At 65.2% G+C, this 111,511-nt stretch carries 106 protein-coding genes (2 of these 106 only partly in view); 41 read left to right on the top strand and 65 right to left on the bottom strand.

Annotation, left to right across the window (positions count from 1 at the left end):
* A protein-coding gene (locus QOU61_RS25905; RefSeq protein WP_289654034.1) for a fumarate hydratase crosses the window boundary here: on the bottom strand, positions 1–822 show its start. The gene continues 834 nt to the left of window position 1, outside the view; the window shows 822 of its 1,656 coding nt (coding positions 1–822); the start codon lies at positions 820–822; its stop codon lies beyond the left edge, outside the window.
* A gap of 114 nt (positions 823–936) precedes the next feature.
* Between QOU61_RS25905 and QOU61_RS25910 the strand changes: the two genes are divergently transcribed.
* A complete protein-coding gene (locus QOU61_RS25910) occupies positions 937–1,617 on the top strand; it encodes an alpha/beta hydrolase (RefSeq protein WP_289654035.1) in 681 nt (226 codons plus the stop codon).
* A 120-nt stretch (positions 1,618–1,737) separates the two neighbouring features.
* Positions 1,738–2,214: a hypothetical protein gene (locus tag QOU61_RS25915; protein ID WP_502876822.1), complete on the top strand. Its 477-nt coding sequence runs from the start codon at positions 1,738–1,740 to the stop codon at positions 2,212–2,214.
* Between the two features lie 20 nt (positions 2,215–2,234).
* Here QOU61_RS25915 and QOU61_RS25920 read toward each other — a convergent pair whose 3' ends face one another.
* Entirely contained in the window at positions 2,235–2,708 is a 474-nt protein-coding gene (locus QOU61_RS25920) for an SRPBCC family protein (RefSeq protein WP_289654037.1), read from the bottom strand.
* A gap of 5 nt (positions 2,709–2,713) precedes the next feature.
* Positions 2,714–3,031, bottom strand: a complete 318-nt coding sequence (locus QOU61_RS25925; protein ID WP_289654038.1) for an ArsR/SmtB family transcription factor — start codon at positions 3,029–3,031, stop codon at positions 2,714–2,716.
* A gap of 139 nt (positions 3,032–3,170) precedes the next feature.
* Between QOU61_RS25925 and QOU61_RS25930 the strand changes: the two genes are divergently transcribed.
* Positions 3,171–3,335, top strand: coding sequence for a hypothetical protein (locus QOU61_RS25930; RefSeq protein ID WP_289654039.1), 165 nt, complete (start codon positions 3,171–3,173; stop codon positions 3,333–3,335).
* Between the two features lie 157 nt (positions 3,336–3,492).
* The gene (locus QOU61_RS25935) at positions 3,493–3,852 is read left to right on the top strand and encodes a GFA family protein (RefSeq protein WP_289654040.1); all 360 of its coding nucleotides are present in this window, start codon (positions 3,493–3,495) and stop codon (positions 3,850–3,852) included.
* A 126-nt stretch (positions 3,853–3,978) separates the two neighbouring features.
* On the opposite strand, the gene QOU61_RS25940 is transcribed toward QOU61_RS25935, so the two are convergent.
* The 10 genes from QOU61_RS25940 to flgB form a co-directional block, all read right to left on the bottom strand.
* Entirely contained in the window at positions 3,979–4,686 is a 708-nt protein-coding gene (locus QOU61_RS25940) for a glutathione S-transferase (protein ID WP_289654041.1), read from the bottom strand.
* Between the two features lie 99 nt (positions 4,687–4,785).
* A complete protein-coding gene (locus tag QOU61_RS25945) occupies positions 4,786–5,463 on the bottom strand; it encodes a lectin (RefSeq protein ID WP_289654042.1) in 678 nt (225 codons plus the stop codon).
* A 168-nt stretch (positions 5,464–5,631) separates the two neighbouring features.
* Complete coding sequence (locus QOU61_RS25950) at positions 5,632–6,582, bottom strand: Tim44 domain-containing protein (protein WP_289654043.1); 951 nt, start codon at positions 6,580–6,582, stop codon at positions 5,632–5,634.
* Positions 6,583–6,748: 166 nt separating this feature from the next.
* A complete protein-coding gene (gene cckA, locus QOU61_RS25955) occupies positions 6,749–9,307 on the bottom strand; it encodes a cell cycle histidine kinase CckA (protein WP_289654044.1) in 2,559 nt (852 codons plus the stop codon).
* Positions 9,308–9,550: 243 nt separating this feature from the next.
* A complete protein-coding gene (gene flhB, locus QOU61_RS25960; protein WP_289654045.1) occupies positions 9,551–10,630 on the bottom strand; it encodes a flagellar biosynthesis protein FlhB in 1,080 nt (359 codons plus the stop codon).
* A 21-nt stretch (positions 10,631–10,651) separates the two neighbouring features.
* Entirely contained in the window at positions 10,652–11,419 is a 768-nt protein-coding gene (gene fliR / locus QOU61_RS25965; protein WP_289654046.1) for a flagellar biosynthetic protein FliR, read from the bottom strand.
* A 65-nt stretch (positions 11,420–11,484) separates the two neighbouring features.
* The gene (gene fliQ, locus QOU61_RS25970; protein WP_289654047.1) at positions 11,485–11,748 is read right to left on the bottom strand and encodes a flagellar biosynthesis protein FliQ; all 264 of its coding nucleotides are present in this window, start codon (positions 11,746–11,748) and stop codon (positions 11,485–11,487) included.
* A 132-nt stretch (positions 11,749–11,880) separates the two neighbouring features.
* Entirely contained in the window at positions 11,881–12,198 is a 318-nt protein-coding gene (fliE, locus tag QOU61_RS25975) for a flagellar hook-basal body complex protein FliE (RefSeq protein ID WP_289654048.1), read from the bottom strand.
* 11 nt (positions 12,199–12,209) lie between these two features.
* Positions 12,210–12,635 (bottom strand): flagellar basal body rod protein FlgC, encoded by a 426-nt coding sequence (flgC, locus tag QOU61_RS25980; RefSeq protein WP_289654049.1) that lies wholly within the window; start codon positions 12,633–12,635, stop codon positions 12,210–12,212.
* A gap of 29 nt (positions 12,636–12,664) precedes the next feature.
* A complete protein-coding gene (gene flgB / locus QOU61_RS25985) occupies positions 12,665–13,069 on the bottom strand; it encodes a flagellar basal body rod protein FlgB (RefSeq protein WP_289654050.1) in 405 nt (134 codons plus the stop codon).
* A 355-nt stretch (positions 13,070–13,424) separates the two neighbouring features.
* Between flgB and QOU61_RS25990 the strand changes: the two genes are divergently transcribed.
* From QOU61_RS25990 to QOU61_RS26005, 4 genes are all read left to right on the top strand, one after another.
* The gene (locus QOU61_RS25990; RefSeq protein ID WP_289654051.1) at positions 13,425–14,402 is read left to right on the top strand and encodes a flagellar biosynthetic protein FliO; all 978 of its coding nucleotides are present in this window, start codon (positions 13,425–13,427) and stop codon (positions 14,400–14,402) included.
* Positions 14,399–15,157: a flagellar type III secretion system pore protein FliP gene (fliP, locus tag QOU61_RS25995; RefSeq protein WP_289654052.1), complete on the top strand. Its 759-nt coding sequence runs from the start codon at positions 14,399–14,401 to the stop codon at positions 15,155–15,157. The genes QOU61_RS25990 and fliP overlap by 4 nt, the downstream gene beginning before the upstream one ends.
* 7 nt (positions 15,158–15,164) lie before the next feature.
* Complete coding sequence (locus tag QOU61_RS26000) at positions 15,165–15,995, top strand: transporter substrate-binding domain-containing protein (RefSeq protein ID WP_289654053.1); 831 nt, start codon at positions 15,165–15,167, stop codon at positions 15,993–15,995.
* Positions 15,996–16,201: 206 nt separating this feature from the next.
* Complete coding sequence (locus QOU61_RS26005) at positions 16,202–16,795, top strand: phasin family protein (RefSeq protein WP_289654054.1); 594 nt, start codon at positions 16,202–16,204, stop codon at positions 16,793–16,795.
* A 93-nt stretch (positions 16,796–16,888) separates the two neighbouring features.
* Here the strand turns inward: QOU61_RS26005 and QOU61_RS26010 are convergent, their stop codons facing one another.
* Positions 16,889–17,938, bottom strand: a complete 1,050-nt coding sequence (locus QOU61_RS26010) for a flavin reductase family protein (RefSeq protein WP_289654055.1) — start codon at positions 17,936–17,938, stop codon at positions 16,889–16,891.
* A gap of 145 nt (positions 17,939–18,083) precedes the next feature.
* Here QOU61_RS26010 and QOU61_RS26015 point away from each other — a divergent pair, with 145 nt between their 5' ends.
* Positions 18,084–18,701 (top strand): helix-turn-helix domain-containing protein, encoded by a 618-nt coding sequence (locus QOU61_RS26015; protein WP_289654057.1) that lies wholly within the window; start codon positions 18,084–18,086, stop codon positions 18,699–18,701.
* Positions 18,702–18,784: 83 nt separating this feature from the next.
* Here QOU61_RS26015 and QOU61_RS26020 read toward each other — a convergent pair whose 3' ends face one another.
* Positions 18,785–19,189 (bottom strand): cupin domain-containing protein, encoded by a 405-nt coding sequence (locus tag QOU61_RS26020; protein ID WP_289654058.1) that lies wholly within the window; start codon positions 19,187–19,189, stop codon positions 18,785–18,787.
* Between the two features lie 227 nt (positions 19,190–19,416).
* Positions 19,417–20,061: a DJ-1/PfpI family protein gene (locus QOU61_RS26025; protein WP_289654059.1), complete on the bottom strand. Its 645-nt coding sequence runs from the start codon at positions 20,059–20,061 to the stop codon at positions 19,417–19,419.
* A gap of 160 nt (positions 20,062–20,221) precedes the next feature.
* Here QOU61_RS26025 and QOU61_RS26030 point away from each other — a divergent pair, with 160 nt between their 5' ends.
* Positions 20,222–21,526, top strand: coding sequence for an MFS transporter (locus QOU61_RS26030; protein WP_289654060.1), 1,305 nt, complete (start codon positions 20,222–20,224; stop codon positions 21,524–21,526).
* A 186-nt stretch (positions 21,527–21,712) separates the two neighbouring features.
* The gene (locus QOU61_RS26035; RefSeq protein ID WP_289661762.1) at positions 21,713–22,789 is read left to right on the top strand and encodes a Rossmann-fold NAD(P)-binding domain-containing protein; all 1,077 of its coding nucleotides are present in this window, start codon (positions 21,713–21,715) and stop codon (positions 22,787–22,789) included.
* A 104-nt stretch (positions 22,790–22,893) separates the two neighbouring features.
* On the opposite strand, the gene QOU61_RS26040 is transcribed toward QOU61_RS26035, so the two are convergent.
* The 6 genes from QOU61_RS26040 to fliL all read right to left on the bottom strand — a co-directional run bounded on the left by QOU61_RS26040 (position 22,894) and on the right by fliL (position 30,001).
* Complete coding sequence (locus tag QOU61_RS26040) at positions 22,894–23,130, bottom strand: hypothetical protein (RefSeq protein WP_289654061.1); 237 nt, start codon at positions 23,128–23,130, stop codon at positions 22,894–22,896.
* 78 nt (positions 23,131–23,208) lie between these two features.
* Complete coding sequence (locus QOU61_RS26045; protein WP_289654063.1) at positions 23,209–26,973, bottom strand: tetratricopeptide repeat protein; 3,765 nt, start codon at positions 26,971–26,973, stop codon at positions 23,209–23,211.
* A gap of 90 nt (positions 26,974–27,063) precedes the next feature.
* Complete coding sequence (locus QOU61_RS26050; RefSeq protein WP_289654065.1) at positions 27,064–27,834, bottom strand: MotE family protein; 771 nt, start codon at positions 27,832–27,834, stop codon at positions 27,064–27,066.
* Positions 27,831–28,271 (bottom strand): DUF6468 domain-containing protein, encoded by a 441-nt coding sequence (locus tag QOU61_RS26055; RefSeq protein WP_289654067.1) that lies wholly within the window; start codon positions 28,269–28,271, stop codon positions 27,831–27,833. The genes QOU61_RS26050 and QOU61_RS26055 overlap by 4 nt, the downstream gene beginning before the upstream one ends.
* Entirely contained in the window at positions 28,268–29,476 is a 1,209-nt protein-coding gene (gene fliM / locus QOU61_RS26060) for a flagellar motor switch protein FliM (protein ID WP_289654068.1), read from the bottom strand. Before fliM ends, QOU61_RS26055 begins: the two co-directional genes overlap by 4 nt.
* Before the next feature lie 21 nt (positions 29,477–29,497).
* Positions 29,498–30,001: a flagellar basal body-associated protein FliL gene (fliL, locus tag QOU61_RS26065; RefSeq protein WP_289654069.1), complete on the bottom strand. Its 504-nt coding sequence runs from the start codon at positions 29,999–30,001 to the stop codon at positions 29,498–29,500.
* A 379-nt stretch (positions 30,002–30,380) separates the two neighbouring features.
* Here fliL and flgF point away from each other — a divergent pair, with 379 nt between their 5' ends.
* From flgF to flgH, 4 genes are read left to right on the top strand one after another with little or no spacing between them, the layout of a single operon-like run.
* Complete coding sequence (gene flgF, locus QOU61_RS26070) at positions 30,381–31,145, top strand: flagellar basal-body rod protein FlgF (protein ID WP_289654071.1); 765 nt, start codon at positions 30,381–30,383, stop codon at positions 31,143–31,145.
* Between the two features lie 24 nt (positions 31,146–31,169).
* The gene (gene flgG, locus QOU61_RS26075) at positions 31,170–31,958 is read left to right on the top strand and encodes a flagellar basal-body rod protein FlgG (protein WP_289654072.1); all 789 of its coding nucleotides are present in this window, start codon (positions 31,170–31,172) and stop codon (positions 31,956–31,958) included.
* Between the two features lie 13 nt (positions 31,959–31,971).
* Entirely contained in the window at positions 31,972–33,027 is a 1,056-nt protein-coding gene (flgA, locus tag QOU61_RS26080; RefSeq protein ID WP_289661765.1) for a flagellar basal body P-ring formation chaperone FlgA, read from the top strand.
* 5 nt (positions 33,028–33,032) lie between these two features.
* Positions 33,033–33,785: a flagellar basal body L-ring protein FlgH gene (flgH, locus tag QOU61_RS26085; protein WP_289654073.1), complete on the top strand. Its 753-nt coding sequence runs from the start codon at positions 33,033–33,035 to the stop codon at positions 33,783–33,785.
* A gap of 283 nt (positions 33,786–34,068) precedes the next feature.
* Here flgH and QOU61_RS26090 read toward each other — a convergent pair whose 3' ends face one another.
* Positions 34,069–37,269 (bottom strand): adenylate/guanylate cyclase domain-containing protein, encoded by a 3,201-nt coding sequence (locus tag QOU61_RS26090; RefSeq protein ID WP_289654075.1) that lies wholly within the window; start codon positions 37,267–37,269, stop codon positions 34,069–34,071.
* 351 nt (positions 37,270–37,620) lie between these two features.
* Here QOU61_RS26090 and QOU61_RS26095 point away from each other — a divergent pair, with 351 nt between their 5' ends.
* The 3 genes from QOU61_RS26095 to QOU61_RS26105 all read left to right on the top strand — a co-directional run bounded on the left by QOU61_RS26095 (position 37,621) and on the right by QOU61_RS26105 (position 40,780).
* Positions 37,621–37,827, top strand: a complete 207-nt coding sequence (locus QOU61_RS26095) for a hypothetical protein (protein ID WP_289654076.1) — start codon at positions 37,621–37,623, stop codon at positions 37,825–37,827.
* Positions 37,828–39,179: 1,352 nt separating this feature from the next.
* Positions 39,180–39,929: an SDR family NAD(P)-dependent oxidoreductase gene (locus QOU61_RS26100; protein ID WP_289654077.1), complete on the top strand. Its 750-nt coding sequence runs from the start codon at positions 39,180–39,182 to the stop codon at positions 39,927–39,929.
* Between the two features lie 101 nt (positions 39,930–40,030).
* Positions 40,031–40,780: an SDR family NAD(P)-dependent oxidoreductase gene (locus QOU61_RS26105; RefSeq protein WP_289654078.1), complete on the top strand. Its 750-nt coding sequence runs from the start codon at positions 40,031–40,033 to the stop codon at positions 40,778–40,780.
* Positions 40,781–40,852: 72 nt separating this feature from the next.
* Here the strand turns inward: QOU61_RS26105 and QOU61_RS26110 are convergent, their stop codons facing one another.
* Positions 40,853–42,352 (bottom strand): MATE family efflux transporter, encoded by a 1,500-nt coding sequence (locus QOU61_RS26110; protein WP_289654079.1) that lies wholly within the window; start codon positions 42,350–42,352, stop codon positions 40,853–40,855.
* 135 nt (positions 42,353–42,487) lie between these two features.
* Here QOU61_RS26110 and QOU61_RS26115 point away from each other — a divergent pair, with 135 nt between their 5' ends.
* Complete coding sequence (locus QOU61_RS26115; RefSeq protein ID WP_289654080.1) at positions 42,488–43,333, top strand: LysR substrate-binding domain-containing protein; 846 nt, start codon at positions 42,488–42,490, stop codon at positions 43,331–43,333.
* A 270-nt stretch (positions 43,334–43,603) separates the two neighbouring features.
* Positions 43,604–44,572, top strand: a complete 969-nt coding sequence (locus QOU61_RS26120) for a dienelactone hydrolase family protein (RefSeq protein WP_289654081.1) — start codon at positions 43,604–43,606, stop codon at positions 44,570–44,572.
* Positions 44,573–44,619: 47 nt separating this feature from the next.
* On the opposite strand, the gene QOU61_RS26125 is transcribed toward QOU61_RS26120, so the two are convergent.
* From QOU61_RS26125 to QOU61_RS26135, 3 genes are all read right to left on the bottom strand, one after another.
* Complete coding sequence (locus QOU61_RS26125) at positions 44,620–45,405, bottom strand: 2-keto-4-pentenoate hydratase (RefSeq protein ID WP_289654082.1); 786 nt, start codon at positions 45,403–45,405, stop codon at positions 44,620–44,622.
* A 203-nt stretch (positions 45,406–45,608) separates the two neighbouring features.
* Positions 45,609–45,974 (bottom strand): RNA polymerase-binding protein DksA, encoded by a 366-nt coding sequence (gene dksA, locus QOU61_RS26130; protein ID WP_289654083.1) that lies wholly within the window; start codon positions 45,972–45,974, stop codon positions 45,609–45,611.
* 210 nt (positions 45,975–46,184) lie between these two features.
* Entirely contained in the window at positions 46,185–46,796 is a 612-nt protein-coding gene (locus tag QOU61_RS26135) for an NAD(P)-dependent oxidoreductase (RefSeq protein ID WP_289654084.1), read from the bottom strand.
* A 102-nt stretch (positions 46,797–46,898) separates the two neighbouring features.
* On the opposite strand from QOU61_RS26135, the gene QOU61_RS26140 reads away from it, so the two are divergent.
* Entirely contained in the window at positions 46,899–47,267 is a 369-nt protein-coding gene (locus QOU61_RS26140; RefSeq protein ID WP_289654085.1) for a winged helix-turn-helix transcriptional regulator, read from the top strand.
* 148 nt (positions 47,268–47,415) lie between these two features.
* Here QOU61_RS26140 and QOU61_RS26145 read toward each other — a convergent pair whose 3' ends face one another.
* Positions 47,416–47,829 carry a flagellar assembly protein FliX gene (locus QOU61_RS26145; RefSeq protein ID WP_289654086.1) on the bottom strand — a complete coding sequence of 138 codons (414 nt, stop codon included), beginning with the start codon at positions 47,827–47,829 and terminating at the stop codon, positions 47,416–47,418.
* A 272-nt stretch (positions 47,830–48,101) separates the two neighbouring features.
* Between QOU61_RS26145 and QOU61_RS26150 the strand changes: the two genes are divergently transcribed.
* From QOU61_RS26150 to QOU61_RS26165, 4 genes are all read left to right on the top strand, one after another.
* Positions 48,102–49,226 carry a flagellar basal body P-ring protein FlgI gene (locus QOU61_RS26150; protein WP_289654088.1) on the top strand — a complete coding sequence of 375 codons (1,125 nt, stop codon included), beginning with the start codon at positions 48,102–48,104 and terminating at the stop codon, positions 49,224–49,226.
* On the top strand, positions 49,226–49,576 hold the full coding sequence (gene flgJ, locus QOU61_RS26155) for a flagellar assembly peptidoglycan hydrolase FlgJ (RefSeq protein WP_502876823.1): 351 nt from the start codon (positions 49,226–49,228) through the stop codon (positions 49,574–49,576). Before QOU61_RS26150 ends, flgJ begins: the two co-directional genes overlap by 1 nt.
* A 15-nt stretch (positions 49,577–49,591) precedes the next feature.
* Positions 49,592–50,083 (top strand): hypothetical protein, encoded by a 492-nt coding sequence (locus QOU61_RS26160; protein ID WP_289654090.1) that lies wholly within the window; start codon positions 49,592–49,594, stop codon positions 50,081–50,083.
* 153 nt (positions 50,084–50,236) lie between these two features.
* Complete coding sequence (locus tag QOU61_RS26165) at positions 50,237–50,602, top strand: hypothetical protein (RefSeq protein ID WP_289654091.1); 366 nt, start codon at positions 50,237–50,239, stop codon at positions 50,600–50,602.
* Positions 50,603–50,664: 62 nt separating this feature from the next.
* On the opposite strand, the gene flaF is transcribed toward QOU61_RS26165, so the two are convergent.
* The 3 genes from flaF to QOU61_RS26180 form a co-directional block, all read right to left on the bottom strand.
* On the bottom strand, positions 50,665–51,030 hold the full coding sequence (gene flaF / locus QOU61_RS26170; RefSeq protein ID WP_289654093.1) for a flagellar biosynthesis regulator FlaF: 366 nt from the start codon (positions 51,028–51,030) through the stop codon (positions 50,665–50,667).
* A gap of 217 nt (positions 51,031–51,247) precedes the next feature.
* Positions 51,248–52,807: a flagellin N-terminal helical domain-containing protein gene (locus QOU61_RS26175; protein WP_289654094.1), complete on the bottom strand. Its 1,560-nt coding sequence runs from the start codon at positions 52,805–52,807 to the stop codon at positions 51,248–51,250.
* Positions 52,808–53,002: 195 nt separating this feature from the next.
* Complete coding sequence (locus QOU61_RS26180) at positions 53,003–54,568, bottom strand: flagellin N-terminal helical domain-containing protein (RefSeq protein WP_289654096.1); 1,566 nt, start codon at positions 54,566–54,568, stop codon at positions 53,003–53,005.
* Between the two features lie 352 nt (positions 54,569–54,920).
* Between QOU61_RS26180 and flbT the strand changes: the two genes are divergently transcribed.
* Together flbT and QOU61_RS26190 are read left to right on the top strand one after the other, a co-directional pair.
* Positions 54,921–55,343 carry a flagellar biosynthesis repressor FlbT gene (flbT, locus tag QOU61_RS26185; protein ID WP_289654098.1) on the top strand — a complete coding sequence of 141 codons (423 nt, stop codon included), beginning with the start codon at positions 54,921–54,923 and terminating at the stop codon, positions 55,341–55,343.
* Positions 55,344–55,428: 85 nt separating this feature from the next.
* Positions 55,429–57,264 carry a tetratricopeptide repeat-containing glycosyltransferase family protein gene (locus QOU61_RS26190; protein WP_289654100.1) on the top strand — a complete coding sequence of 612 codons (1,836 nt, stop codon included), beginning with the start codon at positions 55,429–55,431 and terminating at the stop codon, positions 57,262–57,264.
* 54 nt (positions 57,265–57,318) lie between these two features.
* Here QOU61_RS26190 and QOU61_RS26195 read toward each other — a convergent pair whose 3' ends face one another.
* The 8 genes from QOU61_RS26195 to QOU61_RS26230 form a co-directional block, all read right to left on the bottom strand.
* On the bottom strand, positions 57,319–58,821 hold the full coding sequence (locus QOU61_RS26195; RefSeq protein WP_502876979.1) for a pyridoxal phosphate-dependent decarboxylase family protein: 1,503 nt from the start codon (positions 58,819–58,821) through the stop codon (positions 57,319–57,321).
* Positions 58,822–58,826: 5 nt separating this feature from the next.
* The gene (locus tag QOU61_RS26200) at positions 58,827–60,011 is read right to left on the bottom strand and encodes an ATP-grasp domain-containing protein (protein ID WP_289661769.1); all 1,185 of its coding nucleotides are present in this window, start codon (positions 60,009–60,011) and stop codon (positions 58,827–58,829) included.
* Between the two features lie 128 nt (positions 60,012–60,139).
* Positions 60,140–60,919, bottom strand: a complete 780-nt coding sequence (locus QOU61_RS26205) for a hypothetical protein (RefSeq protein WP_289654103.1) — start codon at positions 60,917–60,919, stop codon at positions 60,140–60,142.
* 96 nt (positions 60,920–61,015) lie between these two features.
* On the bottom strand, positions 61,016–62,893 hold the full coding sequence (locus QOU61_RS26210; protein WP_289654104.1) for a flagellar protein: 1,878 nt from the start codon (positions 62,891–62,893) through the stop codon (positions 61,016–61,018).
* 9 nt (positions 62,894–62,902) lie between these two features.
* The gene (gene flgK / locus QOU61_RS26215) at positions 62,903–64,771 is read right to left on the bottom strand and encodes a flagellar hook-associated protein FlgK (RefSeq protein ID WP_289654106.1); all 1,869 of its coding nucleotides are present in this window, start codon (positions 64,769–64,771) and stop codon (positions 62,903–62,905) included.
* A gap of 43 nt (positions 64,772–64,814) precedes the next feature.
* Positions 64,815–66,650: a flagellar hook-basal body complex protein gene (locus QOU61_RS26220; RefSeq protein WP_289654108.1), complete on the bottom strand. Its 1,836-nt coding sequence runs from the start codon at positions 66,648–66,650 to the stop codon at positions 64,815–64,817.
* Positions 66,651–66,859: 209 nt separating this feature from the next.
* On the bottom strand, positions 66,860–67,363 hold the full coding sequence (gene msrB / locus QOU61_RS26225; RefSeq protein ID WP_289654109.1) for a peptide-methionine (R)-S-oxide reductase MsrB: 504 nt from the start codon (positions 67,361–67,363) through the stop codon (positions 66,860–66,862).
* 108 nt (positions 67,364–67,471) lie between these two features.
* Entirely contained in the window at positions 67,472–68,935 is a 1,464-nt protein-coding gene (locus tag QOU61_RS26230; protein ID WP_289654110.1) for an NAD(P)/FAD-dependent oxidoreductase, read from the bottom strand.
* 275 nt (positions 68,936–69,210) lie between these two features.
* Between QOU61_RS26230 and QOU61_RS26235 the strand changes: the two genes are divergently transcribed.
* Together QOU61_RS26235 and QOU61_RS26240 are read left to right on the top strand one after the other, a co-directional pair.
* Positions 69,211–69,744 carry a SixA phosphatase family protein gene (locus QOU61_RS26235; protein ID WP_289654111.1) on the top strand — a complete coding sequence of 178 codons (534 nt, stop codon included), beginning with the start codon at positions 69,211–69,213 and terminating at the stop codon, positions 69,742–69,744.
* 62 nt (positions 69,745–69,806) lie between these two features.
* Entirely contained in the window at positions 69,807–70,232 is a 426-nt protein-coding gene (locus tag QOU61_RS26240; protein ID WP_289654112.1) for a universal stress protein, read from the top strand.
* A gap of 186 nt (positions 70,233–70,418) precedes the next feature.
* Here QOU61_RS26240 and QOU61_RS26245 read toward each other — a convergent pair whose 3' ends face one another.
* The 5 genes from QOU61_RS26245 to QOU61_RS26265 all read right to left on the bottom strand — a co-directional run bounded on the left by QOU61_RS26245 (position 70,419) and on the right by QOU61_RS26265 (position 72,340).
* Positions 70,419–70,853: a DUF1801 domain-containing protein gene (locus tag QOU61_RS26245; protein ID WP_289654113.1), complete on the bottom strand. Its 435-nt coding sequence runs from the start codon at positions 70,851–70,853 to the stop codon at positions 70,419–70,421.
* Positions 70,854–70,885: 32 nt separating this feature from the next.
* Positions 70,886–71,107 carry a hypothetical protein gene (locus tag QOU61_RS26250; RefSeq protein WP_289654114.1) on the bottom strand — a complete coding sequence of 74 codons (222 nt, stop codon included), beginning with the start codon at positions 71,105–71,107 and terminating at the stop codon, positions 70,886–70,888.
* A gap of 41 nt (positions 71,108–71,148) precedes the next feature.
* Positions 71,149–71,580 carry an SRPBCC family protein gene (locus tag QOU61_RS26255; protein WP_289654115.1) on the bottom strand — a complete coding sequence of 144 codons (432 nt, stop codon included), beginning with the start codon at positions 71,578–71,580 and terminating at the stop codon, positions 71,149–71,151.
* Positions 71,577–71,900: an ArsR/SmtB family transcription factor gene (locus tag QOU61_RS26260; RefSeq protein WP_289654116.1), complete on the bottom strand. Its 324-nt coding sequence runs from the start codon at positions 71,898–71,900 to the stop codon at positions 71,577–71,579. The genes QOU61_RS26255 and QOU61_RS26260 overlap by 4 nt, the downstream gene beginning before the upstream one ends.
* A gap of 215 nt (positions 71,901–72,115) precedes the next feature.
* A complete protein-coding gene (locus QOU61_RS26265; RefSeq protein WP_289654117.1) occupies positions 72,116–72,340 on the bottom strand; it encodes a DUF1127 domain-containing protein in 225 nt (74 codons plus the stop codon).
* Between the two features lie 174 nt (positions 72,341–72,514).
* Here QOU61_RS26265 and QOU61_RS26270 point away from each other — a divergent pair, with 174 nt between their 5' ends.
* Positions 72,515–73,858 carry an aminotransferase-like domain-containing protein gene (locus QOU61_RS26270; protein ID WP_289654118.1) on the top strand — a complete coding sequence of 448 codons (1,344 nt, stop codon included), beginning with the start codon at positions 72,515–72,517 and terminating at the stop codon, positions 73,856–73,858.
* A gap of 31 nt (positions 73,859–73,889) precedes the next feature.
* On the opposite strand, the gene QOU61_RS26275 is transcribed toward QOU61_RS26270, so the two are convergent.
* From QOU61_RS26275 to QOU61_RS26285, 3 genes are all read right to left on the bottom strand, one after another.
* A complete protein-coding gene (locus QOU61_RS26275) occupies positions 73,890–74,471 on the bottom strand; it encodes a YdcF family protein (protein WP_289654119.1) in 582 nt (193 codons plus the stop codon).
* Between the two features lie 65 nt (positions 74,472–74,536).
* Positions 74,537–75,130: a hypothetical protein gene (locus QOU61_RS26280; RefSeq protein ID WP_289654120.1), complete on the bottom strand. Its 594-nt coding sequence runs from the start codon at positions 75,128–75,130 to the stop codon at positions 74,537–74,539.
* Positions 75,131–75,140: 10 nt separating this feature from the next.
* Positions 75,141–75,575, bottom strand: a complete 435-nt coding sequence (locus tag QOU61_RS26285) for an anthrone oxygenase family protein (protein ID WP_289654121.1) — start codon at positions 75,573–75,575, stop codon at positions 75,141–75,143.
* Positions 75,576–75,721: 146 nt separating this feature from the next.
* Here QOU61_RS26285 and QOU61_RS26290 point away from each other — a divergent pair, with 146 nt between their 5' ends.
* On the top strand, positions 75,722–76,156 hold the full coding sequence (locus QOU61_RS26290) for a hypothetical protein (RefSeq protein WP_289654122.1): 435 nt from the start codon (positions 75,722–75,724) through the stop codon (positions 76,154–76,156).
* Here QOU61_RS26290 and QOU61_RS26295 read toward each other — a convergent pair.
* The 3 genes from QOU61_RS26295 to QOU61_RS26305 form a co-directional block, all read right to left on the bottom strand.
* Positions 76,132–78,582 (bottom strand): bifunctional diguanylate cyclase/phosphodiesterase, encoded by a 2,451-nt coding sequence (locus QOU61_RS26295; protein ID WP_289654123.1) that lies wholly within the window; start codon positions 78,580–78,582, stop codon positions 76,132–76,134. The two genes, QOU61_RS26290 and QOU61_RS26295, sit on opposite strands and share 25 nt — an antisense overlap.
* 151 nt (positions 78,583–78,733) lie before the next feature.
* On the bottom strand, positions 78,734–80,176 hold the full coding sequence (locus QOU61_RS26300) for an MFS transporter (protein WP_289654124.1): 1,443 nt from the start codon (positions 80,174–80,176) through the stop codon (positions 78,734–78,736).
* Positions 80,177–80,452: 276 nt separating this feature from the next.
* Positions 80,453–80,959, bottom strand: a complete 507-nt coding sequence (locus QOU61_RS26305; protein WP_289654125.1) for a YciE/YciF ferroxidase family protein — start codon at positions 80,957–80,959, stop codon at positions 80,453–80,455.
* A gap of 371 nt (positions 80,960–81,330) precedes the next feature.
* On the opposite strand from QOU61_RS26305, the gene QOU61_RS26310 reads away from it, so the two are divergent.
* From QOU61_RS26310 to QOU61_RS26320, 3 genes are all read left to right on the top strand, one after another.
* On the top strand, positions 81,331–82,422 hold the full coding sequence (locus QOU61_RS26310) for a lysylphosphatidylglycerol synthase transmembrane domain-containing protein (protein ID WP_289654126.1): 1,092 nt from the start codon (positions 81,331–81,333) through the stop codon (positions 82,420–82,422).
* Positions 82,423–82,651: 229 nt separating this feature from the next.
* The gene (locus QOU61_RS26315; RefSeq protein ID WP_289654127.1) at positions 82,652–84,595 is read left to right on the top strand and encodes an SGNH/GDSL hydrolase family protein; all 1,944 of its coding nucleotides are present in this window, start codon (positions 82,652–82,654) and stop codon (positions 84,593–84,595) included.
* Positions 84,596–84,782: 187 nt separating this feature from the next.
* Entirely contained in the window at positions 84,783–86,024 is a 1,242-nt protein-coding gene (locus QOU61_RS26320) for an ABC transporter substrate-binding protein (RefSeq protein ID WP_289654128.1), read from the top strand.
* A 56-nt stretch (positions 86,025–86,080) separates the two neighbouring features.
* On the opposite strand, the gene QOU61_RS26325 is transcribed toward QOU61_RS26320, so the two are convergent.
* Positions 86,081–86,662: a DUF2147 domain-containing protein gene (locus QOU61_RS26325; RefSeq protein ID WP_502876824.1), complete on the bottom strand. Its 582-nt coding sequence runs from the start codon at positions 86,660–86,662 to the stop codon at positions 86,081–86,083.
* A gap of 183 nt (positions 86,663–86,845) precedes the next feature.
* Positions 86,846–87,874 carry an NAD(P)/FAD-dependent oxidoreductase gene (locus QOU61_RS26330; protein WP_289654129.1) on the bottom strand — a complete coding sequence of 343 codons (1,029 nt, stop codon included), beginning with the start codon at positions 87,872–87,874 and terminating at the stop codon, positions 86,846–86,848.
* Positions 87,875–88,123: 249 nt separating this feature from the next.
* Here QOU61_RS26330 and QOU61_RS26335 point away from each other — a divergent pair, with 249 nt between their 5' ends.
* Entirely contained in the window at positions 88,124–88,591 is a 468-nt protein-coding gene (locus QOU61_RS26335) for an acyl-CoA thioesterase (protein WP_289654130.1), read from the top strand.
* A 22-nt stretch (positions 88,592–88,613) separates the two neighbouring features.
* On the opposite strand, the gene QOU61_RS26340 is transcribed toward QOU61_RS26335, so the two are convergent.
* On the bottom strand, positions 88,614–88,934 hold the full coding sequence (locus QOU61_RS26340; protein ID WP_289654131.1) for a 2Fe-2S iron-sulfur cluster-binding protein: 321 nt from the start codon (positions 88,932–88,934) through the stop codon (positions 88,614–88,616).
* An 89-nt stretch (positions 88,935–89,023) separates the two neighbouring features.
* Positions 89,024–89,404, bottom strand: coding sequence for an Hpt domain-containing protein (locus QOU61_RS26345; RefSeq protein WP_289654132.1), 381 nt, complete (start codon positions 89,402–89,404; stop codon positions 89,024–89,026).
* Between the two features lie 389 nt (positions 89,405–89,793).
* Between QOU61_RS26345 and QOU61_RS26350 the strand changes: the two genes are divergently transcribed.
* Complete coding sequence (locus QOU61_RS26350; protein WP_289654133.1) at positions 89,794–94,881, top strand: apolipoprotein A-IV repeat region-like domain-containing protein; 5,088 nt, start codon at positions 89,794–89,796, stop codon at positions 94,879–94,881.
* A gap of 90 nt (positions 94,882–94,971) precedes the next feature.
* Here QOU61_RS26350 and QOU61_RS26355 read toward each other — a convergent pair whose 3' ends face one another.
* The 3 genes from QOU61_RS26355 to ggt all read right to left on the bottom strand — a co-directional run bounded on the left by QOU61_RS26355 (position 94,972) and on the right by ggt (position 98,982).
* Entirely contained in the window at positions 94,972–95,481 is a 510-nt protein-coding gene (locus QOU61_RS26355; protein WP_289654134.1) for a type 2 periplasmic-binding domain-containing protein, read from the bottom strand.
* A gap of 634 nt (positions 95,482–96,115) precedes the next feature.
* A complete protein-coding gene (locus tag QOU61_RS26360; protein WP_289654135.1) occupies positions 96,116–97,327 on the bottom strand; it encodes an ABC transporter substrate-binding protein in 1,212 nt (403 codons plus the stop codon).
* A 41-nt stretch (positions 97,328–97,368) separates the two neighbouring features.
* Positions 97,369–98,982: a gamma-glutamyltransferase gene (gene ggt / locus QOU61_RS26365; protein WP_289654136.1), complete on the bottom strand. Its 1,614-nt coding sequence runs from the start codon at positions 98,980–98,982 to the stop codon at positions 97,369–97,371.
* Between the two features lie 182 nt (positions 98,983–99,164).
* Here ggt and QOU61_RS26370 point away from each other — a divergent pair, with 182 nt between their 5' ends.
* Positions 99,165–100,070 (top strand): LysR family transcriptional regulator, encoded by a 906-nt coding sequence (locus QOU61_RS26370; RefSeq protein ID WP_289654137.1) that lies wholly within the window; start codon positions 99,165–99,167, stop codon positions 100,068–100,070.
* Positions 100,071–100,112: 42 nt separating this feature from the next.
* Here QOU61_RS26370 and QOU61_RS26375 read toward each other — a convergent pair whose 3' ends face one another.
* Both QOU61_RS26375 and QOU61_RS26380 read right to left on the bottom strand, forming a co-directional pair.
* Positions 100,113–101,231: a DUF2336 domain-containing protein gene (locus QOU61_RS26375; protein ID WP_289654138.1), complete on the bottom strand. Its 1,119-nt coding sequence runs from the start codon at positions 101,229–101,231 to the stop codon at positions 100,113–100,115.
* 36 nt (positions 101,232–101,267) lie between these two features.
* Entirely contained in the window at positions 101,268–101,471 is a 204-nt protein-coding gene (locus QOU61_RS26380; RefSeq protein WP_289654139.1) for a hypothetical protein, read from the bottom strand.
* 168 nt (positions 101,472–101,639) lie between these two features.
* On the opposite strand from QOU61_RS26380, the gene QOU61_RS26385 reads away from it, so the two are divergent.
* Positions 101,640–102,104 carry a hypothetical protein gene (locus QOU61_RS26385; protein ID WP_289654140.1) on the top strand — a complete coding sequence of 155 codons (465 nt, stop codon included), beginning with the start codon at positions 101,640–101,642 and terminating at the stop codon, positions 102,102–102,104.
* Here QOU61_RS26385 and QOU61_RS26390 read toward each other — a convergent pair.
* From QOU61_RS26390 to tetH, 3 genes are read right to left on the bottom strand one after another with little or no spacing between them, the layout of a single operon-like run.
* Positions 102,099–103,229, bottom strand: a complete 1,131-nt coding sequence (locus QOU61_RS26390; protein ID WP_289654141.1) for a TQO small subunit DoxD — start codon at positions 103,227–103,229, stop codon at positions 102,099–102,101. The two genes, QOU61_RS26385 and QOU61_RS26390, sit on opposite strands and share 6 nt — an antisense overlap.
* Positions 103,230–103,256: 27 nt before the next feature.
* The gene (locus QOU61_RS26395; protein WP_289654142.1) at positions 103,257–104,240 is read right to left on the bottom strand and encodes a substrate-binding domain-containing protein; all 984 of its coding nucleotides are present in this window, start codon (positions 104,238–104,240) and stop codon (positions 103,257–103,259) included.
* A 10-nt stretch (positions 104,241–104,250) separates the two neighbouring features.
* Positions 104,251–105,033 (bottom strand): thiosulfate dehydrogenase, encoded by a 783-nt coding sequence (gene tetH / locus QOU61_RS26400; protein ID WP_289654143.1) that lies wholly within the window; start codon positions 105,031–105,033, stop codon positions 104,251–104,253.
* Between the two features lie 451 nt (positions 105,034–105,484).
* On the opposite strand from tetH, the gene QOU61_RS26405 reads away from it, so the two are divergent.
* Both QOU61_RS26405 and ftsZ read left to right on the top strand, forming a co-directional pair.
* Entirely contained in the window at positions 105,485–105,976 is a 492-nt protein-coding gene (locus QOU61_RS26405; protein ID WP_289654144.1) for a hypothetical protein, read from the top strand.
* Between the two features lie 40 nt (positions 105,977–106,016).
* Complete coding sequence (gene ftsZ / locus QOU61_RS26410; RefSeq protein WP_354142475.1) at positions 106,017–107,273, top strand: cell division protein FtsZ; 1,257 nt, start codon at positions 106,017–106,019, stop codon at positions 107,271–107,273.
* 335 nt (positions 107,274–107,608) lie between these two features.
* Here the strand turns inward: ftsZ and QOU61_RS26415 are convergent, their stop codons facing one another.
* Positions 107,609–109,306: a methyl-accepting chemotaxis protein gene (locus QOU61_RS26415; protein WP_289654145.1), complete on the bottom strand. Its 1,698-nt coding sequence runs from the start codon at positions 109,304–109,306 to the stop codon at positions 107,609–107,611.
* 163 nt (positions 109,307–109,469) lie between these two features.
* Positions 109,470–109,814, bottom strand: coding sequence for a DUF6665 family protein (locus tag QOU61_RS26420; RefSeq protein ID WP_289654146.1), 345 nt, complete (start codon positions 109,812–109,814; stop codon positions 109,470–109,472).
* A gap of 284 nt (positions 109,815–110,098) precedes the next feature.
* On the opposite strand from QOU61_RS26420, the gene bfr reads away from it, so the two are divergent.
* Positions 110,099–110,581 carry a bacterioferritin gene (gene bfr / locus QOU61_RS26425; RefSeq protein ID WP_289654147.1) on the top strand — a complete coding sequence of 161 codons (483 nt, stop codon included), beginning with the start codon at positions 110,099–110,101 and terminating at the stop codon, positions 110,579–110,581.
* A gap of 539 nt (positions 110,582–111,120) precedes the next feature.
* Here the strand turns inward: bfr and QOU61_RS26430 are convergent.
* Positions 111,121–111,511: the 3' portion of a hypothetical protein gene (locus tag QOU61_RS26430; protein WP_289654148.1), read on the bottom strand. It continues 17 nt past the right edge of the window; only the last 391 of its 408 coding nucleotides appear in the window; its start codon lies beyond the right edge, outside the window; its stop codon occupies positions 111,121–111,123.

A 111,511-nucleotide genomic window follows, 5' to 3' on the forward strand; every position in this document is an offset into this window, starting at 1 on the left:
GTCGGCCGAGCCGTGGGTCGGCAGCGCGTCGAGATAGCGGGCCGACGCAAGCTTCACCGTCTTCATGCAGAGCTCGGCGGAGGTGCCGCCGATCACGATCGCGAGGTGATAGGGCGGGCAAGCCGCAGTGCCGAGGGTGAGCACCTTCTCCTTCAGGAACGCGAGCAGGCGATCCTTCGTCAGCACCGAGGGCGTGGCCTGGAACAGGAAGCTCTTGTTGGCGGAGCCACCACCCTTCGCCATGAACATGAACTTGTAGGCGTCATCCCCCTCGGCGTAGATCTCGCACTGCGCCGGCATGTTGTTGGCGGTGTTCTTCTCCTCGTACATCGACAGCGGCGCGACCTGCGAATAGCGCAAATTGCGGCGCAGGTAGGCGTCGCGGGCGCCTTCCGACAGCGCCGCCTCGTCGTCGCCGTCGGTGATGACGTTGCAGCCCTTCTTGCCCATGATGATCGCGGTGCCGGTGTCCTGGCACATCGGCAGCACGCCGCCGGCGGCGATGTTGGCGTTCTTCAGGAAATCCAGCGCGACGAACTTGTCGTTGGGGCTTGCTTCCGCATCATCCAGGATGTTGCGAAGCTGCTTGAGGTGGCCGGGGCGCAAATAATGGTTGATCTCGCCGAAGGCGGCCTCCGACAGCGCGCGCAGCGCCTCGCGTGACACCACCAGCATCTCCTTGCCGAGCACCTTCTCGACCCGCACGCCCTCGCTCGTGACCTTCTTGTAGGGCGTCTCATCCTTGCCGAGCGGAAACAGCGGCGTGTGCTTGTAGGGCGGGACAGGCTTTTGCGGGTCGGGAAAGGCGGCGGGCGCGTTCATGGGGAGCTCTTGAGCGGGTTTTGAAAAAGGCCGCGCCAGGCGGCCTTGACAGGCCTGATAGACTACCACGTCAGGCAGAGGCAACACAGGTTTCGGCATGGCGGAGGATCGGGAATGGCTACTTTCGTCCTGATTCCGGGTGGTTGGCACGGCGGCTGGGCCTTTGCCGGCATGATCGCGCGGCTCAGGCAGGCCGGCCATGAGGCCTACGCGCTGACGCTGCCCGGCCTCGACGAAACCCCGCCCGAGGACGCCGCGCCGATCAACCTCGACACTCATATCGCCGACGTGCTGGAGTTCCTCAGCATCGAGGACCTCTCCGAGGTCGTGCTCTGCTCGCACAGCTATGGCGGCATGGTCGCGCGCGGCGTCGCCGACCGCGCGGCGGATCGGATCGCGGCGCTGATCTACCTGGACGCTTTCGTGCCGGACGACGGCCAATCCTGGTGGGATCTTGCCAACGACCACTATCGCCGGATCGTGATCGAGCGCGCCCGTCATGATGGGCTCACGGTGCTGCCGCCGGAAGGGCGCGATCCGCGCCGCCGCCCTCACCCGCTCGGCGCCTTCCTGCAGGCGCTGCATCTCACCCGCGCCGAGCCGGCGATCCGCCGCGTCTTCGTCTATGCCAGCGGCTGGAGCGCGACGCCATTCACCGCGCAATATGAACGCCTGCGTGACGATCCGGCCTGGAGCGTGCACTCCATCGACTGCGCCCACGACCTCATCAATGTCGCGTCAGACGCGGTGTTCGATATCCTGACCGGGACCGCGCGAGAGCTGGCGCTTCCGTAGCTCGGCGAAATACTAGTGCCGATTTGCAACGGTACGCGCACAGGCTCGACGGGAGGGGAACGGTGCCCTTGCGGCGGGCGGGCGCAGAGGCTTCAATGGCGCGGCATGGGGCCCTTTCAGATGACATCACGACGACAATTTCGCCGATCGATCCCGTTCGCCGCCGCGGCCGCGCTCACGGTTGCGTTCATGGCTTCCCCTGCCCGCGCCGACCGCTGCGACGATACCGCGGCCCAACTGGCGAACGCGATCGACGGCCTCAAGGTCAATTTCAAGGCCGCCAACATCATCTATCTGACGCATCCCGCGGCGAGCGAATTCTCGCTCGGCTGCCGCGGCAAGGACTATGCCGTGGAGCTCTATGCCAAGGGCGACCGCAGGCTCAAGCCTGAGTTTTTGAACCTGGTTGGCCAGGCGGCCGCGGTCATCTTCACGCTGCCCAAGGACGACACCACGACCGGCACGTCGCGCTGCCTCAAGCGCATGGGCCTTCTGCGCGGCAACAAGATCACCATGCGCTACCGGCGGCTCGACCTGGAGTGCACGCGCAGCAGGACGGACGCCGCCATCGTGGTCCGCCGCGGGCTCGACCAGTAGGCCGCCCGCAGCCGATCGCGTCACCCTTTCGCGCAGCTCGGATCGATTGCAACGGCGGCGTCGGTGCTCAGCGCCGCGATCCGGTCCGCCACCCGGCCCCACCCCGAGCTCATCGCGTCAAAGGCAAACTTGTTGCCGGGGAAGACGAAGCCGTCATGCACCAAGCGCAGCAGCGTGCCGCCCTCGACCGGCGTCAATGTCCAGGTCACCTCGGAATCAAGCCGTGAGCCATAGGCCGGGTTGGAATCCGAGCCGCCCTTCCAGGAATAGCGCAGCAGCCGTGGCGGCTCGCAGGCCAGCACCTCGCACTGCACGACGCCGTCCCAGTCGCCCATCGGCTGGGTTCGGAACGTGAAGCGATGGCCTACCTTGGGCTCAAAATCGTTCGGCATCAGCCATCGCGCGATCAATTCGCTTGTCGTGAGCGTGCGCCAGATCTTGTCCGGCGGATTCGGCAACACCTTCTCCAGGGTGATGGCATGGGTCTCACGCATGAACGCTACTCCTTCAATAATTTCTCGAGCCTGTCGAAGCGCTCGCGCCAGAAGCTGCGGTAGTGGCCGATCCAGTCGATCAGCGGGTCGAGGCCCTCCGGCGCCGCCCGGTAGAGAATGTGCCGGCCGTCGCGGCGCTCGGTCACGAGCCCGGCGTCGCGCAGCGCGCGCAGATGCTGCGACACCGCCGGCTGCGACACCTTGGATCCCGCAACCAGGCGCGTCGCCGCGACCTCCCCTTCCCGCGCGATGCGCTCGAGCACCGCGCGGCGCGTCGGATCGGCGAGCGTCTTGACGATGGCGGTGAGGTCGGCAGCGGCCATGCGTCTATATATAAGCTAACACTTATATGATGTCAACCCGAGCGGCAGATCGCTCGCATTTTATCGATCGCCTTCACCGCACCTTGATGCGCCGCCCTGCAGGATGACGGACGGAAACAGATTTCAAGGGATTTCAGCCGTGAGCATTTCCAGCGTTGCCCCGTCGACCCAGCCTGCCCCGGTGCAGGCGAGCACGCCAAAAGCACCCGACGTGCCGGCCGGCAGCGATGCCGACACCCACCAGCCGACGCCGAAGCCGCCGCTCCCCCCGGGCCAGGGCACCCGCGTCGATCAGCTGGTGTAATCTCCGCTCTTCTCGCGTCCGGCGCCGAACCCCGCGCGCCGCAAGTTTGCCCGAAAATCATGCATTGCTGTTCCCGGGTTCGGGGACGCGTGCATGATCGCAGGATGGCTTTCGCCGTCACTGGCCCCGGCCTCTGGTAGGGATCGAGGAGCCTGCGATGCAAACCACCAAGACCTTCACCGGCGGCTGTCATTGCGGCCAGGTGCGCTTCGAGGCGACCTCCGACCTCGCCATGGTGACGGCGTGCAATTGCTCGATCTGCACCAAGAAAGGGCTGCACTTCACCTTCCTGTCGCCGAAGAATTTTCAGCTTCGCGCCGGCGGCGAGAACCTGACGGAATACCTGTTCAACAAGCACGCCATCCGCCACCAGCTTTGCGTCGACTGCGGCGTCGACGTGTTCGCGCGCGGCAGGAAGCCCGATGGCACCGAGGTGGTGGCGCTGAACGTGAGCTGCATCGACGGCATCGATCTTGCCAAGGTCACGATGACGCCGATCGACGGCAGGAACAGATAGAGAGAACGCCTTCCGGTTTTGTCATGCCCAGCCTTGTGCCGGGCATCCACGTCGTCCGGCACTGTACCACAGGCAAAGACGTGGATGGCCGGGACAAGCCCGGCCACGACGGCGATACAACCTCGATCACAAATCCAGCGCCTTGTAGCGGCGGAAGATGCCTTCCTCGTTGAAGGGGATGCGGCGGTCGCTCGCGAGATAGGCCTTGATGTTGGGCCGCACCGCCACGCGATCGTGCAGTTCGACCAGGCGCGGAATCTCCGGCTCGAACGCCTGCATCCGCTTCGGAAACGCATAGCGCAGGCCGGCCACGATCTGGAACAGCGAGAGATCGACATAGCTGATGCGGCGCCCGGTCACGTAGGCGCCGCCATTGGCTCTCACCAGGCGCTCGAAATAGCCAAGATATTTCGGCACCCGCTCCTTCCAGAATTCCTCGCTGCGGCGTTTGGCCGGTGCGCGCTGGTCTTCGTAATAGAGCGTTGGTCCGAGCGGATGATGGCTGTCGTGGACTTCGAGCACGAGATCGGTGACCGTGAGCTGGAGCTGATGCACCCAGAGCCTTCCCGCTTCCGTCTTCGGCGCCAGCTGGTGCCGCGCGCCGAGATAGAGCAGGATGTTGGCGGTCTGCCCGATCACGAGCTTGCCGGCTTTGAGGAACGGCGGCGCAAAGGGCGGCGTGCCGCGCTTCTCGTCCATCATGCGCATCATCGCCGACATGCCGGTGCCGTGGCGCGCCTCGTCGTCATAGGAGGCGCCGGCGTCCTCCAGCGCGAGGCGGACATATTCGCCGCGACCCTGGATGTTCGGCCAGTAATACAGCTGATAGCGCATTGCGGTCCTCTCATGGACAAGGGCATAGTCCGCAAAACTATGCCCTTTCCCGCCAACGCGCCAAGCCGCGATCAGTTCGCTGCGACGGTGCGACGCCGATCAGTTCGACGCGAAGCAATACAGCAGGCCATCGCCGCCGGTGCTCTTCAGGTCGGCCTGCGAGCAGCCGCCGTCCGGTCCGCGCGAGGGATGCGACGAATTCCAGGATTTCGAGGCGTCATCGTCACGCAGGCCGATGCGGTCGGAATGGCCGAGCATCGCGGAGCCTTGCGTCGCGCTCGTCCAGTTCTTGCAGGTGCGGTCCTCGCCGGTCGCGAAAGCCGTGCCGTCCGCCTGCGATCCCGTCAGGATGTCGTGCCGGTTCGGCGTGTCGCCGCGGCCGTTGATGACCTCGCCCTTCTCGGAGAGCGCGGTCTGCTTGGTGAGATTGTTGCCGGCGCTGTGCAGGTCGGCGACGTCCTTGGCAATGACCGCGCCCTTGGCGTTCTTCCATGGACCCTTGCCGATGCGCTCGCGCGCGTTGACGGCAGGCTGACCGTCGGCGGCCTGCGTCGAAAGATAGGCGTGCCAGGTCTTTGCACCCGCTCCCGTGGCCTGAGCCAACATCTGGCAGTGCTTGTCGGCGCCGGCCAGGCCGCCGAGATTGGCGCCACCACCGACGCCGACGCTGGTGACGAAGAAGCTGGTGTCGGCCGATTGGGCATTCGCCGGTGCGGCGAAGACGCCGGCTATGAGGGCGAAACACAGGGGCGAGAGAGCTTTGGCCGCAATACGCATCGAATCCTCCGGATTGTTTTGGCCTTCCGCCCTCCTTCCGAGAGCCGAGGCTTACGCTGGAACCCGTCGCGCCCCGGATTATTCCAGATCATCATGACGGACGGGCAAAGCAAAAGGCGCTGCGGAGCGAACCGCAGCGCCTTTCGGATTTTCATTTGCACGGACCGATCAGCTGGTCTGCTGGATCCCCGAGAGCTCCCAATTGCTGCCGCGCGGCCGCACGAAGGTCCAGACCTCGGTGATCTCGGTCGGCGCCTCGCTGCCTTCGACCAGGCGCCCGCTCGCGCGGTCGATGGTCTTGTCGACGAGCGAGAAGCGCATCGCCACCGTCGCATAGTCGGTGTTGCCTTCGCGCCAGGCTTCCGCGAGGTCGCCCTGCAGGAGCTTCACGTTCGACGTCTTGTTGACGACGCCGCGGGCGCGGTTCTGCTCGAGATCGCGCGCCAGATAGGACACCATCTCCGGCGACGCCAGCGTGTGCAGCCGGTTGACGTCCTCGTCCGACCACGCCTGCTGGATCTCGCCGAGCAGCCGCTCGAAGTTCTCGTAGTCGGCCGGCTGGATCTCCAGCGGCGGGCTGTTCGAGCCCATGCCGAAGCCCAGTCCCGAGCCGAAGCCGCTTTGCATGGTCGATGCCTGGCCGGGGCCGGCATAGGCCGCGGCGGTGACATGGCGGCGCTGCCACCAGTTCATCGCCATCCGGATCAGGAACACGATCAGCGCGATCTGCAGCAGCATGCCGAGCAGCGAGGCAAAGCCGCCGAGGCCACCGAACAGGCCGCCGCCGAACAGCATGCCGAGCAGGCCGGCGCCGAGGAAGCCCGCTGCAAGCCCGCCGAGCAGGCCGCGGCCCGGCGAGTTGAAGAAGCCGCCGCCGGCCGGCGTGTTGAGGCCGGGGCTAGCGGGCTGGGTGATGGTGCGGTTGAACGGGCTCGCGGTGCCCGGTGCGGTCGAGGTCGACGGCGGCGCGGCGAAAGTGCGGGACCCGCGCGAGCCGGACGAGAAGCCGCCGCCGGCGCGAGCGTCGGCAGAGGCAACCGTCAGCACCGTCGGAATCGCCAACGCGAGGGCGACGGCGATCACCTTGAAGAGGCCGCGCGTACGTTGCGAGAGGTTCATGTTGGTTTCCCTGAAGAAGTCCCCATCCGGGGACGTCATTAAGATGGGCAGGGCCGGCCAAATGTGAAGCCGGAAACGGGAACCATGGCTGCGGCTCTGCGTCGCGGGGATTTTACCGCGCGGCCATTGCTGCAGCGCAGGCGGTTCCCAGGGGTCATGGTACGGCTCATGGCGGAGCCATGGTTTCCTTCACCGCCGCGACGAGCTGGCTCAGCGTGAACGGCTTCGGCAGGAAGGCGAATTGCTGGTTTTCCGGCAGGCTCTTGTCGAAGGCGTCCTCGGCATAGCCGGAGACGAAGATGATCTTCAACTCCGGGTTGCGCTCGCGCATCGCCTTGAGCAGCGTCGGACCGTCCATCTCCGGCATCACCACGTCGGAGACGACGAGATCGACCGCACCGTTCTTCTCTTCCAGCGCCTCCATGGCCTCGATGCCGTTCGAGGCCTCGATCACGCTGTAGCCGCGCGAACGCAGGCCCCGCGCGTTCAGCGAGCGCAGGCCCTCCTCGTCCTCGACCAGCAGGATGGTGCCCTGCCCGGTGAGGTCGGTGCGCGGCTTGGCCGGCTCGGCCGCCTCCTTCGCTGCGCTGGCCGCTTGCGCCTCGTGCTGCGCGTCCTGCTCGGGGCGGTGCCGCGGCAGGAAGATGTGGAACGCGGTGCCCTTGCCTTCCTCCGAGTCGACATAGACGAAGCCGCCGGTCTGCTTGATGATGCCGTAGACGGTGGAAAGACCGAGCCCGGTGCCCTTGCCGACCTCCTTGGTGGAGAAGAACGGCTCGAAGATCTTTTCGCGGATATCGGCGGGGATGCCGGTGCCGGTGTCGGCGATGTCGATCCGGACATAGTCCGCCGCCGGCATGCCCTTGTAGGCGAGCTGGCCGGCTTCCCCGGCCGTGACATTGCCGGTCTTCACCGTCAGCTTGCCGCCGTCGGGCATCGCGTCGCGCGCATTGACCGCGAGGTTGACGATCACCTGCTCGAACTGGGAGACGTCGACCTTGACCGGCCACAGGTCGCGCCCGTGCACTAGGTCGAGCTTGACCTTCTCGCCGATCAGGCGCCGCAGCAGCATGGTGAGGTCACTCAGCGCGTCGCCGAGATCGAGCACCTGCGGCCGCAGCGTCTGCCGGCGCGAGAAGGCGAGCAGCTGCCGCACCAGCGTCGCTGCGCGCGTCGCGTTCTGCTTGATCTGCATGATGTCCTGGAACGACGGGTCGGTCGGCTTGTGCGCGTTCAGCAGGAAGTCGTTGGCCATCATGATGGCCGACAGCACGTTGTTGAAGTCGTGCGCGATGCCGCCGGCGAGCTGGCCCACCATCTCCATCTTCTGCGACTGGTTGATCTGGTTCTCCAGGGCGCGCCGCTCGGTGGTCTCCAGCATGTAGACGATCGCGGCTTCGGTCTCGCGCTCGTCCTCCTCGACCGAGGTGACGAAGAACTGGCCCCAGCGCTCCTTCGCCCCCTCCAGCATCACCTCGACGGGAGCGATATCGCCCTGCCCTTCGGCGGCGCGGTTGATCGCCGCGATCAGGAAGCCGCGGTCGCGGGCATTGACCACGCGGAAGATCGATTTGGCGGCAGAGCCGTCCGGCGTCAGGGCCTGCGCGAGCTTGACGAAGCGCGCATTGGTGCGCACCACCGCGCCGGCGCGGTCGACGGTCGCGATCGCCATCGGCGTGTGGTCGAAGAAGCGCATGAAGCGCACTTCGGCCGCGCGCTGCGGATCGGCGCGCTCGTCGCGGGCGCGGCTGATCACCAGCGTCCGCGACGGACCGGGCACGCCGTCGGCGCCGAAGGCGAGCTTGTGATAGAGACGGACCGGCATCGTCTTGCCGCCGCGCATGCGCAGGTCGATGTCGAACACCTCGGTCTTGACCTCGCCCGGCGCCGCGGTGATCGAGGTCAAGAGCGCCGTGCCGTCGCCGGAGACGATATCGGCGAGCCTGAGGCCGCCGGAGCCGATCTCGGCGAGATCATGGTCGAGCCAGTTGGCGAGCGTCGCATTGACATAGACGATGTCGCCGGCCGCATTGACCGAGAAGAAGCCGCACGGCGCGTGGTCGAGATATTCGATGGCGTGCTGCAGCTCCTGGAACACGTCCTCCTGCCGCTCGCGGTCGCGGGTGATGTCAGCGACCGTCCACACCGCATACTTCGCCTCGCGCTTGCCGGCGCCCAGCGGCCGCACCCGCATCCGCAGCCAGCGGCCGTGGCCGCCTTCCTGGCCCGCGATCCGCACTTCCTCCTGCTGACGCTTGCCCTCGCGCGAGGCCTTGAGCAGGCGGAACACCGCCTCCGATACGTCGGGATTGCCGATGAAGACCCGCTCGACCGGGCGCACCTCCCGGGCCGAGGCCGCGCCGGTCAGCGCCAGGTAGGCGGCGTTGGCATAGACCACATGGCCGCGCGGATCGGTCACCGCGAGCCCGTCGAAGGCGTTATCGGCGATGCGGCCGACCACCGGATCGTCGGCGCGGCGGTTGGCGAAGCGGACGATGCCGGCGGCGAAGGCGAACAGGTTGAACAGCCCGACCATGGCCAGCAGCGCCAGCACGCCGAGGATATAGGGCTGCGCCTGCGCGCGCCCGATCGTGGTCAGCCCGAGCGCGACGGCGACCAGCGCGACCGCGACCAGAAGCACCAGCAGGATGCTGCCGCCGCGCCGCGGCGGCTCGTGCACGACCATCGGTTCCGATGCCGTATCGTTGTCGGTTGCGCTGGTCATTGGCTTAGGACGCGGCCTGTCGGGGTGAGAGGAAATTGCGGTACTTACGCCACTAAAACCTACCCCCTCACTGCCTGAATCGGACCGGGCAGCGCAAGGCGTCAGGCGGCGATTTCCTTGGACTTTCCAGCCGTTATTCTACGCCGTTCGGCCCCGGCCCGCATCCCCTCCAGTGTGGCTTTGGCTCTGACGTTCCTTTGAAGATAGCGCGGCGAAACCGAAAGGAACGTCAAATCCGCTCCGCTAGTGGCGCCGGCCGGACAGGCTGCGCTTGAGCCCCATGACGTAGCCGATGACCTCGGCGACCGCATGATAATGCTCGACCGGGATCTCCTCGTCGATGTCGACGGTCGCATAGAGGGCACGCGCCAGCGGCACGTTCTCCACGACCGGCACGTCGTGCTCGCGGGCGACCTCCCGGATCTTGAGCGCGACCTGGTCGACGCCCTTGGCGACGCAGATCGGCGCCGACATGCCCCGCTCGTAGGACAGCGCGACAGAATAGTGGGTCGGGTTGGTGATGATGACGGAGGCCTTCGGAACCGCCGCCATCATGCGCTTCTTCATCCGCGCATTGCGCAATTGCCGGATGCGGCCCTTGACGTGCGGATCGCCTTCGGACTGCTTGAACTCCTCCTTCATCTCCTGCACCGACATCTTCTGCCGCTCGAACCACTGCCGGTACTGGAACAGGTAGTCGCCGATCGCGACCACCGCGAGCATTGCGACCACGGCTCCCATCAGGTGCTGGGTCAGCCCCGTGGTGGTGGACAAGAGCGCGGTCGGATCGAGCCGCACCATGGATTCGAGGCGATGGCGGTCCGGCCACAGGATCGCGGCCATCACGGCGCCGAGCGCGGTGATCTTGAAGATGCCCTTGGCGAAATTGGCGGCGGCCTGCTTGCCGAAGATGCGCTTCGCGCCGGAGGCCGGCGAGATCTTGGAGAATTTCGGCTTGAGCGCTTCCCCCGACCACACCAGGCGGTGCTGCACCATGTTGCCGGCGATCGCGGCCAGCGCCAGCAGCAGGAGCGGGACGCCGATCGCGGCGATCACGGCATATTCCAGACTCTGCGCCAGGGCCAGCAGCCCCGGGCCGTCGCTGCGGATCATCCAGGAATTGGCGATCAGATTGCGCATCGGCACCAGGATGCCGCCGCCGATCGAGCCGGAGAAGGTCGACAGCACCAGCGTCGCACCGGCGATGATGAACCAGGTGTTGAGCTCCTGGCTCTTGACGACGTCGCCGCGCTCGAGCGCCTCGTCGAGGCGTTTTTGGGTCGGGTCTTCTGTCTTGTCTGACGTGTCGCTCTCGTCGGCCATCGAGTGCCTGCTATTTTCGATTTATCGAGGCATCAGGTCGTGCATCACGTCGCCGAAATAATCGAGGAAGCTTCCCATCATCGCCGCGATGACGACAGCGAGGATCAGGAAGCCCGCGATGATGGAGAGCGGAACGCCGACGAAATAGACCTGCATCTGCGGCATCAGCCGCGCCAGCACGCCGAGCCCGAGGTTGAACACCAGTCCGAACACCAGGAACGGCGCCGACAGCTGCAGGCCGATCTTGAAGGCGGCGGCGAAGGCGCGCGTCGCCAGCGAAGCGACGTCGCCGCTCGCCAGGATCTCGCCCGGCGCGAAGATCTTGTAGCTGTCGTTCAGCGCCGCGATGACCAGGTGATGGCTGTCGGTCGCAAACAGCATGGTCACGCCGAGCATGGTGAGGAAGTTGCCGATCAGGATGCCCTGCTGGCCCTGCGTCGGGTCGACCGAGGTGACGAAGCCGAGCCCCATCTGCTGCGCGATCACCGAGCCCGCGACCTGTAGCGCGGACAGCGTCACGCGCGCCGTGGCCCCGAGCACGATGCCGATCACGATCTCGCGCAGCATCAGCACCAGCAGCGCCGCCATCGACTGCAGGTCGATCGTGTAGGCGTTGCGATGCAGCGGCAGGATGATAAAGGTCAGCATCACGGCGATCGCAAGCTTGACGCGCACCGGGATGTTGGACTCGCCGAGCCCCGGCAGCAGCATCACCATCGCGCCGATGCGGGCGAACACCAGCATGAAGGCCGCGGCCAGCGCCGGCAGAAATGAGATATCGATCCGCATCGTCCAGCATTCCGGCGGCAGCCAAGGCGATCAATTTCAATTCCCGCCGCACGACAAAGAATGCATCAGCCGCCGATGATTCGCGACGATATCCGCATCATGTGACCGTGCAGCGAATCCGCCATGAACGGCAGCGCCAGCAGCATGGTCACGAAGATCGCAAGGATCTTCGGCACGAACACCAGCGTCTGCTCCTGGATCTGGGTCAGCGCCTGGAACAGCGACACCACGACGCCGACCACGAGGCCGACCACCATCAGCGGCGAGGAGACCACCACGATGGTCCAGATCGCATCGCGTGCGACGTCGAGGGTTTCGGGACCGGTCATTTTTGCATTCTCACTTGCGGTTGCCTCACCATTTCAAAACCGGCGTTCGGCCGATTGCTGCAAATGGCGAGCAGCGAATGGCGAATGGATAAGCCCCCCAATCCGCCAGCCGCCGCTCGCCTTTCGCGCCCCTTAGATCGTCATCTTCATGATGTCTTCGTAGGACTGGATCACCCGGTCGCGCACCGAGACCAGCGTCGACACCGCGACGTCGGTTTCCGCGACCGCCGTCACCACGTCCATCACATTGGCCTTGCCCGCGGCCATCGCCACGGTCTGCGCGTCCGACTTGCGTCCCGTCTCCAGCACGCTGCCCATCGCGTCCTTGAGCAGCGCGGAGAACGAAGGACCTGTACCTGTACCGGTATCGGAGCCCTTGCCCGCCTCGCCCGGATTGAGGATGCGGGCGAGACTGGCATAGGCATTGGCGGCGACGGTCGGTGAAGCCATGATGATTTCTCTCAGCTCTTGAGGATGTCGAGGGTGCGCTGGATCATCCGGCGCGTGGCGCTGATGATGTTGAGGTTCGCCTCATAGGAGCGCTGGGCGTCGCGCATGTCGGTCATTTCGATCATCGGATTGACGTTGGGATATTTGACGTTGCCGCTGGCGTCGGCAGCGGGGTTGCTCGGCTCGTACTTGACGCGGAACGCGGAATTGTCGGGCTTGATCTTGCCGAGCGTCACCACCTTGGCATCCAGCGCGCGGTTGAGCTCGGAGGAGAAGGTCGGCACCTTGCGGCGATAGGGATCGCTGCCGGCCGTCGGCGCGGTCGAATCGGCGTTGGCGAGATTTTCCGAGATCACCCGCATGCGTCCGGCCTGCGCGCGCAGGCCCGAGGTCGCAATCGCCATCGAGCGGACGAAATCGCTTGAATCCTCAGCCATGCCCCTGCTCCTCCACGGCCCCGTTCAACCTAGCCCTTGCCGATCGCGGTCTTCAGAAGGTGCAGGCTCTTGGAATAGAGCGAGGTCACCGCGGCGTAATCCATCTGGTTGGCCGAGGACTTGAGCATCTCGTCCTCGAGATTGACCGCATTGCCGGCGGGCCGCGTCACGAAGCCGGCGCGGCGGTTCTGGTCGAAGCTCTCGGCTGCGGCCGACGACGCCATGTGATCGCCGGCGGTGCGCATCATCGCGAGCGAGCCCATGGAACCCGCGACCGCGCCGGTCTTGTCGAACTTCGGAGCGACCAGGTCGCGCGGCCTGAAGTTCGGTGTGTCGGAGTTGGAGACGTTCTCGGCCAGCACACGCTGGCGCTCCTGATGCCATTGCATCTTGGTCCGCAACACCGACAACACGGGTAGATCGCTGATCGACATTGCGGCTGCCCCCTTGTGGCGAGGCCTGATGCTCTCCCACTAGGCAGAATTTGCCGCGTGTATGGTTAACGGCTGGTTAAAATCGAGATCCCGCCTCCCGGATGAATCCGGATCGGCCCCCTTCGAGCGCATTTTCGCCACGAATGGCCCGTTAACCCAACTCGCGCGGCCACTGCTTCAGGCGCAAGAAGTCGTTTTGGTCCGGCCGATTCATAGGTTATTAAGAGATGTGGGCGGCAGGTCCTGCCGTGAGGGGTTAAGAGATCGTTCTAACCAGGCCTTCTGCCAGCGTTATCGCGCGCGCCGCGCGATCAGCGAAGGGGCCTGACGAAAGCGGCATTTGCCGGGGACAAGCATGTACCCATTGACCTTTTTCGTCGCGTTCGTCGCCGTCTTGGCGCTGATCGGGCTCGTGGCCTGGCTGGTGCGCCGATTCGCGACCAATCGGCTCGGCACCAACCCCAACCGCGGGCGAATGCCGCGGCTTGCGGTGATCGACGCCGCCGCGGTGGACGGAAGGCGTCGCCTGGTGCTGGTCCGGCGCGACAATGTCGAGCATCTCCTGATGATCGGCGGCCCGACCGACATCGTCGTGGAACCGAACATCGTGCGCGCGCAAGCCGGCCGCGAGCAGCTTCCGCAGCGAACCGGCGGCGTCGGCACCGAACTGCCGCCGCGGATCGCGCCCCTGCCCGACGCGGCGTGGGCCGAGGGTGAAGCAGCGCGTGGCGATGGCGGCTTCGATCTTCCGGAGCCGCAGATGCCGGAACCGCCGCCGCGTCCGGCACGTCCCTCCTTCGCCGACGAGGTGCGCCGTCCGATGCCTGCGCATGCCGAACGGCGCCCCGATCCGCGCAACGATCCCCTGGCCGGCTTCGCGCCGGAGCCGATCAACACCCGGATCGAGCCGCGGCCCGAACCGCGCGAGCCGCGACCCGAACCGCGTCCCGAGCCGATGCCGCAGCGGATGACCCGCGCCGAACCGCTGATGCCGCGGCCGCAGCGTGCAACTGAGACGCCGAAGCCGCCGCCGATGCGCGCGCCGGCGCCCGAGCGGGCCGCCGCACCACCGCCGCCTCCGCCGCCCCCGGCACCGCCGCCGCCATTGCCGCAAAATGCGGATCAGAATCTCGCCGAGATGGCCCAGCGCCTCGAAGCCGCCTTGCGTCGCCCGGCATCCTCGCCCGAGGCCGCCCCGCCGGTTGCCCCCGAGCCGCCGCCGGTCCGTGCCGCCCGCACCGAGCCGCAGGCGGCACCGGCCAAGAGCAGCTTTGAGAACCTCGAAGACGAGATGGCCTCCCTGCTCGGCCGTCCGAAACCGTCTTCTTCGTGAGGACCGCGGGCTTTCCGCGTAGAGTTTTATTTCTCATTGTCCTGATCGCCGCCACCACACTGGCGGGCGCGGCCGCCTGGGCGCAGGACATCAGCATCAATCTCGGCCAGGGCAATGGCGGCGTCACCGAGCGCGCGATCCAGCTGATCGCGCTGCTGACGGTGCTGTCGATCGCGCCGTCGATCCTGATCATGATGACGTCGTTCACCCGCATCGTGGTGGTGCTGTCGCTGCTGCGCACCGCCATGGGCACGGCGACCGCCCCGCCCAACTCCGTTATCATTGCGCTGGCGATGTTCCTGACCGCCTTCGTGATGGGGCCGGTGCTGCAGAAATCCTATGACGACGGCATCAAGCCGCTGATCGCCAACCAGGTCTCGGTCGAGGAGGCGCTGCAGCGCGCCTCGGTGCCGCTGCGCGGCTTCATGCAGAAGAACGTGCGCGAGAAGGACTTGCGCTTGTTTCTCGACCTCTCGGGCGAGCCGCCGCCGGCAACGCCCGACGACCTGTCGCTGCGCATCCTGGTGCCGGCCTTCATGATCTCGGAGCTGAAGCGAGCCTTCGAGATCGGCTTCCTGTTGTTCCTTCCCTTCCTGATCATCGACCTCGTGGTCGCCTCGGTGTTGATGTCGATGGGCATGATGATGCTGCCACCCGTCGTGGTGTCCCTGCCCTTCAAGCTGATCTTCTTCGTGCTCGTCGACGGCTGGTCGCTGGTCGCGGGCAGCCTGGTGCAGAGCTATGGGGGCGGTTGAGCCGACCGTGCGGCGAGCGCGCACCGTCATGACCCGGCGGCACTGGCTTGCCGCCGCGACTGCGGTGCTGCTTGCCCGCACGGCCCATGCGCAAACCCAGGCTCACGAACAAGAAAAAGGACCGGACGCCGCGACCGCCGTAACGCTGTGCCCGACGGGAACGCTGCGCGCGGCGCTGATCGTCTCCAACCCCGTGCTGATCACGCGTGCCGCCGATGGCGCGCTCGGCGGGGTTTCCGTCGAAATCGCCCGCGCGCTGGCAACGCAGCTCGGCGTTCCGCTCGATCTGAAGCCTTACGACAACCCGGCGCGCTACAACCAGAGCCTTGCGAGCGACGATTGGGACGTCGGGATCGCCGCGCGCGATCCCGCGCGCAAGGACCACCTCGTCTTCAGCAGCCCCTTCATGGAGGTCGACAACGGCTATGTGGCGCGAGCGGGCGTGAAGTTCGCAAGTGCCGATAACGTCGACCATACCGGGATCAGGATCGCGGTCGCGCAAGGAAGCGCGCCGCATACGGTGCTCACGCGCCTGATCAAGAATGCCGAGATCGTTCCCGTTCCCGGCGGCTTCGAGGCGGCGCGGCAGGCGCTGGCAACGGGACAGGCCGACCTCTACGCCGAGAACCTGCATCTGGCGCACCGGATCGCCGCCGCGTTGCCCGGCGCGAAAGTGCTGCGCGGCCGCTTCAACGTGGTGGCGATGGCGATCGGGGTTCGCAAGCGCGCCGCAGCCGCGCTGCCCGCGATCGATGCATTCGTCGCCCAGATCCGCGCCAACGGAACCGTGGCGAAGGCGATCGCCGACAACCACCTGCAGGGCGTGCGGGTTCCGTGAGGCGGAACAGCTGGTGGTCCAATTCCAACATTCGCTCCCCATTTGCGGCGCCACGCTTTGCGAATGTTAGAATTCAAGCTCCACTAGGCTCTTCCAAATCTCACCACATCAGCGGCGCGCGTCGAACACGCCACAACCGCAAATCCAGCGCAAAGATGGCTGAGACTTGTTTGCGTTGAACGTGGAAGCGGGGGAGCCATCCACTCATGTTGAATGCAGACGACAATCAACCGACCGGGAAATCCGGCGAGCGCAAGCGTAAGCCGGCACAGCCGGGCAAGAAGGCGGCTCAGCGGAACCGCAAGGCCATCGCGCAGCAGCAGGAAGCAGAGCCCGATCCGGCGCAGGCCGCGCCGGAGCAGGTCAGCGAGCCCATTGCGGAGCCGGTCAAAGAACCGATTGGCGAGGCGATCGACGCCGAACTTTTGAAGGCCCTCAGCGAGCCGGTCCACACGCCGGTCGCCGTGGAAGACCACGCCGACGATGTCGCCACGGAGCCTTCGCCGGCCGGCACGGCCAGCCCTGCGGACGCCGCGCCAGTCAGCCCGCTGTCAATCGCGAATGCCTATGGCGATTACTCCAGGAAGTCGCTTGAGCAGACGCGCTCTTTCCTGGAGAGGCTTGCCGGGGTCCGCTCGCCGGCCAAGGCATTCGAGCTGCAGAGCGAGTTCGCGCGCGAGGCTTTTGACACTTTCATGGCCGAGTCGCGCAAGATCCGCGAGCTGCACAGCGAGCTGGCGAAGCAGCGTTTGAAGCGGTTCGAGGGATTTGTCGCCGGCATCACCGAGCGCAAGCGCTGAACGGCCCGCGCTCTACCCTGCGCAATCGCTGAGCGGGCCGCGCCGCAAGCGCGGCCCGGTGGCGTGCAGGACCGGCTTACCCTTCACATCGCGTCAGAGTTCGACTGTGAGCGCGCTCACCGGGACTGTCGAACAGAGAAGCTGATGGTGCTCACCTATCCTTGCCGTAGTTTGCCTGACCTTGACGACGTCGCCCGCGACGATCTTGTGCGCACATGTGCCGCACATGCCCGTTCGGCATGAGAACGGCACCTTGATGCCAAGACTTTCCGCAAACTCCAGCAAAGTGCCGTTGTCGACGGTCCATGTACCTTGCTTGCCGGAGCGCGCAAAAGTGACCGCTTGAGGCGCAAGCGGCGGCAGCTGCCCTTCCGGCTCCACATCAACCGGCGGAGCGATGGTGACGCCCATGCTCTGGGTGAAGAGGTTGCGGCAGCGCGCGCCCAGGCCGCGCAGCGCCGCCTCCGTCCTCGCCACGAATTCATCCGGCCCGCAGACATAGGCGTCGAACTCCTCCTGCGGAAGGAAGTCCAGACATTCACCGAGATCCAGTTCGCCGCCCAGATCGTACGCCCTGCCCGGCCGATCGAAGCGCAGCGGATGGCTGAACCAGATTTTCCAGCTTGCCTGAGGCAGGTCCGCCTTGAGCGACGCCAATTTTCCCTTCAACGCAAAGGTCGCACTGTTGAAGGTGCCGTGCAGGAAGACGGCGTGGTGATGCGCTGCCCTGACGGCGAGTTCTTCCGCGATCGGCGTGACCGCGGCTTCACCAATGTCCTTGCTGAGGACGACAACGGGCCGGGTGAGTTCGGCCGGCAGATGAAATCCCCCTTCCGGGCCCCGGGCCTCGAGAACGTCGCCCTTCGTGGCCTGCTTCGTCCAGTAGGCGACAGCGCCATCGGAACCGGCCGACGGGTCGCCATGAACGATGGTGAGACGGTATGTCCTGGGCTGCGCCGAGAACGCGGACAACACATAGTTGCGGTCACCCACGCCGGGCACTTCGACCGCCAGATGCTGGCCTGCCCGGAAACTCTCCAGCGCTGCTGCATCTTCCGAAACCAGGAAGACGGAAAGCGTGTTGGCGGTTTCCTGAATCTTTCGGGCTATCTTGTACCGTCGGCTTCGCATCGGCTTACCCATCGCAATGTTTCTTATCAGGAAACTTTTTACAGATCAAATGGCCCCCGCTGGAGATTTCGCATGGAAGGCGCTATTGGTGCGAACAGCACCAGTTCGGCTGTGAAGCTTTGATTCATCGACAATTTTACGAGAGTGACGGTTCGCCATGACGGCCATGGACACATCGGAAACCGAGCCCGGCACCAGCCCGGATGCTGACAGCCTCGGTCGCCGGATCAGGAAACTGCGCAAGATGCAGGACCGAACGCTCGATTCGCTGGCGCAGGAGATCGGCCTGACGAAAGGCTATTTGTCGAAGGTCGAGACCGGCCGCCAGACTCCGCCGCTTGCCACCTTGTCGAAGCTGGCCAAGGCGCTCGGTACCGACCTCGCCGACCTCATCGAGAGCGGCAAGCCGCGGCACCAGGAATACGATGGTGTTTCGGTGGTGCGCGCCGACGAGCGGCGCAACGTGGTCCGAGGCGCGACATCGTTCGGCTATGACTATCAATCGCTGGTGCAAAACGCGGCGGGCAAGCATATGTCGCCGTTCCTGTTCACCTTCCCGTCGCAAATCCTGAAGGAGGTATTTTTCGAGCACGGCGGCGAGGAAATGATTTTCGTGCTGAGCGGCATCGTCGAATTCGAGGTCGGAAGCGAAATGTTTGAACTGAGGCCCGGCGACTGCATCTATTTCGACGCCCGGCAGCGCCACCGTGGACGCGGCAAATCCGGCGAGGCGAAGGCGCTTGTCGTGATCTATGAACCGGATCACCGCGCCTAGAGCGACAATCCTCGCCGCGCAAAAAGAGCTGTCCGCAAAAAAGGGGACGCCGCAAGCAGCGTCCCCGGTCAGGTCGCGTCTGCTCAGGCTACGGCGGCCGTTTCCTTTTCGACGCCGAAACCAGCCTTGTCGCCGAACTTGTTCGGCTTGCGGTAAACCGCGAGGAGGATGCATCCCTCATCGCTCTTGGTCTCGTGATAGGATTCAGGCCTGCGCCAAACGAACTCGCCGGCGCGGCAGATGCCGTCATGATCGTAGAACGAGCCTTCGAGCACGAAGCTCTGCTCGAGTTCAGGATGCTGGTGAAACGGCAGCGTCGTGCCAGGCTCCCATTTGAGCAGGCAGGTCAGCTCGCCCGTTTCCGGCTTCTCGTAGAGCACCTTGATCTGGATGCCCTCGAACTGCGACGGTTTCCACTCCATGGCGCCCGGTTTCACGTAGACCGAGCCACCCGGGGTGGGCTCTTTCGAGACAAAGCGCGGATCCATTTGACGTTCTCCCTTCGTAAAAGATTTCCTATTAGGATACTTTTTTGACAACATGTCAACCCGTCGCGCCGAGACACCTCGTCAAGCGGATTGGACGTTCGCTACCCCCTCACCGCGATTCCCGGATGCGAACGTCACATCCAAAGCGCCACCGGAAACAACAATTTGCCGATGGTCCTTTGCTTCCAACATTCGCAAAAGGAGCCTGCCGTGGCGGGATACGAATGTTAGAATCGAACCACTGGATCGTTTTGGCGGGTTTGGCCGCCACTATGCCCGTCGGCCAACTCGCCTTCGCCGCTCCAGGGATATTCGATGATCCGCGCGGTTTCTCTGGCGATCTCGGCGCCACGCAGCCTTGCCAGCAAGTGCAGCGTCGTATCCACCGCAAGCACCACCCCGCCGCCCGTTACGACCGCCCCGGAATCGATGAAGCGCGCTTCGACGCCGGTCACGCGGGGGTAGCGCTTTTCCATGAGCGAGAGCGGGGTTTCGACGCCCCTCGGCGCGTAGCGTCGTGTGGTTGCGGTCTTACCATCCAGCAGCCCGGCGCCCGCAACGATCAACGCTCCCGTGCAGACTGAAGCGACGATGGCCTTGCGTCCGAAGCCGCGGATGAATTCCAGGGTTGCGGCGTCCTCGCACAGTTCGGGCCACGTCGCACCGCCCAGGATCATCAGCACGTCGCCTTCGGGACAATTCGTCACACCGTAGGGCGCGATGATTTCCAGCCCGCTGGCGAGCCGGACCGGCCCCGGTTTGGCGGCCACGAGCACCATTTCGATTCCGGGATCGAGGCGCTTTGCCATTGAAAGGACGCCAAATGTCGCGCCGACGTCGATCGGCTCGACGCCATCATAGGCGTGGATCACAAAGGTCGTATTCGGCATGCCCGGCTCCCTACCTCCGAAAGAAACTTTCGTGGAAATTGTATCTTATTAGTAAACTTAGTTGACAACGTTCTGTCAACTGACGATGCTGGGGGCTGAACGCGGGAAAACATATCCCGCCGCATCAGCCAGGGAGGAAGAGATGTCCGCAACAGAGGCCGTTGACGCCGCTGTATCCAAGGACGGAGCCAGCATCGAGAAGATCGTATTCGCGAGCGTGCTCGGCACCACGGTCGAATGGTACGACTTTCTCGCCTATGGCACGGCCGCCGCGCTGGTCTTCAACCAGCTGTTCTTTCCGAACTATGATCCGCTGGTCGGCACGCTCGCCGCATTCGGGTCCTATGCGGTGGGATTTGTTGCGCGCCCGCTGGGCGGTGTCATCTTTGGTCACTTCGGCGACAAGCTCGGCCGGAAGGCGATGCTGACCATGACGATGATCATCATGGGCGGCGGCACATTCCTGATCGGGTGCCTGCCGACTTACGAGCAGATAGGTGTCCTCGCCCCGATCCTCCTTCTGATTCTCCGCATGGCGCAGGGCATCGGCATCGGCGGAGAATGGGGCGGCGCAACCCTGATGGTGATCGAAAGCGGCGATCCTCGCCGGCGCGGCTTCCTCGGCAGTCTCGTCCAGGTTGGTTTTCCGCTCGGCATGGTTTGCGCGACGATGGTTTTCCTGGTCGTGTCGCAACTTCCCGAAGCGCAATTCATGAGCTGGGGCTGGCGCATTCCCTTCCTGTTGAGCGTCATTCTCGTCGGCGTCGGCATGTTCGTCCGCTTGAGGCTGACCGAAACGCCAAAATTCGCGGCGGTCCAGGAGCACGGGGAGGTGGCGAAAGCTCCGATCATCGAGGTGCTGTCAAAGGATTTCAGGAATTTCGTCATCGCAGTCGGCCTGAAGGTATCGGAGGTGGCCTGGGTCTACGTCCTGACCGGCTTCCTGGTCTACTACGTGACCTCGCGCCTCGGCTTGCCCAAAACGGTCATTCTGAACTCGGTGCTCTATGCCGCCCTGCTCGAACTGATCACGCTGCCGTTGTTTGGGCTGCTGTCCGACCATGTCGGCCGCAAGCCTCTCTACATTGCAGGCGCGATCCTTTCGATGATTGCCGCTTTCCCGCTGTTCACCGTGATGGAGACGAAAGACCCCACGACGATCGCGGTTTCAATGGCCATCATCATGAGCATCACCCACGGCCTGATGTTCAGTCCGCAAGCCTCGTTCGTGCCGGAACTGTTCGGAACCAGGGTGCGCTATAGCGGCGCGTCGCTGGGCGTGCAGGTCGCGGCGGCGATCAGCGGCGGATTTGCTCCGATGATTGCGACCGGGCTGCTCGCCTATTTCGGTAGCACCCACGCGATTTCCTGGTACCTCGTCGCGCTTGGCGCCATCACGCTGGTCGCGACATTGGCATCGCGAGAGACCGCATTCAGCGATTTGTGACCGCGATACAGGGTGTGCGGCCGGAGTGATTGCGCCACATATCCCAATGGGCCGCCTCGCGGGCGAGAGGCGGCCCGCCGGCAATGCGAGGATCAAACAAGAAAAATCCCGGGGACGAAGTCCGCATCATTGCGGACCGCGCGTTCATCATGCGGACTTCGGAATCGGGACACTAGAGGTCGACCCATGTCGCACTACAATATTCTGATACTCGGCGCATCCTACGGATCGCTGCTGGCTTCCAAGATCATGTTTGGCGGCCATGACGTGAAGCTCGTCTGTCTTCCCGAGGAGGCGGCGCTGATCAACGGCGAAGGCTTTCGTGTGCGCATGCCGATCCGCGTCGGCAAAGAGCCGGTCCTGATCGACTCCCGGAATTTGCCCGGCAAGGTCTCCGCGGCGGGCCCCGCCGAGGTCAGTCCTGCGGATTACGACCTGATTGGTCTTGCCATGCAGGAGCCGCAATACAGTTCGCCTGCCGTTCGTGAACTGCTTGACCGGGTCGCGAAATCGCGCGTGCCCTGCATGTCGATCATGAATATGCCCCCTCTCCCTTACATAAGACGCATCCCGGGCATCGACACGGACGCCGTGAGAGAGGCCTACACCGACCCGTCCGTCTGGAACGGCTTCGATCCGGGCATGCTGACACTCTGCAGCCCCGACCCACAGGCGGTGCGCCCTCCCGAGGAGAAGGCCAACTTCCTTCACGTCACCCTGCCCACCAATTTCAAGGTCGCGCGCTTCGACGACGAGGCTGCCAACAATATCCTGCGGCAGATTGAAAAGGACATTGATGCCGCGCGGGTGAATACGGCCGAGGGATTGTCCGAATTGCCGGTCAAGCTGCGTTTCCACGATTCGCTGTTCGTACCGCTCGCGAAATGGTCGATGCTTCTCGCCGGCAACTATCGCTGCATCACGCCGGACGGCATGCGCACCGCGCAGGAAGCGGTGTACGCGAATCTCGCCGAGTCGCGCTCAATCTACGATTTCGTCATTGACCTTTGTGTTGCACTCGGCGCCCGGCGCGAGGAACTCGTGCCGTTTGACAAATATGCCGCGGCGGCCAAAGGCCTGACGCGCCCGGCCTCGGTCGCGCGGGCGCTCAATAATGGCGCGCGGAACGTCGAACGCGCCGACAAGCTGGTGCAGTTGCTGGCAAGCCAGAAAGGCATGCGTCATCCGGCGATCGACCAGATCGTCGAGCTTGTCGACCGCCGGCTCGCGGCCAATCGCAGACAGCCGTCCGTCGCGGTGTGAGGCGAACGCCGGTCGCCTATAGCGTTTTCGAGCGAAGTGGGTACCGGTTCGCGTGAAGAAAACGCGTCAAAACAACAACCTGGCCGAACTGCCGCCGAACCCGTCTACTCCGCAAGATCGTACTGCTTCGACAGATGGTCGCCGATCTGGACCAGCATGGCGACGCATTCGGGATAGCCGGGCTTTGCCACGGTCTCCGCACCGGCGCTGGCGCGGAATTCCCAGCTTTCGCCGTCGCGGACCACCGCGATCGCGATCCCGTCCGGACAGTCGGCATGCACCTTGAGCTCCGCGCGGGCCATCGCGATGAGTTCGGCTTCGGTCTTGACGGGCTTGCTCATGGATCCTCCGGCCAATGGGTCGCGGGCAGGTTGCCGTTTCGGCGCGCCACTGTCGAGGCCCTCAGTGCCGAACGCGGCTCAGCGCGACGCCTCGACGCGCCCGACGATCCGGGGCAGCGAGCCGGTCGAAACCGGATCGGCCTTGGGCTGCGGCGCGCGCGCCACCGCATCGGGGAAGCGGGTCTTCATCTCGCGCAGGAAACCTTCCAGCGTGTCGACGCTGGCCGCCATCTTGGCGATCGCGGCGAATTCAGCGCTGCTGGCCGCGCCCGGCTTGCTCGCGACGTCGAAGGCGAGCCGGTCGGCCTCCCCGCTCATCAGGCCGGCATATTTCTCGCGGAAGCGCGCGGTGCCGATCGTATCCTCGGCGAGCGCATAGCCGACGGCGGCGCGCAGGATGTCGCTCTTCTCCGCCGCGTTCAGCGGTTTGAAGTCGCGCCAGCGTTCGCCGTAATAGAGCTCGATCTGCTCGGAGGATTCCCGCCACCGCCGCGCCGCCCAGTAGATGTCGGAGCGCAGGCGGATCGCCTCGCGGCCGCCGATATTGGAGATGATGTCGAGCGCGAGATCGTGGCGGCCGACGTCGCTCAAGGCCCGCGCCTCCAGGAGCAGCCGCTGCTGGCGCAGCTCGCCCGACAGGTCGGCGATGCGGGTCGAGCGCAGCGCGCCGATCGCACGGTCCGGCTTGCGGTTGGCAAGATAGACCATGGCGAGACGGGCAGCGACCTGCGCGCGCGCCGCGCCTTCGAGGCGGTGGTCGACCTGGTATTGCAGCAGCTCGGCGGCCTGGTCGAGCAAATCGACCGAGACCAGCCGGTCGGTGAGCCGCCGGATCAGCTCGTCACCGCGGCGGCCGATCGGCACCAGCTCGCGGAAGTCGTAGAACATCGCGAGCGCCTCGATCGGCGGCAGCTCGTCGCCCTTCGGTCCCAGGAAGATCTCGCTGAACAGCGCCTGAGCCGCGTCCTGCGCCTGCCGCGCCATGTCGGAATTGGGCAGCAATCTCGTCGCCCCCCGCGCAGCCCCGAGCGATTCCGCGTAGCGGCCGGTGTCCGAATAGAGGCGCGACATCATCTGCAGCGTCTTCACCTCGATCGCGTCGCCGCGCCAGATCATCGCCAGCGTCTCGAGCTCGCGCAGGAGGTCGCTCTGCCCGATCTCGTTGCGCCGCTCGCGCAGCGCAAGCTCGAGCAGCCTGGCTTCGGCCGCAGCGCCCCGGTCGGCGGAATTGAGCGCCACCTTGTATTCGTCGAGCGCATCCTTGTCGTGGCCGAGCGCCTCGGCAAGCCGGCCGCACAGCACCGCGATCGCCGCCATCGTCTCCGGCGAAGCGCCGATCACGTCGAGCTCGCTGCGGCGGCGCGAGGCGCCGGCATAGTCCTTCACCTCGAGCGCGGCGCGCATCGCCGCCTGCGTCACCAGGCTTTGCAATTCCAGAGGCAGCGAGGCGATCGCGAAATCGACATTCTTGAACTTCTCGCGCGCCTCGGCCCATTTGCCCTGCCGGGCATAGGCGAGCCCCTTCCAGAGCTGCGCGTCATAGTTCTCGCCGATGACGGGGCTTGCGAGATCCTTCAGCCCGACCTCCGGCCGGCCCATCAGGATGCTCGCCACCGCATGCACCATGCGGACGATGGATTCTTCGACCCGCGCGTTGGGGTCCGCCAGGATCACCTCGGTCTCGCCCTTGGCCTCCGGGTAGAAACCGCGCGCCATGAAGAAGCGGGCAAGATCGAGCCGCGCCTGCCCGCGCTGGTCGGCGTCGGTGGCGGCGAGCGCCTGGATCAGCGCATCCTCGCGCTTGAGGAAACGGTCGCTCTGGTTCCTTCGCCATTCGTCGAGATCGAAAATCGGCCGCACCGCCGTGGTCGCCCGCTCCGCCGCGACGCCGGCCGACGACAGCGTCAGCCCGCCGGGCCGGCCGATGATGACCTTGTCGGCGCCGACCTCGACCGCAACCTCGTCGGAATTCGGACGCACCGCGACGCCATGCGTCGATTCCAGGATCGACAGGTCGACGAAGTCCTGCCGCTTGATGAAGCCGCGCGTCGGCGGCGGCGCGGTGACGACGAGCAGCGTGTCGCCGGCGTCGGGATCGGTGACGCGGTGCAGGCGGCCGGGCGCGGCGAACGGCACCGCGACATTGGCGTGGGCGGGATCGGCGATGTTGCGGATCACGCCGAGCGGCTGCGGCGGCGCCATCACCCTGTCGGCAAAGGTCAGCGTCCAGCTGGCGCCGCTCTCGCGATCGTCGCTCGCAAGCGACTGCATCTGCGGACGGTTGAGACGGATGCGGATCGCCTGCCCCTGCGGCAGGGGCAGGCGGTTGATGTCGCTGATGATGGCGCCGGCGCTGCTGCGGATCGTCTCGACGTCGAGCGGCTGCGTGGAATCGAACACCAGCCAGACGCTGTCGCCGCGCCGGAACGACGCCGCCGCCGTCGGCACGCCGAAGCCGAACGACAGGCGCAGGCCCTCGCTCTCGCGACGCACATCGACCGCCACCGCGCCCTCGCCGGCTTTCGCCGGCGGCGCGGCCTCGGCCGCAGCTGCAGGCCTCTCCCCTTCCATCGTCGTCGACGGCATTGGCGCTTGCGATCTGGGGGCTTCCGATCTGGGCGCTTCCGGTTTGGCCACCTCGGCCTTCGGCGCGTCCATCGCCACCGTCTCGGGCTTGACAGCTTCCTTTGCAGCTTCCTTGGCAGCTTCCTTGGCAGCTTCCTTAGCAGTTTCCTTTGCAGCTTCCTTGGCGGCCTCGGTCGGCGCAGGCTTTGCGGCGGGCTCCGCGACCGGTGCCGCCGCGACTTCCGTCGCGGGCGCCTGCTTCGGCGCGGCATCGGGCTTGATCTCGATCCCGGCCTCGCGCGCCAGGCTTTCCGACGTCGGCGGCTTGATCTCGGCGGACGCCGGCGCGGCGGCTTTTGCCGCAGGCTCGGGCGCGGCCGCCACTTGCGGTTTCGCCGCCTGCGGCAGCTCGGTCAACGGCGAGGCCGGCTTCGGCTTGTCCGGCTGCTGGAAGGCGATGTCGACGACGTAGTTCTTCTCTTCACGGAACGAGTGGACGTCGACATCGCCGATCAGGGTGACGTCGACGGCGGTGGAATCGCCGTCTGCGCGCTGGTTGATCGCGGCAACGTTCGGCGGTGCCGCGATCTTGGCATCCGCGAGGTCGAAGTTGAGCGTGGCGCCGAAGGCCAGCGTCAGCTTCTGGTCGTTGAGAACAGAGGAGACGCCGACCCCGTCGGGCATCTCGAACACGAAGCGCACGAAGGTCGGCTGCACCAGCGCGCGCACGCGGATCGGCGGCCGCTTCTTGGCGGCCTCGGCGGACCGCTGCAGCCGCAGCGCGCGCTCGGCGGCGCGCGCCCGCTCGGAGAGCTCGCGCACCACCTCGGCCGGCAGGGCCGGCGGTGGCCCGGTCCAGCCATCGGGCAGGAAGTCGACGAAGATGCGTTCGCCGGCGGTCATGGTGTTGATGGTGGCGCGCCGCGCCAGCGACAGCCGGATCGCCGATCCGTCGGGGTCGCGCCGGACCGAGGAGACGTAGTCGGGCACCGCGTCGGACAACTTGTCGACGGGAATGTCCACGGGGCGGGCGAAGCGGATCACGATGATCGAGCCCGCGGTCACCACCTCCGAGTTGACGTCCTCGGCAAGCTTCAGGACCAGCCGCGCATAGCCGCCGGCCGCGGAAAACGTGGCGTCGCCCTTGACCGGATCGGCCTGTGCGGTTTCGGCAAAGGTCAGCCCGAAAGCAACGAGCGCGGCGAGCAGGCAGCGGCCCGGCTTCCGCGCGCGAGCGCGGAAACGCGACCAAAGTCCAGCGGCAGCTTCGCGCGCCATTCCCAACTGTCTTCCGAATAAACCATCGCCGGCAAACGCCCGCGCGACGACTCTAGAATTGCCGGTTTAACGGTCCATTAAACATGCCGCTCAATTCGGCTTCTGCGACAGCAGCTTGCCTTCGATCTTGGGCAGCTCGGCCGAGGCCGCCGACTTGTCGCCGGAAGCGCGACGGGCAAGCTCGACGGTCAGCCGTTCGGCGGCTTCCGGCTGCATCAGGCCCATGATGTCGGACATCTTGCGCGGGGCGATCTGGGAGGCGATCTCGATCAGGACCGGCATCTCCAGCCGGTCGAACACCCTTGCTGCGTCCTTCGGCTTCATGCCTTCGTACATGGTGACGATGCCCTTGAAGCGCGCCGCGTCGGCTTCCGCTTTCTGGTCGGCCGCGGCCTGCGACTGCGACTGCACCGCCTTCATCTGCTCGACCCGCGTCTCGATCCGCTTCTCGGCGGCTTTCAGCAGGCTCTCGCGGATGTCGATCTCGCGGGCGCGGGCGTCGAGTTCCTGACGGCGCGCCTGCAGCCGCTCCAGGATCGCGCGTTCCGAGGGCGAGACGCCGGCATTTTCCTCCGGCTTGATCACGACGCCCTCGGGCTTGGACTCGGGCGCCGCCACGGCGGGCTTGGCCGGCTCCGGCTCCTTCGGCTTCTCATGCACGGAGCCGGTGATGTCGGCGGGATCGGGTCGGCCGGTCGGAAAGTTCAGCGTCTCCTGCGCCCAGGACGGCTGCCTCGACTGCGGCTGGTAGTCGAAGACATAGCCGCCGTTGAGCAGCAGGCCTGCGACCTTCAGCACGGCAAGTCCTGCGACAGCGACCAGGACGACGGGAATGACGCGGATGTTACGGAACGATTTCATGCGGCGAGGCCGTTGGACCTTCTGCGCTCGGAGAATGCCTGGGCCGCTTCGGCGAGTGCCTTGGCCGGCGTGACCTTGGCGGCGACCGGCTCGGGCGCATCCGCGGCCGGCCGCGCGGCGATCGCGATCTTGGAGAGCCGCCGCACCACATTGTCACCCTCGGCGAGCTGCTTGCGCAGATGCTCGGCCATCTGGTTGGCCGCGGCGAGCTGGCTGCCGAGATGCTCGTTGACGTCGCGCACGGTGTGCTTCAGCCCGCCGATCGCGCGCTCGGCGATCTCGGTCGCGGTGATCAGCTCGGCGATGGTGGCCTTGAGCGAATGCTCGTCCGCCTTCAGCCGCTTCAGCCGCGTGTTCAAGAGCATGCAGTAGCCGATCGTGATGACCAGCAGCGCCGCCACCAGCGTCTCGATTGCGATACCTAATGAATGATTCATTGGGCCTCCAACATCTTGTTCTGCTCGTCGACCTTCTCGAACATCGCCAGCGTCGTGCCGGGCTTGCGGAGCTGCTTGGTGACGCGGATCGCGACGCGGTCGCCGACCCGCCCCATCCGACCTTCGGTCAGGGTGACGTTGCCGCAGCGCACCGCGACCAGCGCGTCCGGGCGCATCTCCAGCGGCAAGGTGTCGCCGACCTTCAGCGTCATGAGCTGCTTGAGCGGAATGTCGGCCTCGTACAGCACGGCATCGACCGCGATCTCCGCCTGGGAAATCTCGGTCGCGAAGTGGCCCTCCCAGATCGGGTCGCGGCCGAATTTTTCGCCCATGAACATCTGCAACAGCACGTTGCGGATCGGTTCGATGGTCGCATAAGGCAGCAGCAGTTCGATATTGCCGCCGCGGTCTTCCATGTCGACGCGCAGTCGCACCAGGATCGCGGCGTTGGCCGGCCGGGAGATCGCGGCAAAGCGCGGGTTGGTCTCGAGCCGGTCGATGGTGAATTTCACCGGCGACAGCGGGCGGAACGCCTGCTCGGCATCCGCCAGCACGACCTCGATCAGGCGCTTGACCAGGTTGGTCTCGATCGTGGTGTAGGGTCTGCCCTCGATGCGCAGCGCGGAATTGCCGCGGCGGCCGCCGAGCAGCACGTCGATCATCGAGTAGATCAGGCTGGAATCCACGGTCGCAAGGCCGAAATTCTCCCACTCCTCCGCCTTGAACACGGAGAGCACCGCCGGCAGCGGGATCGAGTTCATGTAGTCGCCGAACCGCACCGAGGTGATGCGGTCGAGCGACACCTCGACGTTGTCGGAGGTGAAGTTGCGCAAGGACGTCGTCATCAGCCGCACCAGGCGGTCGAAGACGATTTCGAGCATCGGCAGGCGCTCGTAGGAGACCATCGCCGAGTCGATGATGGCGCGGATGCCCGAGTTCTCGTCGAGATTGACGTCACTGACGGAGAAACCGAGCAGATTGTCGATTTCCTCCTGGGAGAGGACCCGCTCGCCGTTGTTCTTGCCGCTGCTGCTGCCGAATTCGCGGCCGCCGTCCTCGACCATGGCGGCCCATTGCAGGGCCATCGCCTCGGTGAGTTCGTTGGACTCGGCCGCCTCCGCCGCGGCCTGAGGATCCTCAGAGCCGAGCGACGCCTCCCATTGGGCGGCTATGGCATCCTGGTCGACCGGATCGTTGCCCGCCATGGCTGCTTCAAGCCTGTCCCGTCACTGAACCACGATTTCCTTGAACAGCACCGCCGACACCTGGATCGGCGCCACTGCGCTGTTGACGCGCCGCGTCAGCTCCTCCTTCAGCCGGAACAGGCCGGCCGAGCCGTTGAGGTCGGCCGGCCGCAGCTCCCGCAGGTAGGTCTGGAAGATGTCGGTGACGCGCGGCATGTTCGGCTTGATCGCCTCGACCTGCTTCTCCTCCTTCACTTCCAGCACCAGCCTCACCTTGAGATATTGCACGCGCTCGCCGGGCGAGCCGACCAGGTTGACCAGCATGTCCGGCACCTCGACGAACGCAGGCGGCTTGGGCGGCGGCGCCGCTTCGGCATGCGCCTCCTCGTCGTGATGGCGGAAGAAGAGAAACCAGGTGGCTGCGCCGCCGCCGACAACGGCGAGCAGGCCGACCACCATGATGATGAGCTTGAGCTTGCTCTTCGGCGCGGCGACGACCTCGGTGCCCTCGCCGCCGCCTTCTGCCGCCGGTTCGTTGTCTGCCATTGCCGCCCGTTCCGCTTGCCGTAACCGAACCGAATGCCGCCAGGCAGGCTAATGACGCAGAACCAACGACCCCCAGCGCACACGCGCTCCTTCGATGGTGACGCTACGGTAACAATGGTTAACGGATGCTTTCTTTTGTCCCTCAACTAGGAAAAAGTTGCCGGGCAAACATGGTCAACAAGACCTTTCTGCCGCCCCCGCGCGCCCCGTTCGAAACAGTCAACCCCTTAAAATAACAGCACTTTCCGATCTGGCACGGCTTTCGCTCTGTAAGGGGATGAACCGGCACGGCTTGGGAGAGCCTGCCAGTTCGAGAGAGCCGGCAAGACGCCTTGGGAGAGGCAGCGCGCCGGCACCGGTTTTGAGGGGAGAACCACCGATGGAGAACGCGCTTCTCGTCGGACTGTCACGGCAGATGACGCTGGAACGGCAACTCGATGTCGTCGCCAACAACATCGCCAACGTCAACACGTCGGGCTACAAGGCCGACCGCTCGCTGTTCGAGGAAGTCCTCAACTCGGGCGCACATGAGGACAATTTCGTCGGAAGAGACCGCCGCGTCTCCTTCGTGCAGGACCGCGCCACCTTCCGCGATTTCACGCAAGGCTCCTACGAGCAGACCAAGAACCCGCTCGACATCGCCATCAACGGCGACGGCTTCTTCGCGGTGCAGGCGCCCGGCGGCGAGCGCTACACCCGCGACGGCAATCTGCAGATCAACAACCAGGGCCAGCTCGTCACCGCATCGGGCTTCCCGGTGCTCGGCACCTCGGGACCGATCGTGTTCCAGTCGACCGACCACGACATCAACGTCTCGCCCGACGGCACCGTGACCGTGCTGGAAGGCGCAAGCCGCACCGACTCGATCCGCGGCAAGCTGCGCGTCGTCAACTTCGCCGACCCGCAATCGCTGCAGAAGCAGGGCGGCAACCTGTTTGCCGCCGGCAACGCCGCCGCGGCGCAGGCGGACACCAAGTCCACGGTGCAGCAGGGCTTCGTCGAGAAATCCAACGTCAATGCGGTCGCCGAGATGGGCCGCATGATGGAGGTGATGCGCACCTACACCCATATCGCGACCCTGATGCAGCAGCAGAACGACCTGCAGAAGAGCGCGATCGAGAAACTTGCCGACGTGCCGGCATAACACGAGCGTCGGAGGAGATTTGAGATGCAAGCACTTCACACTGCAGCGACCGGAATGGCGGCACAGGAACTCAACGTTCAGGTGATCTCCAACAACATCGCGAACCTGCGCACCACCGGCTACAAGAAGCAGACCGCGGCATTCCAGGACCTGATCTACGAGCACGTCCGACGCGTCGGCGCCCAGTCCTCGGACCAGGGCACGATCCTTCCGGTCGGCATCGACATCGGCGGCGGCGTCAAGACCGTCGGCACGCCGCGCTCGATGACGCAGGGAACGCTGTCGCAGACCGGCAACGATCTCGACCTCGCCATCACCGGCGAAGGCTTTTTCAAGATCCAGATGCCCGACGGCACCTTCCAGTACACCCGCGACGGCACCTTCCAGATGGACAACCAGGGCCGCATCGTCACCGCGCAGGGCAACCCGGTGCAGCCGACGATCACGATCCCGAACAACGCCTCCGGCCTCACCGTCAACACGCAGGGTCAGGTCTCGGTGACGCTGCCGGGCTCGACCACCTCGCAGATCATCGGCCAGATCGGGCTGACGCGCTTCGTCAACAAGGCCGGCCTGCAGCCGGTCGGCAACAACCAATTCACCGATACGCCCTCCTCCGGCCCGCCGCAGGACGGCATCGCCAGCGCCGAAGGCTACGGCAACTTGACCCAGGGCAGCCTCGAGCAGGCCAATGTCGACGTCGTCTCGGAGATGAGCGACCTGATCGCCGCGCAGCGCGCCTACGAGATGAACGCCAAGGTGGTGAGTGCTGCCGACCAGATGATGCAGACCACGTCTGCGCTGTTCCGCTAGGGGCTTTGCGATGATGATGCGCTCCCTCCTCCTCGCCACCGCGCTGCTTGCGTTCGACGCGGCGACCGCGTTCGCCGAGACCACGGATGCGATCGCCGTGCCGGTGCTGCGCGCCAGGGTCACGGTGACCGGCGACGTGGTTCGGATCGGCGACGTCATCGACAATGCCGGCCCCGCCGGCGCAACCGCGATCTATCGCGCGCCCGATCCCGGCACCACCGGCACGCTGCCGGCGGCGCAGGTGCTCGCGGCCTTGCGGGCGCGCCAGGTGATCGGCGTCGACGCCCGCGACGTCCAGGAAGTCGTGGTGACGCGGCTCGCCCGCACGCTTTCGGTCAAGGACATCGAGCAGCAGGTGGCGCGCGCGATCGAGCATCGCGGCGGGCTTGGCGACGCCGCCAATATCAGCCTGACCTTCGACCGCGACCTGCAGGACATCCGGCTCGATGCCGCCAACACCGGCGCGCTCCAGGCGGTGGCCGCGCGCTACGATTCCCGCAGCACCCGCTTCGACGTCGCCTTCGAGATCGCCAACGAGAACAGCTCGACGCCGACCCGGCTGCGCTTCACCGGCAGCGCGATCGAGACGGTGGAAGCCGCCGTCGTGATGCGCGACGTCGATCGCGGCGATGTTCTGAAGGCTTCCGACGTCGTGGTCGAGCGACGCCCGAAGGCCGACATCTCCGGCGAGGCGGCAAGCCGCGACAAGGCGGTCGGCATGCAGCTGCGCCGTCCGGTCCGCACCGGCCAGGCGCTGAAGACGACCGACCTTGCGCGGCCAGACCTCGTGCAGCGCGACCAGGGCGTGACGATCATCTACCAGACGCCCGGCCTCTACCTCACCGTTCGCGGCAAGGCGCTCGACAACGGCACCGAGGGCGACGTCGTCAACGTTCTCAACCTGCAATCCAAGCGCACCGTCACCGGTGTCGTCGTCGCGCGCGGCCAGATCGCGATCCAGGCCGTCACCCCGCGCGCCGAACCCGAGGCCACCGCATCGATTGCGCCCGAACCCGCCGCCGTCTCCGTCGCGAGTTCCACTGCTTCAGTCACTCCAAAAGCCGAGTAAAGTTCATGTTGAAGTGCAGTAAACGTATCGTAACCGCCTCTACGCTGATCCTGCTCGGCACCCTTGCCAGTGGATGTTCTGCAATCGACCGCCTGTCGCAGATCGGCGAGACGCCGAAACTAAACGCGATCGAGAACCCGACCGCCCAGCCGGGTTACAAGCCGGTGTCGATGCCGATGCCGAAGCCCGAAACGGCGTCGTACAATCCGAATTCGCTGTGGCGGAACGGCTCGCGCTCCTTCTTCAAGGACCAGCGCGCGCATCAGATCGGCGACCTCCTGACGGTGACCGTCAACATCACCGACCAGGCCAATTTCGCCAACGAGACCCAGCGCAACCGCACCAGCAAAGAGGATTCGGGTGTTACCGATTTCCTCGGCGCCAAGACGCTGGGCGCGCAGGCGCAAAAGGTGCTGCCGGGCCGATTCCTGCAGACGGACTCGACATCGCAATTTGACGGCAAGGGCTCGATCCAGCGGCAGGAAAGCCTGCAGACCAACGTGGCCACCGTGGTGACCCAGGTGTTGCCGAACGGCAATCTCGTGGTCGAGGGCAAGCAGGAGATCCGCGTCAACTACGAGATCCGCGAGCTGATCGTCGCGGGCATCGTGCGGCCCGAGGACATCCAGAGCGACAACACCATCGAGTCCACCAAGATCGCGCAGGCCCGCATCTCCTACGGCGGCCGCGGCCAGATCTTCGACTTCCAGCAACCGCGCTACGGCCAGCAGGTCACCGACGTGCTGCTGCCGTTCTAGGCGAGAAACAGGAATCCTGGACGAAGACAACAACGCCCCCTCCCCTTAGCTGAGGGAAGGGTCAGGGAAGGGATCAGGCCAAAGCAGATACCCTCCCTTGCACGAGCTCCCACATCGTCATCAGCGAACCTAGGCGCGGATGATGATGGTTACGCGGCCTCCGGTAGCTCCCCTGCCGGAGGCCGCAATGCTTTTTGTCAATTCCAAACGCCAGGACGCGCCGACTCTTTGGGCCATAACCCGACATCTGAGGCCTGGTTCGAATGCGGTTATCCCATGATCCCTATATCGCGAACTCGGACAATGAAGCCTGCGCGCGACGCTCGAAGATGACCGCCCCCTGGCGCCTGGCAATATCGGCAGCTGTCGCGAAGGCTGATCGTGCTTCAGCCTTATTGCGACGATCACGCGCCAGTAAGCACTCGCCGCGCAAACGATAGATCTCAGGCAGATAGATGCCGATGCCTGCCTCGTCGATCCCCGCGATCGCGCGGTCGAGATGACCGAGCGCGTCCGCAGGCCGGCCGGCGGCAAGCAGCACTTCCGCGGCGAGGCCGAGATAATATTGCGGCAGCGGACCGACCGCGGTGGCGTTGGCGATCTCGGCGTCAATCAGGTGCACGGCGTCCGCGACGCCTGCGCCTGCCGCCGTCGCCCATCCGACGAGTATCAGGCTGCTCGCGCGCCACGGCGGCAGGCCGAACTTGTCCGCCAGCGCGGCCGCGCGATGCGCCGCCCTGTAGGTAGCCTCGCGGTCTCCGCCAAGCTGGTGGCCGATACCGGTGTTGTGCAGCCCGTGGCCGAGGCTGTTCGGATGATCGAGCATTTCGGCGAGCGCGATTGCCTGCTCGAAATGCTGCCTTGCGTGTTGTTGGTCGCCCGATAGCTGCCAAGAATTGCCGCACTGGGCATGCGCGCAAACGCCGGGATCGTGGCCGCCAAACGCGTGCGCAAGGTGACGGTGCCGCGTCATGTCGTAAAGCGCGATGGCCTGCTGGCAACCATCCAGCGCGCCGCGGACATCGCCACGAAAATGCGCCGTTGAAAACTGGCAATGATAGGCTTCGAGCAACAATTCGCCATCGCCGGACTGTTGCGCGAGCAACACCAGTTCACTGGCACGGTCACGCGCCAATGCCGTCCTGCGGCTCAGATTGGCGTTGATCCAGAGACCCCATTTGGCTTGAAAGGATGCGGGGCGGTCGCCGAGTTTCTCGCCGATCTCGCTGGCTTTGGTATAGGCCGTCTCGGCCTGAACGCTCTGCATGCCGTGCGCGACGACCGACGCCGAACCGAGCTTTAGCCAGAATTCCAGTTGCCGGCGCAGACCGTCCTGCGGCGACATGGTCTCGGCGAGCTTGAGACCCGCCGAGAAATGCGCGATCGCCTCCGCATAGGCCGAGCGGCTCACGGCCTGGTCGCCGGCGCGCATGCGGTAGTCGCAAGCGAGAGAGAGCTGCCCCGCTTTGCCGAAATGATACGCCAGCAGCTCCGGTTCCTTCGCGGCGATGTCGCCAAAGCGCTGCTCGAGCGCAAGACCGACGCGCCCGTGCCATTCTCGGCTGCGCATCAGCAACAGGCTTTCATAGGCGGCGTCACGCACCAGCGCGTGCTTGAAGTTGAAGCTCCGCTCGAAGCCACGCACCTCGGGAAACACAATTCCCGCGGCAACCAGCTTTGCCAGCATGTCTTCCAGTTCGTCGTTGTCCTTGCCGGCAACCGCTTCCAGCAAGGCAAAGGTGAATTGACGGCCGATCACCGCGGCAATTTGGGCCACCTCGCGCGCCCCGCCGAGACGGTCGAGGCGGGCCATCAGCGAATCCTTCAGCGTCGCCGGCACCGAATCCTCGCCTGCCGATTCCATTACACTTCGGGTCAGCTCTTCGACGAACAGCGGCACGCCATCGGTCTTGGCGATGATCGCGGCGATCGTGTCCGCCGCCAGTCCATGCGCGGCAGCGACGCTCGCGACCACCTGCATGCATTCGGGACGGCCGAGGCGTCCGAGCGTTACCAGCGTTGCGTGTGGCCTCGACAGCCAGGGCGGCGTGAAATCCGGTCGCGCCGACACCACGACAAGGAGCCGCGCGCGGGTGATGCTGTCGGCCAGTCGCGTCATCATTTCGAGCGTGGTGGCGTCGATCCAGTGCGCGTCTTCCAGCACGATCAACACCGAATTTCCATCGCGGACCCGAACCATGATCTCGACGATCACCGCGAGCATCGCGGCCTTGCGCTGCGCCGGCGACGCGGCGGGAGCCGCCTCAGTCAGGGGCACCGACAACAGCTCGGCCAACAGCGGCAGCGCAATGGGATCGGCGATGCTTCGCGCCGCGAGGAGCGCGCGGAGTTTCTCGGTACGCGCATCCGGTGTATCGGCAGGCGCAAAGCCCGCGGCGCGATTGAGATACTGGATGACGGGATAAAGCGCGCTATCGCTATGATAAGGTGAACATTGCAGATTGATGCGCGCATGCGCTTCGCCTGCGAGCTCTTCTTGGAGAGCTTCGATCGCGCGCGATTTTCCAATGCCGGCTTCGCCGATCACAGTCACGATCTGGCCTTCGCTATGCTGCGCCAGATGCCAGCGTTCGCGCATCAAGCCCATTTCATGTGCGCGGCCGATCAGCGGCAGGCCTCCGGTGCGGATCGCGGCAAAGCGGCTCTCGACCGAAGCTTCGCCGCACACGCGCCAAGCCGGCACCGGGCGGGCAAAGCCCTTCAGCTCGTGCTCGCCGGTGTGGGTGAGTTCGAACAGGCCACCTAACAATTTTTGGGTCGACTCGCTGACGAGGATGCAATCCGTCCCGGCCAGCGCCTGCAGCCTCGCGGCGAGGTTGGGCGTTTCACCGACGATGGTCCGCTCCTGCGCCATGCCGGTGCCGATGATTTCGCCGACCACGACGAGGCCGGTGGCGATGCCGATCCGCGTCTGCACGTGGGTGCCGTCGGGCATTTCGATTGCGCCGACTTCCGACAGAATTCCAATCGCCGCGCGAACGGCGCGCTCCGCCGCATCCTCGAAGGCGCGGGGAAACCCGAAATAGGCCAACACGCCATCGCCCATGAACTTGGCGACAAAGCCACCGTAACGCCCGATCGCGCCGGCCACCGCGTCCTGGTATCGCCGGATCAGGCCGCTGAGCAGCTCTGGATCTAGCTTCGCCGACAGCGCCGTGGAACCGACCATATCGGCGAACATCACGGTCACTTGTCGCCGCTCGGCATCGCCAGAGGCTGGCCCCTCTACGGCGGGTGATTTCTCCCCGGAGGAGAGCGGGCCGGCGGAAGAAGATTCGCCGTCGGCGTTGCGCGCCGCGATCGCCTTCAAAAGCCGGCGGCGATTACCCAAGGACAGGCCTAGTCGCTCGAAATCGTGGTCATCGAGGTCGGGCAGGATATCCAAGTCGATGTCGTTCGCCTCGAACGCGTCGGCGTATTGCTCCAGATTGTTCCCACGCAACCAGTCGCGAAGATCGCTCATGCAGTCGATTCCCAGCCTCATCAGGGAGTCAGACTGCCACATTTTATAGAACTTGGAGATGTGATTTCGATGGGCGGAGTGCCTTAGGTCTGCGTTGGGTCATTCGCGTCGTTTTGACCGTGGGTCGCTCAGTTCCGGTCTTCCCCGCTTAACGGACATCTTCAGAACCGGTCGGCATGTCTTAAGCGTGCCAATAGGCGACTTGAACGTGCTCTAGGTGGGCGTGCCTTGACCTCCAGGGTACTAGGTCTGCCCGGACAAGTTTATTTTCAGATAGTGAAGCCAATTACATTTGTCTGCTACTGGAGGGGCTAGCATTAACTCAGCTTCTTGCTTTTAAGGAGGCGCCTGATGCTAACAGCGATCAACAACCGAAACCCCGAACATAACGCTCGCGACTGGATGGTGACGCTTTTGGGTTGTGTCGGCCTTCCAACATTGGATGTGTTGCGAAGGAAGCGCGGTGAAAGCAAACCGAAGCTGCTCTGGAAACAATTTGACGATACCCATCATTGGGATTCAACCGCGGAGGAATGGGTCCCCAACGATCCGACGTGATCGCCATGTTCGACATTCACAGGCGCCCGTCATCGAGAGGCGGATGAATGCGGGTCAAAGGCGGCGGTCGAGGCCAGCGCAATGCTTTGCCCGATTTACCCTCGACAGCCGACGTGGCGGCACGCTCGCCGCGTGGTCATGCGCCCCAGTCAGGTCGTCAGACCTGGGGCTCGTTCAGTCTTCCGCGAAGTGACGCTCGGGACCGACAACAACGAGGCGTCAGCGCCCGAGCTGTTCTCGGCGGCACGGCCAGAGGATAGAAGTGGTGACGCCGTGAAAATCTGGAACCACACCCAGGTGGCCATGAGAGGGAAGAGGATCATCGGCGCACCTCGCGGATGAACATGCCCCAGTGCGAGCAGCTGATCCATTCACCATGATCGGTCATGTCATCGGCTCCTTGTGTAAAAGTATTCGAAGCGGCTCAGAATGAGGTGATCGACGCGACCTCGCGACGGCCTAGCAACCGCGACAAATGCCATCGATCATGCGGTCGAGCGCCGCGTTCTCCCGATTGATTGGATCGTTCGGATTCATCAGGTCTCTCTCCGATGGCGCTTGATCGGCACGCGGCTGGACATGCCCTCCTCCCAGTGCCTCCGGCAGCGCTTGCTGGCCTGAATTCATCGACGGCGCCGCGACCGGATTTTGCATGCCGGCCGGCGGCATCGGGGCGGCGATGTGCGGCTGTGGCAACCTCGCCGTTCGGGACGCATTGCCGGCGCCGCTCGGATCGACCGCCGTGTTGAACAATCCGCCGGCGTTCGCCGGGCCGCGCGGAATACCACTGATCGGCACATTTCCCGTTGCCGCCGAACCCGCAGGGCGCGCAAATCCGCCGTGCCCCCCATGTCCCCCGCCTCGCGCAAATGCGGCAGGAGGCGCCAGCACCAGGAACAATGCGATAGCGATCTGTGCTGCTCTGTTGGACATCAGGGAGTTCCTTGCGCTGCTCTGGAACAGCGAGCCGCAAACCTGATGTAAGTTCGCAATCCATCAGCACCATTAAATTGGATTTTAAGGGGTCAGAACCCGGGGCGCAGCGAGCTCTGCCTCCTCGGCCTCTTCCGTCGCGCGCTTGGTATGTTCGCAGAAGTTTGGCCCTGATTCCGTCAGGCTCCGCCCTCGCGTGGTGCGCAGGAGCAGACGAATGGGCGCATCGGTTGTGCTTCGACATTGTCGAATTCGTAGAGCTTCACGCACCGAGCAATAATTCCATCCTGGAATAACTTCTATTCCAGCCGGCCGCCCGCCTACTGACACGACGGTGGCGGCAGCGCACCGCTACGCAACGACCGTCTTCAAGGGGACGGCTCGCGCCGCGCCCAACTCCAGCGATTAAGGAAGCGACGATGTCGAGACTACAGAACAAGGTTGCCGTGATCACCGGCGGCACTAGCGGGATTGGATTGGCGGCGGCACAGCGGTTCGTCGCCGAAGGGGCGTTCGTCTATATCTTCGCGCGCCGTCAAAACGAATTGGACAAGACGATTGCCTCGATCGACCGGAACATCGCCGGCGTGCAAGGCGACGTACGCAAGCTCGACGACCTCGACCGCCTCTATGCCAGGGTCGCTTCCGATGGCCGCAAGCTCGACGTCGTGGTCGCCAATGTCGGCGCCGTCGACAGCGTGAAGCTCGCCGATGTCACCATCGAGAGCTTCTACTACAACTTCGACGTCAACGCCCGAGGCGTGCTATTCACGGTGCAGAAGTCGCTGCCGCTCCTGAACAATGGCGCATCCGTCATCCTGACCAGCACGATCGCTTCCCTGCGGGGCTTCCCCGGTCGCAGCGCCTACGCCGCCTCCAAGACCACACTGCGTTCCTATGCCCGGACCTGGACGATGGAACTCAAGGACCGCGGCATCCGGGTCAACACGATCACGCCGGGTCCTTGCGACACCCCGCTGATCGACGCCCAGGTTAGTTCGCCCGAGGAGGCGGCAGCCATCCGCGCCAAGCATGCCGCGAACATCCCGCTCGGCCGCATGGCCCGGCCCGAAGAGATCGCGGCCGCGATGCTGTTCCTGGCGTCAGAGGACAGCAGCTTCGTCGCCGGCAGCGAACTGCTGGTCGATGGCGGCATGTGCTCCGTCTGAGCCGGCCCAGGCGATCGTTTCCAGCGCGCTCAAACCGTCCGGCGCGTCGTTCACCCGACAGGCCCAAACGCGGCCGCTCCCATCTCGTAAAGAGGATTTGAATGCCAAAGCTCCAAGGAAAAGTCGCCCTCGTCACTGGTGGCAGCAGCGGAATAGGTCTCGCCACCGCCCAGCGCTTTGTTGAAGAAGGCGCGTTCGTCTACATCACCGGGCGCCGACAGACGGAACTGGACAAGGCGGTATCGCTGATCGGCCGCAGCGTCGCTGCAGTACGGGGTGACGTGTCCAACCTCGCCGATCTCGATCGGCTCTATGCCAAGGTCGCCAGCGAGAGGGGCAAGATCGATATCCTCTTTGCCGGGGCGGGCATCGTCGATCCTCAGCCGCTCGCCGAGACGACGGAGGAAAGCTTCGACAAGGTCTTTGCGATCAACACGCGGGGCTTGGCCTTCACGGTGAAGAAGGCCCTGCCGCTTCTGAATGACGGCGGGGCGATCATCGTGATCACCTCGATCGCCGAGAACAAGGGTATCCCCGGTTTCACCGCTTACAGCGCCACCAAGGCGGCGGTCCGCTCCTTCGTCCGCACGTGGACCGCGGAGTTGAAGGATCGTCGCATCCGGGTCAATGCGATCAGCCCGGGCCCGATCGACACGCCGATCTTCGAGCAGCAGGCGCCGACCAAAGAGGGCGCTGACCAAGCCCGCGCCCAGTTCGCTGCGGCCGTCCCGTTCGGGCGGCTCGGCCGCCCGGAGGAGATCGCGTCGGCCGCCTTGTTCCTCGCTTCTGAGGAAGCAGGCTTCATCGCAGGCGTGGACCTCCCAGTCGACGGCGGCATGACCGCGATTTGAAACGATCGGCGCGCCACCTTCGACGATCTCCTCGTTGAGGGCGGCGACCGCTCTTTGGGGCCTCCCAGAGCCTCACTCAAAGCCGGAGCGGTTGACCAGCGGCGGCAATGCGAACAGGCCGAAAGCGACCATTCCGAACGCCACGGCAACGAAATTCCATGTGACGTCGGCTTTTAGCCAGACCACCACCAAGCCTCCGAGCACTGCGATGGCGGCCCGAAGCAGAGCGGCGAGGACGGAAGCTTCCATTCGCCGCGTCGCCTGCCCGACGCAATAAAGAACATAGCCAAGCCCGAAGAATCCGAAAAAGGGCCCGACACGGTGCAGATATTCCGCGCCGACTTGCAGCACGGACGGGTCCTGGCTGAAGATTCCGATCCATTGCTCCGGAAAGGCCGCCGCGGCCAGTCCGACCAATTCGGTTACGGTGCAGGCCATCACCACACCGACCCACGACGCTTTGACGGCTCGTTCCATCTGACCGGCGCCGAGGTTCGCGCTGATCACGATTCCGACCGGACCGCCGATGCCGTAGGCAAGCGGGACCAGAAGAAACTCGAGCCGCGAGCCCGCGCCATAGCCGGCCAACGCCTCCACGCCGCCCATCGCCACATAGGCCGTGACGATCGCGAGCGTCAGATTGGTAGTGGCGGAGACGACGGCCGACATGCCGCCGACATGGAGGATCGCGAGCGCTGGCCCGAGCGAAAGTCTTGGCACGCGGAATGACGGCTTGAGGACGCCGAACCGGCCCCAGAGATAGGCTGCGTAGGCCAGCGTTCCGAAAGCGTAATACACCAGCATCGCCACGGCACCGCCGGTGGGACCGAGCCCCTGATAGCCAAACGCGCCAAAGATCAGTGCCGGCGAAAGCGGGACAAGGATCAGGGCGCCGCCGCACACCACGATGACGGGAACTTGCAGGTTGCCGGTGCCGCGAACCACCGCCATCAGGAGGTTGAACAACCAGATCAGCGTGGCGCCCGCAAAGATGGTCGACGAATAGGAGAGCGCGATCGCAAGAGCGTGTCCGGAGAGGCCCATCGCGGCGTAGAGGCCCGGACCCAGCACAACCATGATGGCCGTCGTCGCGACGCCCAGCGGAACGCCGAGGGCTGCAGCGTACCACGCATGGTCGCTTGCGGCGCTGACCCGGCCGGTCCCGAGGGCGCGCGCCACGGTGGTGACGAAGCCGCCGCCGATCGCACCTTGCGCGACCGCAAGCACGAGCGAAACCAGCGGGAAGACCGGCGCGACACCGGCAAGCGCGTCGACGCCGGTCCGCGATACGAAATAGACCTCGAGCAATCCAATCAGGATCTGGACCATCATGACCGTGGCATTGGGCAACGCGAGCCGCAGGATCATCGGCGCGATCGGCTTCTCCAGCAGCATCCGGGTGCGGGCGTCGACTGCGGCGGGGCGAACGTGGGACTGCCCGTTCTGGCAGCTTTCGATTGCCCGCGCGGAAACTTTCGAAAATCCGGCGCGCGCATCGCGCGATTCCTTGCGGCATTTATCGGATCGCGAAAGCTCGCTGGTTGGACATGACATGATGCCGGAAGCTTGCATGGCGGATGCTCCATCTTTGGAGCCGACGATTACTCCCGGCAGGGGCCGCTGATCGAACGATAAGATTTGACAACGCCTGTTAGCGCTTCTTACAACTGACGGATGGCTCGATTACCGCCGCTGGAGACCTTGCGGGTGTTCGAGGTGGCTTGCCGCCACGGCAGCTACTCCGAGGCGGCGCGCGAATTGCACGTGACGCACAGCGCCGTCAGCCAGCGCATCAGACAATTGGAAGAAGAACTGGGCCTGACGCTTTTCGAGCGGCAGGGCAACCGGATGGCGCTCACGTCAAGCGGACTCAAGCTGCAGGCTGGCGTCAAGAGCGCGTTCGCGGAATTGAGCGCATCGCTCGGCAGCATCAAGGCGGATCGGACCGAAGCAGAAATCACCGTAAGCCTGCTTCCGGTCATGGCGGCCCGCTGGCTGGTTCCGCGCCTTCCTCGTTTCAAGGCCCGGTTTCCGCGCATCAACCTGCACGTCAAGACGGCTCAGTCGCTGGCCAATTTCAAATCGGACGGCGTCGACATCGCCATCCGGTTCGGCATGGGCGATTGGAAAGGACTGCGGGCCATCAAGCTTCTCGATGAAGAATTCTTCCCGGTATGCAGTCCGGGCCTCAACGGCGGCCGTCTGCCGAAAGATCCTGCATCGATGTTGTCGGAGCCGCTGCTGATCGACCGCAACCTGTCGTGGCGCGCCTGGTTCAGGTCCGCCGGCTTGAAGCTTGATCGCGATATCGTGGGGACTTCCTTTACCGATACGAACGCGCTGATGGAGGCTGCCGTAGCAGGGCAAGGCATTGCGCTGGGGCGTCTGTCGGTCACGCGATCCGATCTGCTGGCGGGCAAACTGGTTCGCCTCTCCGAACACAGCTTGCGCGTTTCCTACTGCCACTATGTGGCTTACCCGGTCGCTTCAGAGTCCAACCCGGCCTTGGTGGCTTTCCGGGACTGGCTGATCGAAGAGGCCCGCCGTAGCTAGAAGGTTGTCCCTGGGCGGACGGTGCACTCGTCAATAAATCGCTCGCATGGATGGTTCACAAACCAACCACGCAGACCTACCATTGTTGGCGCAATTTTTGTCTTTGAGGCACCCTATCGGGGTCAGATGACCATGAGCCCAACAAGGAAGACGTGATCGTCGCGAGGAAAATTCAGGCCGCTGAGGCCGTTCAACCGGCGACCAGACGCATTCCGAGAAGAGCTGCATTTTCTGGTCGGATAACGAGGGAGGGAATTTATGAACATGTCATTGGCCCGCGCCCTGATTTGCTCGTTCACGATTGCCGGCTCCCTCTTCCTGGTGGAAGCCGCGCCGGCGCAAGGCATCTTCCGCACTGAGGTCTATCCGGTGCAGACAGTCACGCTCAGCACAACCGATTTCCTGCTCGGCAAAAAAGACGGCAAGCCCGCGATGATCGCGGGCGAGCTGCGCATACCGAAGCCCGGAACCGACCGACTGCCAGCCGTCGTCCTCATCCACGGCTCGGGCGGAGTCGGCTTCAATACCGGCATGTGGGTGGACGAGCTGAACAAGGCGGGTTTCGCTACATTTGTCGCCGACAGCTTCACAGGCCGTGGGATTACCAACACCATTACCGATCAAGCGCAGCTTTCATCCTACACGATGATGAACGATGCCTTTGCTGCGCTTGCCGTGCTCGCGAAGCATCCGCGCATCGATCCGGACAAGATTGCCATCATGGGTTTCTCGAAGGGGGCCGTCCCCTCGCTTTACGCCAGCATGGACCGTTTCCAGAGCGCCTACGCGCCCGAGGGCGCGAGCTTTGCCGCCTATATCGGTTTCTACACGCCCTGCAATACCGCGCTGATCGGTGACGAGAAAGTAAGCGCAAAGCCGATCCGGCTTTATCACGGCCTCGCGGATGACTGGGTGCCGGTCGGCCCGTGCCGCGATTACGTGGCGCGGCTGAAGAAGGCTGGCGCCAACGTGGAGCTCGTTGAATATCCCGGTGCCTACCATGCTTTCGACTACCAGACGATTCCGGGCACGATGCGGCTTCCGCAGGCGCAGACTTCGCGCAATTGCCGCTTCGAGGAAAAGCCGCAGGGCGTGATCATCAACAGCGATACCGGCCAGCCCGCCAGTTTCAGCGATCCCTGTATCGAGCGTGGCGTCACGATCGCCTATAATGCCGAGGCGACCGACGCCGCTCGCAAGGACGTCGTCGCGTTTCTCGGCAAGCTTTTCAACAAGTAACGAAGTAAGTGGACATCGGCATTCGTGGGTACCGCGCTCACTCTGCGCTACGTGAAGCTCGCCTTCACCGTGCCCAAGCCGTCAAGCTCCATGCGCACGCGGTCGCCGGCGGAAAGCCACACCGTCTTCACCAGGCTTCCGGTGAGCACGATCTGGCCGGCATGCAGGCCCTTGCCCTCGGCGGCGAGATGATTGGCGAGCCAGGCCAGCGCCTGGTGCGGATGGCCGAGCACGTCGGCGCCGCTGCCGCGGCCGGCCTCGGCGCCGTTGACGAGCGCGCGGCCCGTGACCTTGAGCAGGTCGGGCGCGGAGGAACGGGACACCGGCTTGCCGAGCACGCAGGCCGCGGCAAAGAAATCGTCCGCGACCAGCGTCGGCGCGCCCAGTGTCTCCCACTGCTCGTAGCGGTCGTCGACGATCTCGATCGCCGGAAAATAGGCCTCGATCGCCTCCATCACCCACTCGGCGGTGAACGGCTCTTCCGATGCCGAAAGGTTGCGCGCCAGCCGCACGGCGATCTCGCATTCGACGCCGACACGGACAAAGTCCGACGCCGCAAGCCGCACACCGGACTCATGGACGCCGCGCGCGAACACGCCGCCGGCGCATGGATGCGGGATGCCAAGATATTCCTGCATCACCTTGCTGGTGCAGCCGATCTTGTAGCCGACCAGCGCGCCGGTCTGCGGCAGCAGCAGGTCATGCACCGCGCGCTGGACGCGGTAGCCGTCGTCCAGCGTCCTGGGCGCGATGTCGGGCGCGAGCGCCGAAAGCCCGATGCGGTTGCGGCGGGCGGTGGCAATCGTCTGGGCGGCGGCAAGGATGGGGTCCATGACGGCCGAGCCTACTCCCGCCGATGGGGCGATGGTAGCCGCCTTAACGTGCCAAAGCTCCACGGCAGACGCCGCAGCGATCGGCTTGTTTTCGAAAACAAAAATGGCCGCAGTTCAACCGGAGCCTGATCGCCCCGGAAGCGGGCCGCATCCACCAATGAACCCTGAAGAGCGCCAACAAAAAAGGCGGCTGAAGCGCCGCCCTACTCGTCCCGATAAACCTTCTCGCGTTTCTCGTGACGCTCCTGCGCCTCCACCGACAGCGTTGCGATCGGCCTTGCCTCGAGCCGTTTCAGCGAGATCGGCTCGCCGGTCTCCTCGCAATAGCCGTATGTGTTGTCCTCGATCCGCTGCAGCGCTGCGTCGATCTTGGAGATCAGCTTGCGCTGGCGGTCGCGGGCACGCAGTTCGATCGCGCGGTCGGTCTCGGATGATGCGCGGTCGGCGAGATCGGGATGGTTGACGTTCTCTTCCTGCAGGGCCTGCAACGTGATCTTTGCTTCCCTCAGGATCTCTTCTTTCCAGGCCAGCAGCTTGGCACGAAAATACTCGCGCTGGCGATCGTTCATGAAAGGCTCTTTTTCGGAAGGCCGGTAGTTCTTCAACTTTTCCAAGGGCAGCCCACTCATTCGCGAAAGGCGAACGAAGGAGTTCCGTTCGCGCGCGCCTTATATAGCGACGACATGTCACAGACAATATCGGCAAGCCGCGCCAGCCCGCCGGCGACCGGCCGTGCACAGGCTAATCCGCCGGGCCGGCCCTGGCGGCCCGGGGGAACATCAATAGCCGACCGTGAAACGCTGCCGGACATGGGCGGGCCGCTCGATCTCGTCGGCCAGCGCCACGGCGAAGTCCTCAAAGGAGATCCAGCTTTTGCCGTCCGGGTCGGTCAGTAGCCGGTCACCGCCCAGGCGGAACCTTCCGGTCCGGTCCCCCACGGTGAACAGGGCCGAGGGCGACAGGAAGCTCCAGTTGAGCTCCTTTTCCTGCGCGAGGCGGTCGAGAAACGCGGCGCCTTTTTCGGCTTCCGGCTTGTAGGCGGCGGGAAAGTCCGCCGTGGTCACGAGCCGCACGCCCGGGGCGACCTCCAGGCTGCCGGCGCCGCCGACCACGAGGTAGCGGCCGACCCCGGCATCCCTGACCGCCCCGATCAGCCGCTCCGGGTCGCTGTCGAGGAAGCGGACGGAACTCACGGCAACATCCTGGCCGGCGAGCAGCCGGGTAAGCCCGGCGCGGTCCTGCGCGTCGCCCGCGACCGCGGTGACATGGGGGAGCGCGGCGATGTTTTCGGGGTGCCGGGCGATGGCGGTCACGGTGTGGCCGCGGCGGGCAAGTTCCGCTGTTATCCGCGAGCCAGCCTGCCCGGAGGCGCCGATGACGGCGATCTTCATGCGATTCTCCTATGGTAGTAACCAATGGTTACTAGATATCGCTTTACGTGCAGGTGTTAAGAGCGCACTTTAAGCCGACCAGCTAACGCCGGAGTAACCGCCATGAAGCGTGCCAATTGCTATGCCGCCGACTGCCCGACGCGGCAGATCCTCGATCGCATCGGCGACAAATGGGCGGTGCTGATCCTGCTCCTGCTGCGCGATGAGCCCATGCGGTTCAATGCGTTGCGGCGGGCGATTGAAGGGATTTCGCAGAAGATGCTGTCACAGGTGCTCAAGAGCCTGGAGCGCGACGGGCTGGTGCGGCGGCGCGCGATCGCGACCGTCCCCGTGACGGTCGAATATTCGATCACCCCGCTCGGGGCGACGCTCGCCGGCGCGGTCGATGGCTTGCGCGACTGGGCCGAGAGCAACCTGAAGGATGTGCTGGCGGCGCAGCGCCGCTACGACGCCCAGCTCAAGGCCGCATAGCAGTGGCTATGCGTGCGCGTGAAGAAAAGCGCGTCACAATGGAAATGGCGGCGTGAGATGGTTTTGATCGCCCGGTCACCGCGCGGACAGCATCAGCCGGTCACCGGGCGGGTGGAATCAGCACCGTCCGGTCACCGGGCGGACGCGATCAGAATTGGCCGGCCTTGGCGAGCTCGACCTCGACCCGCAATTCGATCTCGGACAGCACCGCGTCGAGGCCCGGATCACCCGAGGAGGTCTTCAGGTTGGCCGCGGCGTCGCGCAGCCGGCTCACCGTGGAACCGTCCAGCGTGCCAGACAGCAGCGACAGCTTGAGGTCGTCGAGCACGTCAAGCGCGCCCCTGCCCCGCTGCACCGATCGCCGCCGCCGCTCGGCCGGATCTTCCGCGATGCCCTGCAGCGCCAGCAGCGCATCGATGCCGGCGGCGGCCTTGGGCGCTGCCGCCTGCCGCGTCTCCTGGGCCGAGGTCGCATCCGGCAGCGTGAAGCCGCTCGATGAGGTCCGCCTGGTGCTCGTCGCCGGCGATCCAAGCGAGGTGCCGTTCGGTCCGTAGATGCGCATGGTGATGATCCCGCCGAGTTGAGGCGAGCATCGACCGGTTATGGTTAACGGGGCGTAAACAGCCCGGCAAAAACTGCCGCGCACGCGGCACTTTCGGTGCCACGGCAAGGATCGTCTGACCCGGCTCTCCACAATTTTAATGAAGGAAATCAGCAACATGGCTTTGCCGACGGGCGTGGCACGGCGCTCGCATGGAAGAATGCGGACCGTGGTCCGTCATGGGAGTGGCGGATCGGTCCTCAAGTCTTACGGCCTCAGGCGGGGAGCAGAGGATGTCGAGTGTTTACTGGGCAAGGTTGGTTGGCGCGGCGGGTGCCGTGCTGGCGGCGTTCGCGCTGTCGATGACGCCCGTGGGCGCGACCTCCCGCATCAAGGACCTCGCCAATATCGAGGGCGTGCGGCAGAACCAGCTCATCGGCTACGGCCTCGTCGTCGGTCTCAACGGCACCGGCGACACGCTCAACAACATCCCCTTCACCAAGCAGTCCCTGCAGGCGATGCTCGAGCGCATGGGCGTCAACATCCGCGGCGCCACCATCCGCACCGGCAATGTCGCGGCCGTCATGGTGACCGGCAACCTGCCGCCGTTCGCCACCCAGGGCACGCGGATGGACGTCACGGTCTCCGCGCTCGGCGACGCCAAGAATCTGATGGGCGGCACCCTGCTCGTCACGCCGCTGTTAGGTGCCGACGGCAACGTCTATGCGGTGGCGCAGGGCTCGCTCGCAATCGGCGGCTTCCAGGCCGAAGGCGCCGCCGCAACCGTCACCCGCGGCGTGCCGACGGTGGGCCGCATCGCCAACGGCGCCATCATCGAGCGCGAGATCGAGTTCGCGCTCAACCGGCTGCCCAATGTGCGGCTCGCGCTGCGCAACGCCGACTTCACCACCGCGAAGCGGATCGCGGCCGCCGTCAACGATTTCCTCGGCGCCAAGGCCGCCGAGCCGATCGATCCCTCCACCGTGCAGCTTTCGATCCCGGCGGAGTTCAAGGGCAACGTCGTCGCCTTCCTGACCGAGATCGAGCAGCTGCAGGTCGATCCCGACCAGGCCGCCAAGATCATCATCGACGAGCGAAGCGGGATCATCGTGATGGGACGCGACGTCCGCGTCGCCACGGTCGCGGTCGCGCAGGGCAACCTCACCGTCACCATCTCCGAGAGCCCGCAGGTGAGCCAGCCCAATCCGTTGTCGCGCGGCCGCACCGTGGTGACGCCGCGCACCAGCGTCGGCGTCAGCGAAGACGGCAAGAAACTCGCCGTGGTCAAGGATGGCGTGTCGCTGCAGCAACTCGTCGACGGGCTGAACGGGCTCGGCATCGGTCCGCGCGACCTGATCAGCATTCTGCAGGCGATCAAGGCCGCCGGCGCGATCGAAGCCGACATCGAGGTGATGTGATGCAGACGCCGTTCGTGCCCAGCCTCCCCTCCGGGACCGCGATGCCGAGCTACAATGGCCATCCGGACTACGACCTCGCCAACGCGCTCACGAAAGTCTCGCCGCAGCAGCAGGCCAAGGCCAAGTCCACCGCGACCGACTTCGAGGCGGTGTTCCTGAACTCGATGTTTTCGCAGATGACGAGCGGCCTCAAGGGCGACGGCCCGTTCGGCAACACGCCCGGCACCGGCATCTGGCGCTCGATGCTGACCGAGCAATATTCGAAATCCTTCGCCAGGGCGGGCGGCGTCGGCATCTCGACCGAAGTCTATCGCACCCTGATCCTGCAGCAGGCCAAGCGCGCGAGCTAACCGGGAGGACAACAGATGAGCCCACACGCACAACGACGCGAGGCACCCGCGCCGGCTCCGACCGCCACCAGCGCCGCCGAGGCGCGCAAGCTCGCCGAGAATCTGATGGACGCGATGAGCGCCCTGCTCGGCGTCATCGAGCGAGAGACCGAGCTGGTGCGTGCCGGCAAGCTGCGCGAGGCGATGGCGTTCGAGCCGCAGAAGAGCGAGCTGTCGCGCCGTTACGTCGCCGCGGTCGGACAATTGAAGGCGAGCCAGAAGTATCTCTCGCAGACTGCGCCGGATCTGTTGACCACGCTGCATCGCCACCACGACACCTTCCGCGCCATGCTGCAGGTCAACCTCACCGTGCTCGCGACCGCCCATGCGGTGTCGGAAAGCATCGTGCGCGGCGTCAACGCCGAGGTGCAGCGCCGCAACATTCCGAGCACCTACACCGCCGCCGGCCGCCAGGCTGCTCCCGGGCCGCGCCACATGACGCCGCTCGCGGTCAGCCGCTCGCTCTGAGCGCTCGCGCGAAAAGCGACATTTTTCTTCAAATGCCCGCGCCGCCTTCAGTGCGGCGTTCAGCGCGTTTGCTAACACGGTATTTGCACGGAGCGGATACGCTTGAAATCAAGGAGGGTCGGGATTTCATTTTAGGCGAGCCAGGAGGCTGCCATGAGTACCGATTTCAGCATCAGGCCGGTGGGGGCACCGGCCCCATCGCCTGTTGTGCCGCCGCCGAGCAAGGCCACGAACGAAGCGGTCACGACCGAGCTTCCTGCAAGCCAGAGCGTCACGGCGTCGGATGCTGCTGTGTCCGCGAGCAACGATCCGCAACTGGCGAGCACCGACATCTCGCATCAGGCGTACTTCGATCGGACCGCGGCCACGTTGGTTTATCAGGTGGTGGACCAGCGGACCGATCAGGTGGTCAGCCAATATCCTGACGATGCGGTGCTGCGCCGCCGCGCCTATTTCCACGCGCTTGATCTGACGAAAGCCTCCGCGCCGCGCGCGCTTCCGACCGACCGGGTCGCCTGAGCGCGGCGCACGTCGCGGCTGCACATTGTTTCGAGCGTTGCGCCGCTGGCGTGGGCGGGCGGTCAGGGCCGTCCGGACAAGCCCGCCGCGATATTGCAGTTGATGTCGATCAGCGACTTCAGCTTCGCGGGATCGGGGTCCATCTGCATTTCGATCGTCCGCTTGAGGACGAAGATGCCGATATTGGCGATGTTCTGCCGAACTTCGAGCGGCTGCGGATTATTGTTCTCTTCCACCGCACTCATGAAGATCGACCAGAGCCGGCGGTTGAACAGCAGCGCGTTGTACATCCTGCGGTCGGGGCCGGTCCAATTGGCCTGGACTTCCTGCAGCTGCCTGGCCGCCTTCAGCAGCGCCTGCGCTTCTATCTCCCGGGGATTTGCCGTCGTTTGCGAGGTGCGTGCGTAGGCTTGAGCGGCATGAGACATCCATCACCTTCGGGATACTGTTACGCGAAAACACGACCGTGAGCTGCACAAAATTTGTACGCGGTGGCTTTTAAAATATGGTTAGCGGCTGTTTGCATATTTGTCGGAACTAAAGCAGTCAGAAGTCGAAATGCGCGAGTTCGCGCGGCGCCGCCGCGGCACGCGAAAACGGCGGAGCTGACTCCGCCGTTTGATCGCCCTGCCCGGATGACTTCGGTTAGCGCAGGAGCTGCAGCACGCTGGCCTGGGACTGGTTGGCGAGTGCCAGCGCCGAGACCGCGATCGACTGGCGGGTCGATAGTGCCTGGCTGTTGGCCGCTTCCTCGTTGGTGTCGGCGAGCGTCAGGTTCGACGAGCCGGTCTGCAGCACGTTGATCAGATTCTTGTTGAAGTCCTGGCGGATCTGCACGATCGACAGGTTCGAACCGAGCGTGGAGGCTTCCGCGCGCAGCGTCGTGGAGGCGGCGTCCAGCGAGGTCAGGACCTTGTTGGCCGAGCTCGAGTCGAGGAAGTCAGTGCCCGCGGTCAGGTTGGCAAGACCGAGGCCGGCATCGTTGAAGGTGACCCCCTGGATGTTGAGGGTCGACCTTCCGGTTTCGTTGAACACGAGCTTCAGCGTGTCGCCGTTCAAGAGGTTGATGCCGTTGAACGAGGAGTCCTGCGCCGTCGTGTTGATCTGCGCCAGCACGTTGTTGTACTGCGCCACCAGGCTCGCGCGCGTCGCCTGCGAGTTCGGATCGGCCACCGGCGCGGAGCCGACCGCGGCGTTGAAAGCCTGGCTAGCCAAGGTCGCCGAGCCGCCGATCGTGCCGATGGTCGACGAAGCGGCGTCGTTCGAGGTCACGATGTTGAGGACGCCGGTGGTGGTGATGGTGGCCTGCAGGTTGTTGGCCGCCAGCGCCGCATTGAGGCCATTCAGCGTCGAGATCTGGCCGGGACCGGTGCCGAAGGTGATCGCCGTTGGCGTGCCGCCGCCCGTCGATGCGATGGTCAACGTCTCGCCTGCAAGCTGCGGCGGCCCCAGATTGGTGGTGCCGGCCGTGAGGCCGAGCTTGGCGAGCGCCGAGCCGCCGATCGTCAGGTTGCTGGTCGTGCCGGTGTTGAGCGTGACCTTGCCGCCGGAAACGCTCGAGGCCGTCGCGCTGCCAGTGACCTGGTCGATCGCCGCCAGCAGGTGGCCGACGGTGTCGCCGATGCCGATATTGGTGCCGGCGCTGACCGAACCCGTCACGAAGCTGAAGGTAACGCCATTCACCGTCAGGGTGTCGCCGGTCGAGATCGCCGACGACAGCGAATCGGTGTTGGCGGCGCCCGACAGCGTGGTGGCGGCGGTGATGGTCGCGGCCGCCGTGAGGTTGTTGTTGACGGCGGTGCCGGTGACCGAGTTGTTGATGGAGGTGCCGAGCAGGTTATTGGCGGTCGCCCCCGGGATCACCGCAGAAGTGACGGTGGACTTGGTCGAATAGCCGGTCGGGCTCTGCAGCACCTGGCTCGCGATCGACTTGGCGCTGGCGACAAGGCCCTGCAGCGAGGTGATGCCGGTATTTGCCGCCTGCAACACCTGGATGCCGTTGCTGATGCCGTCGAGCAGGTTCGAGATATCGCTGGCGCGGTTGTCGAGCCCCTGCGCGGTGAAGAAATTGGTCGGGTTGTCGAGCGCCGTGTTGACCTTCTTGCCGGTTGCAAGCCGATTTTGCGTTGTCGCCAGCAAGTCTGCCGTAGACTGCAGCGAGAGCAGATTCTGGCGAACCGATGCCGAAAGAACGATACCAGACATGTGTCAAAACCTTCCTCGTTATTCGGCGCAAGTTTTACGGCTACTCCTTTAAATTAAGGTTAATGCCGACTTAAGTTGTTTGATTAACGATTCCTTAACGGGAGCGGACGATCGGCAGCCGCGAAAACGCGCCCCGTAACGCAAAAACGGCGGGGTTTCCCCCGCCGTTTGGCTCTCGATTCAATATAATATGGCTTAGCGCAGCAGCTGCAGCACGCTGGCCTGGGCCTGGTTGGCGAGCGCCAGCGCCGAGATCGCGATCGACTGGCGGGTCGACAGCGCCTGGCTGTTGGCCGCTTCCTCGTTGGTGTCGGCGAGCGTCAGGTTCGACGAACCGGTCTGCAGCACGTTGATCAGGTTCTTGGAGAAGTCCTGGCGGATCTGCACGATCGACAGGTTCGAACCCAGCGTCGAAGCTTCCGAGCGCAGCGTCGAGGAGGCCGTCGTCAGCGTGGTCAGCGCCTTGTTGGCCGAGGCGTTGTCCAGGAAGTCGGTGCCTGCCGTCAGCGTCGACAGCCCAAGGCCAACGGCGTTGAAGGTCACGCCGGAGATGCTCAGCGTCGACTTGCCGGTCTCGTTGAACACGAGCTTCAGCGTGTCGCCGTTCAGCAGGTTGACGCCGTTGAACGAGGCGTCCTGCGCCGTGGTGTTGATCTGCGCCAGCACGTTGTTGTACTGCGACACCAGGCTCGCACGCTGCGCCTGCGAGTTCGGATCGGTCACCGGCGCCGCCGGGGTCTGGCCGTTGAAGGCCGCGCCGCTCAAGGTCGCCGAGCCGCCGATCGTGCCGATCGTCGAGGATGCCGCGTCGTTGGTGGTGGTGATGCTGATTTTGCCGGTCGCGGCATCGATCGTCGCCTGCAGATTGTTGCCGGCCAGCGCCGCGTTCAATCCGTTCAGCGTCGAGACCTGGCCGTTGCCGGTGCCGAAAGTGATCGAGGTCGCCGTTCCCCCACCTGTGGGATTGATCGTCAGCGTCTCGCCGGACAAGGCGGGCGGTCCGACATTGGTGGTGCTGGCGGTCAAGCCGAGCTTGCCAAGCGCGGTGCCGGAGATCACCAGGTTCTGGCTGGTGCCGGTGGACAGCGTGACCTTGCCGCTGTTGACGCTGGAGGCGGTGGTGGCGCCCGTCACCGTGTCGATCGCGGAGAGCAGGTGCGCAACGGTGTCGCCGACGCCGATATTGGTGCCCGTGGAGGTCGAGCCGGCAACGAACGAGAAGGTGGTGCCGTTGACGACCAGGGTGTCGCCGGTGGAGATGGCTGAGGCCAGCGAGTCGGTGTTGGCGGCGCCCGACAGCGTGGTGGCGCTGGTGATGGCGACGGCCGAGGTCAGGTTGTTGTTGACGGCGGTGCCGGTCACGGTGGCGTTGGTGCCGGTGGTGCCGAGCAGGTTGTTGGCGGTGGCGCCGGTGATGGCGGCCGAGGTGATGCTGGACTTGGCGGAGTAGCCGAGCGGGCTCTGCAGCACCTGGTTGGCGATCGACTTGGCGCTGTCGACCAGGCTCTGCAGCGAGGTGATGCCGGTGTTGGCGGCCTGCAGCACCTGGACGCCGTTGCCGATGCCGTCGAGCAGGTTGCCGATGTCGCTGGCGCGGTTGTTCAGCGACTGGGCGGTGAAGAAGTTGGTGGGGTTGTCGAGCGCCGAATTGACCTTGTTGCCGGTGGCGAGGTCATTCTGGGTGGTGGCGAGCAGCGAAGCGGTCGACTGCAGCGAAAGCAGGTTCTGGCGAACCGAGGCGGAAAGCACAATGCCGGTCATGATCATACCCTTCTGGTAGAATGCGAACGCAATCCCCGACCTTCAGTCGGGTGACCGGACGACGGTGAAAGGAAGTGGCTAACAAACCGTGAAGTAAGGCGGATCGGCGCCGGCCGTCGGTCCTCAGGGCAGCGCGAGATCATGACGTCCCCCGCCCCCGGCCCGCGCGCACAGCCCTGATATTGCTTGCCAATTCCGCAAGCCCCGCCGCGTTTACCAGCCGTTAACCTCAATCAGAAAGGATGATGAGACGTTAGCCAGCGGCATCGCTCCGCGCGAAAAGCGGCCGAAAACGATCCGCACATTGGCCTTAGTTGAACGCCGGCGTCAGAAGCGGCAACGGAGAACAGGCATGGCCCTCAAAGTCGAACTCAAGCCGCATGAACGCATCATCATCGGCTCCTGCGTCATCACCAACACCGATCAGCGCACACGGCTGCTGATCGACGGCGACAACATCCCGATCCTGCGCGAAAAGGACATCCTGACGCCGGAAACCGCGAACACGCCGGCCAAGCTGATCTACCTCGCGGTGCAGCTGATGTATATTTCGCCGGACCCGCAGGTCAATCACGGCACCTATTTCAACCTGCTGCGCGAGATCGTGACGGTGATGCCGAGCGCCTGGCCGATCATCGAAGAAATCAACAACCATATCCTCGCCGGCGATCTCTATCTGGCGCTCAAGGAAGCCAAGAAGCTGATCGCCTACGAAGCGAAGCTCCTCGAAGAAGCCACCGAGTTGCAACGGGCGGAGATGCGCCGCTCCGCCTGAGGCCGCGGCGCGGGCTGCCCCGCTCCTTCTTCACGAGCCGCGGATCATCCAGAACTCCGCTGGCCGGATCATTTGAAATGCGCCGATGAATCGCCGCGAGCGCCGGGCAGCCGCCAAGCAGGGCAAGGTCGACCTCAATCCAACGGGAACGGCAACGGCTGCCGCGTTCTATGAGGCCGGCCTCGGCCACATGCGGGCGGGACGGCATCTCGACGCCCGGCTCTGCTGCCAGCAGGCCCTTGGCCTCGATCCCGATCACGCCGACACCCAGCATCTGCTGGGACTGTTGAGCTTCCACGCCAGGCAGTTCGACCATGCCGTGGAATGGATCTCGCGCGCACTCAAGCAGCAACCCAGACCCCAATATCTGACGAGTCTGGGCACCGCGCTACTCAATCTGGGCCGGCGCGAGGACGCCGTCAGGGCGTTCGACACGGCGGTACGGCTCAAGCCCGACGATGCGGACCTGTGGCGAAACCTCGGTAACGTCCTGGTCGATGCCGAACGCCCGGCGGATGCGATCCTGAGCTTCCAGCACGCGCTTGCGCTGGATCCGAGCCATTGGGACGCGGCGTTCAAGGCCGGCGTGCTGCTCCAGGAAGCCGCGCGGTTCGAGGAGGCCCTCACTTATCTCAATCTCTGCAACCGCCTGCAGCCCCGCCATGCCCAGACGCTGCAGAGGCGCGGGCTTGCGCTGTACGGCCTCGGGCGGTTCGAGGATGCGCTTGCCGATGCGCGATCGGCCTCGGCGCTGGAGCCGGCGGACGCGTTTAGCTGCAACAATGTCGGCACCGCCCTGCAATCGCTCGGCCGGCATGACGAAGCGCTGTCCTGGTTCGACAGGACGCTCGCGCTTTGCCCGAACAAGGTGGAAACCCTCAACAACAAGGCCTGTTCGCTTGTCGAACTGCACCGCTTCGATGAAGCCTTCGCGGTTTATGAGCAGGCGCAGCGCATCGATCCCGGCAATGCGCTGACCGAGTGGAACGTGGCGCTGCTCCACATGCTGACCGGCAATTTCGAGGCCGGCTGGGCCGGACGAGAGGCGCGCTGGAACGTGGCCGCCCTGCAATCAACCGGGCCGGCGCGGCTTTCCAGGCCGATGTGGCGCGGCGAGCCGATCTCCGGCCAGACGATCCTGCTCCACTCCGACGAAGGGCTCGGCGACTCCATCCAGTATTCGCGCTATGCGCCGATGGTGGCGGCGCGCGGCGCGCGGGTCGTTCTCGCGGTCGAGCCCGCCATCCAGCCGCTGCTTGCGGGATTGAGCGGCGTCGCGGAATGCATCGCGTCCGGCGCGGCACTGCCGCCCTATGACCTGCATTGTGCGCTGTCGAGCCTGCCGCTGGTGTTCAAAACGACGCTCGACACCATCCCGGCCGCCACCTCCTATCTGCCTGCCGTCGACGCCGAGCGCATGCGAGCGTGGGAACAGCGGCTTGGCCCCCGCACCCGGCCGCGGGTCGGCCTCGTCTGGACAGGCAACCCCAAACACAGGAACGATCACAACCGTTCGATCCCGCTTCGGATGCTGAAGCCCATCCTCGACCTCGACGCGACTTTCGTCAGCCTGCAGAAGGAACCGCGGCCCGCGGATCAGGCCGTGCTCGCCGAGCGAGGGGAAATCATCGATCTTGCGGCCGACCTCACCGACTTCACGCAGACGGCGGCGCTGGCGTGCTGTCTCGATCTCGTGATCACCGTCGATACCAGTGTCGCGCACCTTGCGGCTGCGCTCGGCCGCCCGACCTGGATCCTGCTGCCCTACACGCCCGACTATCGCTGGCTGCTCGATCGCGAGGACAATCCCTGGTATCCGACGGTGCGCCTGTTCCGGCAATCCGCGACACGCGATTACGCCGGTGTCGTCGATCGGGTGCGGGCCGAACTTGCCGCGCTGATCTCGGCCGGCACCGCTTGATCCGCGGGCACGGCGACGACGGCGGCCGGACTGCGGCCGCCCCGTCGGCCTGATCTACACCGCGAGCGAGGGCGAGGCCGCGATGTCGACGACCGCGGCGGATGACGCGCGCTGCCCGCCGAATTCCAGCACGGCGGCGATCAGCGCGTCGATGTCGCAGGTATCGGTACGGTGGTTGACGATGGCCGCACGGATCGCGAGCGCGCCGTCGAGAACAGTCGTCGACGGCGCGGCGATCCCCGACTCCTGGATGTCGATGACAATGTCGCGGTTGACCCGGTTGGCGTCATCGGCACGATAGCGGAAGCAGACGATGTTGAGATTGACCGGCGCGAGCAGCTCCAGCCGTGGCTCGGCGAGGATGCGCGCTTCCAGATAACCGGCGAGCGCGCAGGTGCGCGTGATCACTGCCCCGAGCTTCTCCGTGCCGAAGGTCTTCAGTGTGAACCATGTCTTCAGCGCGCGAAAGCCGCGCGACAGATCAGGCCCAAGATCACACGGCCAGACCGAGCCGGCGGCGAGCCCGCGGGTCTCGCGCCGCAAATAGGCTGCCGGCGCTGCGAAAGCCTCGCGATGCCGCTCGCCCTCGCGGACCAGCAGGAAGCCGGCATCGTAGGGCACCTGCCCCCATTTGTGGAAATCGAGCGCGACGGAATCGGCATTCTCGATTCCGGCAAGCTGCGGCGCGATCACTGGCGACAGGATGCCGAGCGCGCCATAGGCGCCATCGACGTGGAACCAGAGACCTTCCTCGCGGCACAGCGTGCTGAGCGCCATCAGATCGTCGATCGCACCGATATCGACCGTTCCGGCCGAGCCGACCACCAGGAACGGCTGCAGGCCGGCCTCGCGATCGCAGGCGATCTGCCGGCGCAGGGCGGCGACATCGATACGGTGCGCGTCGTCGACGCCGATCATGCGCAAGCCGTCGCTGCCGAGGCCCGCGATGTCCATCGCCTTGCTGATGCAGCCATGCGCCGCGCGCGACGTGTAGGCGGTCAGCAACGCGCCCTGGTGGCCGTTGCCGTGCCGCCGTGCCGACGAGCCGAGCACCGCGGTGCGCGCCACCAGCACCGCCATCAGGTTGGCCATCGATGTGCCGGTAACGAACAATCCGCTTGCGCCGGCCGGGAAGCCGAACATCTCGCGCACCCATTCGACGACCTGCCGCTCGACCTCGATCGGCATGTGATCGCGCCCGCCAAGATTGGCGTTGAGCCCGGCCGCCAGCATGTCGGCGAGCACGCCGACCGCCGTGCCGCCGCCATGCACCCATCCCATGAAGCCGGGATGGACATTGCCGGTCGCGTATGGGGCAACGGAATCGGCAAATTCGCGGTAGACGCTGCCGAGCTCGGACGGCTTGTGCGGAAGCGCCGTGCGGAAGCGCGCGCGCACCGCATCGGGTGCCGGCTGCCAGACCGGCCGATCGCGAACGCCGGCGATGAAATCGAAGACATCGTCGAGCATGCGGTGCCCTTGCGCCCGCAATGCCTCCCAGTCGTTCGGGTCGAGCGTCTCGCTCGCTTCCGAGCGCAGCGAGGGTTCTCGCAACAATTTGGTCACGCCGCCTGCTCCTGTCCGCTTCTGCCATGACGCTGGAGCATCGCCGCGAACGCAGCGAAGATCCTGCACATCTGCGGTGCCTTGTAGGGAAAGACATCCGGCGAATCCATGTTGTGGACCACGGCCGTGTTGTCGGCTTCGAAAATCAGCAGTGATCCGTCGCGCATTTCGGCGCAATCGATCGTGAAATAGTCGAGGCGCAGCAGCGCGGCTATTCCGGCCAGCGCAGTGTGATGACGCCGCCCGAAGCCGATATCGAAGGTGCGCATGAAGGTTTCTTCCTCCAGGCGCTTGCTGGCGCTTCCGGCCATGCCGGCGTTCAGGTACCAGATGTCCCAGCGGTCGGCGACCGCCATGTGGCAGGCGTAAGGCGTGCCGTCGACGAACACCACGCGGTATTTGCGGAACAGGCCGTCCTCGCTGGAATAGTCGATGAATGGCGCGACGAAAAAATCGTCCTCGGCGCGAGCGTCGAGATAGCGTACCAGCGCCGCGGCATTTTCGATCCGCGCGAGGCCGACGCCGGCATGCGAGCCGCGCGGCCGGACGATCAGCGGAAAGGCAACGCCCATGAGACCGCCGGCCTCGATTGCGGGCGAAGCCAGCGATAGCTCGGTGCGCGAGAACGGCAGCGTCGGCGGAATCACAACGCCGTCGATCCCTCCGATAAGGCGATGCAGCTTGTCGCGATCGAGATTGCCGACCAGGTCAGGCGGATTGAGCAACGGCCGCGGCCAGCGCGCCGCGGCCCGATCGATGATGGAGAGCACGTCGCGGCAATCCTCCGAATCGGAGGCGATCACGATCGCGACGTCATGGTCGGGCAGCGACGCCGGAAGGCCGGCTTCCGGAACGACGTAGAGCACCATCAGCTCGAACGCCGAATCCTCGAGCAGGAACTCGATCGGCGTGTTGCTGCCCATGTCGGTTGCGGCGGCCAGCGCCAGCACCCTCAAGCGCGGACGGTCGGTGGCGCACGGCAGCCGGAACAGCTGATGCGCGTTCAAGATGTCGCGCTGGATCGACAGGCCGGCCTGCTTCTCGCCGAGCAGCTGCGCGATCAGCGCAAGGTCCAGTCCCTCCCCCGCATCGGCCGTGCCGTCGAGCAGCTTGCCGATCAGCGTCTGGTACAACGGACGCAGATCCTGGCCGTCGAACGCCATCTTGGCGAGACGGGCCATGCCGATACGGCTTACGCATGCCGGCTCGGTTACGCCGATCCGGTCCTCGATATCAACGGACATCAAAAGCTCCGCAACAAAACAGTGTCTGTAGCCGCGCCGCAATGCCTTGCGCCGCCGGCAGGGGGTCATGCTGCATCCGCCGCGCTCGGCGCCGCCGCGAATTGCGAGGCGATATCGCCATGGAACACCGACGGGCCGACATGATCGAGGCGGCTCTCGAGATCCGCCCAGATCTCGCCGCCGATATCGGTCCAGCGCTTGCAGAATGCGAAGTCTTCGCTCAGGTAGGTGCCGCTTGACGGGTCGATCATGCATTCGAACAGCGCAAAGCGGTTCGGGCTGCCGGCGAGCGCATCATGGGAATGCTCGCGGAAGAATTGCAGCGGCGCGTAGCCGGGATGCGCGCACATCCTCTCCAGCACGTGACGGCGGATCATCAGGAAGCCGGTGCCGGCATAGCGCACGCGGGTGAACCCCCTCACGACCATCACGTGATCGGGGTTCTCGATCTCGAGCACATAGTCGAGCGACGCCGCAGGCACGTTCGGCCGGCCCGCCTGCATGGCGCGCCTGGCCTTGTCCCAGTTGACTCGCTTGATCGGATAGGCGCCGGCAACCACATCGGCGCCCGACTCGATCAGCCGGAACACCTGCTCGGGCGCAAAGCCGATGTCGGCATCGACGAACAGAAGATGGGTGGCGGCGGGATCGTCGAGGAACAAGGTGACGAGGTTGGCCCGTGCCCGCGTGATCAGCGCATCGCCATCGCGCAAATGGACCTTGAGGTCGACATTCGACATCCCATGCAGCGCCCGCTGCAGGCGGAAGATCGAGCTGGCATAGATGCTGGAAACCTGCCCGCCGAAACAGGGCGTCGCCACCACCAGGTGAATTTGATCGCTCATGACCGCTCCGAACCCGCCAAATCGGCGCCTCATCCCTCACCAAACCGTAAATAGACGTGGTTAACGGAAAGCTAACGGGCGCCCTCGCCGCTGCCGCTACGCCACCGGCAGGAACTTGGTCAGGCTGAGCTGCGAAAGCATCGCGGTGGTCTGATAGGAGGCCTGCAGGCTGGTCTGCAGCGCCAGCAGCTCGCTCGCAACCTGGTTCTGGTCGATGCCCTCGGTCTGGCTGATCATGTTCTGCAGCGCGCTCAGGGTCTGTGTCTGCCGCGCGGACACGTCCTTCATCGTGTTCTGCGCATTGGCGAAGTCGGTCTGGATGTTGGAGATCGTCTGCTGGCCGGCCTGCGGCGTCAGGTTCGCCGCCGTCCGCGAGCTCAGGGCCGCGATCTGCGCGCCCGAATTGGTCCCCGTCGGCGGCGTCGTCACCGCCGCGAACACCGCGATCGACTGGATCATCGAGCGGATCGCCTGCTCATTGGCCTGCGCGCCGAACTGCACGGTCTGCGACTGGTCGACGCGCACGGTCGAGGACGCGCGCGCCGAGCCCGGACCGGAATTGCCGGTATACCAGGCAACCGTATTGGCGGAGCCGTTGACCAGCTTGGTCGCCGAGCCGAATGGCGAGCCGACCCGCAATGGAGGCTGCGTCGCGCTGACCGGGCCGGAAAATCCGAGCGCCCCCAGGGCCGCCGTATTCGAGCTCGTCACCGAGAAATTCGCGGCGTTGTCGGTGCGCAGCGTGACCACGCCGCCGCTGACGGTCGACGGGTTCGAGGTCCCGCTGAGCGCGTCGATCTTGGAGAGCAGCGTCTGGACGCTGTCGGTGACGTTGACCTGGTTGTTGCCGTGGGCGCCCGAGGCCACGAAGGTGATCTGCTGGCCGTTGACGGTGATGGTGTCGCCGGTCGCGAAACTCGCCGACAGCGAGTCGGTATTGGCCCCGCCGGACAGTAGCGTCGCCCCTGTGATCGGCGCCGGCGTCGTCAGCTTGTTGTTGGCGACGGTGCCGGTCGCGGTGCTGTCGGTGTTGAAGAAATTGTCACCCGCCGCAACCGCGGAGGCCGCCACCAGCGCGGTGTTGGCGAGCGTCGTGATCGAGTTCGTCAGCGCCGCGCTGATATTGCCCGCCGTCGCCGTCGAGCTGCCGCCGATCGTGAAGCTGCCCGATGGCGCCGGCGACGTCGTGGTCGCCGTCAGCTTGACCGACTCCTGCGAGCCGTCGGGAAGATTGAAGGTGAAGGTGAGCTGGTCGCCCGGGTTGGGATTGGTGGCGCCGAGGTCGACCGAGATCGCCGGGGGCGACCCGGAAGGACCCGAAATCGTCGCACCGGTCAACGTCGACGAAACCGAGCTCAGCTTGAAGCCGAACGGGGAGCCGGCGACGTCCTCGGCGACCTGCACCGAGGTGGTGGTCGGCTGCGTGACCACGAGGCGCCCCAGTCCGCTGGTGCCGAGATCCGCCTGCTGGCGCTCGGCGATCACCTGCTTCAGGCCGGCCTTGGTGGCGGTGCCGTTCATGATGTCGTCGCTGGATGCGACCGCCTGCGTGTTGATGGCGCTGCCCGAGAAGATGTAGCGATCACCGACCTGGGTGTTCAGGATGCCGACGATCGAGGAGAGCTGGGCCGACGCGTTCTGCTGCGCGATGGTCTGGCCGGTCGAGTTGAGGTTCTGCGGGGTCGCCGCCGCGGCGCTCTGCACCGAGCTTGCGGTGCTCTGCAGCGACTGCAGCGCGGTGTTGGCGGCCTGGATGATCGTGTTGACGTTGGTGATGGTGTTGCCGAAGGCCGAGATGTTGGAAAGCTGCGCGCGCGCGGCGATCGCGAACCCCTCGTTGACGCCCATGCCGGCATAGGTCGTCGATTTGAGGCCCGTCGAGAGCTGCGTCGAGAGGTCGGCGAGCTGGTCGCTGATGTTGCGGACCGACTGGCCGAGGATCGAGCTGCCGTAGTTGATGCTGGAGATCGACATTCACGCACCTCACAACTGGACTTGCATCAGGCTCTGCATCATGCTCTGGACCACGGACATGATGTGAGCATTGGCGGCGTAGGTATTCTGCACCTGGATCAGGTTCGACATCTCGGTGTCGATGTTGACGCTCGCGGTCGAATTGAACTTCTGCTGCAGTGTGCTGACGACGACGCTCTGGCCCTGCTGCAGCTGCTTCGCCAGCGTCGCCGAATTGCTCTGCTGGCTCACGAACTGCTGCAGGTAGTCCGAGATGCTGGCGCTGAAGGGCTGCGAGGACGAGCCGAGACCGGTGCTGGTCGAATAATTGAACGTCGCCGAGGTGAGCTGCGAATAAAGGAAGTCGGTGCGCGTGGTGTCGCTCGGCGCGGTCAGCGGCGAGGTGTTGTACACCGAGAGCTTGGACGGATCGGAAAGCAGCGCCGCGTTGACGGTGATGCGGCCGGCAAGCCCGGTCATCTGCGAGCCCGACCCGGTGATCTGTCCGGTGTAGAGCGAGCTGCCGTCCGTGAAGACGGGCAGTTGCGCGTTGCCGCTGGCGAGCGACCCCACCGTGGTCGTCACCGAAGCCGCCTTGATACTCGTGGCGTTGGTGCCGTCGTCGACCACCTGCAGCAAGCCGCCCGCGTTGGAGAACTGCAGGTGACTGCTGCTGCCGAGCGCGCTGTTGAGCTGCGCGGCGACGGCTCCGACGCCGGCGGAGAAATTGACGCCGATCACCTGCGGACTGACGCCGGGCGCGCTCTGGTACGGCAGTGCGGTGGGATCCGTGACGTTGACGATCTGGAGCTGGCGCTGGGTGTTGGTAGCGGTGTCGGTGTAGGTCACGTTGACGGTGTTGCCTGCCGAAAGCCCGGCGACGTTGAGCTGGAAGCCCGAGGGCGGGCCGGCGACCGCCGTTCCCGGCGTGGTCAGGTTGGACAGCGAGCTTGCCAACGTCGCGGCGAGCTGGTCGACCTGGGTCTGCGCCTGCACCAGCGTCTGGTCGCGCAGCTTCAGGTCGGCGGCGATCTGCCCGGACGACAGCATGTTGGGCGCCGCCATGTCGATGGTGGCGCCGTTCGGCAGCTTGAGCGCCAACGTGCCGACGCCCGACTTGGTCGGATCGCTGTTGTACTGTTTGCTCGCATCCAGCGTGCCCGGCGAATTGAAGGTCAGCGTCGAGGCGAGCCCCGCGCCGACGAGCTGCATGCCCGAACTGGTGAAGACGCTGGTCTGGTTGGAGGAGTCGGTGACGGCGCGGACATCCATCAGCTTGGCGAGCTGGTTCAGCGCATTGTCGCGCTGGTCCATCAGGGTCGCGGCCTGCGGGTCGGTCGGCGAAAGGCCCTGGAGCTGGGTGTTGATGGAGGCGATCTGCTGCATCGCCGTGTTGGCCTGCGCCGCGGAATTTCCAATGTCCTGGTTGACGTTGTTGCGCAGCGACTGGATGCCCTTGGTCGTCGTGTTCAACTGGGCGGCCAGCGACTGCGCCGCCGTCAGCGCCACCGACTGCGCCGAGGAGTTGCCGGGGCTGGTCGACAACGCCTGCAGCGCGGAGGTAAAGTTGTTATATGCGCTCTCCAGCGTGCCGTTGCCGCCGGGGGTGCCGTAGACGCTCTGCAGCTGGTTCAGGATGTTGGAGATCTGATCGGCATAGCCGCCGCCCGAGGTTTCGGTGCGCAACTGGTTCTGCACGAAGAGATCGAGCTGACGGTTGACGCCGGTGGTCAATACCGTCGAGCCGACGCCGCCGCTTGCGACCTCGATCTGGTTCGCGCTTTGGCTGACATAGCCCGGCGTCTGCGCGTTCGCGACATTCGACGAGATGATCGAAAGCGCGGCCTGGTTGGCGCGCAGACCGGACATTGCCGTGGCGAGGGCTGAACTCAAACCCATATCGATGGCCCGCCTTGAGAAGCGTTACGCAAGGCTGCGCGTTTCAGCGCAGCACGTTCAGAAGATCCTGCACCATGCTGTTGGCCGTGGTGATCACCTTGGTGTTCGCCGAATAGGCCTGCTGGGTCACGATCAGCTTGGTGAACTCGTCGGCGATGTCGGTGTTCGAGCCTTCGAGCGAGGAGCCTGTGATCTTGCCGGAGGCGCCGATGATCGCGGGTCCCGAGAGGTCGGTGACCTCGTAGGCCCCGCCGTCGAGCGCCTTCAGGTAGTTGGTGCCGTTGAAGTGCGACAGCGTCACCTGGGCCAGGTTGATGTTCTGTCCGTTGGAGAAGGTGCCGACGACGAGACCGTTGTTGCCGACCGCGACCGACTGGAGCTGGCCGGCGGCAAAGCCGTTCTGCGTGATGGTGTTGATGGTCGCAGCGCCCGCGGAGCTTGCGAACTGGGTCAGCGCGCCGGAGGCGACGTTGAACGTCAGTCCGCCCAGCGCCTGGCCGTCGACCGAGACGTTGGGAATGGTGATCGCCGATCCGCTCGGCGAGGTCAGCGCGCCGTTGGCGCCGAAGACGAAGTTGGTGCCGACGTTGACCCAGGCAGTCTGTGTGCCGGTCGCGGTGGTCGAGGTCTGGTAGAACAGGTTCCAGGTATCCTGGTGTCCCGCGCCAAGCGTAGCGCTGTCGGTCTTGGCCCAGCGCAGCTGCAGGTTCACCGGCGTGCCGGCCGCGTTGTAGGCGGTCACCGCGCCGCCGCTGATCGATTCGTTGGTGAAGGCCGTAAGGTCGTTGCCGGTGACGGCACCGGTGCCGACATTGGTGCCGGCCGCGCGGGCTTTGGTGATCGGCGGCGTGCCTGCGCCGAAGCCGAGCCCCGCGAGGGCGGTCGTGGCATTGGGCGTGTTGGCGGTGATCTTCAGATCCTGGCCGGTGCCGGTATGCAGGGTGATCTGACCTCCCGAGACGGAGGCCGAAGCACCGGTGATCGCGGAAATCTTGTTGAGCAGGGCCCCCACATTGTCGGTGATGTTGAGCTGGTTTCCGGTGGCCCCTGATGTGACGAAGGTGATCGTTGTGGCGGGCGATGTGTCAATCGTGATGCTGTCGCCGGAAGCAAACCCTGCGGCCAGCGAGTCGCTCGGGGCGGTCCCTGACAGCTCCGTGGCGGCCGTGATCGGGGCGGCCGGCGTGGCCTGGTTGTTGACGACAGCGCCGGTGATGAAGGCGTCGACGGGCGGCGCCGGCGAGCCGATCGGCAGCGGGTTGGAGGCAAAGTCGGACGGATTGATGCCGCCCGCCGCCGTCAGCGTGCCGGCCGCCGCGGTCGTGCTCGCCGGCGTCTTCGGCTGGGTCGGCAGGTTGGCGGCATATTGAACGGCGGTCGTCGCCTGCGCCGGGATGAAGTTGTTCTGGAATTGGAGCACCTGCGGCACGTTGCCGGTCGGATTGCCGGTCTTCGGATCGACGGTAACGCCCATCAGGTAGTAGCCGGCGCCATTGATCAGATTGCCGTTGGCGTTGACCTGGAAGTCGCCGCGCCGCGTGTAGTCGGTGACCCCGCTGAACACCGGCACGTTGTCGACCACCGACGACGCCTTCTGCACCGAGAAGAAGCCGTCGCCATTGATCGCCATGTTGGTCGCGACCGTCGAGGCGGAAACCGTGCCCTGGGTGGTGATGGTCTGCTGCGCGAATGCCGTCACGCCGCCGGCGACCTGCCGGGCCGGCGTGGTGGAGTCGGGGATCAGGTCCACGAAGCTGGTGCCGATACCCTTGTAGCCGGTGGTCGAGGCGTTGGCGATGTTGCCGGAAATGTTCTGCAGCGCGAAGGACTGCGCCTGCAGGCCGCCAACCGATGTGTTCAGCGCGTCGAAGATACCCATAACATTGTCTCCACATTGATCCGGCGGCCAGACGATCGGCAGATGCCATGGCCGCACTCGAGGGAGACTGTCGCAAGCCGCATGCCAGAATGGAAAATCGCGATATTTCAGGCGCTTGAATAAAAAGGCCCCGGTTCGAGAACCGGGGCACAATTGCCGGGCGGGCAACAATTGCCGGGCACGGCCGGCCTGTCGGGGGGCGAGATGCGCTAGCTTGCCGAGGCGGCCGCGGGGTGGAACACGAGCGCGTAGCCGTCCATGCAATAGCGCAGGCCGGTCGGCTTCGGGCCGTCGTCGAAGACGTGGCCGAGATGGCCGCCGCAGCGCCGGCAATGCACCTCGGTGCGCAGCATGCCGAAAGTGCGGTCCTCGGTCTTGCCGACCGCGTTGTCGAGCGGCTGGTAGAAGCTCGGCCAGCCGGTGCCGCTCTCGAATTTGGTTTCGGAGGAAAACAGCGGCAGGTCGCAGCCGGCGCAGGCGAAGGTACCCTTGCGATGCTCCTTCAGAAGCGGGCTCGACCAGGGCCGTTCGGTGCCGTGGTTACGCAGGATCTCATATTGCTGCGGCGTGAGGTGCGCGCGCCACTCGGCCTCGGTCTTTTCGACCTCGAACTTCTCGGTGGCGGCATTGGCGGGCGCGGCCTTGAGCCAGCGCAGGCCGACAAGGCCGAACAGGCCGGCTACCGAGGCGAGCAGGATGCGGCGATCGATCATGGGGGGTCTCCGTGGGCGGCGCAACGACGCGCTTTCGTTGCGAGATACGGCGGTTCCACGCGCAAAGTTACATCGGGGCCGAGAGAAATTTCTCACAATCCCGCGAGATCAGCGCCCGTCCCGCGCCTCGCCCTCTCCGGAATTCGCGGGCGCGCGCGCCGGCGGCCGCGGCGGTGCCGGTCGCGGCCGGGCGACCTGCGGCCGGCGCGGGCCACGCGTGCCGGCCTGCCGATTGGCCTCGGCCAGCCGCGCCTCGCGGATCCGCTCCTGCGCCCGCGTCCGTTCGCGGTGACGGGCCAGAGCACCGGCGGTCGCGGCGCTGCCGCGGCCCCACAGATGGATGAAATAGCCGGCGACGCGCCCCGTCGCGCCGCCAGCCCAGACCAGCTCGAATGGCGAGAACAGCCGCCAGCGGTCGTCGCCCCACAGGATGCTGCGGGCGATCAACTGGCCGGCCATCGCCGAGGTGTTCAGTCCCTGATGGCCGAAACCGCTTGCGACCCACAGGCCACGGCGCAGCTGGCCGATCTGCGGCATGCCGTGCACGGTCTGGCCGATGGCGCCGCCCCAGGTCTCCGCAATCTCCACGTCGCCGAGAGTGGGGAATATGCCGCGAATCCGCCGCCTGATGCGGCCGGCGAAATAATGCGGCGGCATCGGCCAGGTGGTCTCGGGGCTCGACCACATCAGCCGGTCGCCGTCCACGACGCGGAAATGATCGATGCCGTCGGTGTCGCCGACCGAGCCCTTGAACGCGATTGTCTCCTGAAGGCGCTCGCCGAGCGGCGCCGTCACCGCGGCGTAGCGCCAGACCGGCAGCAACGTATCCGACAGGCGGCGCAGCGTCGCACCGAGATGGACGTTGCCGGCGAGCACGATATGGGACGCGCGCAGCCGCGCCGACGGCGTGACGATGCGCTTGCGGATGCCGGAGGCGTCGATCGAGACCACCGGCGTGTCCTCGAAAATGCGGGCGCCAGCGCGCCGGGCGAGCCGGGCCAGGCCATGGACATAGTTGCGGCCGTCGATCTGGAACGCCTTCGGATAATAGATGCCGTGGAAATAGCGGCCGGACTTGAGCTGGTCGCGCACGCGCTCGACCTGCCAACCCTCCACTTCGGTGTCAAAATCCTCGTTCAACACCTGAAGGCGGCTGATCAATTGATCGCCGGCATCGACATTGGAGACTTCCAGCACACCCTCGCTGAGCCCGATGCCCGGCATCACCTCCTCGGTGGCGTGGGCCCGGACGAAGTCCGCGCCCTCCTTCGACAACGCCCAGAGTTCGCGCGCGTCCTCGAAGCCGATGCGCTCGATCAGCGGCCCGAGCGGCAGGCTGAAGCCGGGCATGACCGTGCCGAGCTGATGGCCGGACGCGTTCCAGCCGACATGCCGGCCTTCGAGCACCGCGACGCTGGCGCCGAGCCGCGCGGCCTCCAGCGCGACAGTCAGCCCGGCGAGGCCCGCGCCGACGATGCAAATATCGACGTCCAGGTCGAAGGAAAGCCGCGAACGCTCATGCGGCACTGCAGCATCCGCATCCCCAGCCGCGCCGGTCGAGTCTTCGCTCATCTCTTCCTCTTACGGGCCCCGTGCGCGCTTGTCACCTTGTCCTTCGTCGCCTTGTCCTTAAGCTAGAAGCTGTACATTAATCGGAACTGGCGGTCCGATTCTGACATTCGCTCCCCGCGCCTTGGGAGGCACGTTTGCGAATGTTGGAAGCAAAGGACCACCGGCAAATTATTGATGCGAGTGGAGGTTTCGATTTGACGTTGGTATGAGGAAAGCGTGGCAAATGCGTCGCGAACATCAAATCCGGTCCACCAGAAACCAATCGAGGCGACGTCATGCGACGACTGATGCTGCTGCGTCACGCCAAGACCGAAAGCGAGGCGCCGTCCGGCCGTGACCGGGATCGCCGGCTCGACGAGCGGGGACTGCGCGACGCCGCCGAGATCGGCGGCTGGATCGGCCGCAATCCACCCTTTCCCGATGCCATCATGGTTTCGCCAGCGGTGCGGGCGCACCAGACCTGGGACCTCGCCTGGGCCGCAATGAAAGGACTGGCGCCGAAGCCGCATGTCGAGCTTGTTCCGGACCTGTATGGCGCGGAACCGACCCAGCTGCTCGAGACGATCCGCATGGCCGCGGTCTCCGACCCGAAGCGGCTGATGCTGGTCGGCCACAATCCGGGCATGCACGAGCTGGCGATGATGCTCGCCGGCAGTGGCGATGCGGCCGGCCGCAAGGCGCTCGCCGACAACCTGCCGACGTCGGGGCTCGTCATCCTCGATTTCGACACCGGCGACTGGGGCCACGTCGGCTTCCGCCGCGGCCGCCTGGTGCAATTCGTCAGCCCGAAGCTGTTGAGGCAGACTTAAGGCCCGCATCACCGCCCGCCAAACCGTGCTAGCTTCATGCCGGAGAGGGAGGGCGCAACAAGATGTTCAAATCAATTCTCGTGCCGATCGATCTGGCTGACACCGATCTGGCGAAACCCGCAATCGCAACCGCAGCCACACTCGCCAACACCTGGAACGGCTCGGTCCGTCTGCTCAACGTGCTGCCGATGACGCCGGTGATGCTCGCCGAATATGTTCCGGCGGATTTCGACACCCAGCAGCGCGACACGTCGGAAGAAGCGCTTTCGATCGTGGCGCGGGAATCCGGCATCGAGGCTTCCAGGATATCGGGCGTGGTGCGCCAGGGCGGCATCTATCACGAGATCCTGGAAGAAGCCGCGTCGATGAAGGCCGACCTGATCGTGATGACCTCGCACCGGCCGGCGATGCGGACCTATTTCCTCGGCTCCAACGCCGGCCACGTCGTGCGCTATGCCAAATGCTCGGTGCTGGTGGTGCGGCACTAAGCACGACGAGATCAGGTTGAATCGTCATCGCGCTTTAGGTTCTTGATTGAGCATGATCTCCGCGCAAACGCGTTTCGCGTTTGTCGCGAGGGAAAACCGCTACACACTTTTCCGGATTATGCTCTGGCCTTCAATTGTGCCGTCCAGGCTGATCTTGGAACCCGGACGAAACGCCTGATTCCGGGATCAGCGTTTGCCCTTGGACTCGTTCAGGGTGACGGCGGCGCGAATGAGCGCCTTCAACGCCTTTTCATCGATCCTGGCGCCCTCCTGAAAATCGATGGCGCGCCTGGTGTTGCCTTCGAGGCTGGAGTTGAAGAGCCCTGAAGGGTCCTCCAGCGCGGCGCCCTTGGCGAACGTCATCTTCACGACGTTCTTGTAAGTCTCGCCGGTACAGATGATTCCGGCGTGCGACCACACTGGAACCCCCCTCCACTTCCACTCCTCGACGACGTCAGGGTCGGCTTCCCTGATCAAGGTGCGGAGCCGGCTGAGCATCTTGCCCCGCCAGTCGCCCAGCTCCTTGATTCTCGCGTCGATCAGGAGAGATGCAGACTCCCCTCCGGCCTCCTCCTTGGCGGTGCTCTTCGTCTTCTTCACGGTTGCCGTCGCTCTCTTCATGGTCGTTCTCGCTGGTGTGGTGGCCTTCGCTTCTAACCGGCGGCGTCTCGTACCCCGCGCCACTTCGCGGCATATGGCAACGCGAACAGGTACAGGCCGCTGAGCAGCAGCAGCACGAGCGGGAACAGCGCCAGCAGGCCGACCCAGACCGCTTGCACATTCTGCACGAGCGCCACCACGTTGACGATGACGGCCGCCGTGAAGGCAAGGGACAGCCAACGGTGAAGCTGTCGAATCCACATGTTCCAGTTCAATCGAGATCTCCTTCCGATGATGCAGCGCGACGCGGCGGGCTTCAGTCCGCCCGCGCCATGACCTGCTCCAGCTTCGTGAAGAACTGCTGCCACCCCAGCCTGGCGCCGCCGTAGGCCTGCTTCTGATCCGGCCGGAAGCCCGCCTGCTCGACGCGCAGATGGGTGCCGCTGCGCGTTGGCGTGAGCGTGAAGGTCACCACGCTTTGCAGGTTGTAGGCCGCGTCGTCGTGGGCAAAATTCCAGGTGTAGGCCAGCGTACGCTGCGGCTCGATGGCGAGCACCTCGCAGTCCAGCACGCCGCCCCAGTCGCCGCGAAGATTGAAGCGGTGCCCCACGACGGGCGCGAAGTCATTCTTCATCAGCCACTCCTCCATCAGGTGCGGTTGCGTCAGCGCGCGCCAGATCTTCTCCGGCGGAAAAGGGATTTCCCGTTCGACAATCACGGAAAGCGTTTCGGCCGTGGCGTTGTTCATTGGTCCATCCTTTTCAGCAGATCTTCGAGGTCGTCGAACCGGCTTTCCCAGAACCCCGCCATCCGGCTTGTCCAGTCGATCAGCGGCGCCAGGGCGCCGAGCTGCGCGCTATAGTGCGTCTGGCGGCCTTCATGGCGGTCGCGCACCAGCCCGGCCTGCTTCAGGAGGCCGAGATGCTTCGAAACGGCGGGCTGCGACACCCCGGCCCGGGCCGTCAGGGCCCCCACCGTCTGCTCTCCGTCGCGGCACAATCGCTCGAAGATCGCCCGCCGCGTTGGATCGGCGAGCGTTCTGAACAGCACATCGTGGGCATCAGGCATTGCGATCAATAACCGGCTAGTTATTGATCGACGTATAACCAAATGGATATGGATTAGTCAAGCGCCGGCGGCGCGATCCGCCGCTCCGCCAGGCATGATCCGGAAAAGTGTGCAGCGGTTTTCCCTCGCGACAAACGCGAAACGCGTTTGCGCGGAGATCATGCTCAATCAAGAATCTGGAGCGCGATGACGATTCAACCTGATCTCGTCGCGCTTTAGGGGCGCAGATGCCATTCGCCCTTCACGGCGGGCTCGATCTGGCTGCGCATCAGGCCGATGTCGCGGAGCTCGCGGTCATCTAGGCGATGCAGGGCCCTGATTGCCTCCCGGCGCATCCAGTGCACGGCGAGGCGGCTGACGCATCGCGCAAACCATCCGGAGCGTTGGCGGGCCGAATGCCGGGCGGCAGACCGATCGCTGGGCATGAAAATCGTCGTCATCCTGCTTCTCCGAATGTCCCGCGGCAGACGGATGCCGTCGGCGCAACCGCCTTCCGGTTGCACGTGGTGAGCGAGGAAGGCCTGCGCATTGCTCGCGACATCAGCGGGGTTGTTTCGGAGTAGATGATCCGATAATTGTCTCGGTTCAAGAGAAACATTGATCTCGGTGCAATAATGTCGCGCTACGAATATCTGAAGCTGGCCGACGCCGTGGCCGCCGAGATCGCCGGCGGCACGTTGAAGCCCGGCGATCGCCTGCCGCCGCAGCGAAGCTTCGCCTATGAGCGCAACATCGCCGTCTCCACGGCGAGCCGGGTCTATACCGAGCTGTTGCGCCGCGGACTCGTGGTCGGCGAAGTCGGCCGCGGCACCTTCGTTTCCGGTGAAGCGCGGCGCGGCGTGGCCGCGCCTTCGGAGCCGCGCGGGGTACGCATCGACCTCGAATTCAACTACCCGCTGCTGCCGGTGCAGGCGGCGATGATTGCACGGAGCCTGCAAGGCCTGCAGCGGCCGGATGCGCTCGAGCTTGCCTTAAGGCCAGCCGCCAGCAACGGCACAGCGGCGGCGCGAACCGTGTCGGCGGCTTATCTCGCGCGCAAAGGCTGGTCGGTGGACCCGGAGCAAATCGTCTTCACCGCCAACGGCCGGCAGAGCATGGCGGCGGCGCTGGCCGCGCTGGTGCCATCAGGAGGGCGATGCGGCGTCGAGCCCCTCACCTATCCCTTCATCAAGGGGATTGCAGCCCGGCTCGGCGTGACGCTGGTGCCGCTTGCGATGGACGAGGACGGCGTGCGTCCCGATGCCGTTCAGAAGGCGCATCGCGAGGCACGGCTCTCCGCGCTCTATCTTCAGCCGATCCTGCACAATCCGCTCGGCATCACCATGCCGCCGGCACGCCGCGCCGAACTGCTGCGCGTCGTCGAGAAGCTCGACCTCACCATCATCGAGGACGCGGTCTACGGCTTTCTCGAGGACGAGGCGCCGCTCGCCGCGCAGGCGCCCGACCGGTGCGTCCTGATCGAGAGCCTGTCGAAGAAGGTCGCGCCCGGCCTCGCGCTCGGCTTCATCGTCTGTCCGCCGCGCCTGCGCGAAAGCATCATGGCCGCGATCCGCTCGGGCGGATGGACCACTTCCGGCTATGCGCTGGCGGCCGGGCAGCGGCTGATGGATGACGGCACGGCCGCCGAACTGTCGCGGCTCAAGCGCATCGACGCCGCGGAGCGCCAGCAGATGGCCGCGGAGCGCCTTGCCGGTTTCGAGATCAAGGCGAACCCGAAATCCTATCATCTGTGGCTGACCCTGCCGCCCTACTGGCGCTCGCAAACCTTCGTCGCCGCGGCGGCGCGGCGCGACATTGCGCTGACGCCTTCGACGACATTCGCGACAAGCCCGGGGCACGCGCCGAACGCCGTCCGCCTGGCGCTGGCCGCGCCGCGGCTCGAGCAGCTCGACAGCGGCCTGCGGACGCTGGCGGGACTGCTGAACGCAAAGGAGGAGGATTTCGACTCGACCGAATAGAGTCTGGGCAGCGAACGTCAAATCCGCTCCATTAGACCGGCCAGTCCGCGATGAAGCCCTTGGCCTTGTAGGGCTCGATCTTGTCCCACTCGGCGAGCATGCGGCGGGAGAATTCGGGGTGCGTGTGCCAAAGCGCGCGTGGCACGTCGAAGCAGTCGACGGTGACCAGCATCTTGGTCACTTCGGGCCAGTGCCGCTGCAGCGTCATCGGATAGCGCCGTGCGGTCCAGCTGTTGCCGAGGCAGATGGCGCTGCGGATATTTTCAAGCCCGAGCGCCGCATCGATGACGGGCAGCGAGAAGATCACGTTCTCGCCGGTGTTGAGCGCGCGATGCTCCTCCAGGATGATCGCGTCCGGAATGCCGCACGCCACCATCGCCGCCTTGATGATCGCGCATTCGGAAAGCTCCGACCCGGCCGTCACGCCGCCGCTGACGATCGCCCAGCGGAAAAACCCGTCGCGATAAAGCTCGAGCGCCGCTGCGACGCGCGCGGCAACGTCCTCGCGCGTGCCGAATACGAACAGCAGATCGGCAGGCTTGAGCTCGGTCGCGACCAGGTGCTTCGCATTGATCTCGGCGATTTCCGCCGGGCTCGGCCTGCGATCGTTCATGGGCGCAGCACCATGCCCTGCGGCCGTCGCACCGCGAACTCACGTTTGATTGCCAAACAAGACAGCTATGGCAGCAGCGCGTCGGGCAGATGGTCGAATCCGTACGTCAGCGGCCGGTTGCGCCGGATGAAGCCGCCGACCTGCCAGCTGAACAGCGCCGCGAAGCCAACGAGGAACAGCGCGCCGGTCCATTCGCCGGTCGTGAGCGCGCGGACCAGCAGGCCCGCCATCGCGAGCGCCAGCAGCACGACCACGATCAGCGCCGCGGCATAGATTCTGGCGTTGAGCCCGCCGGTCAGCACCGCCCTGCTCCCGGCGGCCGCCATCCGCGCGTGCAGGCCGACGATGAAGACGCGATAATCCTTGTCCTGCGGCGCCATCAGCGCCGCGGTCTGCCAGGTGGTCGAGAGGATGGCGAGGCGGCCGCCGTCTTCATGGCGGATGTCGGCGCGAAAGCGGCGCGACTGCATCGACACCGGCCGATAGGACAGCCGGATCGCGGCGATTTGCGCATAGGGCCAGGTTCCGGAACGGCCGGCGATATGCCAGGACAATCCGCCGTCGGTCAGCTCGAATTGATGCGCCGATCCGATCAGCGAGGCCTTGTAGGCGTAGCGGATGGTCGGTGCGGCGGCGTGATCCGGAAGGGCGTCAGTCATGAATCGCAGTCTAGCGCGCCATGCAGGCCCAGAAGAAGGCGAGCGCCGCGATCGCGCCGAGCGCGAGGCGCACGCGATGCAGCACGCCCCATTTGACGATCAGCGCGCGCGATGCGGCGCCGGCATCGCCGAGCGCGGTCGCGACCAGCGCGTCATTGGTGGGCTTGATGGCAATCAGCGTCCATGGCCACGGCAGGATCATCGCGACGGCTCCGACCAGAAAGCCGGGATGCGCGAGCTGCCAGAAGGCGATCACGCCGAGCGCGCATCCGATCAGCGCCAGCGGGGCCTGCATCGCGGTTCCGCGGTGATAGGACGGTTTCCATTCGCAGAGCAGCGCGCGGTCGTCCAGCACGAGCCGCGCGGGCTGCTCGACCACGCTCACATAGAGCGCAGCGCCGGTGAAGATCGCAGCCGCCATCAACGCCAACAAGCCGATCGCCATCTGCTGCTCCCTCCCGCGGGGAAAACCACGTCAAGGTGAGCGCGGGCGCACCGCCTCCCTTGCGTGGCAAGCAGGCTTCATCCTACAAATCGGCGACACTGATTTGAAGCCTTGCCCGAAAAGCGCGTATCCGCGAAAGCGTCCTCATGGCCGAGACAACCTATTTTCCGCGCCGGCTGATCCTTGCGGGCGCGCTGATTTCAGGCGTGCTGCTCGCGCTCGCGGTCCACATGCTGGGCGCGCGCTACGGCCTCGATCTCGGCGGGCTGTGGCGGTCGGATATGCGCGACTTCATGCCCGCGGGCGCCGCGATCGCCTGGTGGCTGATCGCCACCGTCGGCTTTTCCGGCGGCTATTTCACCGCCAACATCATGCGCGGCGCGGTTTCAGGCCAGATCCCGCAGCGGATGCGGCAGTTCCTGATCGCGGTCGGCGTCCTGATCCTCGCTGGCGCCGGACAGGCAGCTTCCGCGCCAAGCCCGCTGCCGACCGTTTCCGGCGTGCTGGCCGGGCTTGCGGCGCTCTGCCTCGGCGCGGCGATGGCGTTCTGCGGCGCCTATTTCGCGCTCCGCAAGGCGTGAGGTCGCAAGGTCCCCTCAGGCCCCGCCTGTCGGGCGACCGGACTGCGTGACAGCATCGCCTCGACCTCGGACGCCGGCCGCGGCTTGCTGAACAGATAGCCCTGCGCCTGGGTGCAGCCCTCGCGGCGCAGCAGTTCGAGCTGGGCCGCAGTCTCGACACCCTCCGCCGTCGTCGTGATCCCGAGGCTCTTGCCGAGCCCCGTCACCGCGCGGACGATCGCCATCGAATCGCTGTCGGAGGTGAGATCGTTCACGAAGGAGCGATCGATCTTGATCTTGTCGAACGGAAAGCTGCGCAGATAGCTCAGCGACGAATAGCCGGTGCCGAAATCGTCGAGCGAGATCCGGACGCCGTTCGCCCGCAGCTCATGCAGCATCGCGAGCGTCGTCTCGCTGTTCTGCAGCAGAACCGATTCCGTGATCTCCAGCTCGAGCCGTTGCGCCGGCAGGCCCGATTCATCGAGCACGGCCATCACCGAAGACACCAGGTTCGGGTTCCTGAACTGCACCGGCGAAAGGTTGACGGCAACGCCGACCTCCTGCGACCAGCCGGCGGCCTCGTGGCAGGCGGTGCGCAGCACCCAGTCGCCAAGCTGCAGGATCAGGCCGGTCTCCTCCGCGAGCGGGATGAAGTTCGACGGCGCGATCTGGCCGCGCTGGGCATGGTTCCAGCGGACCAGCGCCTCGAATACCACCATGTCGCCGGTCGCGACGTCGCGAATCGGCTGATAGTAGACCTCGAACTCGTCGCGCTGCAGCGCGACGCGGAAGTCGAGCTCGAGCAGCCGGCGCGCCTGGGCGCGGGCATCCATTCCGGCTTCGAAGAAGCGGTAGGTGCCGCGGCCATCGGCCTTGGCGCGATACAGCGCGAGATCGGCGTTCTTCAACAGCTCGTCCGGATTGTTGCCGTCGTCGGGCGCGAGCGAAATGCCGACGCTGACGCCGATCACGATCTGGTGGCCCCCGATCTCGTAGGGCGCGGCAATGACCTCCACGATGCGGCCGGCAAGCGCGGCCGCTTCCGACGACTCGCGGCCGCCGCACAGTTGCACGATGGCGAATTCGTCGCCGCCGAGGCGCGCGACGGTGTCGTTTTCACGCAGGCAGCCGGAAAGCCGCGCGGCGACCTCGCCGAGCAGCGCATCGCCGATCGGATGGCCGAGTGAATCGTTGATCTCCTTGAAATGATCGAGATCGAGGCAAAGCACCGCGAGGCGATCGCCGCGCTTGACGAGGTGCAGCGCGCGATCGAGCTCTTCGCGGAACAGCGTCCGGTTGGGCAGGTCGGTGAGCGCGTCATGACGCGCCATGTGGGAGATCTGCTCCTGGGCGCGCTGCCACTCGGTGATGTCCTCGAAGGTCGAAACCCAGCCGCCGCCCTTCATCGGCTGATCGACCATCCGGATCGAGCGCTCCTTCCAGCTGAAGATGCGCGTGACGGTCTGGCCCGCGTGCGCCTCGGCGAGCATCGTGGCGAAGAATTGCTCGGGATCGCCCTCCCACAGGCCCGCGGCCTTCTGATGCCGCAGCAGGTCGAGCAGCAGGCGGTCCTTGAAGCCGCCGACCGAGGCGCCCATCAGGGCGGCGCAGCGTTCGTTGAACAGCAGGATGCGGCCTTCGGCGTCGAACATGCACAGCCCCTGCGACATGTTCTCCAGCGCGGTGTCGAGCAGGATCTTTTGCTGGCGCAACACGCTCTTGGTGCGGCGGTCCATCACCGCCGCGGAGAGCGAAATGACGAGGATGACGACGGCGGCGCCGGCGACCAGGAAGGAGAGCACCGCCGGCGAGATCGTCAGCCCGTCGATCTCGAGCGTCGGGTCGGGCACCAGCGTGACCGCGCCCATCGCGGTGAAATGATGCGAGACGATCGCAACCGTCAGGAGCACCGCGGCGATCGCGGCGCGGCCGAACCGGTCGCCGCCGCTGGCCACAGCGAGCGCGATCGCGCCGAACACGCAGCCCAGCAGCACGGAGGCAATGACGGTGGCAGGCGACCAGTCGATGTGGGCGGGCAGCTCCAGCGCCAGCATGCCGGTGTAGTGCATGGCGGCGACGCCGAGACCCATGATGGCGCCGCCGAGCGCGGCGCGGACGCGCGAGGCCGTGTTCGACAGGGCAACGGCAAGACCGACCGTGGTGATCAGGATCGCGAACACCAGCGACAGCAAGGTGACGCGGATCGAGTAGCCGGCGCCGTTGCCGGGATCATAGGCCAGCATGGCGATGAAATGGGTCGCCCAGATCCCGCAGCCGCTGACTGCGGCATCGAGCAGGACCCACATCACGCGCGTCGATCCCTGCGACGCGCGCGCCCGGTGAAACAGGCTGATCGCCACCGCGCTCGCCAGCAGGCAGACCGCGCCGCCGAGCGCGACCAGCCGCAGGTCGTGCTCGTAGGCCAGACAGTTGAACACTTGAACCATCGCAGACCCCAGACGTCTTTTGGGGTCGTAGGAACCGCGGGCACCGATACGATCAGGTTAATGGCCGGCGTTTCGCCTTCTCGATGGTGAACGATTGCTTGGAGTGCGGTACAAAGCGCCGAGCGATCTTCCGTAATTGTCTCGGTTTGGCTCAGCGCGCCGGTGCGCGTTGGGCACCGACGCCGATCACGGCTGCCGCCATGATCAACAGCAGCGCCGAAATGATCAGGGATTGATGCGCGCCGGACGTGAAGGCGGCGGACTGGCCGATCAGCGAGCCGAACAACGCGACGCCCAGCACGCTGCCGGTCTGGCGCGTCGCGTTGAGCACGCCGGCGGCGATTCCGGAGCGCGACTTCTCCACGCTGCCGAGCGCGGTCGAAGTCAACGGCGGCACCAGGAGCCCGAGCCCGCCGCCGATCACCACGAGCTGGCAGCCGATCGCCCAATAGCTGGTGCCGGGCGCGATGAAGAGTAGCGCCATGCAGCCGGCCGCAGCGACGCCCGCGCCGAGCGCGATGGTCGGCGCGGCGCCGATGCGCTCGCTGACCCGCGCGGCGACCAGGTTGACCGGCAGCACCGCGCCCATCATCGGCAGGAACGCCAATCCGGTCGCGAACGGCGACCAGCCGTTGACGCGCTGGAAATACAGGCTGAACACGAAGATCAGCCCGTAGAAGGCGATGTTGACGAGCAGGCCGACCGCCGACGTCAGCGCGAACATGCGGTGGCGGAACAGCGTGAGCGGCAGCATCGGTTGCGCGGCGTGCCGCTCGCGGACGACAAACAGCGCCGCAGCGACGGCCGACACGGCGAGACCTGCGCGCACCCACGGATTGGTCCAGCCCGCAGCGCCGCCTGCGATGATCGCGCCGGCGAGCGAGCCGAGCGCGGCAATGGCGGCGATCTGGCCGGGCAGATCGACCTCGCGCTGCGGCGAGGCGGTGGTTTCGCTCGCATAGCGCCAGGCAAGGGTCAGGCCGATCAGGCCGATCGGCAGGTTGACGAGAAAGATCGAGCGCCAGCCGACCAGTGCGATCAGCGCGCCGCCGATCAGCGGCCCCGCGGTCAGCGCGAGGCTCGCGCCTGCGGCCCAGATGCCGACGGCGCGGCCGCGCGCCTTGTCGTCGCCATAGGCGTGGTTGAGCAGCGCGAGCGAGTTCGGCACCAGGATCGCGGCGCCCAGTCCCTGCAGCGCCCGCGCCGCAATCAGGATCACGGCGTTCGGCGCCAGCGCGCAGGCGAGCGAGGCCGCGGTGAAGATGGCGAAGCCGGCGATGAAAATCCGCTTGGCGCCGACGCGGTCGCCGAGCGCGCCGGCGGTGAGAATGAAGGATGCGAACGCGATCGTGTAGGCGTTGACCACCCATTGCAGCTCGGCGACGCCGCCGCCGAGCGAGCGGCCGATGGCATCGAGCGCGGTGTTGACGATGGTGACGTCGAGCTGCACCACGCCATAGCCGAGGCTCATGGCGGCGAGCGTGAGCGAGCTCGCGATCCGGCCCGTGGGCGCAGCCTGAGCGGCGCCGGGCGGGCTCGCCGCGGTCGCCGGACGAAGTTCGGGGTCCTGGAGCTTGAATGAAGCGCTCTGCATGGGGGTGCCTTGTCGGTTTTTTGCGCGTCGGTTTTGCGCGGGCAGGCTCCCGATCGCCTGAGACGACGCCGGAACTTAGCGCGACCCTGCTGCCAGTATCGTGTCAGCAACGACACGCGCTCCCTGGCAACGTCGATCAATGCCAGACGTTGCGACAGAACGCTTCGATGATGATCGAACCGTCCCATCAGGGGACGGCGGGCGGTCGACGCGGCGACGCCGCGCCGGGATTTGCCCCGGCGCGGCGTTTTGCCTCAGCCCCAGCTTTTTGATCGGTCAGCTCGCGGCGCGCAGGTTGACCTTGCCTTCCGCCAGCGACGTCAACTTCTGGTCACACTTCTTTTCCTCGTCGAGCGTCTTCTGCAGGATGCTCGCGCAGTCGGTGCGGCCGAGCTGCCGCGCCCAGGCGATCAGGCTGCCATAGCGCGCGATCTCGTAATGTTCGGCGGCTTGCGCGGCGTTGATCAGGGCCGCGTCCAGCACTGCCTTGTCGGCGACTTCGCCGGTCACCTCGTCGGCTTCCTCGATGATGCCGTCGATGGCCGGGCAGTCGACGGCCTTCACCTGCGCACCGTGCATCTGGAACACCTGTTCCAGGCGCTGGACATGCACCTTGGTTTCGTCGAGATGGGTCAGAAAGTCCTGCTTGAGCTGCTTGTCGCTGGCCTTGTCGGCCATTTTCGGCAACGCCTTCACGAGCTGCTGCTCGGCGTAATAGATGTCCTGCAATTGATGGATGAACAGGTCATTCATGGTCTTGATGTCACGGGTAAATAGTCCCATCGCTCGGATCCTTGTTCGTTCTTGGTAAAGGCGGCAACACCGCGGCGCGGCGTTTCGCCGCCGGCTGTTCGATGTTCGCCGCTTGCCGAGCGCTAACGGGCCGACGGGGCCGCTAGTTCCTGAAAGCGGCGAAAAGCGCGGGGAACATCGGCACTTGCGTGGCTTTAATGGGAAGCTTCCGGACGCGACTCGAATCCCGGCCGAGAAGCCATATGTAAGGCGTATGACAGGTACGCCGGACCGGACCATAGGCTGTCGTTGTCAAGGGCTGCACAACGGAGCGTTTTTGTCTTATGGAACGTCGCAGCCCCACGCGACGGCCCGCTTTGTAAGGGCCGATCGAATTCAATGCCGCCCCGCCGGGAGGACGAATGCAAGGACTGCTGACCGCGCTCAAGCGTGGTTTCAAGGAACGGATCGGCTGGAAGCGGCTCGGCATCGTCGCAAGCCTCCTCATCATCAGCTTCGCGATCGCCACGCTGTGGCGCACGCTCAAGGGCGTCGATGCTGCGGTGATCCTGACCGCGCTCACCGAGATTCCGCACCATCGCATTGGTCTGGCGGCGCTGTGCGTGGTGTGCGCGTTCTGCACGCTGACCTTCTATGATTTCTTCGCGCTGCGCACGATCGGCAAGAAGCACGTGCCCTACCGCATCGCGGCGCTGTCCAGCTTCACCAGCTATTCGATCGGCCACAATATCGGCGCCACCGTCTTCACCGGCGGCGCGATCCGCTTCCGGATCTATTCGGACTATGGGCTGAACGCGATCGACGTCGCGAAAATCTGCTTCCTCTCCGGCCTCACCTTCTGGCTCGGCAACCTGTTCGTGCTCGGCTTCGGCATGGCCTACCACCCGGACGCGGCGTCCGCGATGGACCTTTTGCCCCCCGCGATGAACCGGCTGATTGCGCTCGGCTGCCTTGCCGGGATCGGCGCCTATCTGGTCTGGCTCGTGACCGGCACCGAGCGGCGCAAGCTCGGCCAGAACGGCTGGACGGTGGTGCTGCCCTCGGCGCGGCTGACGCTGCTGCAGATCCTGATCGGCGTGGTCGATCTCGGCTTCTGCGCGCTCGCGATGTACCTGCTGATGCCGGACCAGCCGGGCATCGACTTCGTCTCGCTTGCGGTCGTATTCATCCTGGCGACGCTGCTCGGTTTCGCCAGCCATGCCCCCGGCAGCCTCGGCGTGTTCGATGCCGCAATGCTGGTCGCGCTGCCCGAGTTCAGCAAGGAACAGTTGCTCGCGACCCTGCTTGTGTTCCGCGTTCTCTATTTCGTGATCCCGTTCGCGATCGCGATTTCGATCATGGGCATGCGCGAACTCTGGCTCAACGTGGTGCGGCCGTGGCAGAAGCGGCGCAAGGTGAACGAGACGTTCCCGCGGGCCGCGACGCCAGCGACGGCGATACCGCAGCCGGTGGAGCGGCTCGAGCCGGTCAAGCGGCTGAAATCGCGGGCGTGAGCCGATTGCGCTGCGGGCTCGTCCTGGTGTGGCGGTTTTGACGTTCGCTACCCATCTGCCGCGATTTCTCTTTTGTGAACGTCAAATCCAACGCTCCACTGGCATCAAAAATTTGCTAGTGGTCCTTTGATTCTAACATTCGCAAAAGTGCCTCCCAGAGCGGATAGCGAATGTTGGAATCGGACCACCGGGCTCTTATTTCCGCCCCAACTGTAACGTCAAACGCGTCATGATCCGAAGTTACTGCCGCCTGCTGCTTGCGTGCGCGCTGTTTGCGGAGGCGTTTGCCTTTGACGTATCGCCCGCGGCAGCGCAGACCGCCGCCGACCCCCTGCAGATTTCCTGGGAAGTCAGGAACCGCTTCCGCCTGTTTCGCGAGGAGCGCGACTTCCAGCTTCACGTCGAGAGCGCGCGCGAGCGCAGCATTCTGGCGTCCGAGCAGGCGCTCGAGCTGCAGAGCGACGGCCGCGGCTGGGCGCGCAACATGGTCAACCGCCTCTGCATCGATCTCGCCGGTCGGGTCAGCGAGCCCTGCACCCGCGACAACGTCAAGGAAAGCTACCTGACGCCGATCGACCACGCCATCACGGTGCGGTTGACGGGAGCAGTGCCGGTCGGCGCAGTCTGCACCTGGTCGTTCGACGACGGTGACGGTCCGGAGCAATCGACCTTCGATTGCGCCGAGCCGGTCAACCTGCGTGTGCGCTACGGCCGCCAGACCGTCGCCACGGTCGACATCGCCGCCGGCGCCGAGGCGCCGCAGCGGGTCTCGACCGAGATCCTGGTGCGCGACATCCTCATCGCCGGCCTCGGCGACAGCATCGCCTCCGGCGAAGGCAACCCGGACCGCCCGGTGGCGCTGGCGGACGAAGGTTTCTGCTTCCGCTACTATCTCGGATCGGCCGCCGCGCAGTATTACCGGCCGAGCCGCGCCGGCTACAAGGGCGGCCGGGCCTGCGAGGCGCCCGACTCGCTCGCGGTATGGCAGAAGCAGAGCGCGCTGTGGCTCAATGCGGCGTGCCACCGTTCGCTCTACAGCTATCAGACGCGCGCAGCGCTCGCGCTCGCGGTGCGTTACCCGCATATCGCCGTCACCTATCTGCCGCTCGCCTGCACCGGGGCGACCATTGCCGACGGGCTGTTCGGCAGCCAGCGCGCCCGCGAATGCCCGCCGTCGCGATCGGGCGGCACCTGCCAGGGCACCGTCAACGGCCAGCTGGCGGAGCTGCGCGAGGCGCTCGCGGCCGCGCAGCGCCGGCAGCCGACGCGCAAGCTCGATCTGCTGCTGCTGTCGGTCGGCGCCAACGACATCTATTTCTCCGGCCTCGTCGCCGACGTGATCGTGGACACGGCGACCGAACGTGCGCTGTTCCGCCGCTCCGGCGTGATCGCGACCGTCGACGAGGCGCGCTCGGCGCTCGCGCGCGACCTGCCGCAGAGCTTTTCCAAGTTGCGCGAAGCCTTGAAGCCGCTGGTCGGCGACCTCTCGCGCGTGATCTACACGTCCTACGCCAATCCCGCGCTGTCGAACGGCGCGCCCTGCCCCGGCGGCCGCGCCGGCTTCGACATCCACCCGAGCTTCAACGCGGCGCCGCAGCGGCTCTCCAGCGTCACCGCCTTCGTGCAAAGCGAATTCCTGCCGCAGCTCAAGGCGCTCGCGCTCTGCCAGTCCGGCATCCTGTGCCGCGACCCGAACGGCGACCGCATGACCTTCGTCGATGCCCATCAGGCCGCATTCGGCGACCACGGCTTCTGCGCGCGCGGGCAAGGCGATCCGGAATTCGACCGCGAGTGCTTTTCGGCCAAGGGCGAAAGCTTCGACAACGATATCGTCACCGCCGCCAACCAGCCGATGCTGTGCGGCCGCAGCGCCGGCGATTACCGTGCCTACCTGCCCCGCGCGCGCTGGATCCGCGACGCCAATGACAGCTATTTCGCCGCGATGACCTATCCGCAGGGCCTGCCGGCCTCGATGCAGCCCGCCGACATCCATGACGCGACCTGGGGCGTGCTGTCGGCGGTCTATGGCGGCGCCGTGCATCCGAGCGCCGAGGGCCATGCGGCGATGGCGGATGCCGTGCTGCCGGCGGCGGCCGCCGTGCTGCAGCTCGACGCCGCGGTGCCCGAGGTGACGGCCGAGCCGGCGACGCCGCTGCCGCTCCAGCAGCGCTGAGCCGCCGCTTCTCCGGACAGCTTTTTCCGCACATTTCCGCGCAGCGGAACCCGCTCCCTTCGCCCGCCATGCGGCGCCTTCACAGCCGACGCGGCCGAGGCGTAGACTGAGCGCCCGCGCTGTCGTCCTTGGGCCGCGCGACGATAGCCAAAGACATAACAGCAAAAATCGACAACGGGAGAAACGAATGACCGGACGAATGCCTCACCTGGAGCGCGCCCTCCTCGCCGCGGCCGCCGCGATCGGCCTTGCGGCCCCTGCGAGCGCGCAGTCGGGCGATCCCATCAAGATCGGCGTGATCGCCGAAGTGCAGTCGATCGCCGGCGCCGCCACCCCGGGCGGCGCGCAGATCGCCGCCGACGAGATCAATGCCAAGGGCGGCATCCTCGGACGCAAGATCGAGATCGTCACCTATGACAACAAGAGCTCGTCGGCGGATTCGGTGCGCGCCTTCCAGCGCGCGGTGAGCGAGGACAAGGTCTCCGCCGTCATCGCGAGCTATATCAGCGAGGTCGTGCTGGCGCTCGAGCCGTGGGCGGCGCGGCTGAAGATGCCGCTGATCACGCCGGGCGCGGCCTCCAACGAGATCACGAAAGCGATCCACAACGACTACGAGAAGAACAAGTACACTTTCCACGGCTACCTGACCTCGGCGGCGCAGGCGCAGCTCGTCTGCGACGCCGCCAGGGAGCTGCTCGTCGACAACCTGAAATTCAAGTCGGTCGCGATCATGAGCGAGGACGCGGCCTGGACCAAGCCGCTCGACGTCGGCTACGAGGCATGCTTCCCGAAAGCGAGCCTGAAGGTCGTCGAGCACATCCGCTTCTCGCCCGACACCACCGACTTCACGCCGATCTTCAACAATATCGAGAGCAAGAAGCCGGACGCCATCGTCACCGGCATCTCCCATGTCGGCGTGCAGCCGACCGTGCAGTGGAAGAACCAGCAGGTGCCGATCCCGATGTTCGGCATCAGCGCGCAGGCGCTCTCGCCCACCTTCTGGAACGACACCAACGGCGCGGCCGAAGGCGTGCCGTCGCTCGCGGTCGCAACCCCCGATGTCGCGGTGACGCCGAAGACCAAGCCGTTCGCACAGGCCTTCAAGGCCAAGTTCGGCACCCCGCCGGCCTACACCGGCTACACCGCCTATGACGACGTCTACATCATCGCGGAAGCGATCCAGCGCGCCGGCTCGACCGATCCGGACAAGATGGTCGCGGAAATGGAGAAGACCAATTTCGAGGGCACCATCGGCCGCATCCAGTTCTACGGCAAGAACGACGAGTTCACCCACGGCATCAAGTCCGGTCCGGGCGCAGTCACTGGCCTCGTGTTCCAGTGGCAGAGCGGCAAGCAGGTCACGGTGTGGCCGAAGGCGATCGCGGAAGGAAAGCTGAAATTCCCCGACTTCGTGAAGCTGTCGCAATAGGCTGAGGCCAATGGCGGGTGCGCCTCGGCGCGCCCGCCGCACGCTCGCGGCGCCTGCTAACGTGGCGCGGCGGGCGTCTTCTTCGCGGCCGCCGGCGGCTTCACGGCGGCGGCCTGCGCGGGCAGATATTTGGCGACGATGGCAGGATCAATCTGGGCCATCGCGCTATCGGGCAGACGCGTCCAGGTCTCGTCCCTGCCGAGCAGGGAAATTCCGATGTAGCCGCGCAGGGTCAGCGATTGCCCGTCAGGGCTGAGCGTCATCTTGGCGCTGTAGATCTTGCCGTCGCGCGGGTCGAGCACGTTGCCGTCCTCGTATTTCAGCCCGTCGCGCTTCATGTCGCGGATGAAGGAGATTCCGAGCCAGGGCGCGTCCTTCCGGTCGTCGGCGCATTTCGAGCAGACCGGGTTGGGCGGATCGCCGGGTCTGGAAAACAGCTTGGCCATCACACCCTCGTAGGTGCCGTTGTGGTCCATCACGAGGATGTACAGGACCGGTTGGCCGTCTTCGACCTTCTGCCACAGCCCCGCGGCCGAACCTGGGTCCGCCGCGCGAACATCGCATGCACCCGCGACGGCAATCGCGAAACCGACAACTGCCGGCAGCATCGCTTGGAACCAGGATCGCGCAATCGGCATGGGTTTCACCTGACCAATCCAACTAAAGTATTGGCGCAGACTACGGCCATTTCGAGAATGGTACCAGTGTCCCGAATCCGAAGTTCGCCACATTTCGCGACCGGCACTTAGCGAACTTCGGATTCGAAAGGACGCTAGCAAACTTATGATTCTAGCCGGCGACGCAGCGCCTAGGGACTGCGCTTAGTTAACGCCGAGCTTCTTCTGCAGGCTGGTCGAGGACGTCGTGTACTGGAACACGAGCCGCTTGTCCGGATAGACGTAACGGTGGGCCTTTTGCGCCATCAGCGCGCCCTCGTGGAAGCCGCACAGGATCAGCTTCAGCTTGCCGGGATAGGTGTTGATGTCGCCGATCGCGAAAATGCCCGGCACACTGGTCTCGAACGCGCTGGTCTCGACCGGCACCAGGTTGTTCTCCAGCGCAATGCCCCAGTTGGCGACCGCCCCGAGCTTCATGGTCAGGCCGAAGAACGGCAGCATCGCGTTGCAGGCGAGCCTGGAGACTGAATTGTCGTTGCCCTTGATGGTGGCGCCGGTGAGCTTGCCGCCGTCGCCTTCGAGACTTGTGACCTGGCCGATCTTCAGCTCCATCTTGCCGGAAGCGACCAGCGCTCGCATCTGCTCGACGCTGTGCGGCGCGGCGCGGAAGTCGTCGCGCCGGTGCAGCAGCGTCACGCTGCGCGCGACCGGATGCAGGTTCAGCGTCCAGTCGAGCGCGGAATCGCCACCACCGACGATCAGGATGTCCTTGTCGCGGAAGTGCTCCATCTTGCGCACCGAGTAGAACACGGAGGTGCCCTCATAGGCCTCGATGCCGGGCACCGGCGGCCGCTTCGGCTGGAACGAGCCGCCGCCGGCCGAGATCACCACCACCTTGCATTCGAAGACCTTGCCGCCGTCGGTGGTGACGCGGAACGCGGGATCGCCGATCTTCTCGATCTTCTCCACCATCTCGTTGAGGTGGAAGCCCGGATTGAACGGCTTGATCTGCTCCATCAGCGCGTCGGTCAGCCCCTGACCGGTCACCATCGGGATGCCGGGAATGTCGTAGATCGGCTTTTCCGGATAGAGCTCGGCGCATTGCCCGCCGGCCTTGTCGAGGATGTCGACGACATGCGCCTTCATGTCGAGCAGGCCCAGCTCGAAAACACAGAACAGCCCGCAGGGGCCCGCGCCAATGATCAGCACATCGGTCTTGATCGCTTCGCTCATGTCGCTTCTTTTCGGTTGGGCCGCGCCCCGAGGGGCGAGCGGCAATTGGGCGCCCCACTAGCACGTCGAAGAGTTCTAGTGGAGTGGACCGGACGTTCGGATCGCGAATTCGCGCGGGAGCGAACGTCAAATCCACTCCACTAACTAGCCAACCGCGCCGGAACAGGAAAGCCCATAATGGCAGGCCGCCCCCTTGCGGGGACGCGTCAAACGCGTTGTAAGAGCACAAACATCCGGAGACCGCGCCCTGTGAATGCGCCCCTGCCGCCCAATGCCGAGCCGTGCCTGGAGGACTTTCCGTTCCGGGTTTCGGACAATGTCCGTTTTGGCGATCTCGACCCCAACCATCACGTCAACAACGCTGTCTACGCGACCTATTTCGAGACCGGCCGCGTCGCGCTGATGAAGGACCGCTCTTACGGGCTGCTGCCGCCGGGGCTCGGCTGGATGATGGTGCGGCTCGACATGCATTTCCGCGCCGAGCTGCGCTGGCCGGGCCAGATCGAGCTCGGGCTCGGCGTCGCCAGGCTTGGGCGGACGTCGGTCACGTTCGACCAGGTGGTGTTTTCGGACGGCCGCTGCGTGGCCTCGGCGCAGGCGGTCACGGTTCTGATCGACGAGAAGACGCGCAAGCCGACGCCGTTGACGGCGGAGATCGTGGAGAATCTGCAGCCCTGGCTGCGGCGCGGCATCGTGGTAACGGAGCCCGGCCTGTAGGGCGGCCGGCGCTGGGGAGAGCTCAGGCCTGCCGTTCCGGCGTCGAGACCACGAGGCCGTCGAGCTCGTCGCTCACCTTGATCTGGCACGACAGGCGCGAGTTCGGCCGCACGTCGAAACCGAAATCCAGCATGTCCTCTTCCATCGGCGAGGGCGGACCGACCTTCTCGCGCCAGGCCTCGTCCACATAGACGTGGCAGGTCGCGCAGGCGCACGCGCCGCCGCACTCGGCCTCGATTCCGGGAATCGCGTTGCGGATGGCTGCTTCCATCACGGTCGCGCCGTTCTCGACATCAATGGTGCGGGATTCGCCCGCGTGGTCGACAAAAGTGATCTTCGCCATGATTGCTCGTGCTGCGGGGATAGAGGACGCTTCCGGGTGTCCTATAACGGGTCGATCCGCCCAGCGCCAGCGCTTCCGGGCCCGATTCCTCAGCCCCGTCCGAGCAGGGTTTCAATCGCCAGGCGCGCCTGGTGGACGGCGTCCGCGAGGTCGGAAAGCGCAAGGCGCGATTCGTCGCCGCCCTTTCGCAGCGCCGTTTCCAGTGCGGCGGCGGCATCGCCGACCGCAAACGCGCCGATCGCGCGGGCCGCCCCCTTCAGCGTATGGACGAGTTCGCCGGCTCGTTCCGGCAAGTCGGCGAGCGCGCCCACGATCTGGTCGGACTGGGCCACGAACATCGTCAGCACCTCGCGCTCGAGCGCGGCGTCGCCCAGCGTCATGCGGCGAAGATGGTCGAGATCGATCGGTCCGTCATCGGGAGCGAGCGGCGGCGATGGCATCCAGTCAGTCCGTTGCAGGGGAAGCGGCATGGGGTCATATCCGGGTGCCCTGCCGGCGTCGAACCGATGGGCGCGTTCCGGCGAGCCAACCATGGAAATGGTTAACGGAACGTTTGTGGTACTTGCCATAAATCAGCCCTGCTTTTGACCAATACTTGCCTCATTTTCCAAAAGCGAAACAGAAATCTGTGCATCATTAAGGCCTTACGCCGCTCTCCTGTTAACGATGATTAAGATTGTCTTAATCGCGGCCATTTCATTCGCATCGCTGTGCCAATAGGATGTTTGCGGATGGTGGCCGAATAGCCGACGCATGGCCGCGCCGCGCGCGCGGTCCAGAAGCCGTTTTGCGGACCTGCAGGGGGCGCCCTCGCAGGACCTGCGGGGATGCGTACAAGTAACGAGGGCTCAGACTGAACATGGCGAACAACCCCAAGAAGGTGAAAGACCCGACCGAAGTCGCGCTTTCTGCCATTCAGGAAGCCTTGAACATCGGCGACAGCAGCGCCACAGAGACGAGCCGCAATAGTCAGCGCGAGGAGGCTGCGTCGGACGCGCCGCTCACGCCACCGCTCTACAGCGAGACGCCGTTCGACACACGCCCGGGCAGCGACCGCCAGATCTTCGATCCGATCGAGGAAACCCTCCCCGCGCGGCGCGCCGCCGCCAATGACGACCGCGAGACCATCGGCCAGCTCCTGCAGGCAATCCAGCAGGGCCGCCCTGCCCGCAACGTCTACACGATCGCTTCGCTGTTCGCCGGCGTGTGGGTGGTCGGCTGCGGTCTGCTCACCATCAGCTTCCTGCCCTCGCTGCAAGCGGCGATCGGCCAGGGCTCCGGCGGCGTGCTGGTGCTCGCGGGCCTCGCCGCGCTGCTCTTTGCGCCGGTGCTGCTGTTCTTTTTCCTCGCCAACCTCGCCTGGCGCGGCCAGGAATTGCGCATGATCGCGCAATCGATGGCGCAGGTCGCGATCCGCTTCTCGGAGCCCGAGGGCGCGACGCGCGATTCCATGGTGACGGTCGGACAGGCGATCCGCCGCGAGGTCGCGGCGATGGGCGACGGCGTGGAGCGCGCGATCGCGCGCGCCGGCGAGCTCGAAACACTCGTCGCCAACGAGGTCGCGGCGCTCGAACGCGCCTATTCCGACAACGAGGTGCGCATCCGCGCGCTGCTGCAGGATATCGCCCATCAGCGCGACAACCTGGTCGGCCAGGCCGAGCAGGTGCGCAGCGCGATTTCCGGCGTGCAGATCGACCTGCGCCACGACATCGCGCTGATCTCGGACGCGATCGCCTCGCGCGTCGACGAGGTCGCCAAAAGCATCACCGGCGCGCTGGAGGAACGCGGCGCACACATCACCGACGCGCTGAGCCGCGCCGGCGACAACATGATCCTGGCGCTCGGCGAGCGCGGCGGCGACCTGCTCGACCGCCTCGAGGAGGCGAGCGCCGAGACCACGCGCGCGGTGCTCGACGCCTCGGAGCGGCTGACCACCAGCCTCAATTTCAAGACCGGCCACGTGCACGACGAATTCGTCGATCTCGCCGACCGCGTCCATGAAATGCTGAACGAGCGCATCGACCGCATCACCGGCGAGTTCGAGCAGCGCTCCTCGACCATCGTCGACGGCATCTCGGAGCGCACCGAGCAGGTCCACGACTCCCTGAAGAATTCCGGCGACTCGCTGCTGCTCGAGCTCGAGCTGCGCTCCGGCGACCTCGTCAACAAGATCGACGACGCCGGCAACCGGCTCGCCGAGCGCATCCTCTCCAGCGGCGACAAGGCGAGCGAGGCGCTCGATTCCACCGTCAATTCGCTGGTCGCCAAGGTGGTCAGCCAGACCGAGACCGCGCACGACACGCTGTCGATGCAGATGAGCGCCTTCGACGAGCTGGTGAAGAACCAGGGCTCGGAGCTTGCGGAAAAGTTCGCCCGCGATTCCGGCACGCTGGGCGCGCTGATCACGCGCCACATTTCGGAGTTCGACCGCACCGTGAAGACGTTCGGCGGCGAGATCGTCGAGCGCATGGGCGAGCGCACGGCTGATATCGCCGACAGCCTGAAGACCTATGTCGACACCTTCGACAAGCGCCTGACCTCGAACGGCGGCGAGATCACCGCCGCGCTCGACCAGCGCCTGGCGCAGTTCGAGACTACGCTGCAGACCAGCGTCATCACGCTCGACAGCTCGCTCGACAGCAAGCTGCAGACGCTGGAACAGACCTTCGACACCCGCGCGAGGTCGGTCACCGAGACCGTCGACAGCCGCCTCACCCTGCTCGGCTCGACACTGACCGACGGCGCGGCGCAGGCGGTGCAGTCGATCGATTCGCGCCTCACTTCGCTCACCTCGACCCTGAGCCAGGGCACCTCGCAGGCTATCGACGCGATCGACCGCCGCATCGCCAGCGTCACCGAGACCATCGACGGGCGCAGCGCCCATCTCACCGACACCATCACCGCACGCTTCCAAGAAATCCACCAGGGCATCGAGACCCGCGTCGGCGCGGTCAGCGCCGATATCGACACCCGCGTCGCGCAGTTCGAGGACCTGCTGGGATCGCGCATCGAGGCGGTCGCAGGCCGCATCGAAAGCAGCGGACGGCAGGCGAGCGAGGACCTGATGGCGCGCGCCGAGATGCTGTCCTCAAGCATCCGCTCCCATGTCGAGGAGGCCGAGCGCTCGCTGACCAACCTCGTGGTCAACACCTCGGAAACGGTGCAGACCGGCGCCCGCGCCGCGCAGCAGGCGCTGATCACCGTCTCCTCCGACGTCGGCGCGCAGCTCAAGCTGACCTCCGGCGAGGTCGAGCGGACGCTCACCACGGTCGGCACCTCCGCCGCCAATGCGATCCTGACCAGCGCCCGCGACGCCCAGACCACGCTGGTCTCGGCCTCCGGCGACGCCGCGACCCAGATCAAGTCGCTTGCCGCCGACGTCGAGCGCACGCTCTCGGCCGCCGGCAGCGCCACCGCCACATCGATCCTGAACGGCGCGCGCGAGGCGCAGACCACGCTGGTCTCCGCGTCGTCGGACGCCGCCAACCATGTCAAGTCGCTCACCGCCGACGTGCAGCGTTCGCTTTCGATGGCCGGCACGACGACCGCCGAGTCGATCACCTCGGGCGCGCGCGACGCGCACAGCACGCTGGTGGCCGCCTCCTCGGAAGCCGCCAACCACGTCAAGTCGCTCGCCTCCGACATCGAACGCACCCTGACGGCGGCCGGCACCGACACCGCCGCCTCGATCCTCAACAGCGCCCGCGAGGCGCAGACCACGCTGGTGACCGCCTCCTCCGAGACCGCCAACCACACGAGGTCGCTCGCCGCCGACGTCGAGCGCGCGCTGTCCGCGGCCGGCTCCGAAACCGCCGCCTCCATCCTCAACAGCGCCCGCGAGGCGCAGAGCTCATTCGCCGCGACATCGGCGGACGCCGCAAACCAGATCCGCGCGATCTCCGGCGAGATCGAGCGCTCGCTCTCCACCGTCACCGCCTCGACCACGGACAACATCCAGAACAGCGCCCAGAACGCCCAGAACGCGCTGGTCGCCGCCTCCACCGAAGTCGCGGCCAAGGTCAAGTCGACTTCCGCGGAAATCGAGCGCTCGGTGCTCGCCGCCGGCCACGCGTTCGGCTCGTCGATGACGGGCAAGACCGACGAGATCGTCTCCTACGTGCAACAGCAGACCGATCGGCTGGCGCAGATGATCGACGGCAGGCGCGGCACGCTGGTCGAGGCCCTGACCGGCAAGACCAGCCAGCTCACGGTCGACATCGACCGCGTTACCTCGGAGGCGCTGCGGTCGATCGAAGCCCGCGGCCAGGCGTTCGCGCAATCGATGCTCGGCAGCGGCACCGACGTGGCGCGGACCATCACCTCGGCGGGCGACCTCGCCACCGGCGCGGTCAGCAAGTCGCTGAAGGACCTCGAACAGGCCTCGCGCGCCGCCATCGAGCAGTCACGCCAGGTGTCGATCGCGGCGGTCACCGAGATGCAGGAGACCAGCAAGATCCTGCGTACCGACACGGTGGCGCTGTTCGAACGGCTGCGCGAAGGCAACATCCTGCTGCAGGAAGTGCTGACCGGCGCCCACGACAACCTCAACTCGCTCGAGCGCGCGCTTGTCACCCGCGTCGCCGATTTCGTTTCCGCCATGAACGACGTCACGTCGCGCAACGGCTCGGCCACGCAGGCGCTGGAAGACCAGTTGACGGTGTTCAACTCCAAGACCGCGAAGGCGCTCGACGACCTCGGCATGCTTTCCGGCCAGTTCGACAGCCACGGCCGCGCGCTGGTCGAGGCCGCGGCCCTCGTCGAGCAGAGCAACCGCAACACCACCGCCTCCGTCGCCGAGCGCAAGGCCACGCTGGAATCGCTGGTCACCACCATCGACCTGCGCACCGCCGACCTCGACCAGCGGCTGTCGCGCTTCACCAGCCTGCTCGACGAATCGCTTGCGGCCGCCGAGGAACGCGCCCGCGACATCGCGCGCGTGGTCGCGGAGACGGCCGGCGCGGGTTCGTCCGCGATCACAAGGCAGTTCGAGGCGGTGCGTGCGGCGTCCGAGGAGGAACATCGCCAGACGCTGGAATCGATGCACCACATCTACCAGCAGACCACCGACGAAGCGGATGCGATGTTCAAGCAGTCCGCCGAGAAGTTCGGCTCGCTGGTTTCGAGCATGAAGCAGATGGCGGCCGAGATGCATCACGAGCTCGAGGCCACGCGCAACGAGCTGCGCCGCGGCGTGCTGGAGATGCCGCAGGAGGCGGCCGAGAGCACCGCCCAGATGCGCAAGGTCATCGTCGACCAGATCGAAGCGCTTGCCGAGCTCAACCGCATCGTCGCCCATCACGGCCGCGGCCTCGACGTGGTCGCCAGCGGTCGCGGCAGCGCCCAGCGCCACGACGAGCCGATGATCGCCGCGGTCAGCGGCGGACGCAACGAGACGCGCATGCGCGATGCCGGCAGCGCCTCCACCCTGCCGCCGCCGGATATCGGCGCGCCGACCGCGCGCCGCACCGAGGCGCCGCCGGTGAGCCCGGCAAGCAACGATGGCGGCCGCGACGGCTGGCTGTCGGACCTGTTGAGCCGCGCCGACAATCCCGCCAGCCGCGAGGCGCCGCGACCCCGCAACGCCCCACAACCGGCCGGCGGAGGCAACGGCAACCCGCTGGAGTCGCTGTCGCTCGACATTGCCAGGCTGATGGACCGCAACCTTGCGGCCGAGATGTGGGACCGCTACCAGCGCGGCGAAAGCAAGGCCTTCACCAAGCGCCTCTACACGCCCGCCGGGCAGAAGGCGTTCGACGAGGTCGCTCGCAAATACCGCTCCGACCGCAACTTCAAGCAGACGGTCGACCGCTACATCGCCGAGTTCGAGCGGCTGCTCGACGAGGTCGCGCGCGAGGACCGCGGACCGCAGGCGCTGCGCGGCCACCTCACCTCGGAGACCGGGCTCGTCTACACCCTGCTCGCGCATGCCGCGGGACGACTGGGATGAGGCGCGAATAGCGAGAAGCGGATAACGAACGAAACGGAGGCTTCGGCCTCCGTTTTGCTTTGGGACGATCGCGTCGCCACGGCACAGCGGTCAAGGCTGGCTCTTCGCAGACCGCGGCGAAAGCGGGACCTGGATGACCCTGAAGCCTGCGACCTCGGGAAATCCGTCCGCGGAGTCGGCGGACACCAGCGCCAGCACCGCCGCCGGCACTTCGCCGCTCGCCATCCGATTGACCGCACTCGCCTGCCCGACGCTCAGTTGGACCGAAGGCGCGCCTGCCGCCACCATCGCGATCCTGACATCGACGCTGGATGCGACATACTTTTCATCGATCGCGACGTTCTTGCCGGCAAGATCGGATACCGACCTGATCTCCGGACGAACCATGACGATGGCGACCAGGAGATCCGTGTTGTTGGCTGACGCAGCCGCGGAATGTGCGCCATTGCCGCGCGCGGCCGTCGCGCCTGTCATCCGCTCCGCAGCCGCGGTCGCGGTCGCCACCAGCTCTTGTATCGTCCTGCTGCTTGAGCTCTGGACAAGACCCACGGTGGCCTGCCCGATCTCGGCATTCGGCTCTGACGTACCGGACCCAGCCACGGCGATGCTGCCTTTCGGCTCGCGTTGGGACCTCGGCGAAGGCGGCGGAAGCGGGACATGCGTTGCGGGAGGGTCCGCTCTTGCCGTGAGGATGGCTGCCCCTACCTTCCTGGCGACATGGGCGGCGCCCTCACGGCCACGATGAAGCGGCTTTTCACCCTTTGCCGCGACGGCCGACCTGGCCCCTCTTGTCGGGGGCCTCGCCCTGAATGATGCAAGCTGGAGCGGCGTCTGAACCGCCGTTCTGTCGACACAGGCGACGGCGCCGTTGTCAGCGCAGGTCTCCGCGGCCGCTTGGTGAGTTGGCTGGCGGCTGCAGCCGACCAGGGTCGCAGCCAACGCGATCATGAGAGGCGTCCTCAAGCAATCCCCCTGGAGGATGAATGCCCGCCGTCATTCCGTCTGCGTATTCCGCGCTGAACCTCTATCTCTTGAGCAAAAATGTTAAACGCGCATTAAGCGTGCGGCGCTCAGTGCGCGAAGCTCGCACATGGTTAATGCCGGCGCCGCTGAAATTCGCGCAAGAAAGATCGCGGCGAACGTCAAGGTCGCGGCGTCGCGGGATGAAGCCCGCCGTGACGCCGCGCCCGTCGCCGCGTTTCGCCCCAGGACGATCTGGAGCATCAGCCCGAAGCTATTTCCCCACCAGCGGACACTGGCTTTCGGACAGCGGGCGGAAGGAGTCCTCGCCGGACATCTCGGCCAGCACCTGATAATAGTCGCCGCGATATTTCGACTGCGCCGGGGACTTCACCTTCATCAGGTAGGTCTTGTGCATGACGCGACCGTCGGGGCGGATCTCGACGTTCTTGTTGTAGAAATCGTTCACCGGCAATTCCCGCATCTTCGCGGCGACGGCCTTGCCGTCGGTGGTGCCGGCCGCCTGCACCGCCTTCAGATAATGCAGCACCGAGGCATAGGTGCCGGCCGTGATCAGATTGGGGATGAAGCCGCCGGAGCGCTCCATGAAGCGCTTGGCCCAGGCGCGGGTCTCGTCATTGGTGTCCCAATAGAACGACGTGGTCAGCGTCAGCCCCTGCGCGACGTCGAGTCCAAGCCCCTCGATGTCGTTGATGTAGATGACGAGGCTCGCGAGACTCTGGCCGGACTGCACGATGCCGAATTCGCGCGCCTGCTTGATCGCCGTCAAGAGGTCGGCGCCCGACATCGCAAGCCCAATCACCTTGGCTTTCGACGCCTGCGCCTGCAACAGGAACGAGGAGAAGTCAGGGGAGCCAAACGGAAAGCGCACGCTGCCGGCCACCTTGCCGCCGTTCGCCTCGACGAAGCGGCTCGCATCGTTCTGCAGAGAGTGGCCGAACGCGTAGTCGCTGGTCAGGAAGAACCAGGAATCGCCGCCCTGTTTCGTCACCTGGCTCGCGGTGCCCTTGGCGAACGAATAGGTATCGTAGCTCCACTGCGTCGTGGTCGCCGAACAGGCCTTGCCCGTGAGCTCGGTGGTCGCAGCGCCCGAGATCAAGAGGATCTTGTTGCGGGGACGCGCAACTTCCTGGGTCGCGAGCGCCACCGCCGAGCCGGCGACGTCGGTGATGGCGTCGACGCCCTCGGTATCGAACCACTTGCGGCTCAGGTTGACCGCGATGTCGGGCTTGTTCTGATGGTCGGCGGTGACCACGACGATCGGCTTGCCGAGCACTTTCCCACCGAAATCATCGACCGCCATCTGCGTGGCCTCGACCGAATGCTTGCCGACGAGATAGGCGAAGCCGCCCGAGTGGTCCGTCATCACTCCGATCTTGACCGCGCCGTCGGGGCCTTGCGCGTGCGCGATGGCGCACGATGCCAGCACGGCCGCGACGACCAATCCCAATCCTGTTGCCTTCACGATCGTTCTCTCCTCTGGAATGTCGGTGGTGTCTTTAAGGCTCAGACCGCGAGCGCGATGCCGTCGTGTCCGGGATCGGCGCCGCCATCGAGCCTGTCGCCATCGATGCGGATGCCGTGGACGGCCGCGAATCCGAACGTGTACGGGCTGCGGATCACCTCGTATCCCTCGGCCTCGAGTTGCCGCGTGGTGCGATGGATGATCCGGTTCGAGACGTCGATGGCGTTGCTGGTTGCCGAGAACCGCGGCGCGCTCACCGCCTCGGTCATCGTCATGCCGAAATCGAGGACGTTGAGGATCGCCTGCAGCACGCCCATCGCGATCTGCGTGGCGCCGGGCGCGCCGATCACGAGATAGGGCTTGCCGCCGCGGAAAATGATCGAGGGACACACCGAGGTGAAGCGCGCCTTGCCCGGCGCGATGCTGCCGGCCCGGCCCGGCCGCGGATCGAACACGGCCATGCAGCCGTTGTAGAAGAAGCCAAGGCCGTCGGTGATCACGCCGGAAGGCATTCCGAGCGAATGCGTCATGGTCACGCAGTTGCCGTCGCGGTCGACCACCGAGACCTGGGTCGTATCCTTCGACGGAAATCCGGAATTGAAGCGCGGCACGTCCGCCTTCACCCTCGCCGCGATGTCCTTCGCCATGGCCGCGGCGTAGTCCTTCGAGGAAAGGCGCGCGACCGGGACGTCGACGAAGCCGGGATCGCCGATGAAATTGTCCTTGTCGACGGTCGCGCGCTTCATGGCCTCGCAGACGACGCGGAGATACTCGGCGCTGTTGTGTCCGATGCCAGCGAGGTCGAAGCGCTCGAGCATGTTGAGCATCTCGATCAGCATGAGGCCGCCGCCGGGCGGGTTGTTCGTGGTGATTTGGTAGTCGCGGTAGGTGCTGCGCAGCGGATCGAGCCATTTGGGCTGATAGGATGCGAGATCATCAGCCGTGATCAGGCCGCCGTGCTCGCGCATGTCGCGCGCGATCGCTTTCGCAAGCTCCCCCTTGTAGAAGACGTCCGAGCCGCCTTCGGCGATCAGGCGCAGCGTCCGGGCGTAGTCCGGATTGCGCACGAGGTCGCCGACGCGCTTCGGCGTGCCGTCGTCGCGGCAATAGAGGCTTCGCCCCGACGGCGAGAACGCCAGCCGCTCCACGCCGGACGCACGCCCCATCGTGCCGGGATCGGACCAGAAGAACTCGACATGCGGGCGCACCATCCAGCCCCGCTCGGCCCATTCGATGGCCGGCGCGACGATGTCGCGCCACGGCAGGACGCCGAACCTGGCATGGGCCTCGAAATAGGCCTTCAGCGAGGCGGGAACGCAGGCCGATTGATAGCCGAGGTCGTTGACCTTGCCCTTGAGGATGAAGCCATAGCCGTCGCGCGCCTCACTCTCGATCAGGTGCTCCCACATGTCGGGCCGCGCCGCCGCCGGCGATGGCGCATGAAAGTCGAGATACTTGTGAAAATTCTGCGCGGGGAAGTAGATGCCGGCGCTGCCGAACCCGGCGATCCCTGTCATCAGTGGGTCCACCACGCCCTGCACCAGCGCGCAGGCGATCGCGGCATCGACGGCATTGCCGCCGGCTTCCAGCATCGACGCTCCGGCTTCCGCCGCTTCGGTTTGCGCCGCGACAATCATCGCCTTCGCCTGGGGCATGGTTCCTCCGCTTCGCTAGAGTTCTTGGCCGCGACCAGTGGCGGTCTTCGCCGCCCCTTGGGCTGTTTCCGGCACGGGCATCCCGGCGCGGGCATCGTGGTTTTGGTTTGGCAAATCGCATTCATGCCTGTCCAATACTAATGCTGTCGTGATTGATAACCCCGTGATATCAATCCACCGCCATGGTCCACCCTTCGCTTCATGCCAAGACGCAATACTTCCTCGCCGTGGGAGAGACGCTGAGCTTCCGCAAGGCGGCTAGGGCGCTGGGGATTGCCCAGCCGGCGCTGAGCCGCAGCATCCGCCAGCTCGAGGAGCAGCTCGGCTTTGCGCTGTTCGAGCGCTCGACGCGCCATGTGGCGCTGACCCCGGCCGGCGAAATCCTCTACCGCGAGGGCACCGAGGCGATGCGGCGGCTGGCCGGCGCTTTCTCGCGCGCGGGCGCGGTGGCGCAGGGTCTCCGCGGCACGCTGATGGTCGGCTACTCGACCTTCGCCGCGACGGGCCCGATGTCGGACATCATCATCGAATTTCGCAAGCAGTATCCGGAAGCGCAGGTCGCGCTACGATTGCTCGCGTCGTCGGAGCAGTCGGCAGCGCTCGATGAAGGGACCATCGACCTCGGTTTCATGATGTCGAACGTGTCGGCGGGGCTGCGGCAGAGCATTCCGATCTCGCGCGAACGGCTGATCGCGATCGTGCCGGCCAATCACGCGTGGGCCAGCGAACGGTCGATAACGCTGCGACGCCTGGCGACGGCGCCGATCGTGATCGGCACGGCGACGCGATGGCGCGGCTTCAGGACGCTGGTCGACGACATGACGGGGGCCAAGGGACTGAAACTGAACGTCGTCGAGGAGGCCGACGACCTGCCGGTGCTGCTCCAGCTGGTGCGCTCCGGTCTCGGCTGCACGATCCTGGACGTGTCGTTCATTCCGACGCTGCCGCCCGGCATCAAGCCGCTCGAGATCAGGGATGCCAGGGCAACCCTGGACATCGTGCTGACATGGCGAGCGGACAACCTGTCTCCCCTCACCGCGCGGTTCGTCGAGGTCGCCAAAAGACTGGTCGAGGGTTCAGAAGGCTGACGTCCTTGCCGCGCGCCCGTTTTGCCGCCTCGGCGGCAGGTATCAAACGACGGCGGCGGCGGGCCGCTGAAACAGCGGTCCACCCGCCGCTTCCTTGCGTGACCGGTAGACCGCCAGCACGCCTTGGCACGTCTTCACGTTCAGGCGCAGGAAATCGAGCTTCAACCGATCGAGATCGCCGGCCGTGATGCGGTAGTTCGGCGCCCCGAGAAAAAGCAGCGCCATCGCGGTCGGCCAGGAAAAATCGAGCGCCTTGGCCAGGATCAACGCCGGCTCCCGATCCCTCTCCACCAGTGCGCGCTCCACGATGTCGATCGGCAGCGGGCACAACAGCGACAGCGCGACGGCGGTCTCGTTGAACCTCAGCGAGTGGGCGAACTCGAACACCTTGTCTTCGGTCAATTCTCCGCGGTCGTGGAGCTTTGCCACCGTTCGCTTCGCGGTGAAGTAGTCCTTCGAGGCCGGACCAAATCTTGCGTGAATTGCGCCTGTAACATCGACGACGACGCTCCGAATCTCGGGCTCGATGTCGGGACGCTCCTTTTCGAGCTTCCGCCGCACCTCATCCGAGGCCTTGGCGATCAGCTGGTGGAAGAGCTGCCGGGGAATGTCCTTTCGAAGTCCGACCGACTCGGCAAGGATCGAATCTCCTTCAGAGCGCCGCACCAGATGCAGGAAGCCCAGGTTTGAAAAACTCGCGCCGCTGTTTGCGGCCACCGCGTTCACGACGTCGCTCGATCCGCGAACCACGAGGACGTCGGTGACGGCTTCGGGCACCGACCTTCGCTTCGAGATCGCGAGCAAATGCTGCTGGCTCCGCGTTCGCGCGCAGGAAACCAGCGTCTCCACGTCAAGACGTTCGGATTGGCTCAGCACGGGCCACGCGACGTCGATGCTGTCGTCCGAGGCCAGCTCGCGGGTCAGCTTGAACGGCGCGTTCCTGCTGACCGCCAGCTTTCCCGCCAGCCGGGCGCGCGCGCTCGTCTCGATCTCGCGGGCAAGACGGCTGATGATCTCGCCGAAGGTCCAGATCTCCTCTTCGGAATAGGTCCCTGCGATCAGCACATCCGTCGCGTGCCACAGGGCGCGCAGGCAGCTCTCGGCAGTTCCCTTGGAAACTGCATCTTCCAAATCGGACAGAAACGATGCGTGTGCAGCCATTTTGAACGGCTCAATCGTTGAACAAGACAAAGAAAATCAAATCGAGCAATGCAGGCGCACTACAGCAGGTCTGGATTGAATGATTGGTAAAACGCCCGCCCTCATGAAAGCTTGGCTGATTTTGCGGAAATCAGATCGATCAGATTTTAGCGAAATGCCAACCGGCATGGCATCGGCGAAGCGCCGGCCGTTGTTGACGGTGCGCGCCGGCATGGGCCGCGGATCGTTGCCCGCTTCCAATGTGAGATCCTTCACAGTGGAAGACGATCGTCCGGTCTAGTGTGGTCGAATCCGAAGTTCGCAAAAGAGGATGCCGCGCAATGACGCGAACTTCGGATCGAGCGCACTGGACTCGCGACCACATTCAAATCGCATGTCGACTTTCCCGCGAAAAAAGGCAGCCGCGTCATGAGCAGCGACTCTCCGCTTTCGAACCCACAGAGGTGGGACTGGCCGTTCTGGATGAAGGGCAGCATGCCCAATCCGCTCGACGTCTTCGCGGCGCCACAGAATCTCGTCCAACCCATATTGCCGGGGTGGGTGTTCGGCAGCGTGTCCGTCACCGAACAGAATTCGAGCGATCCCGATACCGAACGAGCGATTGTCGCTGCGCAGAGCTATGGCCGTCAGCTCGGCCGGGTCATGGACGCTGTCGCCGCCCTCATTGCCGAGTTGCCGAAGGCCAGGCAGGAAGCAAAGCCTTTCCAGGCGTTCGCGGAAATCCGTCGCGAGATCGACGACATCAAGACAGAGGCCGCAGCCCGACGCCTCGACCGCATCGTGGCCGACCTTGCGACGCTGAAGCAGACCAAGCCCGCGGAATATGATCGGCTCGCCGCGACGCTTCGCAAGGCCCTCAAGGGAGCGTCATGAAGTCTTCGGCTCCCGTTCTGGCCTGTTGTCCAGCCTTGTCGAGAAGGTCCGGCCGTCCACATCCGTGAGCCGGACGAGTTTCGCCTGGGCCGTCGCACCCGAGCCGGGCGCGGGTAGCGTCACGCTGGCGGCGGCTCCCATCGGAGCCCGGATCCCGAAAGGACCGGGCGCGAACTTGTTGTAGGCGTAATCGTTCGCGAAAGCGGCCTTTGGCAATGCCGAGAGCGCGGCCGCGTCGTAATGCGCGACCGGGCGGTTGTCGGCGTCGAGCAGATCGGCCGCGACGACATGCACCGGCGCCTCGGGCGTACCGGCATCGAGGTAGACGTGGAAGCGGACGGAGCCGTCCGGCAGCAATCTTGCGTCGCTGAGCGTGAGATGATGCTTGGTCGGGCTGACCGGTCCGCCATGGAACGGCGTTACCACCGAGCCGCGGTAGTAGCTGTAGGTCCCGACGTCGAACACCAGCACGAAGCCGAGCACCGCGAGCGCCACGTTACGAAAGGCGATGTCCGGAAGCGGCAACGGCAGGCTTCCCGCCATCCAGCGAAACCAGGCCTTTTCAGCGAGCGCGGGATTGCGACGGATCAGGACATTGTCGATGGCGTACGCGCCGCCGCCGCCGAGCAGCAGCGTTGCACCCATCGCGAGATTGCAGGCGGCCATGGTCCATTCGTCGATGCAGGTCGCGCCCTGCCAGCCGAACATCGCCATCAGCAGCACGGAAAAACCCATCGATGCCAGGGCGGCGGCGCGGGTCAGGGCTCCGGCCATCAACATTGCGCCGACGATGAGCTCAGCGGCGCTGAACAGGATCACGCCGGCATAGAGCAGCCAGAAGTGATGCAGCATGAAGCTGATCAGATGATCGGTGCCGAACAGCGCTCCAGGCATTGCAGTCTGAAACTTGTTCGCCATCCAGGTGGGCGCGTCCGGATTAAGCTTCTCGGGCGAATAGATGAAGCGCCGTGAGCCGCCTCCCCAATAGATGAAGCCTTGAATGACGCGGACCGACAGCAAGGCGAGCGCCGCCGTCCGCCACATGCGCTGCGCCTCGGTCGGCCCAACGGCGTTGCCCGTCAATCGCGCGACGCCGGGTGCCGATGTAAAGGAAAGAATAGACATGAGTGCATCACCTGAATTGGCGCGCGGTCAATTGGCCGGCGCGGCGCCCGTGTAGGGCTTGAATCCGTAGCGCTCGAAGATCGAGAGCGCCGTGGGCGAACGGATGAACGACAGCCAGAGCCGGGCCGCCTCCGGGTGCGCCGCCCCCTTCACCTCCGCGCCGGCATAGATCGCCGTCGTGTTCTGCGCTGATGGGATGTCGACATGGGTGATCGGATTGCCGATCTGCTCCTGGAACATCGCCTCGGATTGCCAGGTTACGCCCGCCTGGGCGCGTCCCTGCATCAGGAAGAGCGGCGTTTGGCGATGGTGGATCTGGGTCAGAACCGCGCTGCCGTCGGCAACCTTGGTCTTGTAGACGGTCGTGGCCAGGGCGTCGCCGCCGGCTTTCTTCAGCGACGCCTCGATCTGCCGGGCGATGCCCTCGAACTCGGGATTCGGCATGGCCAGGGGAAGGTCGGGCCGCGCCAGATCGGAGAGACCGTTGACATGGCCCGGATTGCCCGCCGGCACCATGATCGCCAGGGTATTGGTCACGTAGGGAACGGCCGGACCGGTCAGCACGCCCTGATCGATCAGGCCTTGAACCTTCTTCAGCCCTGCCAGATAGGCGTCCGGCTTCGCTGTCCAGGTCATGTTGCCCGAGGTGACGGTACCGCCGGCCTTGAGCTGCTTCTCGAGCAGGCCCGGCGGAAGGGTCTCCCAGTAGATCCTGCCCTTGAACTCGGGATGCTGCTGCTCGAAGGCCGCAACCAGCGGCGCCATGGCGAAGAAGTAGTTGCCTCCGACATAGAGCACGAGCTTCGGGTCGGACACGTTGCCATGGAAATCGGCGAGATCGTCGACCTCCGGAACCGTGAATGAGAGCCCGCGCTCGGTCGCGTCATTGTTCTGTCCGTGCTGCCAGGGCGGAAAGATCGAATCGTGCTGGACCGGCTCCGCGGAGTGGGCGGCGAGCGGCAGAAGAAGGGCAGCGGCCAGCACGGCGCCGCAGAAGGTGGTTTTGCGCATTCGAGCCTCCTCACGCCGCATAGTGAAAGCCGACCTGCTGCAGCTCCGGAATGGTCGCAACGATTCCGGGGGTCAGCACCACGCCGTCGATGAGATGGTTGGTCAGTTCTGCCGCCACCGCTTCGTGCGAGCCATGATCGGGATTTTTCCCGGAGGCGATCAGCTTCGCCGTCACCTCCCAGATCGCGTTATGGCACGCCATGAAGACGACGCCGCGCTCCTGTAACGCGGGGATGGTGTCCCCGGTCGGCCCGAACACGCTTTTCGGATCCTCGCTTTGCGCGAAAGCCGTGGGAGCCGGCTTGAGAACCGCCAGCGTGTTGGATCCGAACCTGGCACCCGCAAGCGCTGCGAGGTCGTACTTGTCCCACATCGTCTGGTCGAACAGCGCGAGGTGAGCCGTGCCGTGGGTCGCGGAGACGGCAAGGAAACCCCTGTGTCCGAACGAGAAGACCTGCGCATTGACCGCGTTGCGCATCAGGTTGAGCCAGGGGCCTCCGATGTCGGTGTTGTCCCATACCTGCTTGGGCGTGCCGCGATAGGCGATGATCTCCTTGAGCGCTTCGTCATCCCAGAAATCGGGATGCTCGAGGATCATCGGCACGGTCTTGAAGTCGCGTCGGCGTGGCGCGCGACGCAGCCGCCCCGTCAGCTCGGAGAGCTCCCGGGCACCGGGCGGGATGATGCGCTCGGTCGTGGCGGCGCGCGAGGGACCAGCGGCAAGCGCAGCGGCGCCGACCGCCAGCGCGCCAAAGCCGACAAGAGCGGTGCGCCGTGAGTTGTCGATCATCATTGGTGTCTCCTGAAGTTGCGTGTGCGGCGAACAGCAGGCCGCCTGCTTTCCCGTGAAGTAGGGACTTGCGGAGTGGCTTCAACGCAAATTTTCAGATCGATCTGATCGCTCCACGTGATGAAACGATGCGGAATTTTCAGTTCACACGATTGGCTTGCGCCCTACCCCGGTCACGGGGGTCGTCCGCGCGGCGGACGATTTCGCCAGGCATTTCAACGTGATTTTGGGTCGTCCAGTCCCTTGCTGAAAAGTATTTCGTTCGAGCCGTCGGGCAAACCAGTGGCTTTCCTCGGCACGTGCCGGCACCCCGAGGCGAAGCGGGTGGACCCGACGTATCCCGGTTGCGGCACATTCAAGCGGACAGATCGCGCCGTTAACGATCTGTTAACCATAGCGACCTAGCCTGAGGTCACCAGCGCAATACCGTCCGGTTTGTTCAGGAGAACGGCCGATGCCCATTGAGACACTGACATATGCCGCGCTTGGTGCCCGTCTGGGAATCTCGCAGAGAGCCGCCCGTTCGCTTGCCCAGCGGCTCCGGTTGCCACGCTCACTTTCGGACGATGGCAAAGCATTGGTGAGCGTTGATCTCGCTGAAATAAGGCATACGCCGCGGCCACGAGGCAGTCGCCCGGCTGGCGCCGAATTTCCGGCGGCAAGGATCGTGGCATTGCAGGCGGAGATCGCGCAGCTCGAAGCAAGGGCAGCCGGTCACCGGGCAGATTTCGAGCACGAGCGCCAGCGCGCCGATCGCCTGATGGTTGAGCTGCTGCGCGCGACCGCCGAGACGATGGCGGCCAAGGAGGCAATGGCGCGGCTCGAAGGCTCTTTGCGCGGCGGTGGTCGAGCTGGAGGCGCTATCGACAGCCCCGGACAAGCTGCCCGACGGCTGGGCCTTCTTGCCGCGGATCTAGTGGAAGCAGACCGCAAGGCTAGTAGATAGCAATCCGCGTCTACTATCGCCGGAGCACGCGCGAGGCAAAATGACCAGCATTACCGATATTCGCGAAATGAGGGCGCGCATCGTCGTGTTTGGGGTCGGCGGCGCCGGCGGCAATGCCGTCAACAACATGATCGCGGCCGGGCTGCAAGGCGTCGACTTCATCGTCGCCAATACCGACGCACAGGCGCTCACCTCATCCAAGGCCAAGCGCCTCATCCAGATGGGCAGCGGGGTGACTGGCGGCCTTGGTGCGGGCGCGCAGCCCGAAGTCGGGCGCGCCGCAGCCGAAGAGGCAATCAATGATATCCGCGATCATTTGACTGGCGCGCACATGGTGTTCGTTACTGCCGGCATGGGCGGCGGTACCGGCACCGGGGCTGCGCCTGTTATAGCCAGGATCGCGCGTGAGCTTGGTATTCTCACCATCGGCGTCGTCACCAAGCCATTCCACTTTGAGGGCCAGCGCCGCATGCGCTTTGCCGAAGCAGGCGTCGCCGAGTTGCTGAAGGCCGTGGACACCCTGCTGATCATCCCAAACCAGAACCTGTTCAGGGTGGCCAACGAGAAGACCACATTCGCCCATGCCTTCGCCATGGCCGATCAAGTGCTTTATTCGGGCGTGGCCTGCATCAGCGACCTGATCGTCAAGGAAGGTCTGATCAATCTCGATTTTGCCGACGTTCTCTCCGTCATGCGCGAGAAGGGCAAAGCCATGATGGGCAGAGGCGAGGCTTCCGGCGAGAAGCGTGTGCTCAATGCCGCTGTGGCTGCGATTTCCAATCCATTGATCGAGGACCCCTCGATCAAGCGTGCCAGTGGCCTCATCATCTCCATCACCGGCGGCAAGGACCTGGCGCTATTCGAGGTCGACGAAGCCGCGAACCGCATTCGCGAAGAGGCCGACCAGGACGCCAACATCATCGTCGGCGCCACTTTCGATGAAAACCTGGAAGGCATCGTCCGTGTCTCGGTGGTGGCGACGGGCATCGATAATCTTGGCACGACGCGCCAGGCGCAGCCAGCGGGCTCACTCACGGAACTCGCCGGCAGGCTGCAGAACGACAGCCGGCGCGTCGCCGACCGGATCGAGCGTCGTGCACCGCCGCCGCAATTGAAGAGTCCGGCACTCCGCCCGATGGCCGGCGACCCCGAAGCGCGGCCGGCAAAGCCGATTTCGGACTATGGGCGCGATGTGGCTGCGCAGGGTCTCCATCCGCACGGGCATTCCTCCGCCGTGCGCAATGCGATCGAAAGCGTTCTCGATATCCCGGCCTTTCGGGGCCGCAAGGCGAGCTGAGCCGCCGTCGTCGAACCATGGAGCGCGCCAACGAGCGGTCGGCGCGTTGAAGCCGTTCCGGGTGCAGCGACGCCATAGCGTTTTCGAGCGAAGCGGGCACCGCTTCGCGTGAAGAACACGCGTCAAAACAAGAACCTAGTGTGGTGGTTCGGAAGTTCTCTTCATTTGTGCCGCGAGCCCGTCAAGAGAACTTCCGAACCAAAACCACACTAGAATCATAGATTTGCTAGTGTCCTTTCGGACCCGAAGTTCGCAAAAGGACCTGCCGCAAAATGATGCGAACTTCGGGTCCGGGACACTAGAGCATCGGTTCTGATTCGATCAGAACCGATGCTCTAGGCCGCCCGGACTGTGACGAGGAAACTCTCGACCTCCTGCTTCAACCGCTGGGATTGCGTTGCGAGTTCGCCTGCCGAATTGAGAACCAAATCGGCGGCGGTTCCCACCTGACCGGATGCCTGTGTCACATCGCCGATGTTCTTCATGACGCCCTGTGTGCCCAGAGCGGCCTGCTGCACACTGGCAGCAATCTCTTTGGTCGACGCACCCTGCTCCTCCACCGCACTGGCAATTGCAGTTGCGATCTGGTCGATCTGACCGATGGTGGCGCCGATCTCGCGGATCGCTTCTGCCGTCGTTCCGGTGGCGTCACGGATTGCCTGAATCTGGTCGGCGATCTCCTCTGTCGCCTTCGCGGTCTGCGTCGAAAGCGCCTTCACCTCTCCGGCCACAACGGCAAAGCCTTTGCCTGCTTCGCCGGCCCGCGCGGCTTCGATCGTCGCGTTCAAGGCCAGCAGATTGGTCTGTCCGGCGATGTTTTGAATGAGGCCCATGACCTCACCAATTTTTTGCGTCGCCTCCAGCAAGCCTTCCACCATCGCGTTGGTGCGATCAGCCTGCGCAACGGCGCTTTGTGCTATCGACGCCGAATGAGCAATTTGACGGGAGATTTCTTTCCCCGATGACGAAAGTTCCTCCGCCGCGGCGGCCACGGTCTGCACGTTCGCCGTTGTCTGCTCGGCGGCTGCGGCAACAGTCGTGCTCTGGCGGGTCGTCTCTTTCGCGATCGCGGACAGCGATTGCGCCGAGCGCTGCATTTCGCTGGCTGCTGACGCGGCCGCGGCTGCGATCCCGCCGACACTTTTCTCAAACTCGCTCGCGATCCGATTCATGGCCAGTTTCCGCTCCGCCATGGCGCGAGCGCTCTCTTCATCGCGCTCTGAGCGAAGCCGTTCGGCGTCGATCAGCCGGTCCTTGAAGACGGCAAGGCTGCGGGAGATCCGGCCGATTTCGTTGCGATTCTCGACGAACGGCACCTCAACCTTCAAGTTGGCTTCGGCGAGATCGTCCATGACGCCGCAGATCGCGCCAAGCGGCCGAACGAGCCCTCGACCAAGCAAAAATGCGGTCAAGCCGGCGATGAGCAATCCAGCGAACCCGCCTGCCGCGATCCAGATGGCGCGGTCGAAAACCACCGCGTCGATATCGTCGGTATAGACCCCTGCCTGGATTGCCAGCAGCTTGTCACCCTCGCCATAGCCGCCGGCATAGGTGAGCTTGGGCAGTTCGGGACCACCCGTTGCTTTCGGCACCTGATATTCGAGAAAACCGCCGCCGGTGCGGGCCTTGCCGACGATGCTTTGAATCAGGAGTTGGCCCGTGTGGTCCTTGTAATTCCAGCGATTGACATTGATGTATTTCGGATTGGCGTGCACATAGGTAACCCCGGCATTGGTGCTGCCGGCGCCGTAGACTCCGAGATAGTCCGCGGATTTGCCCCAGCGCATTGCGCCGATCGCATCGAAAGCAAGCTGACGCGCCTCCTCTTCCGAAAGCTTGCCTGCTTTGGCTTTTTCCTCATAGGCCGCCAGGATCTTCTTCGCAGCCTCGACCAGATCGAACACCTTGGTCCGGCGTTCCTCGATGACGGTACTGCGAAGGACCATGACCTGAGCAGCCAGCGCGGCGACAAAGGCAACAGTTAAAACCGCAATGATGATCGCGAAACGATTGTAGACAGACAGGTGTCGCATTGATTTCGGCCTTCGCAGGAGAGAGCGGTTGCCGAAAGTACCATTTTACCCGTTAAGCAATCATTGAGCATGTGCACAGGCATCCGAAGTCCATCTGTCCTCGATATCCGGGGGGCTACTTTTCACAGTTGACGAGCGATCGAGCAAATCGACCAACGTCCGCTCATCGCCCCGCCCGCGTCGGTGCGGCGGGGACCGCCCCCATGCACTGCTGCACCTCGCCCGGCACATTATAGTCGCGCATGACAGTGCGGCTGTCGCGCAGGCCGCACGCCTCTCGCTGCACCACGAACATCCACAGTGCGTGGCCGGCCTCCGTCACCAGGGTGCGCCGCGGCTGCTGCGCTGACGCTCGTGCGCCAGGAAGGGCGGCATCGAACTCCCGCAGCCTGGCGAGCGCCTCTTCCAGCGCTCGCCCCATCCGTCCGAGCGCAGCGGCCTTCTCCTGGGCGATCTCATGGCTGAGAACGTCGACGGGAGCGCCATGAAGGCGAAAATCGCGGGACATCGCTCATATATAGCGCCACATGGGGCGCTCCCCAAATGGCCTAAGGTCTGCTGTCCAGCCTTGCCGAGAAGTGGTTCCAACGTGGCCGCCGAATTCCCGCTTCCGAGGGAATAGCAGGCGCGGGCGAGCCTTGCGTCGGCGCTCACGGCGGGCGGCAGTTGCCCCAAACTGCTCGAACCACAAGCGCGGACGCTCTAAACTCTCCATGCTCTTGGTCAAACTTCGAATTCCAGCCGCCCGCGCAACAAACCGATTCCAGTCGCACCCGCGAAGAGGAGCAGAGCATGAAGGGCGAGAAGAAAGTTATCGAATACCTCAACAAAGCGCTCCGCCACGAGCTCACCGCGGTGAACCAGTATTGGCTGCATTACCGCCTGCTCGACAATTGGGGCTACAAGGCGCTGGCCAAGACGTGGCGCAGGGAATCGATCGAAGAGATGCAGCATGCTGACAAGCTCATCGAACGCACCATCTTCCTCGATGGAGCTCCCAATATGCAGACGCTGGAATCTCTTCATATCGGGAAGACCGTGAAGGCCGTGCTCGATAGCGACTTGCAAGCCGAATTGTCGGCGCGCTCCCTCTACGCTGAAGCCGCGACCTATTGCCATTCGGTCAAGGACTACGTGACACGAGATCTGTTTGAGCAACTCTTGCACGGTGAGGAAGAGCACATCGACTTTCTGGAAACTCAGATCGAACTCGTAACGAGGATCGGCCTTGAGCTATATGCGCAGCGTCATATCGGAGACCTCGACGAGGACTGAAGTGTTGACTGCTTCTGGCCCGAATCCGACGGCTTGCCGGAGGAGCCGAGTATGTCGGCTCTCCGTCCCCGTCGTTCAGACATCAATTGGCCGGTCGTTGACCCCACAGATGACATGCGGCTCTTTCGCCAACCTTTTGCGCACCCAAGCTGCTTTGGCAGAATTTCGAGGTCGCTCGTTGAGCCGCGCCCGGCTCAAGCGTCAAAGACGAAGCGTGTTCCGGTGTAAGCACGCAGCAGCTCCATCGGTTAGCTTTGGTTGCCTCCAGGCGCCGCTGACAGATTGCAACGGAGCAAGCCCCCTTCTCGCGGCGACCGCCTCATGCGTTTAGCGGAGGAGGCACTCAAAAAGGGCGAGTTTTGTGCGGTCGAAGTTTGTTCGCGATCGCCGCCGCTATGGCCGCAAGAGCGAGCGACTCACCTTCACTCCGCTGCGTCAGGCTCGCGCACTGTGTGCTCTGCGGAATGTATAGCGGCTGCTACGCGCCGCCTCGTCGAGCACGCTATGCGCACCGGAAATCGATCTCTCTGGAAACGGGCTCAAACGTTCAGGTCCGTTATCCTCATAATTCCGACCACGTTGCCGTCATTGTACGCCTGCTCTTTGGTGTCCTTGTTGCAGGTCCAGACAAAGTTCTTCTTGGCCGCAAAGGTCTTTCCTTCCTGCTCAATCCGGAGCTCCCCTTCGGTGATATGGCAGACCATGGGATTCATCATCGGGGGCCCCATCGTCTTCGATCCCGGTTGCATAATGACATCGCGCATTGAGACAGTCTTGAAACCGGGGATGAGGGACGGTGTCTCGCTATCATAAGCACGCACCACGACACCCGGCCACGGTGTCGAGTCCTTGTAGCCTGTGGTTTGAGCGGCGGCTGACTTCATCATAGCCGCCGAGGCCGCGGTCAACCCAATCCCCAATGCTGACCTC

Source organism: Bradyrhizobium sp. NP1 (genome assembly GCF_030378205.1).
Lineage (GTDB): Bacteria > Pseudomonadota > Alphaproteobacteria > Rhizobiales > Xanthobacteraceae > Bradyrhizobium.

What these genes read in the sequence shown, in the direction of transcription:
- QOU61_RS25910 (WP_289654035.1), top strand. Translation starts at nt 937, where the DNA reads ATGGCTACTTTCGTCCTGATTCCGGGTGGTTGGCACGGCGGCTGGGCC.
- QOU61_RS25915 (WP_502876822.1), top strand. Translation starts at nt 1,738, where the DNA reads ATGACATCACGACGACAATTTCGCCGATCGATCCCGTTCGCCGCCGCG.
- QOU61_RS25920 (WP_289654037.1), bottom strand. Translation starts at nt 2,708, where the DNA reads ATGCGTGAGACCCATGCCATCACCCTGGAGAAGGTGTTGCCGAATCCG.
- QOU61_RS25925 (WP_289654038.1), bottom strand. Translation starts at nt 3,031, where the DNA reads ATGGCCGCTGCCGACCTCACCGCCATCGTCAAGACGCTCGCCGATCCG.
- QOU61_RS25935 (WP_289654040.1), top strand. Translation starts at nt 3,493, where the DNA reads ATGCAAACCACCAAGACCTTCACCGGCGGCTGTCATTGCGGCCAGGTG.
- QOU61_RS25940 (WP_289654041.1), bottom strand. Translation starts at nt 4,686, where the DNA reads ATGCGCTATCAGCTGTATTACTGGCCGAACATCCAGGGTCGCGGCGAA.
- QOU61_RS25945 (WP_289654042.1), bottom strand. Translation starts at nt 5,463, where the DNA reads ATGCGTATTGCGGCCAAAGCTCTCTCGCCCCTGTGTTTCGCCCTCATA.
- QOU61_RS25950 (WP_289654043.1), bottom strand. Translation starts at nt 6,582, where the DNA reads ATGAACCTCTCGCAACGTACGCGCGGCCTCTTCAAGGTGATCGCCGTC.
- cckA (WP_289654044.1), bottom strand. Translation starts at nt 9,307, where the DNA reads ATGACCAGCGCAACCGACAACGATACGGCATCGGAACCGATGGTCGTG.
- flhB (WP_289654045.1), bottom strand. Translation starts at nt 10,630, where the DNA reads ATGGCCGACGAGAGCGACACGTCAGACAAGACAGAAGACCCGACCCAA.
- fliR (WP_289654046.1), bottom strand. Translation starts at nt 11,419, where the DNA reads ATGCGGATCGATATCTCATTTCTGCCGGCGCTGGCCGCGGCCTTCATG.
- fliQ (WP_289654047.1), bottom strand. Translation starts at nt 11,748, where the DNA reads ATGACCGGTCCCGAAACCCTCGACGTCGCACGCGATGCGATCTGGACC.
- fliE (WP_289654048.1), bottom strand. Translation starts at nt 12,198, where the DNA reads ATGGCTTCACCGACCGTCGCCGCCAATGCCTATGCCAGTCTCGCCCGC.
- flgC (WP_289654049.1), bottom strand. Translation starts at nt 12,635, where the DNA reads ATGGCTGAGGATTCAAGCGATTTCGTCCGCTCGATGGCGATTGCGACC.
- flgB (WP_289654050.1), bottom strand. Translation starts at nt 13,069, where the DNA reads ATGTCGATCAGCGATCTACCCGTGTTGTCGGTGTTGCGGACCAAGATG.
- QOU61_RS25990 (WP_289654051.1), top strand. Translation starts at nt 13,425, where the DNA reads ATGTACCCATTGACCTTTTTCGTCGCGTTCGTCGCCGTCTTGGCGCTG.
- QOU61_RS26005 (WP_289654054.1), top strand. Translation starts at nt 16,202, where the DNA reads ATGTTGAATGCAGACGACAATCAACCGACCGGGAAATCCGGCGAGCGC.
- QOU61_RS26010 (WP_289654055.1), bottom strand. Translation starts at nt 17,938, where the DNA reads ATGGGTAAGCCGATGCGAAGCCGACGGTACAAGATAGCCCGAAAGATT.
- QOU61_RS26015 (WP_289654057.1), top strand. Translation starts at nt 18,084, where the DNA reads ATGACGGCCATGGACACATCGGAAACCGAGCCCGGCACCAGCCCGGAT.
- QOU61_RS26020 (WP_289654058.1), bottom strand. Translation starts at nt 19,189, where the DNA reads ATGGATCCGCGCTTTGTCTCGAAAGAGCCCACCCCGGGTGGCTCGGTC.
- QOU61_RS26030 (WP_289654060.1), top strand. Translation starts at nt 20,222, where the DNA reads ATGTCCGCAACAGAGGCCGTTGACGCCGCTGTATCCAAGGACGGAGCC.
- QOU61_RS26035 (WP_289661762.1), top strand. Translation starts at nt 21,713, where the DNA reads ATGTCGCACTACAATATTCTGATACTCGGCGCATCCTACGGATCGCTG.
- QOU61_RS26040 (WP_289654061.1), bottom strand. Translation starts at nt 23,130, where the DNA reads ATGAGCAAGCCCGTCAAGACCGAAGCCGAACTCATCGCGATGGCCCGC.
- QOU61_RS26045 (WP_289654063.1), bottom strand. Translation starts at nt 26,973, where the DNA reads ATGGCGCGCGAAGCTGCCGCTGGACTTTGGTCGCGTTTCCGCGCTCGC.
- QOU61_RS26050 (WP_289654065.1), bottom strand. Translation starts at nt 27,834, where the DNA reads ATGAAATCGTTCCGTAACATCCGCGTCATTCCCGTCGTCCTGGTCGCT.
- QOU61_RS26055 (WP_289654067.1), bottom strand. Translation starts at nt 28,271, where the DNA reads ATGAATCATTCATTAGGTATCGCAATCGAGACGCTGGTGGCGGCGCTG.
- fliM (WP_289654068.1), bottom strand. Translation starts at nt 29,476, where the DNA reads ATGGCGGGCAACGATCCGGTCGACCAGGATGCCATAGCCGCCCAATGG.
- fliL (WP_289654069.1), bottom strand. Translation starts at nt 30,001, where the DNA reads ATGGCAGACAACGAACCGGCGGCAGAAGGCGGCGGCGAGGGCACCGAG.
- flgF (WP_289654071.1), top strand. Translation starts at nt 30,381, where the DNA reads ATGGAGAACGCGCTTCTCGTCGGACTGTCACGGCAGATGACGCTGGAA.
- flgG (WP_289654072.1), top strand. Translation starts at nt 31,170, where the DNA reads ATGCAAGCACTTCACACTGCAGCGACCGGAATGGCGGCACAGGAACTC.
- flgA (WP_289661765.1), top strand. Translation starts at nt 31,972, where the DNA reads ATGATGCGCTCCCTCCTCCTCGCCACCGCGCTGCTTGCGTTCGACGCG.
- flgH (WP_289654073.1), top strand. Translation starts at nt 33,033, where the DNA reads ATGTTGAAGTGCAGTAAACGTATCGTAACCGCCTCTACGCTGATCCTG.
- QOU61_RS26090 (WP_289654075.1), bottom strand. Translation starts at nt 37,269, where the DNA reads ATGAGCGATCTTCGCGACTGGTTGCGTGGGAACAATCTGGAGCAATAC.
- QOU61_RS26095 (WP_289654076.1), top strand. Translation starts at nt 37,621, where the DNA reads ATGCTAACAGCGATCAACAACCGAAACCCCGAACATAACGCTCGCGAC.
- QOU61_RS26100 (WP_289654077.1), top strand. Translation starts at nt 39,180, where the DNA reads ATGTCGAGACTACAGAACAAGGTTGCCGTGATCACCGGCGGCACTAGC.
- QOU61_RS26105 (WP_289654078.1), top strand. Translation starts at nt 40,031, where the DNA reads ATGCCAAAGCTCCAAGGAAAAGTCGCCCTCGTCACTGGTGGCAGCAGC.
- QOU61_RS26110 (WP_289654079.1), bottom strand. Translation starts at nt 42,352, where the DNA reads ATGCAAGCTTCCGGCATCATGTCATGTCCAACCAGCGAGCTTTCGCGA.
- QOU61_RS26125 (WP_289654082.1), bottom strand. Translation starts at nt 45,405, where the DNA reads ATGGACCCCATCCTTGCCGCCGCCCAGACGATTGCCACCGCCCGCCGC.
- dksA (WP_289654083.1), bottom strand. Translation starts at nt 45,974, where the DNA reads ATGAACGATCGCCAGCGCGAGTATTTTCGTGCCAAGCTGCTGGCCTGG.
- QOU61_RS26135 (WP_289654084.1), bottom strand. Translation starts at nt 46,796, where the DNA reads ATGAAGATCGCCGTCATCGGCGCCTCCGGGCAGGCTGGCTCGCGGATA.
- QOU61_RS26140 (WP_289654085.1), top strand. Translation starts at nt 46,899, where the DNA reads ATGAAGCGTGCCAATTGCTATGCCGCCGACTGCCCGACGCGGCAGATC.
- QOU61_RS26145 (WP_289654086.1), bottom strand. Translation starts at nt 47,829, where the DNA reads ATGCGCATCTACGGACCGAACGGCACCTCGCTTGGATCGCCGGCGACG.
- QOU61_RS26150 (WP_289654088.1), top strand. Translation starts at nt 48,102, where the DNA reads ATGTCGAGTGTTTACTGGGCAAGGTTGGTTGGCGCGGCGGGTGCCGTG.
- flgJ (WP_502876823.1), top strand. Translation starts at nt 49,226, where the DNA reads ATGCAGACGCCGTTCGTGCCCAGCCTCCCCTCCGGGACCGCGATGCCG.
- QOU61_RS26160 (WP_289654090.1), top strand. Translation starts at nt 49,592, where the DNA reads ATGAGCCCACACGCACAACGACGCGAGGCACCCGCGCCGGCTCCGACC.
- QOU61_RS26165 (WP_289654091.1), top strand. Translation starts at nt 50,237, where the DNA reads ATGAGTACCGATTTCAGCATCAGGCCGGTGGGGGCACCGGCCCCATCG.
- flaF (WP_289654093.1), bottom strand. Translation starts at nt 51,030, where the DNA reads ATGTCTCATGCCGCTCAAGCCTACGCACGCACCTCGCAAACGACGGCA.
- QOU61_RS26175 (WP_289654094.1), bottom strand. Translation starts at nt 52,807, where the DNA reads ATGTCTGGTATCGTTCTTTCGGCATCGGTTCGCCAGAATCTGCTCTCG.
- QOU61_RS26180 (WP_289654096.1), bottom strand. Translation starts at nt 54,568, where the DNA reads ATGACCGGCATTGTGCTTTCCGCCTCGGTTCGCCAGAACCTGCTTTCG.
- flbT (WP_289654098.1), top strand. Translation starts at nt 54,921, where the DNA reads ATGGCCCTCAAAGTCGAACTCAAGCCGCATGAACGCATCATCATCGGC.
- QOU61_RS26190 (WP_289654100.1), top strand. Translation starts at nt 55,429, where the DNA reads ATGAATCGCCGCGAGCGCCGGGCAGCCGCCAAGCAGGGCAAGGTCGAC.
- QOU61_RS26200 (WP_289661769.1), bottom strand. Translation starts at nt 60,011, where the DNA reads ATGGCCCGTCTCGCCAAGATGGCGTTCGACGGCCAGGATCTGCGTCCG.
- QOU61_RS26205 (WP_289654103.1), bottom strand. Translation starts at nt 60,919, where the DNA reads ATGAGCGATCAAATTCACCTGGTGGTGGCGACGCCCTGTTTCGGCGGG.
- QOU61_RS26210 (WP_289654104.1), bottom strand. Translation starts at nt 62,893, where the DNA reads ATGTCGATCTCCAGCATCAACTACGGCAGCTCGATCCTCGGCCAGTCG.
- flgK (WP_289654106.1), bottom strand. Translation starts at nt 64,771, where the DNA reads ATGGGTTTGAGTTCAGCCCTCGCCACGGCAATGTCCGGTCTGCGCGCC.
- QOU61_RS26220 (WP_289654108.1), bottom strand. Translation starts at nt 66,650, where the DNA reads ATGGGTATCTTCGACGCGCTGAACACATCGGTTGGCGGCCTGCAGGCG.
- msrB (WP_289654109.1), bottom strand. Translation starts at nt 67,363, where the DNA reads ATGATCGATCGCCGCATCCTGCTCGCCTCGGTAGCCGGCCTGTTCGGC.
- QOU61_RS26230 (WP_289654110.1), bottom strand. Translation starts at nt 68,935, where the DNA reads ATGAGCGAAGACTCGACCGGCGCGGCTGGGGATGCGGATGCTGCAGTG.
- QOU61_RS26235 (WP_289654111.1), top strand. Translation starts at nt 69,211, where the DNA reads ATGCGACGACTGATGCTGCTGCGTCACGCCAAGACCGAAAGCGAGGCG.
- QOU61_RS26240 (WP_289654112.1), top strand. Translation starts at nt 69,807, where the DNA reads ATGTTCAAATCAATTCTCGTGCCGATCGATCTGGCTGACACCGATCTG.
- QOU61_RS26245 (WP_289654113.1), bottom strand. Translation starts at nt 70,853, where the DNA reads ATGAAGAGAGCGACGGCAACCGTGAAGAAGACGAAGAGCACCGCCAAG.
- QOU61_RS26255 (WP_289654115.1), bottom strand. Translation starts at nt 71,580, where the DNA reads ATGAACAACGCCACGGCCGAAACGCTTTCCGTGATTGTCGAACGGGAA.
- QOU61_RS26260 (WP_289654116.1), bottom strand. Translation starts at nt 71,900, where the DNA reads ATGCCTGATGCCCACGATGTGCTGTTCAGAACGCTCGCCGATCCAACG.
- QOU61_RS26265 (WP_289654117.1), bottom strand. Translation starts at nt 72,340, where the DNA reads ATGACGACGATTTTCATGCCCAGCGATCGGTCTGCCGCCCGGCATTCG.
- QOU61_RS26270 (WP_289654118.1), top strand. Translation starts at nt 72,515, where the DNA reads ATGTCGCGCTACGAATATCTGAAGCTGGCCGACGCCGTGGCCGCCGAG.
- QOU61_RS26275 (WP_289654119.1), bottom strand. Translation starts at nt 74,471, where the DNA reads ATGAACGATCGCAGGCCGAGCCCGGCGGAAATCGCCGAGATCAATGCG.
- QOU61_RS26280 (WP_289654120.1), bottom strand. Translation starts at nt 75,130, where the DNA reads ATGACTGACGCCCTTCCGGATCACGCCGCCGCACCGACCATCCGCTAC.
- QOU61_RS26285 (WP_289654121.1), bottom strand. Translation starts at nt 75,575, where the DNA reads ATGGCGATCGGCTTGTTGGCGTTGATGGCGGCTGCGATCTTCACCGGC.
- QOU61_RS26290 (WP_289654122.1), top strand. Translation starts at nt 75,722, where the DNA reads ATGGCCGAGACAACCTATTTTCCGCGCCGGCTGATCCTTGCGGGCGCG.
- QOU61_RS26295 (WP_289654123.1), bottom strand. Translation starts at nt 78,582, where the DNA reads ATGGTTCAAGTGTTCAACTGTCTGGCCTACGAGCACGACCTGCGGCTG.
- QOU61_RS26300 (WP_289654124.1), bottom strand. Translation starts at nt 80,176, where the DNA reads ATGCAGAGCGCTTCATTCAAGCTCCAGGACCCCGAACTTCGTCCGGCG.
- QOU61_RS26305 (WP_289654125.1), bottom strand. Translation starts at nt 80,959, where the DNA reads ATGGGACTATTTACCCGTGACATCAAGACCATGAATGACCTGTTCATC.
- QOU61_RS26310 (WP_289654126.1), top strand. Translation starts at nt 81,331, where the DNA reads ATGCAAGGACTGCTGACCGCGCTCAAGCGTGGTTTCAAGGAACGGATC.
- QOU61_RS26315 (WP_289654127.1), top strand. Translation starts at nt 82,652, where the DNA reads ATGATCCGAAGTTACTGCCGCCTGCTGCTTGCGTGCGCGCTGTTTGCG.
- QOU61_RS26320 (WP_289654128.1), top strand. Translation starts at nt 84,783, where the DNA reads ATGACCGGACGAATGCCTCACCTGGAGCGCGCCCTCCTCGCCGCGGCC.
- QOU61_RS26325 (WP_502876824.1), bottom strand. Translation starts at nt 86,662, where the DNA reads ATGCCGATTGCGCGATCCTGGTTCCAAGCGATGCTGCCGGCAGTTGTC.
- QOU61_RS26330 (WP_289654129.1), bottom strand. Translation starts at nt 87,874, where the DNA reads ATGAGCGAAGCGATCAAGACCGATGTGCTGATCATTGGCGCGGGCCCC.
- QOU61_RS26340 (WP_289654131.1), bottom strand. Translation starts at nt 88,934, where the DNA reads ATGGCGAAGATCACTTTTGTCGACCACGCGGGCGAATCCCGCACCATT.
- QOU61_RS26345 (WP_289654132.1), bottom strand. Translation starts at nt 89,404, where the DNA reads ATGCCGCTTCCCCTGCAACGGACTGACTGGATGCCATCGCCGCCGCTC.
- QOU61_RS26350 (WP_289654133.1), top strand. Translation starts at nt 89,794, where the DNA reads ATGGCGAACAACCCCAAGAAGGTGAAAGACCCGACCGAAGTCGCGCTT.
- ggt (WP_289654136.1), bottom strand. Translation starts at nt 98,982, where the DNA reads ATGCCCCAGGCGAAGGCGATGATTGTCGCGGCGCAAACCGAAGCGGCG.
- QOU61_RS26370 (WP_289654137.1), top strand. Translation starts at nt 99,165, where the DNA reads ATGGTCCACCCTTCGCTTCATGCCAAGACGCAATACTTCCTCGCCGTG.
- QOU61_RS26375 (WP_289654138.1), bottom strand. Translation starts at nt 101,231, where the DNA reads ATGGCTGCACACGCATCGTTTCTGTCCGATTTGGAAGATGCAGTTTCC.
- QOU61_RS26385 (WP_289654140.1), top strand. Translation starts at nt 101,640, where the DNA reads ATGAGCAGCGACTCTCCGCTTTCGAACCCACAGAGGTGGGACTGGCCG.
- QOU61_RS26390 (WP_289654141.1), bottom strand. Translation starts at nt 103,229, where the DNA reads ATGTCTATTCTTTCCTTTACATCGGCACCCGGCGTCGCGCGATTGACG.
- QOU61_RS26395 (WP_289654142.1), bottom strand. Translation starts at nt 104,240, where the DNA reads ATGCGCAAAACCACCTTCTGCGGCGCCGTGCTGGCCGCTGCCCTTCTT.
- tetH (WP_289654143.1), bottom strand. Translation starts at nt 105,033, where the DNA reads ATGATGATCGACAACTCACGGCGCACCGCTCTTGTCGGCTTTGGCGCG.
- QOU61_RS26405 (WP_289654144.1), top strand. Translation starts at nt 105,485, where the DNA reads ATGCCCATTGAGACACTGACATATGCCGCGCTTGGTGCCCGTCTGGGA.
- ftsZ (WP_354142475.1), top strand. Translation starts at nt 106,017, where the DNA reads ATGACCAGCATTACCGATATTCGCGAAATGAGGGCGCGCATCGTCGTG.
- QOU61_RS26415 (WP_289654145.1), bottom strand. Translation starts at nt 109,306, where the DNA reads ATGCGACACCTGTCTGTCTACAATCGTTTCGCGATCATCATTGCGGTT.
- QOU61_RS26420 (WP_289654146.1), bottom strand. Translation starts at nt 109,814, where the DNA reads ATGTCCCGCGATTTTCGCCTTCATGGCGCTCCCGTCGACGTTCTCAGC.
- bfr (WP_289654147.1), top strand. Translation starts at nt 110,099, where the DNA reads ATGAAGGGCGAGAAGAAAGTTATCGAATACCTCAACAAAGCGCTCCGC.